The 104,148-nt window shown below is 59.7% G+C and carries 112 protein-coding genes (1 of these 112 only partly in view); 65 read left to right on the forward strand and 47 right to left on the reverse strand.

From position 1 onward, the window contains the following. The 4 genes from ACXAH8_RS16935 to smpB all read left to right on the forward strand — a co-directional run. A protein-coding gene (locus ACXAH8_RS16935) for a P1 family peptidase (protein ID WP_475219948.1) crosses the window boundary here: on the forward strand, positions 1-975 show its 3' portion. It extends 39 nt beyond the left edge of the window; the window shows 975 of its 1,014 coding nt (coding positions 40-1,014); the start codon falls outside the window, past its left edge; its stop codon occupies positions 973-975. 109 nt (positions 976-1,084) lie between these two features. Beyond that, a complete protein-coding gene (locus ACXAH8_RS16940) occupies positions 1,085-1,498 on the forward strand; it encodes a cytochrome c family protein (protein ID WP_170379484.1) in 414 nt (137 codons plus the stop codon). 204 nt (positions 1,499-1,702) lie between these two features. Then, positions 1,703-2,245 (forward strand): isopentenyl-diphosphate Delta-isomerase, encoded by a 543-nt coding sequence (gene idi / locus ACXAH8_RS16945; protein WP_170459547.1) that lies wholly within the window; start codon positions 1,703-1,705, stop codon positions 2,243-2,245. A 47-nt stretch (positions 2,246-2,292) separates the two neighbouring features. Continuing rightward, positions 2,293-2,769 (forward strand): SsrA-binding protein SmpB, encoded by a 477-nt coding sequence (gene smpB, locus ACXAH8_RS16950; RefSeq protein WP_170379480.1) that lies wholly within the window; start codon positions 2,293-2,295, stop codon positions 2,767-2,769. A 67-nt stretch (positions 2,770-2,836) separates the two neighbouring features. Here the strand turns inward: smpB and glpK are convergent, their stop codons facing one another. From glpK to panB, 3 genes are all read right to left on the reverse strand, one after another. Then, positions 2,837-4,315 carry a glycerol kinase GlpK gene (gene glpK / locus ACXAH8_RS16955; RefSeq protein WP_475219949.1) on the reverse strand — a complete coding sequence of 493 codons (1,479 nt, stop codon included), beginning with the start codon at positions 4,313-4,315 and terminating at the stop codon, positions 2,837-2,839. 72 nt (positions 4,316-4,387) lie between these two features. Further along, on the reverse strand, positions 4,388-5,239 hold the full coding sequence (panC, locus tag ACXAH8_RS16960) for a pantoate--beta-alanine ligase (RefSeq protein ID WP_475219950.1): 852 nt from the start codon (positions 5,237-5,239) through the stop codon (positions 4,388-4,390). After that, complete coding sequence (panB, locus tag ACXAH8_RS16965; protein WP_475219951.1) at positions 5,236-6,072, reverse strand: 3-methyl-2-oxobutanoate hydroxymethyltransferase; 837 nt, start codon at positions 6,070-6,072, stop codon at positions 5,236-5,238. The genes panC and panB overlap by 4 nt, the downstream gene beginning before the upstream one ends. 171 nt (positions 6,073-6,243) lie before the next feature. On the opposite strand from panB, the gene ACXAH8_RS16970 reads away from it, so the two are divergent. From ACXAH8_RS16970 to ACXAH8_RS16995, 6 genes are all read left to right on the forward strand, one after another. Then, entirely contained in the window at positions 6,244-7,731 is a 1,488-nt protein-coding gene (locus tag ACXAH8_RS16970; protein WP_475219952.1) for an ABC transporter substrate-binding protein, read from the forward strand. A gap of 67 nt (positions 7,732-7,798) precedes the next feature. Continuing rightward, positions 7,799-8,863: a ligand-gated ion channel gene (locus ACXAH8_RS16975; protein WP_475219953.1), complete on the forward strand. Its 1,065-nt coding sequence runs from the start codon at positions 7,799-7,801 to the stop codon at positions 8,861-8,863. A gap of 40 nt (positions 8,864-8,903) precedes the next feature. Further along, on the forward strand, positions 8,904-9,851 hold the full coding sequence (locus ACXAH8_RS16980; RefSeq protein ID WP_475219954.1) for an ABC transporter permease: 948 nt from the start codon (positions 8,904-8,906) through the stop codon (positions 9,849-9,851). Beyond that, complete coding sequence (locus ACXAH8_RS16985; protein WP_475219955.1) at positions 9,848-10,663, forward strand: ABC transporter permease; 816 nt, start codon at positions 9,848-9,850, stop codon at positions 10,661-10,663. The genes ACXAH8_RS16980 and ACXAH8_RS16985 overlap by 4 nt, the downstream gene beginning before the upstream one ends. Continuing rightward, a complete protein-coding gene (locus tag ACXAH8_RS16990; protein WP_475219956.1) occupies positions 10,660-12,258 on the forward strand; it encodes an ABC transporter ATP-binding protein in 1,599 nt (532 codons plus the stop codon). The genes ACXAH8_RS16985 and ACXAH8_RS16990 overlap by 4 nt, the downstream gene beginning before the upstream one ends. A 37-nt stretch (positions 12,259-12,295) precedes the next feature. Then, complete coding sequence (locus tag ACXAH8_RS16995) at positions 12,296-13,747, forward strand: aldehyde dehydrogenase family protein (RefSeq protein WP_475219957.1); 1,452 nt, start codon at positions 12,296-12,298, stop codon at positions 13,745-13,747. Here the strand turns inward: ACXAH8_RS16995 and pncB are convergent. Then, complete coding sequence (gene pncB, locus ACXAH8_RS17000; protein WP_475219958.1) at positions 13,744-15,036, reverse strand: nicotinate phosphoribosyltransferase; 1,293 nt, start codon at positions 15,034-15,036, stop codon at positions 13,744-13,746. The genes ACXAH8_RS16995 and pncB overlap by 4 nt on opposite strands. Positions 15,037-15,330: 294 nt before the next feature. On the opposite strand from pncB, the gene ACXAH8_RS17005 reads away from it, so the two are divergent. Continuing rightward, positions 15,331-15,699: a hypothetical protein gene (locus ACXAH8_RS17005; protein ID WP_475219959.1), complete on the forward strand. Its 369-nt coding sequence runs from the start codon at positions 15,331-15,333 to the stop codon at positions 15,697-15,699. Here the strand turns inward: ACXAH8_RS17005 and pncA are convergent. Then, entirely contained in the window at positions 15,696-16,292 is a 597-nt protein-coding gene (gene pncA, locus ACXAH8_RS17010; RefSeq protein ID WP_475219960.1) for a bifunctional nicotinamidase/pyrazinamidase, read from the reverse strand. The genes ACXAH8_RS17005 and pncA overlap by 4 nt on opposite strands. A 94-nt stretch (positions 16,293-16,386) precedes the next feature. On the opposite strand from pncA, the gene trhO reads away from it, so the two are divergent. Together trhO and ACXAH8_RS17020 are read left to right on the forward strand one after the other, a co-directional pair. Then, the gene (trhO, locus tag ACXAH8_RS17015) at positions 16,387-17,292 is read left to right on the forward strand and encodes an oxygen-dependent tRNA uridine(34) hydroxylase TrhO (protein WP_475219961.1); all 906 of its coding nucleotides are present in this window, start codon (positions 16,387-16,389) and stop codon (positions 17,290-17,292) included. A gap of 64 nt (positions 17,293-17,356) precedes the next feature. Beyond that, positions 17,357-17,857 carry an ion channel gene (locus ACXAH8_RS17020; protein WP_475219962.1) on the forward strand — a complete coding sequence of 167 codons (501 nt, stop codon included), beginning with the start codon at positions 17,357-17,359 and terminating at the stop codon, positions 17,855-17,857. Positions 17,858-17,960: 103 nt separating this feature from the next. Here the strand turns inward: ACXAH8_RS17020 and ACXAH8_RS17025 are convergent, their stop codons facing one another. Beyond that, positions 17,961-18,290: a hypothetical protein gene (locus tag ACXAH8_RS17025; protein WP_170555375.1), complete on the reverse strand. Its 330-nt coding sequence runs from the start codon at positions 18,288-18,290 to the stop codon at positions 17,961-17,963. Between the two features lie 164 nt (positions 18,291-18,454). On the opposite strand from ACXAH8_RS17025, the gene betB reads away from it, so the two are divergent. Beyond that, the gene (gene betB / locus ACXAH8_RS17030) at positions 18,455-19,909 is read left to right on the forward strand and encodes a betaine-aldehyde dehydrogenase (RefSeq protein WP_475219963.1); all 1,455 of its coding nucleotides are present in this window, start codon (positions 18,455-18,457) and stop codon (positions 19,907-19,909) included. Positions 19,910-20,105: 196 nt separating this feature from the next. Here the strand turns inward: betB and ACXAH8_RS17035 are convergent, their stop codons facing one another. Genes ACXAH8_RS17035 through ACXAH8_RS17055 form a run of 5 tightly spaced genes read right to left on the reverse strand, consistent with a single transcriptional unit; the run spans position 20,106 to position 24,759 of the window. Continuing rightward, complete coding sequence (locus ACXAH8_RS17035) at positions 20,106-22,256, reverse strand: hypothetical protein (RefSeq protein ID WP_475219964.1); 2,151 nt, start codon at positions 22,254-22,256, stop codon at positions 20,106-20,108. After that, positions 22,253-23,122: a flagellar motor stator protein MotA gene (gene motA, locus ACXAH8_RS17040; RefSeq protein WP_475219965.1), complete on the reverse strand. Its 870-nt coding sequence runs from the start codon at positions 23,120-23,122 to the stop codon at positions 22,253-22,255. The genes ACXAH8_RS17035 and motA overlap by 4 nt, the downstream gene beginning before the upstream one ends. A 45-nt stretch (positions 23,123-23,167) precedes the next feature. Continuing rightward, positions 23,168-23,752: a MotE family protein gene (locus ACXAH8_RS17045; protein WP_475219966.1), complete on the reverse strand. Its 585-nt coding sequence runs from the start codon at positions 23,750-23,752 to the stop codon at positions 23,168-23,170. Next, entirely contained in the window at positions 23,749-24,252 is a 504-nt protein-coding gene (locus ACXAH8_RS17050; RefSeq protein ID WP_170640534.1) for a DUF6468 domain-containing protein, read from the reverse strand. Before ACXAH8_RS17050 ends, ACXAH8_RS17045 begins: the two co-directional genes overlap by 4 nt. Positions 24,253-24,261: 9 nt before the next feature. Continuing rightward, the gene (locus tag ACXAH8_RS17055) at positions 24,262-24,759 is read right to left on the reverse strand and encodes a flagellar basal body-associated FliL family protein (protein ID WP_170473252.1); all 498 of its coding nucleotides are present in this window, start codon (positions 24,757-24,759) and stop codon (positions 24,262-24,264) included. Positions 24,760-24,878: 119 nt separating this feature from the next. Here ACXAH8_RS17055 and fliF point away from each other — a divergent pair, with 119 nt between their 5' ends. The 4 genes from fliF to fliP are packed head-to-tail and all read left to right on the forward strand — an operon-like array spanning position 24,879 to position 28,069. Further along, a complete protein-coding gene (gene fliF / locus ACXAH8_RS17060) occupies positions 24,879-26,471 on the forward strand; it encodes a flagellar basal-body MS-ring/collar protein FliF (protein ID WP_475219967.1) in 1,593 nt (530 codons plus the stop codon). Further along, positions 26,471-27,067 (forward strand): ABC transporter ATP-binding protein, encoded by a 597-nt coding sequence (locus ACXAH8_RS17065; protein ID WP_475219968.1) that lies wholly within the window; start codon positions 26,471-26,473, stop codon positions 27,065-27,067. The genes fliF and ACXAH8_RS17065 overlap by 1 nt, the downstream gene beginning before the upstream one ends. Beyond that, entirely contained in the window at positions 27,060-27,338 is a 279-nt protein-coding gene (locus ACXAH8_RS17070) for a FliM/FliN family flagellar motor C-terminal domain-containing protein (RefSeq protein ID WP_170555390.1), read from the forward strand. The genes ACXAH8_RS17065 and ACXAH8_RS17070 overlap by 8 nt, the downstream gene beginning before the upstream one ends. Next, positions 27,338-28,069, forward strand: coding sequence for a flagellar type III secretion system pore protein FliP (gene fliP / locus ACXAH8_RS17075; protein ID WP_475219969.1), 732 nt, complete (start codon positions 27,338-27,340; stop codon positions 28,067-28,069). The genes ACXAH8_RS17070 and fliP overlap by 1 nt, the downstream gene beginning before the upstream one ends. A 181-nt stretch (positions 28,070-28,250) precedes the next feature. Here the strand turns inward: fliP and ACXAH8_RS17080 are convergent, their stop codons facing one another. Both ACXAH8_RS17080 and ACXAH8_RS17085 read right to left on the reverse strand, forming a co-directional pair. Continuing rightward, the gene (locus ACXAH8_RS17080) at positions 28,251-28,859 is read right to left on the reverse strand and encodes an ABC transporter substrate-binding protein (protein WP_170379430.1); all 609 of its coding nucleotides are present in this window, start codon (positions 28,857-28,859) and stop codon (positions 28,251-28,253) included. Further along, the gene (locus ACXAH8_RS17085; RefSeq protein WP_170473255.1) at positions 28,849-29,619 is read right to left on the reverse strand and encodes an MlaA family lipoprotein; all 771 of its coding nucleotides are present in this window, start codon (positions 29,617-29,619) and stop codon (positions 28,849-28,851) included. The genes ACXAH8_RS17080 and ACXAH8_RS17085 overlap by 11 nt, the downstream gene beginning before the upstream one ends. A gap of 333 nt (positions 29,620-29,952) precedes the next feature. Here ACXAH8_RS17085 and ACXAH8_RS17090 point away from each other — a divergent pair, with 333 nt between their 5' ends. From ACXAH8_RS17090 to ACXAH8_RS17105, 4 genes are read left to right on the forward strand one after another with little or no spacing between them, the layout of a single operon-like run. Then, on the forward strand, positions 29,953-30,408 hold the full coding sequence (locus ACXAH8_RS17090) for a RidA family protein (protein ID WP_170459597.1): 456 nt from the start codon (positions 29,953-29,955) through the stop codon (positions 30,406-30,408). Further along, complete coding sequence (locus tag ACXAH8_RS17095) at positions 30,405-31,172, forward strand: glycerophosphodiester phosphodiesterase family protein (RefSeq protein WP_475219970.1); 768 nt, start codon at positions 30,405-30,407, stop codon at positions 31,170-31,172. The genes ACXAH8_RS17090 and ACXAH8_RS17095 overlap by 4 nt, the downstream gene beginning before the upstream one ends. A 45-nt stretch (positions 31,173-31,217) precedes the next feature. Continuing rightward, positions 31,218-32,405, forward strand: coding sequence for a GNAT family N-acetyltransferase (locus ACXAH8_RS17100; RefSeq protein WP_475219971.1), 1,188 nt, complete (start codon positions 31,218-31,220; stop codon positions 32,403-32,405). Then, positions 32,402-32,695 carry a 4a-hydroxytetrahydrobiopterin dehydratase gene (locus ACXAH8_RS17105; RefSeq protein ID WP_170379422.1) on the forward strand — a complete coding sequence of 98 codons (294 nt, stop codon included), beginning with the start codon at positions 32,402-32,404 and terminating at the stop codon, positions 32,693-32,695. Before ACXAH8_RS17100 ends, ACXAH8_RS17105 begins: the two co-directional genes overlap by 4 nt. Here the strand turns inward: ACXAH8_RS17105 and ACXAH8_RS17110 are convergent. The 4 genes from ACXAH8_RS17110 to ACXAH8_RS17125 form a co-directional block, all read right to left on the reverse strand. Continuing rightward, positions 32,692-33,003, reverse strand: a complete 312-nt coding sequence (locus ACXAH8_RS17110) for a hypothetical protein (RefSeq protein ID WP_475219972.1) — start codon at positions 33,001-33,003, stop codon at positions 32,692-32,694. The genes ACXAH8_RS17105 and ACXAH8_RS17110 overlap by 4 nt on opposite strands. Positions 33,004-33,017: 14 nt before the next feature. After that, on the reverse strand, positions 33,018-33,362 hold the full coding sequence (locus ACXAH8_RS17115) for an EF-hand domain-containing protein (RefSeq protein WP_475219973.1): 345 nt from the start codon (positions 33,360-33,362) through the stop codon (positions 33,018-33,020). An 11-nt stretch (positions 33,363-33,373) separates the two neighbouring features. Next, positions 33,374-33,619 carry a glycine zipper 2TM domain-containing protein gene (locus ACXAH8_RS17120; RefSeq protein ID WP_475219974.1) on the reverse strand — a complete coding sequence of 82 codons (246 nt, stop codon included), beginning with the start codon at positions 33,617-33,619 and terminating at the stop codon, positions 33,374-33,376. A gap of 102 nt (positions 33,620-33,721) precedes the next feature. Continuing rightward, positions 33,722-34,207, reverse strand: coding sequence for a peroxiredoxin (locus ACXAH8_RS17125; RefSeq protein ID WP_170379412.1), 486 nt, complete (start codon positions 34,205-34,207; stop codon positions 33,722-33,724). 99 nt (positions 34,208-34,306) lie between these two features. On the opposite strand from ACXAH8_RS17125, the gene ACXAH8_RS17130 reads away from it, so the two are divergent. From ACXAH8_RS17130 to ACXAH8_RS17145, 4 genes are all read left to right on the forward strand, one after another. Continuing rightward, positions 34,307-35,518 carry an NAD(P)/FAD-dependent oxidoreductase gene (locus ACXAH8_RS17130; RefSeq protein WP_475219975.1) on the forward strand — a complete coding sequence of 404 codons (1,212 nt, stop codon included), beginning with the start codon at positions 34,307-34,309 and terminating at the stop codon, positions 35,516-35,518. Continuing rightward, positions 35,515-36,081, forward strand: a complete 567-nt coding sequence (gene rsmD, locus ACXAH8_RS17135) for a 16S rRNA (guanine(966)-N(2))-methyltransferase RsmD (RefSeq protein ID WP_475219976.1) — start codon at positions 35,515-35,517, stop codon at positions 36,079-36,081. Before ACXAH8_RS17130 ends, rsmD begins: the two co-directional genes overlap by 4 nt. Before the next feature lie 130 nt (positions 36,082-36,211). Further along, the gene (locus tag ACXAH8_RS17140; RefSeq protein ID WP_170640511.1) at positions 36,212-36,559 is read left to right on the forward strand and encodes a hypothetical protein; all 348 of its coding nucleotides are present in this window, start codon (positions 36,212-36,214) and stop codon (positions 36,557-36,559) included. 42 nt (positions 36,560-36,601) lie between these two features. Continuing rightward, the gene (locus tag ACXAH8_RS17145; protein WP_170379405.1) at positions 36,602-36,781 is read left to right on the forward strand and encodes a hypothetical protein; all 180 of its coding nucleotides are present in this window, start codon (positions 36,602-36,604) and stop codon (positions 36,779-36,781) included. Here ACXAH8_RS17145 and map read toward each other — a convergent pair. After that, on the reverse strand, positions 36,769-37,581 hold the full coding sequence (gene map, locus ACXAH8_RS17150) for a type I methionyl aminopeptidase (RefSeq protein WP_475219977.1): 813 nt from the start codon (positions 37,579-37,581) through the stop codon (positions 36,769-36,771). The two genes, ACXAH8_RS17145 and map, sit on opposite strands and share 13 nt — an antisense overlap. A 190-nt stretch (positions 37,582-37,771) precedes the next feature. Here map and ACXAH8_RS17155 point away from each other — a divergent pair, with 190 nt between their 5' ends. Then, entirely contained in the window at positions 37,772-39,427 is a 1,656-nt protein-coding gene (locus tag ACXAH8_RS17155) for a tetratricopeptide repeat-containing sulfotransferase family protein (RefSeq protein ID WP_475219978.1), read from the forward strand. A gap of 99 nt (positions 39,428-39,526) precedes the next feature. After that, complete coding sequence (locus tag ACXAH8_RS17160) at positions 39,527-39,892, forward strand: hypothetical protein (protein WP_475219979.1); 366 nt, start codon at positions 39,527-39,529, stop codon at positions 39,890-39,892. Here ACXAH8_RS17160 and sfsA read toward each other — a convergent pair. Beyond that, complete coding sequence (gene sfsA / locus ACXAH8_RS17165) at positions 39,889-40,596, reverse strand: DNA/RNA nuclease SfsA (protein ID WP_475219980.1); 708 nt, start codon at positions 40,594-40,596, stop codon at positions 39,889-39,891. The genes ACXAH8_RS17160 and sfsA overlap by 4 nt on opposite strands. Positions 40,597-40,647: 51 nt before the next feature. Between sfsA and ACXAH8_RS17170 the strand changes: the two genes are divergently transcribed. The 4 genes from ACXAH8_RS17170 to ACXAH8_RS17185 are packed head-to-tail and all read left to right on the forward strand — an operon-like array spanning position 40,648 to position 43,565. After that, complete coding sequence (locus ACXAH8_RS17170) at positions 40,648-41,370, forward strand: competence/damage-inducible protein A (protein ID WP_475219981.1); 723 nt, start codon at positions 40,648-40,650, stop codon at positions 41,368-41,370. Then, entirely contained in the window at positions 41,367-42,077 is a 711-nt protein-coding gene (locus ACXAH8_RS17175; protein ID WP_475219982.1) for a GNAT family N-acetyltransferase, read from the forward strand. Before ACXAH8_RS17170 ends, ACXAH8_RS17175 begins: the two co-directional genes overlap by 4 nt. Before the next feature lie 55 nt (positions 42,078-42,132). Continuing rightward, positions 42,133-42,666, forward strand: a complete 534-nt coding sequence (locus ACXAH8_RS17180; protein WP_475220034.1) for a peroxidase-related enzyme — start codon at positions 42,133-42,135, stop codon at positions 42,664-42,666. Beyond that, positions 42,663-43,565: an OmpA family protein gene (locus ACXAH8_RS17185; RefSeq protein WP_475219983.1), complete on the forward strand. Its 903-nt coding sequence runs from the start codon at positions 42,663-42,665 to the stop codon at positions 43,563-43,565. The genes ACXAH8_RS17180 and ACXAH8_RS17185 overlap by 4 nt, the downstream gene beginning before the upstream one ends. Before the next feature lie 63 nt (positions 43,566-43,628). On the opposite strand, the gene ACXAH8_RS17190 is transcribed toward ACXAH8_RS17185, so the two are convergent. Continuing rightward, positions 43,629-44,534, reverse strand: coding sequence for a LysR family transcriptional regulator (locus ACXAH8_RS17190; protein WP_475219984.1), 906 nt, complete (start codon positions 44,532-44,534; stop codon positions 43,629-43,631). A gap of 227 nt (positions 44,535-44,761) precedes the next feature. Here ACXAH8_RS17190 and ACXAH8_RS17195 point away from each other — a divergent pair, with 227 nt between their 5' ends. Together ACXAH8_RS17195 and ACXAH8_RS17200 are read left to right on the forward strand one after the other, a co-directional pair. Continuing rightward, positions 44,762-45,202 carry a DUF4399 domain-containing protein gene (locus tag ACXAH8_RS17195; RefSeq protein ID WP_475219985.1) on the forward strand — a complete coding sequence of 147 codons (441 nt, stop codon included), beginning with the start codon at positions 44,762-44,764 and terminating at the stop codon, positions 45,200-45,202. A 115-nt stretch (positions 45,203-45,317) separates the two neighbouring features. Continuing rightward, a complete protein-coding gene (locus tag ACXAH8_RS17200; protein WP_475219986.1) occupies positions 45,318-46,250 on the forward strand; it encodes a glycosyltransferase family 8 protein in 933 nt (310 codons plus the stop codon). A gap of 12 nt (positions 46,251-46,262) precedes the next feature. Here ACXAH8_RS17200 and ACXAH8_RS17205 read toward each other — a convergent pair whose 3' ends face one another. Further along, on the reverse strand, positions 46,263-48,290 hold the full coding sequence (locus ACXAH8_RS17205) for a 2,4-dienoyl-CoA reductase FMN-binding domain-containing protein (protein WP_475219987.1): 2,028 nt from the start codon (positions 48,288-48,290) through the stop codon (positions 46,263-46,265). Positions 48,291-48,427: 137 nt separating this feature from the next. Here ACXAH8_RS17205 and ACXAH8_RS17210 point away from each other — a divergent pair, with 137 nt between their 5' ends. The 3 genes from ACXAH8_RS17210 (at position 48,428) to ACXAH8_RS17220 (ending at position 51,189) form a co-directional block, all read left to right on the forward strand. Next, a complete protein-coding gene (locus ACXAH8_RS17210) occupies positions 48,428-48,913 on the forward strand; it encodes an RNA pyrophosphohydrolase (protein ID WP_170661924.1) in 486 nt (161 codons plus the stop codon). 66 nt (positions 48,914-48,979) lie between these two features. Continuing rightward, positions 48,980-50,353 (forward strand): radical SAM protein, encoded by a 1,374-nt coding sequence (locus ACXAH8_RS17215; RefSeq protein ID WP_475219988.1) that lies wholly within the window; start codon positions 48,980-48,982, stop codon positions 50,351-50,353. Then, a complete protein-coding gene (locus ACXAH8_RS17220) occupies positions 50,350-51,189 on the forward strand; it encodes a DUF547 domain-containing protein (protein WP_475219989.1) in 840 nt (279 codons plus the stop codon). Before ACXAH8_RS17215 ends, ACXAH8_RS17220 begins: the two co-directional genes overlap by 4 nt. 174 nt (positions 51,190-51,363) lie before the next feature. Here ACXAH8_RS17220 and ACXAH8_RS17225 read toward each other — a convergent pair whose 3' ends face one another. After that, positions 51,364-52,353 (reverse strand): adenosine kinase, encoded by a 990-nt coding sequence (locus ACXAH8_RS17225; protein ID WP_170643666.1) that lies wholly within the window; start codon positions 52,351-52,353, stop codon positions 51,364-51,366. Then, a complete protein-coding gene (gene nth, locus ACXAH8_RS17230; RefSeq protein WP_475220035.1) occupies positions 52,350-52,994 on the reverse strand; it encodes an endonuclease III in 645 nt (214 codons plus the stop codon). The genes ACXAH8_RS17225 and nth overlap by 4 nt, the downstream gene beginning before the upstream one ends. Before the next feature lie 118 nt (positions 52,995-53,112). On the opposite strand from nth, the gene ACXAH8_RS17235 reads away from it, so the two are divergent. Next, entirely contained in the window at positions 53,113-53,955 is an 843-nt protein-coding gene (locus tag ACXAH8_RS17235; RefSeq protein WP_475219990.1) for a methylated-DNA--[protein]-cysteine S-methyltransferase, read from the forward strand. Between the two features lie 177 nt (positions 53,956-54,132). After that, the gene (locus tag ACXAH8_RS17240) at positions 54,133-54,567 is read left to right on the forward strand and encodes a glyoxalase superfamily protein (protein ID WP_475219991.1); all 435 of its coding nucleotides are present in this window, start codon (positions 54,133-54,135) and stop codon (positions 54,565-54,567) included. 55 nt (positions 54,568-54,622) lie between these two features. Here ACXAH8_RS17240 and ACXAH8_RS17245 read toward each other — a convergent pair whose 3' ends face one another. Beyond that, positions 54,623-56,062, reverse strand: a complete 1,440-nt coding sequence (locus ACXAH8_RS17245) for an aldehyde dehydrogenase family protein (protein ID WP_475219992.1) — start codon at positions 56,060-56,062, stop codon at positions 54,623-54,625. Positions 56,063-56,266: 204 nt separating this feature from the next. Here ACXAH8_RS17245 and ACXAH8_RS17250 point away from each other — a divergent pair, with 204 nt between their 5' ends. After that, positions 56,267-56,917, forward strand: coding sequence for a peroxiredoxin (locus ACXAH8_RS17250; protein ID WP_170459651.1), 651 nt, complete (start codon positions 56,267-56,269; stop codon positions 56,915-56,917). A 69-nt stretch (positions 56,918-56,986) separates the two neighbouring features. On the opposite strand, the gene ACXAH8_RS17255 is transcribed toward ACXAH8_RS17250, so the two are convergent. Continuing rightward, on the reverse strand, positions 56,987-57,781 hold the full coding sequence (locus ACXAH8_RS17255; RefSeq protein ID WP_475219993.1) for a glycosyltransferase family 25 protein: 795 nt from the start codon (positions 57,779-57,781) through the stop codon (positions 56,987-56,989). Between the two features lie 137 nt (positions 57,782-57,918). Between ACXAH8_RS17255 and ACXAH8_RS17260 the strand changes: the two genes are divergently transcribed. Continuing rightward, positions 57,919-58,554, forward strand: a complete 636-nt coding sequence (locus tag ACXAH8_RS17260; RefSeq protein ID WP_475219994.1) for a DUF1326 domain-containing protein — start codon at positions 57,919-57,921, stop codon at positions 58,552-58,554. Between the two features lie 3 nt (positions 58,555-58,557). Here the strand turns inward: ACXAH8_RS17260 and ACXAH8_RS17265 are convergent, their stop codons facing one another. Continuing rightward, complete coding sequence (locus ACXAH8_RS17265; RefSeq protein WP_475219995.1) at positions 58,558-58,947, reverse strand: nuclear transport factor 2 family protein; 390 nt, start codon at positions 58,945-58,947, stop codon at positions 58,558-58,560. 87 nt (positions 58,948-59,034) lie between these two features. Beyond that, positions 59,035-61,182: a polyribonucleotide nucleotidyltransferase gene (gene pnp, locus ACXAH8_RS17270; protein ID WP_475219996.1), complete on the reverse strand. Its 2,148-nt coding sequence runs from the start codon at positions 61,180-61,182 to the stop codon at positions 59,035-59,037. A 426-nt stretch (positions 61,183-61,608) separates the two neighbouring features. On the opposite strand from pnp, the gene ACXAH8_RS17275 reads away from it, so the two are divergent. Continuing rightward, positions 61,609-63,210, forward strand: coding sequence for a BCCT family transporter (locus tag ACXAH8_RS17275; protein ID WP_170555456.1), 1,602 nt, complete (start codon positions 61,609-61,611; stop codon positions 63,208-63,210). A gap of 107 nt (positions 63,211-63,317) precedes the next feature. On the opposite strand, the gene rpsO is transcribed toward ACXAH8_RS17275, so the two are convergent. From rpsO to rbfA, 6 genes are all read right to left on the reverse strand, one after another. Continuing rightward, positions 63,318-63,587 carry a 30S ribosomal protein S15 gene (gene rpsO / locus ACXAH8_RS17280; protein ID WP_170379357.1) on the reverse strand — a complete coding sequence of 90 codons (270 nt, stop codon included), beginning with the start codon at positions 63,585-63,587 and terminating at the stop codon, positions 63,318-63,320. 143 nt (positions 63,588-63,730) lie between these two features. Continuing rightward, positions 63,731-64,723, reverse strand: a complete 993-nt coding sequence (locus ACXAH8_RS17285; RefSeq protein WP_475219997.1) for a calcium-binding protein — start codon at positions 64,721-64,723, stop codon at positions 63,731-63,733. A 97-nt stretch (positions 64,724-64,820) separates the two neighbouring features. Then, positions 64,821-65,324: a DUF1643 domain-containing protein gene (locus ACXAH8_RS17290; protein ID WP_475219998.1), complete on the reverse strand. Its 504-nt coding sequence runs from the start codon at positions 65,322-65,324 to the stop codon at positions 64,821-64,823. Between the two features lie 21 nt (positions 65,325-65,345). Then, the gene (truB, locus tag ACXAH8_RS17295; protein WP_475219999.1) at positions 65,346-66,251 is read right to left on the reverse strand and encodes a tRNA pseudouridine(55) synthase TruB; all 906 of its coding nucleotides are present in this window, start codon (positions 66,249-66,251) and stop codon (positions 65,346-65,348) included. A 60-nt stretch (positions 66,252-66,311) separates the two neighbouring features. Further along, a complete protein-coding gene (locus ACXAH8_RS17300) occupies positions 66,312-67,046 on the reverse strand; it encodes a phosphodiester glycosidase family protein (RefSeq protein ID WP_475220000.1) in 735 nt (244 codons plus the stop codon). Then, positions 67,043-67,438, reverse strand: coding sequence for a 30S ribosome-binding factor RbfA (gene rbfA, locus ACXAH8_RS17305; RefSeq protein WP_170643656.1), 396 nt, complete (start codon positions 67,436-67,438; stop codon positions 67,043-67,045). Before rbfA ends, ACXAH8_RS17300 begins: the two co-directional genes overlap by 4 nt. 91 nt (positions 67,439-67,529) lie before the next feature. Between rbfA and dapB the strand changes: the two genes are divergently transcribed. Both dapB and ACXAH8_RS17315 read left to right on the forward strand, forming a co-directional pair. Continuing rightward, positions 67,530-68,339, forward strand: coding sequence for a 4-hydroxy-tetrahydrodipicolinate reductase (dapB, locus tag ACXAH8_RS17310; protein WP_475220001.1), 810 nt, complete (start codon positions 67,530-67,532; stop codon positions 68,337-68,339). Positions 68,340-68,433: 94 nt separating this feature from the next. After that, the gene (locus ACXAH8_RS17315) at positions 68,434-69,543 is read left to right on the forward strand and encodes an NADase-type glycan-binding domain-containing protein (RefSeq protein ID WP_475220002.1); all 1,110 of its coding nucleotides are present in this window, start codon (positions 68,434-68,436) and stop codon (positions 69,541-69,543) included. A 3-nt stretch (positions 69,544-69,546) separates the two neighbouring features. On the opposite strand, the gene ACXAH8_RS17320 is transcribed toward ACXAH8_RS17315, so the two are convergent. From ACXAH8_RS17320 to tmpA, 3 genes are read right to left on the reverse strand one after another with little or no spacing between them, the layout of a single operon-like run. Then, positions 69,547-70,215: an ureidoglycolate lyase gene (locus ACXAH8_RS17320; protein ID WP_475220003.1), complete on the reverse strand. Its 669-nt coding sequence runs from the start codon at positions 70,213-70,215 to the stop codon at positions 69,547-69,549. Continuing rightward, positions 70,212-70,802, reverse strand: coding sequence for a (R)-1-hydroxy-2-trimethylaminoethylphosphonate oxygenase (gene tmpB / locus ACXAH8_RS17325; protein ID WP_475220004.1), 591 nt, complete (start codon positions 70,800-70,802; stop codon positions 70,212-70,214). The genes ACXAH8_RS17320 and tmpB overlap by 4 nt, the downstream gene beginning before the upstream one ends. Further along, entirely contained in the window at positions 70,799-71,935 is a 1,137-nt protein-coding gene (tmpA, locus tag ACXAH8_RS17330) for a 2-trimethylaminoethylphosphonate dioxygenase (protein ID WP_475220005.1), read from the reverse strand. The genes tmpB and tmpA overlap by 4 nt, the downstream gene beginning before the upstream one ends. A 100-nt stretch (positions 71,936-72,035) precedes the next feature. On the opposite strand from tmpA, the gene ACXAH8_RS17335 reads away from it, so the two are divergent. Beyond that, positions 72,036-72,890 (forward strand): LysR family transcriptional regulator, encoded by an 855-nt coding sequence (locus ACXAH8_RS17335; RefSeq protein WP_475220006.1) that lies wholly within the window; start codon positions 72,036-72,038, stop codon positions 72,888-72,890. 4 nt (positions 72,891-72,894) lie between these two features. Here the strand turns inward: ACXAH8_RS17335 and ACXAH8_RS17340 are convergent, their stop codons facing one another. Next, on the reverse strand, positions 72,895-73,077 hold the full coding sequence (locus tag ACXAH8_RS17340; RefSeq protein WP_170459685.1) for a DUF1674 domain-containing protein: 183 nt from the start codon (positions 73,075-73,077) through the stop codon (positions 72,895-72,897). Between the two features lie 90 nt (positions 73,078-73,167). Here ACXAH8_RS17340 and ACXAH8_RS17345 point away from each other — a divergent pair, with 90 nt between their 5' ends. The 8 genes from ACXAH8_RS17345 (at position 73,168) to ACXAH8_RS17380 (ending at position 82,000) form a co-directional block, all read left to right on the forward strand. Beyond that, entirely contained in the window at positions 73,168-74,424 is a 1,257-nt protein-coding gene (locus tag ACXAH8_RS17345) for an RsmB/NOP family class I SAM-dependent RNA methyltransferase (protein ID WP_475220007.1), read from the forward strand. 90 nt (positions 74,425-74,514) lie between these two features. Next, positions 74,515-76,254, forward strand: coding sequence for a heparinase II/III family protein (locus ACXAH8_RS17350; RefSeq protein ID WP_475220008.1), 1,740 nt, complete (start codon positions 74,515-74,517; stop codon positions 76,252-76,254). 22 nt (positions 76,255-76,276) lie between these two features. Then, the gene (purH, locus tag ACXAH8_RS17355; protein WP_475220009.1) at positions 76,277-77,866 is read left to right on the forward strand and encodes a bifunctional phosphoribosylaminoimidazolecarboxamide formyltransferase/IMP cyclohydrolase; all 1,590 of its coding nucleotides are present in this window, start codon (positions 76,277-76,279) and stop codon (positions 77,864-77,866) included. Further along, entirely contained in the window at positions 77,866-78,336 is a 471-nt protein-coding gene (gene lspA / locus ACXAH8_RS17360) for a signal peptidase II (protein WP_475220010.1), read from the forward strand. The genes purH and lspA overlap by 1 nt, the downstream gene beginning before the upstream one ends. A gap of 50 nt (positions 78,337-78,386) precedes the next feature. Next, entirely contained in the window at positions 78,387-78,902 is a 516-nt protein-coding gene (locus tag ACXAH8_RS17365) for a DUF3035 domain-containing protein (protein WP_475220011.1), read from the forward strand. 82 nt (positions 78,903-78,984) lie between these two features. Next, the gene (locus ACXAH8_RS17370; RefSeq protein WP_475220012.1) at positions 78,985-80,325 is read left to right on the forward strand and encodes a M16 family metallopeptidase; all 1,341 of its coding nucleotides are present in this window, start codon (positions 78,985-78,987) and stop codon (positions 80,323-80,325) included. After that, positions 80,322-81,626 (forward strand): M16 family metallopeptidase, encoded by a 1,305-nt coding sequence (locus tag ACXAH8_RS17375; RefSeq protein ID WP_475220013.1) that lies wholly within the window; start codon positions 80,322-80,324, stop codon positions 81,624-81,626. The genes ACXAH8_RS17370 and ACXAH8_RS17375 overlap by 4 nt, the downstream gene beginning before the upstream one ends. 209 nt (positions 81,627-81,835) lie before the next feature. Continuing rightward, complete coding sequence (locus ACXAH8_RS17380) at positions 81,836-82,000, forward strand: hypothetical protein (protein ID WP_475220014.1); 165 nt, start codon at positions 81,836-81,838, stop codon at positions 81,998-82,000. 52 nt (positions 82,001-82,052) lie between these two features. Here ACXAH8_RS17380 and ACXAH8_RS17385 read toward each other — a convergent pair whose 3' ends face one another. From ACXAH8_RS17385 to deoC, 3 genes are read right to left on the reverse strand one after another with little or no spacing between them, the layout of a single operon-like run. Continuing rightward, positions 82,053-82,862 (reverse strand): SDR family oxidoreductase, encoded by an 810-nt coding sequence (locus tag ACXAH8_RS17385; protein WP_170692073.1) that lies wholly within the window; start codon positions 82,860-82,862, stop codon positions 82,053-82,055. 25 nt (positions 82,863-82,887) lie between these two features. Next, positions 82,888-85,221, reverse strand: a complete 2,334-nt coding sequence (locus tag ACXAH8_RS17390; RefSeq protein ID WP_475220015.1) for an aldehyde dehydrogenase family protein — start codon at positions 85,219-85,221, stop codon at positions 82,888-82,890. A gap of 11 nt (positions 85,222-85,232) precedes the next feature. Beyond that, positions 85,233-86,231: a deoxyribose-phosphate aldolase gene (gene deoC, locus ACXAH8_RS17395; protein WP_475220016.1), complete on the reverse strand. Its 999-nt coding sequence runs from the start codon at positions 86,229-86,231 to the stop codon at positions 85,233-85,235. A 202-nt stretch (positions 86,232-86,433) separates the two neighbouring features. Between deoC and ACXAH8_RS17400 the strand changes: the two genes are divergently transcribed. The 7 genes from ACXAH8_RS17400 (at position 86,434) to ACXAH8_RS17430 (ending at position 95,100) form a co-directional block, all read left to right on the forward strand. After that, positions 86,434-87,387 (forward strand): metal ABC transporter solute-binding protein, Zn/Mn family, encoded by a 954-nt coding sequence (locus ACXAH8_RS17400; protein ID WP_475220017.1) that lies wholly within the window; start codon positions 86,434-86,436, stop codon positions 87,385-87,387. Between the two features lie 3 nt (positions 87,388-87,390). Further along, positions 87,391-88,194 (forward strand): metal ABC transporter ATP-binding protein, encoded by an 804-nt coding sequence (locus tag ACXAH8_RS17405; protein WP_475220018.1) that lies wholly within the window; start codon positions 87,391-87,393, stop codon positions 88,192-88,194. Positions 88,195-88,197: 3 nt separating this feature from the next. After that, positions 88,198-89,403 (forward strand): metal ABC transporter permease, encoded by a 1,206-nt coding sequence (locus ACXAH8_RS17410; protein ID WP_475220019.1) that lies wholly within the window; start codon positions 88,198-88,200, stop codon positions 89,401-89,403. After that, positions 89,400-90,329, forward strand: coding sequence for a metal ABC transporter permease (locus ACXAH8_RS17415; protein WP_475220020.1), 930 nt, complete (start codon positions 89,400-89,402; stop codon positions 90,327-90,329). Before ACXAH8_RS17410 ends, ACXAH8_RS17415 begins: the two co-directional genes overlap by 4 nt. Positions 90,330-90,617: 288 nt before the next feature. Further along, the gene (gene mutL / locus ACXAH8_RS17420) at positions 90,618-92,468 is read left to right on the forward strand and encodes a DNA mismatch repair endonuclease MutL (protein WP_475220021.1); all 1,851 of its coding nucleotides are present in this window, start codon (positions 90,618-90,620) and stop codon (positions 92,466-92,468) included. 57 nt (positions 92,469-92,525) lie between these two features. Further along, positions 92,526-93,755 (forward strand): DNA recombination protein RmuC, encoded by a 1,230-nt coding sequence (locus ACXAH8_RS17425; RefSeq protein WP_475220022.1) that lies wholly within the window; start codon positions 92,526-92,528, stop codon positions 93,753-93,755. A gap of 28 nt (positions 93,756-93,783) precedes the next feature. Further along, positions 93,784-95,100: an adenylate/guanylate cyclase domain-containing protein gene (locus ACXAH8_RS17430; protein ID WP_475220023.1), complete on the forward strand. Its 1,317-nt coding sequence runs from the start codon at positions 93,784-93,786 to the stop codon at positions 95,098-95,100. A gap of 13 nt (positions 95,101-95,113) precedes the next feature. Here ACXAH8_RS17430 and ACXAH8_RS17435 read toward each other — a convergent pair whose 3' ends face one another. The 3 genes from ACXAH8_RS17435 to ACXAH8_RS17445 are packed head-to-tail and all read right to left on the reverse strand — an operon-like array spanning position 95,114 to position 96,740. After that, entirely contained in the window at positions 95,114-95,518 is a 405-nt protein-coding gene (locus ACXAH8_RS17435; protein WP_475220024.1) for a hypothetical protein, read from the reverse strand. A 45-nt stretch (positions 95,519-95,563) separates the two neighbouring features. Next, positions 95,564-96,214 (reverse strand): ChrR family anti-sigma-E factor, encoded by a 651-nt coding sequence (locus ACXAH8_RS17440; RefSeq protein ID WP_475220025.1) that lies wholly within the window; start codon positions 96,212-96,214, stop codon positions 95,564-95,566. Positions 96,215-96,224: 10 nt separating this feature from the next. Beyond that, a complete protein-coding gene (locus tag ACXAH8_RS17445) occupies positions 96,225-96,740 on the reverse strand; it encodes a sigma-70 family RNA polymerase sigma factor (protein WP_475220036.1) in 516 nt (171 codons plus the stop codon). A 291-nt stretch (positions 96,741-97,031) separates the two neighbouring features. On the opposite strand from ACXAH8_RS17445, the gene ACXAH8_RS17450 reads away from it, so the two are divergent. The 4 genes from ACXAH8_RS17450 (at position 97,032) to ACXAH8_RS17465 (ending at position 98,834) form a co-directional block, all read left to right on the forward strand. Then, entirely contained in the window at positions 97,032-97,802 is a 771-nt protein-coding gene (locus ACXAH8_RS17450) for a DUF1365 domain-containing protein (RefSeq protein ID WP_475220026.1), read from the forward strand. 87 nt (positions 97,803-97,889) lie between these two features. Next, a complete protein-coding gene (locus tag ACXAH8_RS17455) occupies positions 97,890-98,207 on the forward strand; it encodes a DUF3775 domain-containing protein (protein ID WP_170661996.1) in 318 nt (105 codons plus the stop codon). A gap of 139 nt (positions 98,208-98,346) precedes the next feature. Beyond that, complete coding sequence (locus ACXAH8_RS17460; protein ID WP_170473216.1) at positions 98,347-98,574, forward strand: DUF1127 domain-containing protein; 228 nt, start codon at positions 98,347-98,349, stop codon at positions 98,572-98,574. Between the two features lie 38 nt (positions 98,575-98,612). Then, the gene (locus tag ACXAH8_RS17465) at positions 98,613-98,834 is read left to right on the forward strand and encodes a DUF1127 domain-containing protein (protein WP_475220027.1); all 222 of its coding nucleotides are present in this window, start codon (positions 98,613-98,615) and stop codon (positions 98,832-98,834) included. A gap of 102 nt (positions 98,835-98,936) precedes the next feature. Here the strand turns inward: ACXAH8_RS17465 and ACXAH8_RS17470 are convergent, their stop codons facing one another. From ACXAH8_RS17470 to ACXAH8_RS17485, 4 genes are read right to left on the reverse strand one after another with little or no spacing between them, the layout of a single operon-like run. Continuing rightward, entirely contained in the window at positions 98,937-100,079 is a 1,143-nt protein-coding gene (locus ACXAH8_RS17470; RefSeq protein WP_475220028.1) for a saccharopine dehydrogenase family protein, read from the reverse strand. Between the two features lie 3 nt (positions 100,080-100,082). Then, on the reverse strand, positions 100,083-101,138 hold the full coding sequence (locus ACXAH8_RS17475) for a saccharopine dehydrogenase (RefSeq protein ID WP_475220029.1): 1,056 nt from the start codon (positions 101,136-101,138) through the stop codon (positions 100,083-100,085). Between the two features lie 14 nt (positions 101,139-101,152). Then, positions 101,153-101,767, reverse strand: coding sequence for a glutathione S-transferase family protein (locus tag ACXAH8_RS17480; RefSeq protein WP_475220030.1), 615 nt, complete (start codon positions 101,765-101,767; stop codon positions 101,153-101,155). 10 nt (positions 101,768-101,777) lie between these two features. Continuing rightward, on the reverse strand, positions 101,778-102,428 hold the full coding sequence (locus ACXAH8_RS17485; protein WP_170482228.1) for a histidine phosphatase family protein: 651 nt from the start codon (positions 102,426-102,428) through the stop codon (positions 101,778-101,780). Between the two features lie 135 nt (positions 102,429-102,563). On the opposite strand from ACXAH8_RS17485, the gene ACXAH8_RS17490 reads away from it, so the two are divergent. Continuing rightward, entirely contained in the window at positions 102,564-103,757 is a 1,194-nt protein-coding gene (locus tag ACXAH8_RS17490; protein ID WP_475220031.1) for a Zn-dependent hydrolase, read from the forward strand. The last annotated feature ends 391 nt before the right edge of the window (positions 103,758-104,148 follow it).

Here is a 104,148-nt window from a genome sequence, read left to right on the forward strand (position 1 = left end):
GGCCTTAAGGTCGGCAATGCGCAGGAGACAGCGCTGAAGTCCGGCACAACGGTTCTGACAGCCGACGCGCCGTTCACTGCCTCGGTCCACGTGATGGGCGGGGCTCCCGGCACGCGCGAAACCGACCTGCTGGCCCCCGACAAATCCGTCACCCATGTCGACGCCATCACTTTGTCCGGTGGATCGGCCTTTGGTCTGGATGCCTGCTCGGGCGTCTCGGACGCGCTACGGGCACAAGACCGGGGATTTCCTGTCGGCGATATCAAGGTCCCAATCGTTCCCGGCGCAATCCTGTTCGACCTGTTGAACGGTGGTGACAAGGCATGGGACGAGAACCCTTACCACGCTTTGGGACGCAAGGCATTTGAGACCGCCAGCAAGGATTTCACCCTGGGCACAACTGGGGCAGGGACCGGAGCCTTGGCGGCGATGCACAAAGGCGGGCTGGGTTCGGCCTCATTCGTTTTGGACAGCGGAGTGACCGTTGGCGCTTTGGTGGCAGCGAACCCGCTGGGTAGTGTGACAACGCGGGGTGATCGCCACTTCTGGGCCGCCCCGTTCGAGATTGGCGATGAATTCGGCGGTTTAGGGCCTGATCCCAGCGCCGGACTGGGCCAATCGCAAATCAGCCGTAAGTCGCAGGCCATGCGTGCCGACCCGCAGAAGGCCAACACGACGATAGCAATCGTTGCCACCGACGCGGCCCTCTCCAAACCTCAATGTCAGAGACTTGCGGTCGCCGCCCATGATGGGATCGCGCGCGCAATCGTTCCCGCGCATACGCCGGGCGATGGCGATCTGGTGTTTGGTGTCAGCACCGGGGCAAAACCTATGACCTCCGAGGCCGAGCTTGGGCAGATCGGTCACGCGGCCTCTCTCTGCCTGGCGCGGGCGATCGCACGGGCGGTTTATCTTGCGAAACCCGTCTACGACGATTTGCTACCTTGCTGGTCGACGCTGAACGCAACAGATTAGAAACGCCCACACAGGCGCATAAAGGCGCGTATGCGCGGCAATCTGCCCGTTGACTCTGGGCCGCTCAAAAGCACCATCTGCGCAAGCCACCAAGTATCGGAGCCAAAATATGAATCGCATCCTAGCTACAGCAATCATCGGCCTGCTGGCCCTGCCAGCCTATGCGGAAGGCGACGCCGAAGCAGGCAAGAAAGCCTTTAACAAGTGCAAATCCTGCCACATGATCGCGGACCCCGAGGGCGAAGTGATCGTCAAGGGCGGCAAGACCGGGCCGAACCTCTATGGCATCGCAGGTCGGACTGCGGGCACCTATGAGGGGTTCAAATACGGCGACAGCATCGTTGCTGCCGGTGAAAACGGGCTGGTCTGGGACGAAGAGACCTTCGTCGCCTATTCGCAGGACCCCAAAGCGTTCTTGAAGGATTACTTGGGCGAGACCGCGGCCAAATCCAAGATGTCTTTCCGTCTGAAAAACGGCGGCGAGGATGTCTATGCCTACATCGTGAGCGTCTCTGGCGAATAAATTCGGACGAAAATCCTGTTGGACATGACGAAAGGCCGCACACCTGCGGCCTTTCGTGCGATTGATAACCTGACCAATCATTGCCACCTTCGTTCCATGCGGTGCCCGTGCTCAGCCCTATGACACCGACCCGCCACGCCGATCTGGCCATTGCATAACCCCAAATTCCCGCCGTTCCGGCGGATCGGCATCAGGAGATGACAGATGGGATTGATGATTCCGGCCTGGGTTGATGGCCAATTGACCCCCGTCGACAAGCTGGAGGCGCATGAAAAGGGCCTCAAGCACAAGGCCGTGTCTGTCTTTGTCGTGCGGGGCACCGAAATTCTGCTGCAGCGTCGCGCCATGGGCAAATATCATACGCCGGGTCTTTGGGCGAATACCTGCTGCACGCATCCCGACTGGAACGAAAGCGCCTCGGCCTGTGCTGTGCGCCGCCTGCGAGAGGAATTGGGGATCACCGGCCTCTATCCGGAATACCGCCATCGGCTGGAATATCACGCTGATGTCGGCAACAGCATGGTGGAACATGAGGTCGTTGATGTCTTCCTCGCCCATGTCCGCGGACCTTTGAAAATCGAGCCTAACCCGGACGAAGTGATGGATATCCGTTGGATCGACTATCACGATCTGCTGGCTGAAGTACGCCGCCATCCCACCCGTTTCACGCCGTGGCTCAAGATCTACCTCGCCAACCATGCCGACACGATTTTTGGCCCAGATCTGATCATCTCGGCCAAGAGGTAGTCCCTGCGCCTTGCAAGGACCGCCCAAGCCGCCTACATCATCGCGTCATGGCCAAGCAGAAGACAGACCCGAATTACAAAGTCATCGCCGAGAATCGGCGCGCCCGCTTCGATTACGCAATCGAAGAGGATATCGAGTGCGGCATCATGCTGGAGGGCTCTGAGGTCAAATCCCTACGGGCGGGTGGGTCGAACATCGCCGAAAGCTATGCCTCAGTCGATGACGGAGAGCTATGGCTGATCAACAGCTACATTGCCCCCTATGAGCAAGCCAAGGTTTTCAAGCATGAAGAACGCCGCCGCCGCAAGCTGTTGGTGTCGCGCAAAGAACTGTCGAACCTTTGGAATGCAACCCAGCGCAAGGGCATGACGCTCGTGCCGCTGGTGCTGTATTTCAACCACAAGGGCCGGGCGAAGCTGAAGATCGGGATCGCCAAGGGTAAAAAGCTGCATGATAAGCGCGAAACCCAGGCCAAGAGGGATTGGTCGCGGCAGAAGCAGCGGTTGATGAAAGATCACAGCTAACTCGAACCGCAATTGAGGGCTGCGCCGAGCTGAAGCCCGGCTTACCCGGCGACTGCAGATCGCGTGATCAGAATGCCATGGCTGCCTGAACGGCGCGTTGCCAACGGGCATAGGCGGCGTCGCGGTCCTCTTGCGGCATGTCAGGCTCGAATCGCTGGTCCAACTGCCATGTCTCGGCGAAACCGTCCTGATCGGGATAGATTCCGGCCTTCATGCCCGCCAGCCATGCCGCCCCCAAGGCGGTTGTTTCCTGCATCACGGGCCGATCCACTGGCGCGCCCAGAATGTTCGAGAGGCCCTGCATGGCCCAGTCAGAAGCGCTCATCCCGCCATCGACGCGCAGGATCACCTCTGCCTCGGCCCCCCAGTCACCCTGCATGGCGTGCCACAGGTCTCGGGTCTGGAACGCGATGCTTTCCAGTGTGGCACGGGTGATTTCGGCCCGGCCCGAGTTGCGGGTCAGTCCGAACATCGCGCCACGGCAATCCGGTTTCCAATAGGGCGCGCCCAGACCGGTGAAGGCGGGCACCAGCACCACATGCTGGTTCGGATCGGCCTGCTTGGCCAGATCGCCGCTCTGCGGGGCCGAGTCGATGATTTGCAGCGCGTCGCGCAGCCACTGAACGGCGGCCCCGGCGATAAAGATCGAGCCTTCCAACGCATAAGTCCGCTGCCCATCCAGCTGATACCCGACCGTGGTGAGCAGACGATTCTTCGAGGCAACCGGCTGCGTGCCGGTGTTCAACAGAGCGAAACAGCCAGTGCCATAGGTCGATTTCATCATGCCGGGCTGGAAACAAGCCTGTCCGATAGTGGCGGCCTGCTGGTCCCCGGCCACGCCCAGAATAGGGATATTGCCGCCAAGCAGCGTTGTCGCACCGAAATCAGCAGCGCAATCCAGCACCTCTGGCAGCATCGCCATCGGGACGTCCAGCAGATCGCAGATCTCAGCGCTCCATGCGCCTTTGTGGATGTCGAACAACAGGGTCCGGGCGGCGTTGGTGGCATCGGTGACGTGGTTGCGCCCTTCGGTCAACCGCCAGATCAGGAAACTGTCGATGGTGCCGAATAGCAGCTCTCCGGCTTCGGCCTTTTCGCGGGCGCCCGGAACGGTATCCAACAGCCATTTGACCTTGGTGCCCGAGAAATAAGGGTCTAACAGCAGCCCGGTTTGCAGAGTCACATCATCCTCGCACCCGGCCTGTTTGTAGCGGGCGCAGATATCGGCGGTGCGGCGGTCCTGCCAGACAATGGCATTGTGGATCGCCTTGCCGGTGGTCTTGTCCCAGACCACGGTGGTTTCACGCTGGTTGGTGATGCCGATCCCGGCGATTTGCGCAGGCGTTGTGCCCGTGGCCTCCATCACCTCCTGACAAACGCTCAGAACGCTGTTCCAGATATCCTCGACATCATGTTCAACCCAGCCTTCCTGCGGGAAATGCTGGGGAAATTCCTGCTGGGCCGTGCCCACGCGCTGCATCTGAGCGTCAAACAAAATTGCGCGCGATGATGTCGTGCCCTGATCAATAGCCAGAATATATGTCATGCCCGCGTTCCTCCCCCGGTGGTGTTTTGCGGGACTTTAGCGCAAACACTCGCGCAGGGGCCAGAGCAGAAATCAGGCCGCAGCAACCGGTATATTGTCGATCAGCCGCACGCCATCCGCCCAGGCGGTGACGAACAGGCGGGCCGGGCGGTCGGCGCGGGGAAGGGCCTGCAGCGTCTCAGAGCAGCGTAGGTCGATATATTCGACCTCGGTGAAGCCAGCCTCAATCAGAGAATCCCGTGCAGCTTGCGCAAGCGGCGCGAAATCCGCGCCCTTTGACAGCGCCTTTGCCATTTCGCGCATGATCTGGTTCTTCTGGGCCGCGATCTGCAGCCCTTCGGCTGAGAGGCGCAGATTGCGCGAGGACATCGCCAAGCCTGATGGTTCACGCACGGTGGGGCAGCCGGCGACCTCGATCGGGATATCCAAATCGCGGGCCATGCTCCGCACGACCAACAGCTGTTGATAGTCTTTTTCGCCGAAATAGGCTCGATCCGCCTGCGTTTGCAGGAACAGTTTGGCGACGACAGTGGCGACGCCTTCGAAGTGACCGGGGCGGAAGGGCCCCTCCATCACATCGGTCAGGCCCGCGACCGTTACAGTTGTCGAGAACCCCTCGGGATAGATCTGATCCGGGTCCGGCACATAGATCGCGTCAACACCATAGGGGGAGAGCTTTTCGGCATCCTCATGCTCGGTGCGCGGGTAGTTGGCCAGATCCTCGGGGTTGTTGAACTGTTTGGGATTCACAAAGATCGTGACAATCACGCGGTCGCATCCGGCCTTGGCCGCCTCGACCAGTGACAAATGCCCCTGATGCAGCGCGCCCATTGTGGGGACGACGCCGATTATCTCTCCGTCACGGTGCCATTGCGTGGTCAAAGCCCGCAGGTCCGCCAATCGGCGTAGAATTGGCGCGGTCATGTGCTGGCGCCTTTGGGGGCCTGATCCGCAAACACATGCTCATCCGCCGGGAAGGTGCGGGCGCGTACTTCGGCGGCGTATTCGGCAATGGCGGCTTCGGCCAAGGGGCCAAGCTCGGCATAGCGTTTGACGAATTTCGGTTTGAACGCAGTGAAAAAGCCAACCATGTCGTCGACCACAAGAATCTGTCCATCACAGCCGGCCGAGGCCCCGATGCCGATGGTCGGAATTGCCACCTCAGCCGTGATCCGGTCGGCCAGACCTTGCGGAACCTTCTCTAACACGACCGAAAACGCACCTGCCTGTGCCACGGCGGCGGCATCAGCCAGCACCGCGTCGGCCTGTTCGTCGCGGCCTTGCACCTTATAGCCGCCCAGCGTGTTGATGGATTGCGGCGTCAGGCCGATATGGGCCATCACCGGGATGCCGCGCTTGACCATAAAGCGGATGGTTTCGGCCATCTCGACCCCGCCTTCCAGTTTCACCGCACCCGCCCCGGTTTCCGCCATCAGGCGAGCGGCATTGCGGAAAGCCTGCGCGGGGCTTTCCTCGTAGCTGCCAAACGGCATGTCGATCACCATCATCGCGCCTTCCAGCCCACGCGCGACGGCCTGACCGTGCAGGATCATCATCTCCATCGTCACGCCAAGGGTCGATTCCAACCCGTGCAGCACCATTCCGACGCTGTCGCCAACAAGGACAAAGTCGCAATGCGCGTCCATCAGTCGGGCCATCGGTGTGGTATAGGCCGTCAGACTGACCAAAGGATCGCCGCCTTTACGCGCGCGGATATCCTCGGCGTTCGGGGCTTTTTTGCGGGCTGTGGCGCTCATGCTCGGCTCCGGCACGGTTCATGTTGCAGCGCGGCATAACAGATCGGACCGGGCCCGCGAAACCCCGGTTGCGCGAACATTTCCTTGAATGACCCTAGGTTTAAGGGAACACTGGCCTCCGAAAGGCCCGAAAACACGCGGCTACGTTGACATCAACGGGGAGAGATTTTCATGACAAAGCAGATGTTTCGAACCTTCGGATCGGTCTTGGCGCTAAGCGCCAGTGTGCTGGCGACGCAGGCATTGGCGAAATCCGACATCACCATCGCCATGCAACTGGAGCCACCGCATCTGGACCCGACCAGTGCCGCCGCGCAGGCCATTGATTCGGTTGTTTACACCAATATTTTCGAAGGTCTGACCCGTTTCATGGGGGATGGCTCGGTCGTGCCGGGGCTGGCTGAAAGCTGGGAAATCTCAGACGACGGCACTGTCTACACCTTCAAGCTGCGTGATAGCGTGACCTTCCATGATGGCACCAAGATGGATGCCGATGACGTCAAGTTCAGCCTGGATCGAGCTATGGTCGAGGACAGTGCGAATGCGCAAAAGGCGCTGTTCGCCGGCATCGAAAGCGTCGAAGCAGTGGACCCGACGACCGTCAAGGTGACCCTGTCCGAGCCAAACGGGAACTTCCTGTTCAACTTGGCCTGGGGCGACGCCGTGATCGTGGCCTCAGACAGCATCGACGACATCAAGACCAACCCGGTCGGAACCGGGGCTTTCACATTTGGCGAATGGGTGCAGGGCGACAGCATTACGCTGAACCGCAATCCCGATTATTGGGGCGATCAGCCTGCGTTAGAGACGGCTACGTTCAAGTTCATCTCGGATCCGACGGCCGCTTTTGCCGCCATGATGGCCGAGGATGTGGATGTGTTCGACAATTTCCCCGCGCCCGAGAACCTGCCTCAGTTCGAGGCCGATCCACGCTTTCAGGTGCTTGTCGGCTCCACCGAGGGGGAGACGATCCTGTCCACGAACAACAAGCAGGCGCCCTTTGACGATATCCTCGTTCGGCAGGCGCTGGCCCACGCGATCGACCGTCAGGCCATCATTGACGGAGCCATGTTCGGCTATGGCACCCCTATCGGCACCCATTTCGCACCGCATCACCCGGCCTATGTCGATCTGACCGGGAAATCCGCCTATGATCCGGAAAAAGCCAAATCCCTGCTGGCCGAGGCCGGTCTGGCAGACGGGTTCGAAACCACCCTGCATCTGCCGCCCCCGTCCTATGCGCGCCGAGGTGGAGAGATCATCGCGGCTCAATTGGCCGAGGTCGGGATCACGGCCGAGATCATCAATGTCGAATGGGCGCAGTGGTTGGAATCGGTCTTCAAAGGCAAGGATTTCGGTCTGACTATCGTCAGCCATACCGAGCCGATGGATATCGGCATCTACGCCCGGCCCGATTACTATTTCCAGTATGAAAGCTCGGATTTTCAGGCGCTGATGGATTTGCTGAACACCACAACCGACCCGGATGAGCGCACCCGCCTGATGGGTGAGGCACAGCGGCTGATCTCCAGCGACTACGTCAACGGCTACCTGTTCCAATTGGCCAAGCTCGGTGTGGCGAAAGGAGGCGTTCAGGGGCTTTGGCAGAATGCGCCAACAGCCGCCATTGATCTGACCGCGATAAGCTGGGCCGAGTGAATTAAACCCGGGGCCAGTTTCTGCGGCCCCGGAATATTGCCGTTTCCGAGTAGACGCCGTGATGACAATGTTCCGTATCGTTTGCCTTTTTGCATTAACTGTTTTTCTAACCACCGCTCCGGTTGAAAACGCTGGGGCTCAGAATGCATTGGGGGGTCGACTTGACGCCCTGGCCGGAACACCTGAGAACCCTCTGGAGGTCGGGGTCGGCATCAAGATCGACCAGATCACAAGTGTCGACCAAAAGGCTGAAAACTACGGCGCAGTTGTGGTTCTGCGGGTTGAGTGGATCGATCCCGCGCTGGCCTTCGACCGTGACGTTGCGAGACGTGACATTCGGGTGTTCAATCCATCGGCGCTGGCTGATCATGCCGCGCAGATCGGTGCAGTTCTACCAGCCTTTGTCATACACAACCAACAATCCAACAAATGGATCCACGAATCTGCGGCCTCTTTGCGCTATGATGGGCGGGTTGTCTATGTCGAGAAGTCTTCGCTGACCCTCCAGGCACCGCATTTCAACTTCCGAAAATACCCGTTCGACACGCAGGAGTTCCATTTCGACGTCGTCTCGATTTTTCCGTCCGAATACGTGTCCTATTATCCGCTGGATGAGTTCTCGGGCCTCGGCAATCTGCTTGGTGAGGAGGAGTGGATTTTGGACAATGACCGGCTTGAGGTTTCGCGAGTCATCGGATTGTCAGGCCGAGAAAGCGATCAGGTGGCGCTGATTTTCGAAGGCAAGCGGCACCTGACTTACTACGTTATCCGGGTGTTCCTGCCGATGCTGGTGCTGGTCACGGTCGGCTGGGCGTTGTTTTTCCTCGACGAGTATCGCAGGCGGATCGAGATCGCAGGCGGGAACCTGTTGGTTTTTGTGGCCTTCAACTGGGCGATTTCGGCGGATTTGCCGAAACTCGGCTATCTGACTTTTCTGGATTTTGTGCTTCAATGCATGTTCCTGATGACCGGCGCGCTGATCGTATTCAACGTCGCCTTGCGCAAGCTGAAGGTCGCAGGGCGGGAGTCGGCGGCCAGAAAGCTGGACAACTACGCGATCAAGTGGATCTACCCGCTGGGCTATGCGGCAATTGTCGGCTACGCGGTATTTGCCTACCTGCTTGTGCCTTAGGTGCTGGACCCGTCCCGATTGTGACCCTAACGTGGCGCTGATGCTTCGCTATGCCCTCAAACGTATGATTTCGCTGGTGATCAGCCTGGCGGTTGCCTCGGTGGTGATCTTCGCTGTGATCGAGATCGCGCCAGGCGATCCGGCCTCATTCATGCTGGGCGTCAATGCGCAGCCCGATACGCTGGCCGCGCTGCGGGCCGAGTTGGGGTTGGATATGTCCAAACTCGATCGGTACTTTAACTGGGTCGGAGGGATGCTGACCGGCGATTTTGGCACTTCTTACACCTATCGCACGCCGGTCTTGCAGATGATCGCGGATCGGCTATGGGTATCCTTGCCGCTGGCGCTTTGTGCGCTGACCCTGTCTACCCTGATTGCCTTTCCAACGGGCATCTACGCTGCCGCCCGTCGTGGCAAGCCGGGGGATTTGACAGTCATGGGGGCCACGCAATTGGGTATTGCCGTGCCGAACTTCTGGTTCGCGATGATGCTGGTCCTGATCTTCGCCATCAACCTGCGCTGGTTCAACGCCGGAGGGTTCGCCGGTTGGGACAAAGGGTTCTGGACCGGGCTGCATTCCCTGACCCTCCCCGCCATCGCCTTGGCGCTGCCGCAAGCGGCCATTCTGGCGCGTGTGATGCGGTCGTCGCTGCTCGACATACTTGGTGAGGATTTCATGCGCACAGCCCGTGCCAAGGGGCTTTCCCGCCGTCAGGCACTGTGGAGACACGGAGTGCGCAATGCACTGATCCCGGTGCTAACGATCATCGGGCTGCAATTTTCCTTCCTGCTGGCCGGGTCGATCATCATCGAACAGGTTTTCTACCTGCCCGGCCTCGGGCGGTTGGTGTTTCAGGCGATCTCGGCCCGTGATCTGATCGTGGTGGAATCCGTGGTGATGCTTCTGGTCTTCGCCGTCATCACCGTGAACTTTCTGGTCGATCTGGCTTATGCCGCCGTGGACCCACGGCTGAGGAGCCGGACATGAGCCGCAACCTGATCCTTGGGGCGTCGCTGTCGTCATTGGTTCTGCTGGCAGCATTGGTGTCTTTTGTCTGGACGCCCTATGACCACGCTGCTCTGGACATTCCCGCGAAACTGCAACCGCCCAACGCGCAGCATTGGTTCGGCACCGATCACTTCGGGCGCGACATGTTCTCGATGATCATGGTCGGCGCGCGCACGTCCATCGCCGTTGCGTTGGTGGCGGTGGGGATCGGTGTGGCGTTGGGCGTGCCCCTGGGCCTGACGGCGGCTGCGCGCAAGGGGTCTTGGCTGGATGAAGTAATCATGCGCGGCAACGATCTGGTATTCGCCTTCCCCTCTCTGGTCATCGCCATCCTAATCACCGCCGTTTTTGGAGCCGGAGCGATCAACGCGATCATCGCTATTGGCATCTTCAACATCCCCGTCTTTGCGCGCATCACGCGAGGGGCCGCGTTGTCGCTTTGGGAACGGGAGTTCATCTTAGCTGCCCGCGTTTCCGGTAAAGGCGCGGCTCGGATTTCTGCAGAACATATCCTGCCCAATGTCGCCAACCTGCTGATCGTGCAGGGAACCATCCAGTTTTCGCTGGGAATTCTAGCCGAGGCGGGGCTGAGTTACGTCGGTCTCGGCGCGCAACCACCCACGCCAAGCTGGGGTCGGATGCTGGCCGATGCGCAGACAATGGTCAGTATTGCCCCGCATTTGGCTCTAATTCCGGGTCTGGCAATCATTGTGACGGTGCTGGGTCTGAACTTGCTGGGTGACGGTCTGCGCGACTGGCTGGACCCTCGCATTCGGGTGGCGCGGGCATGAACCTGTTGCGGATCGAAAACCTGTCTCTGGCCATTCATGAAGCTGAGATTCTGAAGCAAGTCAGTCTGTCAATTGCGCCCGGTCAGATCGTGGCGGTCACGGGAGAGAGCGGCTCGGGCAAGTCCATGACTGCGCTGGCCATCATGCAACTGATGCCAGACGGCGCGAGCACCGACGGGTCGATACATCTGGACGGGCAAGAGATTCTAAACCTGCCTGAGACTGAAATGTGCGCCCTTCGCGGCGCGTCGATCGGAATGGTGTTTCAGGAACCGATGGCCGCTCTGAACCCGGTCAAAACCATCGGTGATCAGGTGATGGAGACCATCCTGATCCACAAAGCGATGCCCCGCGCGCAAGCTGAGGCCCGCGCGCAAGAGGTTCTCAGCCGTGTTGGCCTGCCTCCTAACCGTTTCCCTCTGTCCCGCTACCCGCATGAGCTCTCGGGTGGCCAGCGTCAGCGTGTGGTCATCGCGATGGCGATTGCACTCAGGCCCAGGTTGCTGATCGCGGATGAGCCCACGACAGCCCTGGACGTAACCACTCAGGCCCAAATACTGGACCTACTGAAGGGGCTTGTACGCGAATATGACATGGGGCTTCTGATGATCACTCATGATCTGGCCGTGGTGGCCGATATGGCGGATCAGATCGTGGTCATGCGCCGGGGCGAAGTTGTCGAAAGCGGCGCAACCGACCATCTGCTTCAAAACATGCAGCACCCCTATACGCGGATGCTCTTTGACGCCTCAAACCATCAAGTTGCTCTGCCCGAAACTCAGGAGCAAAAGCCCTTGCTTGAGGTCACCAACGTGGTCCGTGACTATCGCCTGCCGCGCACGGGACTATTCACAAAGCCCGCCCATATGCGGGCGGTGGACACAGTCAGCTTTACCCTCAACCGCGGGGAGCGTCTGGGTTTGGTCGGAGAGTCAGGTTGTGGAAAATCGACCCTAACACGGGCTATTTTGGGGCTGGAGGAGGTCCAATCGGGCGATATCCGGCTGGACGGCGCGCCCGTTTTCTCGGGCCACAAGTCAAATCTCGACGTGCGCCGCAAGATGCAGGTCGTGTTTCAGGACCCTTATGGCAGCTTCAACCCGCGCCACCGCGTCGCGCGGTTGATCACAGAGCCGTTTCACCTGCTGGAAGCCCCTCCGACTGGGTCCGAGCGTCAGGACAGGATCGCCGAAATGCTGCGCGCTGTCGGCCTCAGCCCGGATGATGCCGAGAAATACATCCACGAATTCTCGGGTGGGCAGCGGCAGCGTATCGCCATTGCCCGCGCGTTGATCATCCGCCCAGAACTGATCCTGTTTGACGAGGCAGTCTCGGCCCTCGATGTGTCGGTCAGGGCGCAGATCCTCGATCTTCTGGCGGAACTGTGCGCGGCCTATGATCTGACCTACCTGTTCATCAGCCACGATCTGAGCGTCGTGCGCACGGTAACGGATCGGGTGATGGTGATGCAGGCCGGGAAAATCGTTGAACAGGGCGAGACCGAGGATGTCTTTGCCAATCCCCGCCATCCCTATACCCGCAAGCTGATCTCTGCCGCGCCGCAGCTGCCTGAAATTGGGCGCAAAATAGCATGATTTTCGCTTTTTTAGAGCCTAAATACAGGAGTTCCCAATGACCAACCCTATTTGGTTCGACCCCAGCCAATGCCTGATCGGCGGGGAATGGAAAACGACGGCTGCGGGGGAATACTTGCCGCTTGTGAACCCTTCGGACGGGTCGGAACTCTGCCAGATTGCACGTGGTCAACAGGCCGATATCGACGCGGGCGTTGCTGCCGCGCGATCTGCGTTGAACGGGGACTGGGGCGGGATCCCCGCGTTCGAAAGGGGGCGCATCCTGAGCAGACTGGGGCAATTGGTTCTGGACCGGGTCGACGACCTCGCCCGGCTTGAGGCCATGGATGTCGGCAAACCGCTGACCCAGGCCCGCGCCGATGCCATCGCTTTGGCGCGGTATTGCGAATTCTATGGAGGTGCAGCGGATAAGGTGATGGGTGAAACCATTCCCTATCTCGACGGATACACCGTCTACACCCTGCGCGAGCCGCATGGCGTCACGGGGCATATCGTGCCGTGGAATTACCCGATGCAGATCATTGGACGCTCGGTCGGGGCGGCGCTGGCCATGGGCAATGCATGCGTTTTGAAACCCGCCGAAGAGGCCTGCTTGACCGCCCTCGCCTTCGCCCATCTGGCGGTTGAGGCCGGTTTGCCCGCCGGAGCGCTGAATGTCGTTCCCGGTCTGGGGGCTGAGGCTGGCGCGGCGCTGTCCGGGCACGCGGGCGTTGACCATATCTCGTTCACCGGGTCGGTCGCGACGGGGGCCTTGGTGCAGCAGGCGGCCGGGAAAAATGTGGTTCCAGTGACGCTGGAGCTGGGCGGGAAGTCTCCGCAACTGGTTTTCGATGACGCCGATTTAGAAGCTGCCCTACCGTTTCTGGTCAATGCGGGCATTCAGAACGCGGGACAAACCTGCTCGGCCTCGTCGCGCATTCTGGTGCAGCGCGGTTTGTATGAACAGGTCAAGGAGCGGATGGCCGAGGCCTACGCGCAACTGACCGTTGGGCCCGCGTTGGATGATCTGCGCGTAGGGCCGCTGATATCGGATCGGCAGAAGGCAATTGTTTCAGGGTTCTTGTCCAAAGGCGCAGATTTGGCGATTGCCGGGCAGGGGCAGATCGTTCCTGAGGCACCAGAAGCGGGGGCCTATGTACGCCCTACGCTGTTTGCCGACGTTCCCGCCGATCACGCTCTGGCCCGGGAGGAGATCTTTGGCCCAGTGCAGGTCTTGATCCCGTTTGAGACCGAAGAACAGGCTCTAACCATAGCTAACAGCACAGACTACGGTTTGGTCGCCAGCATCTGGACACGCGACGGGGCGCGGCAGATGCGATTGGCCAAGCGCCTGCGTTCGGGGCAGGTGTTCATCAACAATTACGGCGCAGGCGGAGGCGTAGAGCTACCGTTCGGAGGGGTCGGGAAATCCGGCCACGGTCGCGAAAAAGGGTTCGAGGCGCTCTATGGTTTTTCGCAACTCAAGACGGTGGCCGCCTTGCACGGCTAGACGATCACCTCGATAGGTTTCTGCGCACCAACGCCGAACACGCGCTTGTAGCGCTCGATTTCGTCAGCAGGTCCCATGGCCTTTTCCGGGTTGTCCGACAGTTTGACCGTCGGGCGCCCATTGGCAGACACCGCCTTGCACACCAGCGAGAACGGCGCCAGCGCGTCATCTGGAACAAGGCCGCGGAAGTCGTTGGTCAGCAGGGTGCCCCAGCCAAAGGAGATATTGCTGCGCCCTGCGAACTGACTGTGCAGCTCTTTGATCTTGTCGACGTCCAAACCGTCCGAGAATATGATCCGTTTCTGCTTTGGGTCCTCGCCACGTGACGTCCACCAGTCGATCGCAACCTCGGCACCAGCTGCGGGATCGCCGCTGTCGATGCGGATGCCCGTCCACCCAGCCAGCCAGTCGGGGGCGTGATCGAGAAACCCTTTGGTGCCATAGGTGTCGGGCAGGATGATGCGCAGATTGCCCTCATGTTCGTCATGCCAGTCGCTGAGAACGTCGTAAGGGGCTTGCGCCAGCGCCTCATCCGTATCTGCGAGGGCAGAATAGACCATGGGCAGCTCATGCGCGTTGGTGCCGATAGCTTCAACCTCACGCCGCATGGCGATCATGCAGTTTGAGGTACCGGTGAACGACTCGCCCAGCCCCTCGATCATGGCCTGAACGCACCAATCTTGCCACAGGAAGGAATGCCGCCGCCGCGTGCCGAAATCCGCGATCCCAAGCCCGTCGATAGAACCCAGCTGTTCGATCTTTTCCCACACACGCGTCATCGCACGGGCATAGAGCACCTGAAGCTCGAACCGGCGCATGTGGTTCAGAACGGCGCGGGATCGCAGTTCCATCAGCACGGCCAAAGCAGGGATTTCCCACAGCATGACCTCATGCCATTTGCCCTCGAAGGTCAGTTCGTATTGGTCGCCTTTACGCTCCAGATGGTAGGGCGGCAGGCGCATATTCTCGAACCATTCCATGAAATCCGAGCGGAACATTTGCCGTTTGCCGTAGAACATATTGCCCCGCAGCCACGTGCTTTCGCCGCGGCTGAGGCTGAGCGAACGGATATGATCCAGCTGTTCCCGCAGCTCACCTTCGTCAATCAAACGGGCCAGCGGCACGTGATTCGAGCGGTTGATCAGGGAAAACGCGACATCTGTTTGGGGCTTGTTGCGAAACACTGACTGGCACATCAGCAGTTTGTAGAAATCCGTGTCGATCAAAGACCGCACAATCGGGTCGATCTTCCATTTGTGATTGTAGACACGGGTCGCGATGTCGACCATGGGGAACTCCTGCAATTTCCGTTGTTAGATCAATCAGCACGGCGAATGGCAAGAGTCGCTGATTCGGTGACAATGCCCGTTTGACGTCACAATGCGGGCTTATTGTCCGGTGTTTTCGCCGATTAGTGATGGGGTGGGATGGAAAGACAAAACTGATGGTTGTTAATGAGTATGTTGTACGATTTTGATTTGGTTGAAAGACCGGCCGAGGGGGATGTTCCGGCTCAGGTCTGTGCGCGGTTCAGAGATGTGAAGACCTCCGACGCGTTGCGAGGGGCTTCCCCGGGAATCCGCATGATGTTCCTAGACGCGGGGTTTGATCTCGACTCCCATGTCAGTGGCATCGTACCGGACAAGTTTCCAACCGAAGACCTGCCCGACCGAACCCGGATATTGCGCACTCTGTTCGACAACATCAAAACTCGCGGATTGCGGGGGGAATACTGCGGTGAGTTCGATTTGCGGCAATTCCTCGGCCACATTCGCCGCGCCGAGGCAGTTGATGGGCTTGTCCGGGTTATACCCATTCAGCGCCCTCCGGCACCGCAGCCTGACATGCCCAAACGCAGGACGGCAAAGGGGCGGATTGGTATTGGTCTTGGAGTTGCGGTGATTCTGTTCGCGGTGTTTAAGTATCTCGCAGAAACGGGTGCAGCGCCTTAGTCGGCCAGAGTAACCCCAGCGGCCTGCATGGCTTGTTGCGCCGCAGCCCACGAGCCATTCATGTCAATCGCACGGCAGGCGCTTTGCACAACGGTGACGTCGAAGCCCAGCTTCGCGGCATCAACGGCTGAATAGTGCACACAGAAATCGGTCGCGAGCCCCACGAGGGTCAATTGCGAAATGCCGCGTGTGTCCAGGTACCCTTTCAACCCCGTCGGCGTCGCCTGATCATTCTCGAAAAACGCCGAATAGCTGTCTATGGCGCTGCGGAACCCTTTGCGGATGATCAGGTCTCCATCCGTGCGCAAATCCGGGTGAAAACCCGCGCCATCAGTGCCCTGCACGCAATGGTCGGGCCACAGAACCTGCGGGCCATAGGGCATCTCAGTCATTTCAAAGGGGGCCCTGCCCGGATGCGAACTGGCGAATGAAGAATGCCCCGCCGGGTGCCAGTCCTGCGTCAGGATGACGGCGTCGAACCTGTCCATCATGGCGTTGATCGGGGCAACGATCTCGTCCCCTCCGGCCACGGCCAGCGCGCCGCCGGGGCAGAAATCGTTCTGGACGTCGATGACAAGCAGGGCATGAGTCATGGCAATCTCTCCTTTGGTCTATCGGTACGGCGCAGTGCAGGACGCGTCAATCCGATCCCTTGCGACTCTGCGCTGTCAGGTTTAGACCGCGCGCATGTACACGATCGCTGCCCTCTACCACTTCACCCGTTTCGCTGATCACGCCGCCCTGCGCGCGCCGCTCCTGGACCTGTGCCGCGCGCATTCGGTCAAAGGCACCCTGTTGCTGGCGCAAGAGGGGATCAACGGTACGATTGCTGGCCCGCGTTCCGGGATCGACGCCGTTCTGACGCATATAAAGGCCCTACCGGGCTGTTCCGATCTGGAGTGGAAAGAGGCCACTGCCGACCATCCGCCTTTTGGCAAGATGAAGGTGCGTCTGAAGAAAGAGATCGTGACCATGGGCCAGCCGGATGTCGATCCGCGTGCCCGCGTTGGCAATTATGTTGAACCCGAGGAATGGAACGATCTGATCCGCTCGGACGATGTGGTCGTGATCGACACGCGCAACGACTATGAGGTGGCGATTGGCACGTTTGAGGGCGCAATAGACCCTGAAACTGCCAGCTTCCGCGAATTTCCCGACTGGTGGGAGCAGAACAAGGACCGATTCCACAATAAGCGTGTCGCGATGTTCTGCACTGGTGGTATCCGCTGCGAGAAATCCACCAATTTTCTGCTGGGGCAGGGGGTCGAGGATGTCTATCACCTTAAAGGTGGCATCCTACGCTATCTCGAAGAAATGCCCGCTGGGGACAGCACCTGGCAGGGCGAGTGTTTCGTCTTCGACAATCGTGTGTCGGTTGGCCACGGTCTGGTCGAGGGGCCGCATAACTTGTGCCACGGTTGCCGCCGCCCGATCCTGCCCGAAGATGTGAAGCGCCCGGAATATGAACATGGCGTGTCTTGCCATCTTTGCGTGGATGAGACGTCGGAGGCCGACAAGATGCGGTTCCGCGAGCGGCAGAAACAGATCCTCCTGGCCCGCGCGCGTGGCGATGAACATCTGGGCAGCGTCTGAATTCCGCTTGCAGGTCGGCGGGGAATCCCGATGATTGTTGCCGGATTGCTGTGATGGAGTTTCAATGACCCGCAAACCGACAACTCTGGCGGAATGGAAATCGACCTTTCTAGCCGCTGCTGGGTTGGTGCTGGCCAGTTTCCTGGCATGGTTCGGCCTGTCGCAGTTGAGTGAGACCACCGCTGGGGACACGATCGGCACCATTGCCTCGGTCGCGTTGCTGATCTGGTTGGTGTCGCAGTCGTGGTACTACATGACCCAGGTGAAATCGCCGCGCAGGTTGTTGTTCCTGATGGGTGTTTCTTTCATTCAGGTCGTGCCGTTCCTGTTTGCTGCCGTCTATGGGGCCTTTGGCTACAACGACAATTGCGTTCTCGGGGCGGAAGGCCCTGCCGATATCCTGTATTTCTCATATGTCACCTTCACGACGGTTGGGTATGGCGACATGAGCCCCACAGGCCTTTGCCGCGGCTTGGCCGTGTCCGAGGCCGTAACAGGCTATATTCTCTTGGGCATGTTCGTTGCGGCAGCCGTGTCGCTCTATTCGCGAAACCACGCGCATTAAATCGTTTTGCGTTTTACCTAAGGCATAGCCATCGAAATGCGCATTCGACCGCCGGGAGAGGCAGCGCATTGCGATTCAAATCAACCGCAAAACGATCTTGGCTCTATTTATTCTGGTCGATCCAACGCGACATCAACTGCTTGTCGCGAAAGCACTCGGACGGGATCGGGCGACGTTTGCTGCGCGATATCCGTTCAGCAAAGGCGACCTGTTTGCCGGTCGGGTAGTTGGCAAAGGGCGATGGATCCTCGGGCTTGTGGGCTGATATCCAAGCCGACATGGACTTGCGGTCCCGCTGCGCCTCAACCGGGATTTCCAGTGCGGTCTGCTCGGCGATGGCGCGGGCATAGCGCATCTGCCGGTCAGTCACGGGCAGCAGGTGGTAGTCGTTCGAAGGGCCGTTCAGGGCCTGATTTCGGGCGTGATAAGACATCGGAATGTTCCTCTGACTATGTGGAACATAAATAGAACATTAACTGTTTTTTTCAAGGGCACGGCGATTCACATCAGCGGGAGTTTGCCGTGATTCAGTTTCATTGACTGACCAATCAACAAAAGATACACGCTTGGGAAATTGCTTCGGAAAAGGAACCCGGCATGAAATTTCAGCCCAAGGCGAGCCATTTCATCAATGGCGCATATGTCGAAGACACCAACGGCGCGCCGATTGATGTGATCTACCCCGCAACGGGTGAGGTCATTGCCCGGCTGTATTCAGCCACGCCCGAGATCGTTGATCAGGCTCTGAACAGTGCAAAGGCGGCGCAAGCGGAATGGGCGGCCATGTCGGGCACCGAAAGAGGCCGCGTTCTGCGCCGCGCCGCAGACATCATGCGCGACCGCAATCACGACCTCTCGGTTCTGGAAACACATGACACCGGCAAACCCCTGCAAGAGACGCTGGTGGCCGACGCGACCTCGGGCGCGGATGCGCTGGAGTATTTCGGAGGGCTGGCCGCATCCCTGACCGGTGAACACATCCCTCTAGGCGGTGGCGATTTCGTCTACACCATCCGCGAGGCGCTGGGCGTTTGCGTCGGGATCGGCGCGTGGAACTACCCCACCCAGATCGCCTGCTGGAAGGGCGCGCCGGCGTTGGCCTGCGGCAATACGATGGTGTTCAAACCGTCCGAGACGACCCCGCTCTCCGCGTTGAAAGTCGCTGAGATCCTGATCGAAGCAGGAGCACCCAAGGGCATCTACAACGTGATTCAGGGCTATGGCGATGTAGGCGCATCGCTGGTGACCGATGCGCGCGTTGCCAAAGTGTCGTTGACCGGCTCGGTGCCGACGGGCCGCAAGGTCTATGCCGCGGCCGCCGATGGCATGAAGCACGTGACAATGGAGCTGGGCGGCAAATCCCCCATGATCGTGTTTGATGACGCCGATATCGAGAACGCGGTCTCGGGCGCGATTCTGGGCAATTTCTATTCCTCGGGTCAGGTTTGTTCCAACGGCACCCGCGTATTCGTCCAGAAAGGGATCAAAGAGGCGTTTCTGACCCGCTTGGCCGAACGTCTGGCAACCGCCAAGATTGGCGATCCGCTGGATGAAGAGGTCAACTTTGGCCCCATGGTCAGCGAAAATCAGATGAACATCGCGCTGGGCTATGTGGAAAAAGGCAAGGCCGAAGGCGCGCGTCTGGTTTATGGAGGAGAACGGATCGAGGGCGAGGGGTTCTACATGCAACCCACTGTGTTCGCCGATGTCACCGACGAAATGACCATCGCCCGCGAAGAGATCTTTGGCCCGGTCATGTCCGTTCTGGATTTCGACACCGAAGAAGACGTCTTGGCCCGCGCCAATGACACTGAATTCGGTCTCGCGGCTGGGGTGTTCACCAACGACCTGACCCGCGCCCATCGCATCGTCGCCGGGTTCGAGGCCGGGACATGCTATATCAACACCTACAACCTCGCCCCGGTTGAGGCGCCGTTCGGCGGCTCCAAGATGTCGGGTGTCGGGCGCGAGAACTCGAAGCTCGCCATCAACCACTTCAGCGAGATGAAAACCGTCTACGTCTCGATGAATGACGTCGAGGCGCCGTACTAATCAACCGTCTTGTTGGCGCTCTGTCCTTCGCACTACTTGAGGGGCAGAGCGCTTTTCTTTTGTGACCGTTACACGATCATAAGAGCATACGAAGCCCCGTCAGAGTGTTGAGCGTGGTATTTGTTCAGTACAGCGCGAAGGTAGACCACGCTAGTAGAACGGGTAGCGGTTTGGATCAGGCCCTAAACGGCTGGTATCATTGGTTGGGATCTGCTTCTTCATCGAAAGCGATTTCTGGATCGGGGAGAAGAGCGAACAGGTCGGCAATACGCGCTCGGGTCTCCTCGCTATCGGTCAGAAGGCTATTGGCATCGGCTAATGGCGCCTCAAGAAGGCGACGAGGCGGTAAGGCAAGCTTGTCCGAAATCTCGGCCAGGTCCGCGAACCGCCCTTTAGGTTCAATGTTTTCGGACAATCCAGCCAACCAGAAATACCGGTTCGCAACCTCGGTTTCGCCGAGGTTTCGGTACAGGTCCGCCGTTGCTACCAGATCGCCGGTTGCCGCCAGTGCCTGCGCGCGCAGGGTATCGGCAGCCTTTGATGCATCTTCGGACAGTTCGAGCATCGCTTTGTGCGGTTTTTCGTCCAACAGTGCCGCGCGCGCGCGCAAACGGGCGCGCTGGGATCGGTCCGTCGTGTCATGCGTCCGATTTGCAAAGGCAGAGCTTTGAGCCGCAAATCCCAAAGCGCCCAAACGGTCTGACACTGCAATAGCGGCTTGCGTGGTCAAAGCCGTCGAGTCGCTCTCGGACATGGACAGCACCTGTTTCAGAAAGGTTACATCGTTTGATCGTTCTTCCAGCAGATGTATGTGGCGGTTTAGGACATCCGCCCGATCAACACCCTCGGGCAGGCCTTGGATCAGATCGTAGGCTGCATCGAATTCAGTGTTCAAACTCAACGCGACAATATGTGCGTGCTGCATCATTGATCCGGTTTCAGATCCACGGAACTCCAACGCGTAAGCTGCGGCAAGGGTAACGTCCCGCGGGGATACGGCCCCTCGCTCTGCCCAACGTTTTTCGACCAATCGCGCCAAGGCCAGAGGGGCGTCAGTTGCGGTTTCTGGCGCAGAAATGACCTCTTCCAAGATGGCGTCGGCCATCTCAGCGTCACCCTCGGCCTGAGCGATCTGAGCTTTGGCAACGCTGGGCTGTTCCTCCGTTTCAACGCGATCAACGGAACGCATCACCCGCCGCGCCGCCTCCAACTTATCGGCTTCGACCAGAATCGATGACAGTCTTGGGCCCAAACTGCGGCGCAAATGTCTGGGAAGGCTGGAGAAAGACTGCTCTATCGCGTCCAGATCGGCATCTGGACTCAAAGTCTGCTCGCTGAGCAGTGACCAGAAAGCTGCATCACTACTGCAACGCTGAAGACCCCGAAAAGGGTTTTCTTCTGAAGACTCACGGTGATCCACAAACCCGGCTATGGCTTGAACCCAGCTTTTCTCTTCGGAGTGGTCTTTAACCAGAGCAAGCGTGGAGACAGCTTCTGCCCCGAACCCGAAAAAAGTGTAGAGTTTCGCCAGCTTGAAGGCCTGGTCGGTGTCCACGCGATCGAATTCCTGAAACAGGCCAGAACGCAGGTCAGCGATCTGTTCGTCAAATGGGCGAGCGTCGGTCCATGTGTCGAACCCTAACCGAGCGCTGCTGATACAGGCAGGACGTTTTTCTATTTGGGGGATATCGGGGCCAAGAAGACCTTCCAACTCGTCCACAATCGTTGAGACGTTCATGTTCGCTGCAAAATTCGGCAGCATGTCCGTGTCGTTCGGAGGTGTGGACGTGCGAGGTCCAATAGCAGCTAGGTCCAAGTCGAGAACCTCTCGGTCCGCACCTTGCAGTAGCCTGGCTGAGAGTTGATCTTTGAATCCCTGTTGGTTCAGCGTCAAAAGCGGCAAAGCCAAGGGTTCAGGCGGGTCTTCTACTTCCAACGGCGGCAGGGACGGTGGCAGAGGGATATTGGCCGTCAAAGGCGGAGGCAAAGTACCCTGCGAAATGTCCACAACGATCATTGACTGTTGAAACAGAAAGGCCGTAGCCACGCAGTCGCAGCCAAATTCCAAATCAAGTGCGGCACCTGGTTCCGATTGTGATAGGGCTGACAAGCGATTTGATGTCAGTCGCCCGAACACGCCTTCTGTTTGAAACAGGACGTCGTCGATTAAAACGGTCAGCCGCGCCCCGTTTTTTCGGCGCGCAAGAACCCATCCGGTGCCCAGCGGAACCTTTATGACGAGGCGGGTATGGCTGTCATGTTCTCCTGACCGGACAACCAGCGTTTCAGCAGTGGCCGATGTTGCCACTGCGATCAGGATCGACGTGAAGAGAGCTAGGCCTTTCATGCCGCCGCCTGTTTGAGTTCCTTGAGAGCATCCTCAAGTTCCGAGAAACCGGGCCGGTTGTGGGTTGGTGTGTTCTGGCGGCCGACTTCGATGCACATGGCGGCATTGTGGTTGTGCAGGTTGGCGACCAAAACCTCTTTGATCAACTGGTAGAAGTGATTGTCTTCTTCCACGACGGTTTTCAGTTTGCCTGCAAAGGGACCCACTAGGCCATAAGCCAGAAATACCCCCAGGAATGTCCCGACCAGAGCTCCCCCGATCAGCTTGCCCAGAACCTCAGGCGGCTGGTCGATTGACCCCATCGTTTTGATCACGCCCAGAACGGCGGCGACAATCCCGAGGGCGGGCAAGCCGTCGGCGACGGTTTGCAGCGCATGGCTGGAATGCATAGCGTGATGAAAATTGGCCTCCATCCGCTTATCCAGAACTTCTTCGACCTGATGGGGGTCATCATAGTTCAGCGCAGCCGAGCGCATCGTGTCGCAGATCAGGTCCACGGCTTCCTTGTCGGACTGGATTTTCGGGTAGACGGAAAACAGACTCGAGTTCACGGGGTCTTCAATGTGCTGTTCAACCTCGACCGGGTTTGCGCGTGCGATGCGGATCAAAGAGAATAGAAGGCACAGAAGGTCACGGTAGTCTTCGGGTTTCCATTTTGCCCCCTTGAAGACCTTGCCCATGTCTTTGATCGTATGTTTGATCCCGCCCATATCGTTGCTGATCAAAAAGGCACCAACAGCGGCGCCGCCGATCATCATCATCTCAAACGGCAGGGATTTCATGATAATCGTCATCTTGCCGCCCGCAGCCAGATAGCCGCCGAACACCATCACAAAGATGACAACAATTCCAACAATTCCAATCATTTGCGATCTCCGACAAGTATCCAAATAGCCTTGATAAGCATGCGATTACTCCTGTGGCGCATTGGCATTTCGACCTGCCATGACGACACTGATCGTATAGGCGGCTTCAGGGCTTAGACCGGCCAGCACGCCCGCTGCGGCATCGGCGGGCATGCGGGATAGGAAACCGGCCGCAAAGCTGGGATCCATCGTCTCGAACAAGGCGGCGGCATCTTTGGCTTTCATGTTTTGGTAGACGTCCGTCAGCCGGGTCAGATCCGTTTCAGCGGCCTTGTTCGCCAGTGCCAGTGTTTCCCGCAGGTCTTCCTCAGCCTGTTGTAGTGTGGCCAAGCGCGTTTCGATGGCCTCGTGGGCGATTTCAAGCGCCTTTTCCTTTTCTTCCAAGGCGTCTTCCCGCTGTTTCAGACGTTTTTCGCGGCGCAGAAGTTCGGTCAATAGAACCTGCAGATCCGGCGAGGGTTTTGACATCGGCGGCTCTTCGGCCTTTGTCGGCTCGACGGTTTTGGCCAATGCGGGCCCGGCTTCCAGCCCAAGGCGAATCGCGGCGGAACCGATCATCAGCAGAGCAATCACCGCCAACACGCCGCCACGGGGTCGCGCCCTGCCTTTTCGCGTGCCAGAGCGTTTCATTCCGCAGCCTCCGCAATCTGCTGTTTGTGCCGGAAGAACATCAAACCTTCCGGTGCTTTGGCTGGTTGCTCGGACCCATTCTCCTCGGAGGACGTGTCGTCTGCATCCGAATCCTGAGTGTCAGATGCCTCCTCTGGCTCGGCTGCACCCTCAGCCTCTTCATCCGGCTCTGATGATACTTCCGGCGCGGGCGGTTCAGGCGCGGCCTTTTCTTCGGGGATGACGTCATGCATTGAGGCCATCATCAGTTCGAGTCGCTGCGCAACCGATTGCGCGCGTTCCGTCAGCTCTTTCAGCTCATTCCCGGACTGGTCCGAGGCAGCCCGCGCGCTGTCCAGCGACTTTTTCAACTCTTCCGCCTGGGTGGACAGCACCGCGACGGCCCCGCCCACACCTTGCTCCAGATCCGTAAACCGTTTCAGGCGGCGTGACAGAACAAAGCAATACAGACCGGCGCCCAGCGCGCCCGCGACCAGCAAAATATCTGCAATAAGCTCCAATTTCGCCTCCTAATTCAGAACAAATTCCATCACCAGAACGTCGCGCACACGACCTTCTCCGACGACGATTTCAATGCGCCGCAGCAGATGCCCCCGGATACGTACCAGCGCTAATGAGTCCTCGAGATCCGAAACCTCCAGCGCGCGAAGATATCCGTTCAGCACATCCATGATTCGCGGTTGCATTTTTTCCACATCACTGATGTAGGCCGAGTTAACTTCGAGCTGCGCGTGGAATTTCAGATGCCGTGACTCACCCGCGTTCACCGACAGAATCACGGGCGGGAGATCGACGAATCCCACATCCGGCAGGGCCTTGGCCGGTTTGTCTTTTTCAGCATCCATCGATTCCGCCTTTTCGGGTTTTGCCCCAAAGGGCAACAGCCCGGACGTGGTCGCATAGTAGCCGCCGCCCGCCCCGACGAGCGCCAGAATCACCCCGACGATCAGACCCATTTTCCCTGATTTCTTAGGGGCTTCTGCCTCTTCTGCTGTAGCGTCAGTCATGACGTCCTCATTCATTCGGTCTGAAGCTGTCATAACCCGGCAGGGACTAACCGATTGTTAAGGGCGATCGTTCAAACAAGGGATGCGCCGGGCAGAATGTCGGCGAGTCGGAGGTGAGCGTGCAGCAGATCGGAACTGTCTGGGCAAGTTTGGACAGGCGAAAGCAAATCATAGTCGTCGGCGCGGTTGCGTTGGTGTTTCTGGGGGTTCTCGGGATGTCCCGTCTTGTGACGGCACCCTCTATGACCCTTCTTTATGCAGGGCTGGAAAGCGGGGCCGCAGGCGATATCGTGCGTGCGCTCGATCAGCGCGGCGTCACGTATGAGATCAGGGGCGGCTCGATTTACGTGCCCGGCTCGCAGCGGGATGAGCTGCGCATGACCCTGGCCAGCGAAGGCCTGCCTGCCAATGGCAATCGCGGATATGAGCTGCTCGATTCGCTGAGCGGGTTTGGCACCACATCGCAGATGTTCGATGCCGCCTATTGGCGCGCAAAAGAAGGTGAACTGGCGCGCACCATCGTCGGCGGCCCACATGTCAGTCAGGCGCGGGTGCATATCGCGAATGGCTCGGCCAACCCGTTTCAGCGTAGCGTTGCGCCCACGGCTTCGGTTTATCTGGTTCCATCGGGCGCGCAGATAACTGGCGATCAGGCCAAGGCGATTCGCTTTCTGGTCGCCTCGGCGGTCAGCGGGCTTGCGCCGGAAAACGTGACGGTAGTGGATTCAAGCGGCGCCGTGATTGGCGGTCAGGACACGGCAGTTGCGGCTGACACGGCAGATGACAAATCCCGTCAGCTGCGCGAACGCGTGCTGCGCCTTGTCGAGGCGCGTGTGGGTACTGGTAACGCAGTGGTTGAGGTCAGCGTCGACACGGTAACCAAGACCGAATCCATCCGTGAACGCCGATTTGATCCCAAAGGCCGTGTCGCGATCAGCACGGATGTCGAGGAACGCTCGGACAGTGCGCGCAATCAGTCCGGCGATGTGACGGTTGCCTCCAACCTGCCGGATGGTGACGGCGCGGGCGGGGACGAATCGAACTCAAACGCGACGCAAACCCGCGAGCGCGTGAACTATGAGGTCTCGGAAACGGAGCTTGAGGTTCACAACATACCCGGAGCCATCAAGCGCCTGACAGTCGCAGTGTTGGTCAATGGCCTCCGGTCGGTAGATGAAAACGGGGCGGAAAGCTTTGAGCCCCTGCCTCAGACCGAGCTTGACGCGCTTGAGGAGCTGGTGGCTTCAGCCGTTGGCTTCGATGCAGCTCGGGGCGATGTGATCACGTTGAAATCGCTTGATCTGCCGGTGGTAGAGCCGCAGGGAACGCTTGTTTCGTCCTCCCTGTGGCAGAATATTCATCTGGACGCGATGTCTTTGATCCAGATGGCTGTGCTTGCGGCGGTTTCGCTGGTTCTGGCCTTGTTCGTCATTCGCCCGGTCCTGATGAAACCGGCGGCAGCCCCAGCTTTGTTGCCTGCAGGTGGTGGTGAAACTCAAGATACCCAGGTTTTGGTCGGTGAGATCGCGCCAGATGAGTCGGCCGAGTTCACGGCTCTGCCAGGGCAGGCGCAGTCGGCTGGCGTGCCCGCGCTTGGGTCGGACAGCAACGCAGATCCTGTGGATCGGTTGCGGGCGATGATCGGTGGCAAACAGGAAGAAACGGTCGAAATCCTGCGCAGTTGGCTTGAAGAAGGTGAGGAGCGGGTCTGATGTCGATTGCTCACCTTCTTGAGGATTTCACCGCGCAGGTCGAAGGCGGCAAGCTGCACCTTCTGGATGAAGACGCGCTGGAGGAACAGCGCCTGGCCGCCTTCGAAAAAGGCTACGGGGCCGGATGGGAAGACGCTGTTCAAGCGCAGGAGCAGAACCGGGGCCGGGTCTCGGCAGAACTGGCCAAGGCGTTGGAAGACATGTCCTTTACCTATCACGAAGCGCTGACACGTATGACCCTGTCGCTGGAGCCGATGTTCCAAAGCCTGGTGAACTTGGTGCTGCCGGATTGTATCGACCGCAGCTTTGCTCACCGCCTGTCGGAACAGCTGCAAGACATGGCACGAACCCAGATCGACCAACCCATCCAGATACTTGTGCCAGGAGGGCGCGCAGCCGAGGTCGAAGATTTGCTGTCATCGGATATGCCACAGCCCCCGCGCGTGATTGAGGATTCCTCGCTGCAACCCGGACAAGCGCGGCTGCAGGTCGGTATCTCGCGACGCGAGGTGGATTGCGTGGATCTGCTGTCCTCGGTTCAGCAGGCATTTGACTCCTACATGTTTGAGGCGAAAGAGGCTTTGACCCATGACTGATACCCAATCCCAGAAAACCAATCCCTTTGATGCTGTCCCGATCGAAGTCACCGTTTCCGTCGGCCGCGCCCGCCCGTTGATCCGGGACTTGCTGAATATGGGCGAAAACGCGGTGCTGACACTGGACAAACGGATCGAAGACCCCGTGGATCTATATGTCGGCGACCAACTGGTTGCCCGTGGCATTCTGGAAGAGGTGGAGGGCGATCAGGCCGGTCAACTGGCCGTACGTCTGACCGAAATCGCGGATTTGCAGAACGGGATCGGCTGATGCGCCTGTGGCTTTGGCTGATTGTGGCGGTGGTGGCAATGCTGCCCTCGCTGGCTGCGGCGCAAGACGTGACCCTGTCGCTTGGGGAGGGCGGGTCCATCTCGGCCCGGACGATCCAGTTGATCTTGCTGATCACCGTTCTCAGCCTTGCGCCCGGGTTGGCGATCATGATCACCTGTTTTCCGTTTCTGATCACGGTTCTCGCGATCCTGCGACAGGGCATCGGGTTGCAGCAATCTCCGCCAAACATGCTGATCGTCAGCCTTGCGTTGTTCCTGACCTATTTCATCATGGAGCCGGTTTTCACCGAAGCCTGGACTATTGGTATTGAGCCTTTGATCCATGAAACGCTTGAGGTTGAAACGGCTCTGGAACGCGCCCTGAACCCGTTCCGAGAGTTCATGGCCGCGCGACTGGATGTTGAGACGTTTCAATCCATGGCCGCTCTGCGCCCCGGAGGCGAGGGGACGGTCCTGTCCCCGGATGCTCCGCTTTCGGTTCTGATGCCGTCTTTCATGCTGTCCGAAATCGCGCGTGCGTTTCAGATCGGGTTCCTGATTTTCCTGCCTTTTCTGATCATTGACCTGGTTGTGGCCGCCGTTTTGATGTCGATGGGCATGATGATGGTACCGCCTGCAATCGTCTCGCTGCCGTTCAAGCTGGCGTTTTTCGTGATCGCGGATGGATGGGCTTTGATCGCCAGCGCGTTGGTCCGAAGTTATATGCCTTAGAGGATCAAGGCTGGGCGTAGAGCGGGGTGCAAGCTTAGTTTTAGTGAGAGCTTTGGAAAGCGGCGCATCAACTTCGGCGCGTGTTAGGTCACAAGGTAAAATGACTTTCTTGTGGATATAGAAACGAAGACGCCTCCGACGTACAGAGCGCGGAGGCGTTTAAGCACACAAAAAGGCGGTGCTACCCGGTTCTGTTGAGGTCTTTGATCAGTTGGTTCAAGTTGCCTTTACGCGCATCCAGCATCGCCCCGATTTCGGTTCGCTCGGTCAGCAGCAAATTCACACCCTCAATGAACATGTTGTAGAACTTGTCGCGACCGGATTTGTCAGAAACCAGGAAGGTTACGTCAAAGGGCGACGATCCCCGCAGCTTGACCGAGGTGCGCACTTCATAACCGGCTTTGATTCTACGCGCATTTCGCACATCCACCTGGCCGCCAATGAATTCGCGGAACCGGCGTCCGTATTTGCGCGAGATATAGCCTTGGAACGCCTTGGTGAATTGTCTCAACTGCGCCGGAGAGGCAGAACGGGCGTCCGCCCCAAGCGCATACCGAGCCATAATCGGAACGTCAGCGTATTGCACGAAAATCTTTTCGAAATCGCGCAGCATGGCTTTTTCCGACTTGCCCGAGGCGATCACGCGGTTGATATCCGCGACAACACTGTTGACCAGCTGTTTGGCGCCCGCCTCGGTCAGGGCCAGAGCGGGCAAGGGCAGGGCAACAATAGCTGCTCCGGCCACAGAGGTTTTCAGGAAATGTCTTCGGTTTAAAGCGTTACTCAGCATAAGGGTCCTCGTAGGGGTCGAGAAGGGGATCACTAACAGGGTCGGTTCCGGCGTCGGCATATGGATCGTTGTAGAGATCCAAGAAGGCGTCCTCGTCGTCGCGTGCCAATTCGAAGCGGCGGTTTTGCAGGTAGATCAGTCGGGCCTGCGCATAGCTGTCGGCACTTTCGTAGAGAATCGAGTCCACTGTATCAGAAAAACGACCCCGATCCCCCATCCGACGTACGACCTCGGCATAAACCCCCAGATTGTCTGCAGGGCGTACCGGAGTGAAGTTGATCGGGTTCGAGAACAGGTTGATAACGACACCTACAGCGTCACGAGTGGTCGATGGGCCATAGAACGGCAGTTCAACATAGGCGCCTTCACCAACACCCCAGACGTGCAAGGTTTCGCCGAAATCCGTATCGACGGGCGGCAGGTTCAACTCATCCGCCGGGGCCGACAGGCCAAAGCCACCGACGGTCATGTTGATCACGAACCGCAGCAACGCGTTGCCCATCTGTTTGGGGTTACCTTGCAGTAGGTAGTCCACCGCCTGACCGGGCAGAGAGATGTTTTCCGCAAAGGTACTGAAGCTGGTCACCATCGGGTCGGGGACGATCTTCACATAGCCTTTCGAGGCCGGGCGAAACAGAAACCGGTCGACGCCAAGGTTGAACTTGTGAATGCCCCTGTTGGCGTTCTCATAGGGGTCGAATATCTCACCCCGGGCAGCCTGTTCCGGGGGTTGCGTCGCACAGGCCGACAACACAGCCATAAGTGACAGAACAACAAGATGTTTGAAGCCAAATTTGCTCAACACGGTCTTAGCTACTCCAATACGGCCCGGCACGACGCTTGGGCGATCAATCAATACCTGCGTGTCCAACCGACACAAGTTGTTGTCACATAGAGGTTTCAGAGCTTGAATGAAACACATAGCGTTAAACCCGGTAAATCAACGAAGGTAAAGTGACACGACTTCAACAGTTCGAAATAGGACAGGATATGCCCACTGAGCGGGACGGCCAGAAAAATCGGATTCCGGCTTTCCCAGCCGCATCATCCCGGTTAGCGTCCGCCCGAGTCGATTTTGGGTGAGGACAATCACATGAGCATCTCGGAAAAACTGCAAAGCCTGGGCGTATCGCTGCCAGACGCACCGGCCCCGGCCGCAAACTATGTGCCTTTCGTGCGCGTGGGCAATATCGTCTATGTCTCGGGTCAGATTTCCAAAGCGGACGACCTGATCACCGGTAAACTGGGCGATGACATGGATGTCGACGCTGGTGCAGCGGCGGCAAAGGTCTGTGCGATCAACTTGCTGGCTCAGGTCAAAGCGGCCTGTGACGGGGATATCGAGAAACTGGTGCGGGTGATCAAGCTGACCGGTTTTGTGAACTCGACTGCTGATTTCACCGCGCAGCCGCAGGTGATCAACGGTGCTTCTGATTTCCTGGTTGAGGCGCTGGGCGAGGCGGGTCGTCATTCCCGATCGGCGGTTAGCGCTGCATCACTGCCGCTGGGTGTTGCTGTCGAAATCGAAGGTATTTTCGAAGTCCAATGACACCTGCTCTGCCGCCCGTGTTCCTTGAGGCCCCGATCTCGCACCGGGCGCTGCATGACAAAACAAATAACCGCCCGGAAAACAGCCGGGCGGCCATTCGTGCCGCGATCGATGCCGGTTACGGGATCGAGATTGACCTGCAGCGGACCTCGGACAACCGTGCGATGGTGTTTCATGACTACGACATGGCGCGTCTGACCGGGCAGTCTGGACCGATCCAGCAGGTCTCGGCCGCGCGGGCGCAGGCCACGCAGCTGCTGCATGCCGAGGATGGCATTCCCACCCTCGACGCTGTGCTTGAGATGGTCGCGGGCAAAGTCCCGCTGCTGATTGAGCTCAAGGATCAGGACGGAGCCATGGGCACCAATGTCGGCCCGCTTGAGGCGGACGCTGTGCGGGCGCTAGAAGGCTACGACGGTCCAGTGGCGTTGATGTCATTCAACCCCAACAGCGTGGCCGAGCTGGGCCGGTTGGCCCCGCATCTGCCTCGTGGGATCGTGACTTGTTCCTACAAGCCCAAGGTCGAACTGTTGCCGCAATCGGTGTGCGATCACCTGCGCAATATTCCCGATTTCGACCGGGTTGGGGCCAGTTTCATCAGTCATGAGGTTCATGATCTGGACCGTCCGCGCGTGGCCGAGTTGAAAGCGCGCGGTGTGCCGATCCTGTGCTGGACGGTAAAGTCGCCTGAACAAGAGGCAGAGGCCCGCGCCGTTGCCGACAATGTGACCTTTGAGGGGTATCTGGCCAAGCATCCGGGTTGAACCTGCCGCACCTCGTCACAGATAAAGACCAGACGCGGAGGGCACATGGATCAGGCGCAGATCGAAATTCAGGTACTTGGATCACTCTCGCAAATCTCTGCGACCGAGTGGGATGCCTGCGCCTGCCCTGAGGCGGCGGATGGCGGGCGTCCGCTGGATCCCTTTACCACGCACCGGTTTTTGCTGGCCCTGGAAAATAGCGGATCGGTTGGGCGGGGCACCGGGTGGCAGCCTCAATACCTGACGGCCTATCTGGATGGGATGCTGATCGCGGCGGCCCCGATGTATGCTAAGTCGCACAGTCAGGGTGAGTATATCTTCGACCACAGCTGGGCCCATGCGTACGAAAACGCGGGCGGGCGGTACTATCCCAAACTACAGATCGCGGCCCCTTTTACGCCCGCCACCGGGCGGCGTTTTCTGGTGCGTCCGGGATATGAAGGGATTGGGATGTCCGCGTTAGTACAGGGCGCTGTGCAACTGGCGGCAGACAATCAGGTCTCGTCGCTTCACGCGACCTTCTGCACCGAAGACGAGGCGCTGGCGGGTGAGCAGATGGGCCTGATGCTGCGCAGCTCGCAGCAGTTCCATTGGCTGAATGACGATTACGCTGATTTCGACGGCTTTCTGGCTGCGCTGTCCTCGCGCAAGCGCAAGAATATTCGCAAGGAGCGTGCTCAGGCCAACGCATTCGGTGGTGAGATCCGCACCCTGACCGGCGACGACCTGCGGCCCGAGCATTGGGATGCCTTCTGGCGGTTCTATCAGGACACCGGCGCACGCAAGTGGGGCTCACCTTACCTGACGCGCCAGTTCTTCGATATCGCGCAGGAGACGATGGCCGGTGATATGGCTTTGGTGCTGGCAGAACGCGATGGGTATCCCATTGCGGGGGCACTGAATTTCATCGGGCGCGAGACGCTCTATGGTCGCTACTGGGGCTGCGTGGAACATCATGCCTGCCTGCATTTCGAGCTATGCTATTATAGGGCCATCGACTTTGCCATCGCGCATGGCATGCAAAGGGTCGAAGCCGGAGCGCAAGGCGAACACAAGCTTGCACGTGGCTACCTGCCAACACGCACGCACAGCCTTCATTGGATTGCCGATCCGGGATTCGCCGATGCCGTCAAAAAATATCTGGACGCTGAAGGCCGCGCGGTGGGAGAAGAGATTGAGATTCTGACGGATTACGGTCCGTTCAGAAAATCGAACCCGGAGGAACAGCAATGACCGAGCTTTTGTCGACCGAGACCCGTGGCCCCCTTCTTGATCCGCTGTTCAACAATGGCTGGACGATGGTTGAGGGCCGGGACGCGATCACCAAGACTTTCATCTTTGACAATTTCGTCGCGGCTTTTGGATGGATGACCCAAGTGGCGATCTGGGCCGAGAAGTGGAACCACCACCCCGAATGGTCCAACGTCTACCGCACGGTTGAGGTTGTGCTGTCCACCCATGACGTCGGCGGGTTGTCTTCGCTGGATGCGAAACTGGCGCGCAAGATGGACGGACTGGTCTAGTCGCGATCCTGTCCGGACCCGATGCCGCCAGCCAAGGATGCCGTGATCGCCATCTGGCGGAACTCATCCGGCGTGACCGTGCCACTACTGACGTCGATATTGCCGGGAATGCGGGTCGTTTTGTTGCCGATAGACCGGACACTGCGCGCCGTTGGGTTGATGTCCAGACACCGCCTCTCATAGCAGGTCAGCCCGCTTGTGTTGATCCGAATGCGGGCCTGCCCGTCGGGACCGGTCACAACCGGGGCCTGCGGTACGTCACAAGCCGCCAATGCGGCCAGCGCGCCGATCCAGATCCATCTGTTCATCTCACCCTCCGGGGTCAGTCCAACCGGCCGTTTCCATCCTTGTCCGCAGAGTCGAAATCGTTGCTCATCTGCGCATCGTATTCCGCCCGTGAGATAAGGCTGTCGCCGTTCCGGTCAACGTCCTGAAATTGCTTTATGTCGAGGAACGGTTTGGCCTCGGACGGGCCGAGCGTGCCGTTCTTGTCTTCGTCCATCGCCTGAAAGGCGTAGTCCGAAAAGGCATTGAACTCATCCTTGGACAGGAAGCCATCATTGTTCGAGTCGATGGCTGTCAGCTCTTTTTCATTCAAGTCTGCCACGTCGTCCGCAGCTGCGGCACTGGCCGTCACAAGCGCGGCGATACAGATTACTCGTTTCATAGCTGTCCCCCTCAACATGCGAATCTTGCGCCACTGATACTTCCGGTAGCCGCACCTGCACCCGTCAGAATGGACTTGCCTGAACCGCCTCCGAACTGATTGCCGATTGCGCCTCCGATCAGCGCGCCACCCAAGGTGCCGCTCAGGCAGGCGATTTCATGTTGCCGTGCCGCTTGTTGTTGTGGTGTCGGGGCCGGGCCGCAAGCTGCAAGAAGACCTGCGCCGCCCAGAATGAGTGAAAAGGCTTTGAGATACATAAACATACTCCCCAGCTATGTGCATTTGATAATCGCACACTGGGGAGTTGTATCAAGTCAAATTGGGTTCGGACGGCCCGGTTTGGCCGGGGCCGAACAGCGTCAGATTACTTCGAGCAAGCCTTCACCGGCCGAAATCTCGCAAGCACCGGGGCTTTCTTCCAGGTTCAGCGCAGTGACCTTGCCGTCTTCGACCAGCATCGCATAGCGCTGGGAACGCGCCAGCAGCCCGGCTGGTGGGGCGTCGAAATCCATGCCGATGGCCTTTGTGAACTCGGACGCGGCGTCGCCCAGCAGGGTCAGGCCGGCCTCGGTTGCGCCGGTCGCTTCGCCCCAGGCTTTCATCACGAAGGGGTCGTTGACGGAAATGCAGATGATCTCATCCACGCCCTTGGCTTCGAACTGATCTTTGGTGCGCATAAAGCTGGGCACATGGGCTGAGTGACAGGTTGGCGTAAACGCGCCGGGAACAGCAAAGATCACCACTTTGCGGCCCGCGGTTTTGTCTGAAATCCGAACCTCTTCGGGGCCTTCCGCACCCATTTGGGTCAGCGTGGCGTCGGGCAGCATCTCACCTGTTGTAATCATTTATCAGCTCCTGTCGTTTGGATTTGCAGAGTCGGGCTATGCCGCAATATAGGTGGTCGGACAGAAGTAACCATTAGAATTCGACAGGGTGTGATGAACATGAGCCATATTGTCGTGATCGGCGCCGGGCAGGCCGGATCGTCGCTTGTTGCGAAACTGCGCAAGGATGGGTTTGAAGGGGATATCACCCTGATCGGGGCTGAGCCTCATCTGCCCTATCAGCGCCCGCCCTTGTCCAAGGCCTATCTGTTGGGCGAGATGGAGCTGGAGCGCCTGTTCTTACGCCCCGAAAGCTTCTATGCCGACAACAACATCACCCTGCGTTTGGGGCAGCGTGTCACTGCCATTGACCCCAAGGCCAAGACCGTGACCCTGGGGGATGAAGTCATCTCATACGATGAATTGGCGCTGACCACCGGGTCGGATCCGCGTTCCCTGCCTGCCTCTATCGGCGGAGATCTTCAGGGCGTTCATGTGGTGCGCGATCTGGCTCATATCGACGAGATGGAGCCTCGGGTCACCGAAGGCGCGCGCGCACTGATCGTCGGTGGCGGCTATATCGGGCTTGAGGCCGCAGCCGTATGCGCCAAGCGCGGGGTTAAGGTCACGCTGGTGGAAATGGCCGAGCGTATCCTGCAGCGTGTAGCGGCCAAGGAAACCAGCGATTATTTCCGCGCGCTGCATTCGGGTCATGGCGCGGACATCCGCGAGGGCGTGGGCCTTGATCGTCTGATCGGCGAAAACGGCAAGGTCGTCGGTGCAGTTCTGACGGATGGAACCGAAATCGAGGTTGATTTTGTGGTTGTCGGCGTTGGCATCGCGCCGTCCAGCCAACTGGCCGAGATGGCTGGGCTTGAACTGGACAACGGCATCAAAACCGACGCGCATGGCCGCACATCTGATCCGTCGATTTGGGCGGCAGGGGATTGCGCCTCCTTCCCGCATGGCGCGGGGCGTATTCGTTTGGAAAGCGTGCCTAATGCAATCGATCAGGCTGAGATCGTGGCTCAGAACATGCTGGGGGCTGCCAAGGACTATACAGCAACGCCGTGGTTCTGGTCGGATCAGTATGACGTGAAACTGCAGATCGCAGGTCTGAATACGGGTTATGATCGGGTTGTCACCCGTCAGGGCGAAGGTCAGACCGTGTCGTTCTGGTACTACAAGGGTGACCAGCTGATTGCAGTCGACGCGATGAACGACCCGCGCGCCTATATGGTTGGCAAGCGCCTGATCGACGCGGGCAAAACCGCTGATCCTGCCGTGGTGGCCGATCCGGCTGCGGATCTGAAACCGCTGCTCAAAGCGTGAGGATCATCGCCGGAGAGTTCCGGGGTCGTGCCTTGGCCTCGGTCGGCAAAGGGGATGCGGGTGCCCATTTGCGTCCCACCACCGACCGAGTGCGTGAAAGCCTGTTCAACGTCCTGAGCCATCAGATCGATTTTGACGGTCTGCGTGTATTGGACCTGTTCGCAGGCACTGGCGCGCTGGGGCTTGAGGCGCTGTCGCGCGGGGCTGACTACGTCACCTTTGTGGATGACGGGCGTGTCGCGCAGGGCCTGATCCGCAAGAATATCGACCTGACCCGCAGCGCTGACCGGACCGATCTGATCCGTCGGGATGCGACGCGTTTGGGTGAAAACCCCAATGCGCCCTACAACCTGATCTTTCTGGACCCGCCTTACGGCAAGTCTCTGGGCCAAAAAGCGCTGGCCAAGGCGTCCGAGGCAGGATGGATCGCTGAGGGGGCGTTTATCGTGTGGGAAGAAAACGCCCCGATGCAGGCACCGGATGGATTCCAGTTGTTGGACAGTCGAAAATACGGCGACACGCATATCTCACTGATGCTTCAATCACTTGATCATGTGGGTTGATCCTGACCGTCCTAATTCGTTTTAAAATTGAATGCGTGCGGCCAGCAATTTGACGCATCTCCGCCAAAATTGCGGCCAATTTCGCCTCTACGCGCCGTGGAAACGCGGAACAACCCTTAAAGGACTCTCTATGCTTTTCAGAGCTGCCCTGACCTCGGCCATCGTGCTGGGCTCCTCCCCTGTTGTTGCAGGGCAAACAAAACTAGATGCGAATGAATTTACGGCCAATTGCACCTCGTCTGTGGATCAATCCAACGTGACGTTGGCCCGTTCGGGCGGGTCCAACAAAGGGCACATCACTGTCGGAGATCTGCAGGGCGAGGCGGACATCCTGCCGGGTTTGGACAACCTGACGTTTTTGCTGATTCAGGATGGTCAGGTCGTCAACTTTGCCGTTGATCTTGTAAGTCTCGAATATGACATGATGATCAAAGGCACTTCGCAGCGTTTTGACAGAGGCAGCTGTACGCCATCGTGATCCGGTTTTGAGGCGCGGGCCGGTTTGTGCTAGGCTTCTGGCATGGACCGCGCCCTACCGCCCTTGTTCTGGGGTTTGGCTCAGGACACTGACACAGAAACCGGCCCGCCGCGCAAACCTGCACGCGCGCCGGTGTTCATCCACGACGCGATCACGCCGTGGGGGGCTGAGACGATGCTGCTGAAAGTGCTACGGGATCAGGCTGCCGATCACGAAGAATAGGTCGGATGGAACTTGCTGCCGGGTGACAGGGTAAAGATCTCGACCCCATTTGCGGTTACACCGACCGAATGTTCGAACTGTGCCGAGAGCGACTTGTCGCGGGTCACAGCCGTCCAGTCATCGGCCAGCGTTTTGGTCTCAGGGCGGCCCAGGTTGACCATCGGTTCGATGGTAAAGAACATCCCTTCTTCCAGAACGGAGCCGGTTCCGGGGCGGCCATAGTGCAGCACGTTTGGCGGCGCGTGAAACACCCGACCAAGCCCGTGGCCACAGAAATCGCGCACAACGCTCATGCGGTGCGCTTCGACATAAGATTGGATCGCGTGGCCGATATCGCCGAACGTGTTGCCCGGCTTGACCATCTCGATGCCCTTGAAAAGCGCGTCATGGGTGACCTGAATCAGACGCTCCGCCTTACGCGGCAGTTTGCCTGCGACATACATTCGCGAGGTGTCGCCGAACCAGCCGTCCACGATGACGGTGACGTCGATGTTCAGGATATCCCCGTCCTTTAGCTTTTTCTCACCGGGAATGCCGTGGCAAACCACGTGGTTCACGCTGATACAGCTGGCGTGCTGGTAGCCTTTGTAGCCAATCGTGGCTGAGGTCGCGCTCGCGTCCTCGACCATCTGGGTGATGATCCCGTCGATCGCACCGGTGGTTTGGCCGGGGAAGACATGTTGCGCGATGTCATCCAGTATCCGCGCGGCCAAAGCCCCTGCCGCATGCATGCCGGCAAAGTCACCTTGTTCGTAAATGCGGATACCGTCCTTGGTCAGGCGGCCACGATGATCTTTCATGGATGCGAGGCTCCAATTGTTTCGCGCAGTGCTCTATTTACGCTGCTTGTGCAGAAAGTTCCAGAGGGTGCAGCGTCGCAGGCTGTATCTAGGATGGTTGACGATCCGATCACAGGTGGACGCGTACAGTGATATAAACTAGCACGGTTAAGATAGTTCTCGGGCGTTAAAATAGAAGAAGGGCAGTCAGATGCAGAAAGCCGACCAGCTGAGGGCCGAGATTGCCACCATTGGTGAAATGCTCAAGACCGGGCGCGCGGACCGGGCGCTGAAGCGTGCGGTCAAGGCCGGGAAGAAATGGCCCAAAATGCCCGCGTTTCCGCAGATGGCAGGTCTTGCATGCATTCACCAGGGAGATTTCAAACAGGCACAGACCCATCTGGAGCGCGCCTGGAAGATGGAGCCGGAGAACCCCGACCTGATCCAGAATTTCGGGCTGAGCCTTGTTCAGGGCGGCGATGCTGGCAAGGCTCTGACCCTGATGAATAAAGTCGCTGCCAAAGCCCCTCTGACCCTACCGCAACGCTATGTGCGCGCCATGGCGCTGTTGCAGGAGCGTCAGCTGAGCGAGGCGTTAGAGGACGTTGATGAGGTACTGCGTCACCAAAACGGCAATCTGCAGGCTCATTGCCTTAAAGCCGATATTCTGGATGAGATGCATCAGTGGAATCAGGCCATCGACGTCCTATTGGCCGTGACCGAGAAGCACCCGAAATTCCACTACGGTCAGCTGCGACTGGCCAAGGGCCTGGTCGGTTTGGGGCGTATGTCTGAGGCGCTGACACATGGCCGCGCCGCCTTTGCGCTGGCGCCCGAGGATCCCGAAACGCTGGAATTCGTTACAACTCTGCCGAACTTGTCGGCTGAGGATCGGGCGGAATTGCAGGCTCAAACTTGTAAACTGCTTGAGGCGGGCAATGCCAACCTCGAGGCCGCAGCCACGGTGCATTTTGCCGCCGCTAGCCTTGCGAAAAAGGAGGGCGATACCGCGACCGAGATGCTTCAGTTGCGCAAGGCGCATGATCAGTTAAAGCATGGGTTTAAAAGCTGGGAAACCCGGGCCGAGAAAGCCTGCCGCCAGCGGCTGAGCGCGCCTCTGCCCGCCCCCGCCTCAGCGCCGCGCACCGATATACCGCTCCCGGTGTTTGTGGTCGGATTGCCACGCTCCGGCACCACTCTGATCGAGCGGATTCTGGCCTCACACTCCACCGTTCAGGGGTTGGGAGAGTTGGCGGGCGTGCACCACTGGGCCCGCAAGACAGAAAGCCAACCGGGTGCTGGAAGTGACGCACAGGAGCTGGCCGATTACTACGCGGGTAATTTGCCCCAGACGGCGGAAGGAACACGCGCCTTTATCGATAAGGCTCCGGGGAATTATGCGTTTCTGGGGCCGATTGCGCAGGCCTTCCCGAACGCGGTAATTCTGAACGTCATGCGCGATCCGCGCGATGTGGCGCTGTCGATGTGGCGGACGCATTTCGGAGCGGGTGGCCTGTATTACACGCATGATCTGAGCTGGATGGCAGCCGAAGCCAACCGCTATCGCCGCTATATTCAGCACTGGCATGCCGTGCTTCCGGGGCGGGTCCATGACATAAGCTACGAGCATCTGGTGAATAATCTGGAGGACGGTGCCAAGGAGCTGGCCCGGCTCTGCGACTTGCCTTTTGAACAGGCGATGCTGTCGCCCGACAAATCCTCGGATGCGATCAGAACGGCCAGCAACCTTCAGGCCCGCAAACCCGTCAACACGGCTTCGGTCGGGGGGTGGCAGGTTGTGGCCGATCACTTGGCACCGTTTGTGAAGGGGTTGGACGCCGATCTTTGGCCTGAAATTCACAAGTAGAAGTTCAAATCTCGTTGATCATCCCGCCCGCGCGTGGCCATCCGCGCCGCTTTGCGGCACGGTGCAAAGTAGAATACGTCAGCGGGATCAGGGGCTGAGATGGTCAGAGCGATTACTGCTCTTCTGGTCGTTCTGACCTGCGGTTGCCGCGAAGAGGTGACGATGCTGACGCAGGATCAGCTTACGGCGCTTTTGGTACAGGATCGCAAGATTGCCCTGAACCGCGCGGGCGTCACTGGCACCGCAAGCGTGAACGCCGACCAAAGCTTTGTCGCTGAGATTCCTCGCCTGGGCCGGGACACCGGTGTTTGGTGGTTGGAGGGCGACAGGATCTGCAGTCACTGGAAGACGTTCCGCAAAGATCAAGACCTCTGCGCTGTGGTGGGGCAGGTTGAGGATGGTACCTACCGCGGTTACACACCGGGGCGAGGCTCTTATCTAGGAAAGTTTACGATCCTGCCTTAACCGATAGACCACACCTTTGTCGCATCGACATCGATCCCCTGTGGCGAGATGGCGGTGCCGACCACCAACCGCTCAACCCCCTGCGCTTGCGCTGCCTCAAAGGCCACCGAATAGGCCGGGTCGATATCGGCGGCCAGCGCGAAGCGGTCGCAATCGGTGCGTTGCACCAGATACAGCATGATCGCGCGGTGGCCCTGTTTGGCCATGGACGCCAGCTCATGCAGATGTTTGGCGCCGCGAGCGGTGACGCTGTCGGGGAATTCGGCCAGACCAGGCTGGCGGGAGAGCGTGACGCTTTTGACCTCGACATAGGCGTCGGGTAGGTCGGGCTGGGTCAGCAGGAAATCGATGCGGCTGTTCTGCCCGTATTTCACCTCGGCCCGGAGGGTTTCATAGGCGGCCAGTTCGGGGATCTCGCCACGCTCCAATGCCGCGCGCAGTGCCCGGTTCGGCACCGAAGTATCAACACCGGTGAAATGGCCATTCTCATGATCGACCAGCCGCCACCCATACTTTAGCTTTTTCTTCGGATCGTCATTGGGTTCCAGCCAGATTTTCTCGCCCGGTTCAGCCAGCCCCATCATCGAGCCCGGGTTGGCGCAATGGGCTGTCACCTCGCGCCCATCCTCTAGCGTGCAATCGGCCAGAAAGCGTTTATAGCGGCGGATCAGGCGGGCGGGGACAAGGGGGGTTTCAAATCTCATGCCCCACGGCCTATACCTGCCCCAACAGCCGATCAAGAGGGGGCGCGCGCCATGGCCAATCCAACCGCTGCAATGCTTGTCATCGGGGATGAAATCCTCTCGGGCCGGACGCGCGATGCGAATATGCATTACCTTGCGGGTGAACTGACCAAGCATGGCATCGACCTGAAAGAAGTGCGTATTGTCAGCGATGACGCCCCGGCGATCGAGGCGGCGGTCAAGGCGCTGTCGGGGTCCTACGACAATGTCTTCACCAGCGGGGGCATCGGGCCTACGCATGACGATATCACCGCCGATTGCATCGCCCGCGCTTTTGACACCCCAATTGACGTGCGCGACGATGCGCGCGCGCTGTTGCAGGCGCATTACGACAAGTCAGGGCTGGAGTTGAATGAGGCCCGCCTGCGTATGGCCCGCATTCCTGATGGGGCCGCGCTGATCGACAATCCGGTCTCAACAGCGCCTGGATTCACCATCGAAAGCGTGCACGTGATGGCCGGGGTGCCGTCGGTCTTCCAAGCCATGGTTGCCAGTGTTTTGCCGGGCCTGACGGGCGGTAGCCCGCTGTTGTCGCAGACCTTGCGGGTGGATCGGGGCGAAGGCGACATTGCTGCCACGCTGTCTGCACTGGCCGAGGCGTACTCGGACCTGTCCATCGGTTGCTATCCGTTTCAAATCAACGGAGTCTTCGGAGCCAACGTGGTGGTCCGAGGGACAGAGGGAGCGCGCATCGACGCGGCCATGACCCAATTGGCAAAAGAGCTCGAGTTGTGAGCATCAACTGGCCCGACATCGTTGACGGAACATGGCCCGCTGCGCGCTATGACGTCCTTGGCTCCTTCCGCCTGCGAGAAGGGCAGGGGGGTGGATCGCGCGTGTCTGCCGCCAATGCGCTGGGTGACGCAACCGAGGCCGATATCGTCACGGCCGAGGGTGCCATGCAGGCCATGGGCCAGAAACGCATCTTTTGTCTGTGGCCCGATGACCGCAAGCTCGACGCCCAACTGGAAGCGCGCGGCTATGAGGTTCTGGACCCGGTCAACATCTACGCCTGCCCGCCAGAGCAGCTGACCGATCGGCCTCTGCCCCGCGTGACCGCGTTTGGCATCTGGCCACCGCTTGCCGTCATGGAGGAGATCTGGGCCAAAGGTGGTATCGGCCCAGAACGTCTGGCCGTGATGACGCGTGCTGCGGGCCCCAAGACCGCGTTCCTGTTGCGGCATTCCGATCGCCCGGCGGGAACTGTGTTCTTAGCCATGCAAGGTGATGTGGCCATGGTACATGCGCTTGAGATCCTGCCAGATCACCGCCGTCAGGGCTTGGGCCAATGGGCCATGCGGGCAGCAGCCTTTTGGGCGCGGGACAATGGGGCGAAAACGCTCAGCGTGATCTGTACAAAGACCAACGACGGGGCGAATGGCCTATACCGTGCGCTTGGGATGGAGATTGTCGGGGAATACCATTATCGTCAACGTGTCTAAGGAGTTAAGAAAGCCCGTGACCCAGACTGATCTACCCATCGCGCTGAACCTGCCCATGGCTGACCCTTTGCCGCCCGAGACGCAGAAATACTTTGATGTCTGCCTCGAAAAGCTGGGCATGGTGCCGAATGTGCTGAAAGCCTACGCGTTCGATATCGACAAGCTGAACGCCTTCACGGCTATGTATAACGACCTAATGCTGGCAGATAGCGGGCTGTCCAAGCTCGAACGTGAGATGATCGCGGTGGTCGTTTCTTCGATCAACAAGTGTTTCTATTGTCTGGTCGCCCATGGTGCAGCCGTGCGGCAGATGTCCGGTGATCCGCAATTGGGCGAGATGCTGGTGATGAACTACCGCACCGCCCCTCTGGATACGCGCCAGCGTGCGATGTTGGATTTTGCGGCCAAGATGACCACCGCAAGCGCCGAGATTGAAGAGGTTGATCGCCAGCACTTGCGCGATCAGGGCTTCAGTGACCGGGATATCTGGGACATCGCCAACGTTACCGGGTTCTTCAACATGTCCAATCGGGTGGCCAGTGCCACCGCCATGGCGCCCAACCCCGAATATCACGCGCAAGCCCGATGATCCGACGCCTCGCCCTTGCCTTTTGTCTGATGGCCGGGCCGGTTCTGGCGCAAGATCTGACCCTGCCTGCCAGCGCCCGTCAGATCAGCGAGAGGACCTCGCCGCTGGACAGCTATGAGCTGCCCACAGGGCCCGTTGCAGATGGCATAGTCCCGTCTCGCACCGTCGAGGGTCGGGTCGAGCGGCTGACATGGCGCTTGCAGGCGGGCTCTAGCACGACGCTGCAATTGCTGGCTCCGCTACGGGATCAGCTCGTGGCGCAAGGCTTTGATATTCTGTTTGAATGTGAGGCTCGGACCTGCGGCGGGTTCGATTTCCGCTTCGGAACCGAAGTGGTTCCAACACCGGATATGTATGTCGCCATTCGCGACTATCGTTTTCTATCCGCCACCAAAGGTGATGAGGCGCTCAGCCTGCTGGTCAGCCGTAACCCGCCGGATGGCTATGTGCAACTGATCCGCGTTGCACCTGTTGATGCTCCGGCTCCAACCCCGGTGGTCGTTGAGCAATCCGCCAGTGGAACCGAGGGTCTGTTGGACGCGTTGCAGCAGTCGGGCCATGTGATTCTGGACGATTTGCATTTCCGCACCGGCGAGGTGGCGTTGGGCGACGGCCCGTTCGCCTCCTTGTCGTTGTTGGCGCAGTTCCTGGCCGACAATCCGTCAACCCGGCTTGCGTTGGTCGGGCATACTGATGATACCGGCGCGCTGCAGGCCAATATCAAGGTCAGCACCGAACGGGCGCAGGCCGTACGCGCCCGCCTGATCGACGCGCATGGCGTTGCGGCGGATCGGATCGAGGCACAGGGCGCGGGATATCTTGCGCCGCTGACCTCGAACGCGACACCGGAAGGACGCGATCTGAACCGTAGGGTCGAGGCGGTATTGCTGGTCAACTGACGCGTCTTCACAAAAAAAGACCCGCACGCAGAACGCACGGGCCGATCCAGTTCACCGGGAGAATTACCAGTCCATCGCGCCTTTTTCGGAATAAGCGTCAACAAGGAAGTCTATGAAGGCCCGTACTTTGGGCTGAGTGAAGCGACCTGGAGGATAGACCGCGTAGATGCCGTGCACCTCATCCGGCAGGGATGGCATGGCATCCACAACCTCACCGGTTTTCAACGCATCGGCGTAAAGATAGCTGGGCAGATAGGCGATCCCGAGGCCCGAGACTGCCGCATTTAACAGCGATTGCCCGTCGTTCACGCTGAGCCAACCAGCCGTGCGCACCTGACGTTTCTCGCCCGACGGGGCAGTCAAGCGCCAGACATTACCCGAGGATTGGCTGGAGTAGTGCAGCAGCTTGTGTTCGTTCAGATCGTCGATCTTCTGCGGCCGTCCGTATTTCTCGATATAACTGGGGGCCGCGACCATGCGTTTGACGGTTTCCGTCAGCTTACGGGCGCGCAAAGTGCTGTCTTCCAGCTCTCCGATGCGAACGGCGACGTCAAAGCCCTCGGAAATCAGTTCCACGTAGCGGTTGTTTAGCACCATGTTCACGGTGATGTCGGGATAGGTGGCCAGAAAATCCGACAGGACAGGAGACAGATGATTGACCCCGAAATCCGTCGCCACGCTGATTCGCAGCAGGCCAGAAGGGGCCGATTGCATCGCGGTGACCAGGGAATCCGCCTCACCTGCGTCGTTCAGCACCCGGCGGGCGCGGTCATAGTAGGCCAACCCAATCTCGGTCGGAGAAACGCGGCGTGTGGTCCGGTTGAGCAGTCGTGCCCCCAGCCGCGACTCGAGGCTGGACACGTGCTTGGAAACGGCTGATTTAGAGATACCCATTTTCTTAGCGGCATCGGTGAAGCCACCTTGGTCCACCACGTTGGCAAAGGCTTCCATTTCCGTCAGTCGATCCATTCTCGTTCCCCAGGTCTTGCTACTTGTAACGACTTTGCCCCTCAATCTGGGCGGAATCGGGGCGGACATGGGATAATATCAGGGTTTTGAATCGGATCGTTTGCGTATCAGAAACGCGGAAACAGTTGTTTCCCGCGATGGTGATCGCCCTGCAAACGGGCGTTTTCTGGAAAATATTCAAGATGTGCTAGGTTTAGAATGGCATTTTTGTGACGAGGGAGGAGATCATGAAAGCCTTTTTTACAGCCATTTCAGTTGCTCTGTTTGCCACAGCCGCCGGAGCGCAGGACCAAACGCCATCCGCGCCGGGTGCGCAGGTCTATTTCGCGAACCTTGCGGATGGTGACACAGTGCAATCACCGGTCACGGTGGTCTTTGGCCTCAGTGGCATGGGCGTTGCGCCTGCAGGGACCGAGGCCGACAATACCGGCCACCACCACCTGCTGATCAACCGCCCGCCACTGGGTCAGGGCGAAGACGGCGCGGATGAGCTGCTGTATGGGCTGCCATCAGACGACAACCACATGCATTTCGGCGGTGGCCAGACCGAGGTCAGTCTGGATCTGCCCGCAGGTCAGCATACGCTGCAACTGGTTTTGGGCGATGCTGGGCACGTGCCGCACAACCCGCCCATTGTATCTGAAGTGATTACGATTTCGGTCGAATAAGGGAGCGCCGGGTAACGCCACACACCAAGAGTTTTGAGGGCCGCTAAGGGTTTGAAGTGCCTGCTCTTCGCTGCTATTCCTTCTCATCACATTGACGTGATCGAGGGGGAGCGCGATGCAGGTGGTCTATGGCGTGAACAGGTCTTTTCTGTTCCCGGCTTTGCTTTCCGCATATTCCGCTGTCAAAAACGCCAGCAAGCCTTTGGATGTGACAATCTTCGGGCAGGATTTCACAGACGAAGACATTGCGATTGTTGAGCAGGTCAATCAATCCCTCACGGGAGGGACGATTTCTTACCGGAAATTCGATCTGGAAAATCTGCCAGGTTTTTCCGAGTATAAATCGAAGTTCCCTGCGATCACGATGCTGCCTTTGTTTCTACCCCAGCTTTGCGAAAAGCGCTGCATTTTTGTGGATGCGGACACTTTGGTTGTTTCCGATGTCTGGGAATTGCTGGAGATGGACCTTGAAGGGCAGCCCTTTGCCGCTTGTGTGGATATGGGGTTGGTGACGCTTGGCGGAGGGGATTTTCTGCGCCCTTCCCTGCAGCAGATTTTCAGACCGGGGCGCGAGCATAAAAAGTCACTCAGCCGTGTGAGCAAGAGCATTAGGTTGGGGTTCATACCCGGCGAAGGGTATTTCAATGCCGGCATCATGGTGATGGACTGTTCGGCCATTCATGGCGATCGTGAATTACGCGAAATTAGCGATTTCGAGAAGCTGGTTCCGCACATTCCCTACCTGCCCGAACAGGACAGAATGAACCAATTGTTTCACGGTCGCTGGTTTCGCTTGCCTATTCAGTGGAACACGCGGCCTCAGATCTGGTTTGACGCGCACAGTCCGAAATACCGGAAAATGTCCAAGACGTTCCGCCAGCATCTGAGTGATGCAAACAGAACTCCGAAAATCTGGCACTATGTCGGTGGCAAAAAGCCATGGCGGGCGACGCGAATGGCGCGCCTGCTGTTCCATCGCGCCTACCGCGACTACGAAACCTACATGGCCCGATTCGAGAAAGAGACAGGCCTGACCTATACCATGTAGACCTCAGAGCCCCTACATTGCGGCGGCCAGACGGGTGCCCTGATTGATCGCCCGTTTCGCATCCAATTCCGCCGCAACATCTGCGCCACCAATCACATGCGGCGTGATCCCGCGTTCGATCAGGGCGTCTGCAAGGCTGCGCTCGGACAGTTGACCGGAGCATAGGACAATGGTGTCCGCAGCAATCACCGTCGGATCGGCGCGCTCTTCACCAAAGCTGATATGCAGGCCGTCATCGTCGATATGCTCGTAATTCACGCCGCCGACAAAGTTGACGTTTTTCATCTTGAGCGTCGCGCGGTGAATCCAGCCGGTGGTCTTGCCCAAGCCTTTGCCATGCGCCTGTTTCTTGCGCTGCAGCAGAGTCACCTGACGCGCCGGGGCTGCAGGCTGAGGGCCTTCCGGTGCCAGACCCGAGCGGTGCTGTTCCGGGTCGGATACACCCCATTCCTTCATCCAGGCAGGCAGGTCGGTGGTGATGCTGTGGCCGTCCTCCAGCAGGAACTCGGACACGTCAAAGCCGATACCGCCCGCGCCGACCACGGCGACAGATTTGCCGACCTCTGCTTTCTCGCGCAGCACGTCGATATAGCTGATGACGTTGTCGCGGTCCTGACCTGGGATTTCCGGATCACGCGGGATAACGCCGGTGGCAATGACGACTTCGTCAAAGCCGGTCAGGTCGTCGGCGCTGACCTCGCGGTTCAGTTCCACCTTCACGCCCAGATCATCCATCATGGTGCGGTACCAGTCGACCAGCCCCCAGAATTCCTCTTTCCCCGGCACCTGTTTCGCCATGTTCAACTGTCCACCGATCTCCGACGCGCGATCGAACAGCGTGACGTCATGGCCGCGCTGGGCGGCGGTCATGGCGGTAGACAGGCCGGCCGGCCCAGCGCCCACAATGGCAACGGTCTTGCGCGTCTCGGCCTTGCCAATGACCAGTTCGGTTTCATGGCAGGCACGCGGGTTGACCAGACAGGAGGTCAGCTTTCCGCCGAACGTGTGGTCCAGGCAGGCCTGGTTGCAGGCGATACACGGCGCGATCTGCGCGGACTGACCGGCAATCGCCTTGTTGACAAAATCCGCATCCGCCAGCATCGGACGCGCCAGCGAAACCATGTCGGCGCAGCCGGTCGACAGAACCTCTTCTGCGACCTCGGGCGTATTGATCCGGTTCGAGGTGATCACCGGGATGCCAACCTTACCCATCAGCTTTTTGGTCACCCAGGCAAAGGCGGCACGCGGAACGCTGGTTGCGATGGTGGGAATCCGTGCCTCGTGCCAGCCGATGCCGGTGTTGATGATCGTCGCTCCTGCTTGCTCGATCCGCTGAGCAAGCTCGACTACCTCTTCATGGGTCGAGCCATTTGGGATCAGATCGATCATCGACAAGCGGTAGATGATGATGAAATCAGTACCCACAGCCTCACGCGTGCGCCGCACAACCTCGATCGGTAGGCGCATCCGGTTTTCATAGGAGCCGCCCCAGCGATCCTCACGTTTGTTGGTGTGGGTCACGAGGAACTGGTTCAGGAAATACCCCTCGGAACCCATGATCTCGACCCCGTCATATCCCGCCTTCTGGGCGAGGACCGCCGCATTCACGATGTCGCTGATCTGCTTCTCGATTCCGTCTTCGTCCAGCTCACTGGGCGGGAACGGAGAAATCGGAGATTTCACCGGGCTGGGCGCCACGCATTTGGGGCCATAGGCATAGCGTCCTGCGTGCAGAATTTGCATCGCGATCTTGCCGCCCGCCTCATGCACGCGGTCGGTCACGACCGAGTGGTTCGCCACGTCCTTTTCGGTGGTCATCATCGCAGCGCCCGGCAGGACCGAGCCTTCGAGGTTCGGGCCAATCCCACCCGTCACCATCAGCGCCACGCCCCCGCGTGCGCGATCCGCATAGAACTCGGCCACGCGATTCCAGTCGCCGGTCTCTTCCAACCCGGTATGCATCGAGCCCATCAGCACGCGGTTCTTCAACGTGGTAAAGCCCAGGTCCAGCGGGGCCAGCATGTTTCGGTACGCGGTCATGGCGAACTCTCCTTTCCGAAGTTGAAGAATAGATTGACGTTCGCGTAAACATTGTCACGCGAAACCTAACGTCATCCCCTTTGCGCCTGTCGCGCGGCTTGATAGAGAGGTCGCGAACCATGTCCATGAGGCCTCGCATGACCCCGGAAGAGATCGCCAAACTGCCCTATCGCCCCTGTGTCGGGCTGATGCTGATGAATGCCGAGGGTAAGATCTTTGTCGGCCAGCGCAATGACCGCCACAAGGACGCTTGGCAGATGCCTCAGGGCGGGGTGGACAAGGGCGAAGACCCCCGCGACGCAGCGCTGCGCGAGCTGTGGGAAGAAACTGGCGTGACTGCTGATCTGGTCGAGGTCGTGGCCGAGACTGACGGCTGGTTGCCCTATGATCTGCCCCACGACATCGTCCCAAAAATCTGGAAAGGCCGTTATCGCGGGCAAGAGCAGAAATGGTTTCTGCTGCGCTTCAACGGCCATGACGACCAGATCAATATTGCAACGGATCATCCCGAATTCACCAGCTGGAAATGGCAGGCCCCGGATCAACTGGTCGAAGAAATCGTGCCGTTTAAGCGCGCGGTCTACGAGCAGGTGATTGCGGGTTTTGCGGATCATCTGAGCTGATCACCAGCCTGCACGTTGCCGTGAGGGGGCGTGGTTCGGGTCAAGGCGTGCCTCTAGCTTGGAGGCATGAGTTACACCCTGCCAGACCCCATCACAATCAAACCCGCCGGACGGCGATTTCAGGGCTTGGACCGGCGTGCGCCTCTGCGTGAGGGATTGCGCGGGTGCGGAGAGTTCGGCCCCTCTCAGACGGCAGGACGGTTCTACCCGATGGCCTGTGTCGCGCTTGAGGTGACGCAGCGCTGCAATCTGGACTGCACGCTCTGCTACCTCTCGGACCGGGCCGAGATGACCTATGATCCTCCACTTTCGGTCCTGTTTGCGCGGATTGCCACGATCCGCAGCCACTATGGCCGGGGTATTTCCGTTCAATTGACCGGCGGCGACCCGACCCTGCGTAAGGTTGACGATCTTGAGGCGCTCTGCCGCGAGATCAGGCGGCTGGGCATGCGCTCCTGCCTGATGACCAACGGTATCCGCGCCAGCCGGGCGATGCTGACACGGTTGGCCGCGGCGGGGCTGGATGACGTGGCCTTTCACGTGGACATGACGCAAGAGCGCAACGGGTTCGCCTCCGAAATGGAGCTTAACCGCGTGCGCAAAACCTATATCGACCGGGCGCGCGGTTTGGGGCTGCGTATTCTCTTCAACACAACCGTTTTTGGCGGCAACTTTGCTGAAATCCCTGCTTTGGCTCGGTTCTTGCGGGGCCAGCCCGAGGTCGGTTTTGTGTCGTTCCAGATGCAGGCGGATACCGGGCGCGGTGTGTTGCGGGCGCGACCCGATGCAATCACACAAAACAGCGTCATCCGCGCGGTCGAGCAGGGTTATGGCACGTCTTTGCATTTCGACTCGGCGGCCGTCGGGCATTCCAGTTGCAACCGGTATGGCAGCGTTGTTTCTGCGGGGGGCAAGGCCGTGTCGTTGCTGTCGAACCAGCGCTTGGTTCAGCGGGTGATAGCGGCGCTGGAAAATGTGGATACCGGACAGGACGCTCATATCCGCATCCGCCCCAGCGTGGGACGCCTGATCCGCCGCCATCCACTGCTAGCCCTTTGGGCGCTTGGCCATCTGGTGGGCTGCCTTCTGCGGCTGGGGTCGGGGGTGCTACGCGGCCCGGTACGGCGGCAGGCTGTATTCATCCACAATTTCATGGCTGCGGATGCGTTAGAGGAAGACCGCTGCGCCTCTTGCGTGTTCATGGTTGCGACGGCCAACGGGCCGCTCTCCATGTGTGTCCACAACGCACAGCGCGATCAGCATCTGGCCGCGCCGGATCGAGTAGACAGCCCGATGGGCACCTATTGGTGGAACGCGGCGACGCGCGGCCTGTCTACGCGCCCGGACTTGCCCGCTCTGAAAGACCCCGAGGTGGCTCCGCTGAAACGCCTCAAAGGGCAGTTGCGCGCTGCCCGTCAAAGCCGAAAGGACGCTTCATGAGACAGGTTCTGATCCTAATGCTGCTGCCGCTTCTGGCGGCCTGCGCCAGTGTTGAGCGGCTTGCCTTGCCTGCTGCGACGCCCTTGCCCGACACGGCCCTGACCCGCGCCGCACCCCCTCCGGGTGAGAGGGTGGATCATGGCGATTGGACCCGCTTTCTGACCCGCTACGTGGCCCCCGATGCGCGCGGTGTGAACCGGGTGGCCTATGGACAGGTGAGCGCGGCCGACAGCGCGCTGCTGGATGCTTATCTGACCGAGCTGCAGGCCGTTGACCCGGCCAGTCTGACCCGCGATCAGCAACTGGCCTATTGGATCAACCTCTACAACGCGCTGACGGTGGATGTGGTGCTTGAGGCGTACCCGGTCGCGTCGATCCGCGACATCAAGGATGGGCCGTTGTCGATCGGCCCTTGGGGTCGCCCGTTGACTGTGGTGTCGGGTCAGAGTCTGACCCTCAACGACATTGAACACCGCATCATCCGACCAACTTTCAATGAGCCGCGCATTCACTACGCGCTGAATTGTGCAGCGGTCGGGTGCCCGAACCTGATGGCCCGCGCGTGGGAGGCCAAGACGCTGGAGCGCGACCTCGCCGCAGCCGAGCGCGCCTATGTCAACGACCCGCGCGGGGTGCGGTTTGACGATCAAGGGCGGCTGATCCTGTCAAAAATCTACATCTGGTTCCGCGAGGATTTCGGACCGAATGAAGAGGCCGTAATCGCCTATCTCGAAACAGCAGCCGACCCGGAGTTGCAACAGCGCCTTAAACAAGTCCGACGTGTGGATGCCTATGAGTATGATTGGGCGTTGAACGATGCAGGGGCTGGCGCCTAACGGCGCGGAGCAAAGGCCGTAGGCCGCCGCGCCAGCGCCAACCCGCGCCCTCGGGACGGCGCTCTTGTAGCGTTAGGCGCTGCTTGAGCCTATCAGTATCTGGCTGCCGTAAAGCTCTTAAATCCGAGGCCGGATGCGCCACCCCGCGGGTCGGCGCTGTCCCGGCTCAGCGCTTTACAGTAATCCTTCTTCCCGCAGCAATTCTTGCAAGTTTGCCTCGGGGCGCGGGCCGATGTGGCTGATCACTTCCCGCGCGCACACATTGCCGATCTTGGCGCAGGTCTCATAGTCGCGGCCGGTGGCCATGCCGTACAGGAAACCGGCAGCGAACTGATCGCCTGCGCCGGTCGCATCTACGGGCACTACCTTTTCGACCGCAACATCGTGACGGGTATCGCCGTTCAGAACCGTCACGCCGTCGCCCGAACGGGTGCAGACGACCAGAGGGCAGATTGCGGCGGTTTTGGCCAATGCGTCCTCAAGATCATCGGTTTCGAACAGCGATTTGATCTCGGCCTCGTTGCCGATCACGAAGTCCAGTTCGTTCTCGATCAGCAGCAGGAAATCGACCCGGTGACGCTCGACGCAGAAAGGATCGGAAATGGCGATACCGGCCTTGCCGCCGCCTCTGTGACAGGCGCGCGCTGCCTCAAGAAACGCAGCTTTGCCCTTTTCCTTGTCGAACAAATACCCCTCGAGGAACATGATCTGGCTGTTTCCGGCAACCTCGTCCGAGACGTCCTGAGAGGACAGTTCCGAAGAAATCCCCAGATAGGTGTTCATCGACCGCTCACCATCGGGCGAGACGAAGATCATCGAGCGTGAGGTCGGCAACTCGCCGCCCGGCACAGGCGGATTGACGAAATCCACGCCGTCTTCATTCATCGCATCGGCGTAGAAGCGACCCAGCGCGTCATCATGCACACGGCCAATAAAGGCAGCATCCAGACCCAGCGCACCTGCGCCCGCAATGGTGTTCGCGACCGAGCCGCCCGGTGTCTGCACCCGACCCTCCATCGAGGCATAGAGCACTTCGCCGCGCTCCTGCTCGATCAGTTGCATGATGCCTTTTTCAATGCCCATCAGTTCCAAGAAACTGTCATCGGCCTGGGAAATGACATCCACAACGGCATTTCCGATGCCGGTCAGTTGGTAGGTTTTCATAGGGTCTTGTCCTCGAATTGACAGAGATCACGGATGATGCAGGTCGAGCATTGCGGCTTGCGCGCCTTGCAGTGATAGCGCCCGTGCAGGATCAGCCAGTGATGTGCATGGAGTTGAAAGTCGGCTGGAATATTGTCCTCAATGGCGCGCTCGACGGCGTCTACGTCCTTGCCGGGACAGATACCGGTGCGATTGCCGACGCGGAAGATATGCGTATCCACCGCTTGCGCCGGTTGCCGCCACCACATGTTCAGAACCACATTGGCCGTCTTGCGCCCGACACCGGGCAGGGATTGCAGCGCGGCGCGGGAATTGGGAACCTCGCCGCCATAGTCCTCGACCAGTATACGGCTAAGCTTGATGACGTTCTTGGCCTTCTGACGGAACAGTCCGATGGTTTTGATGTGCTCGATCAGGCCCTCTTCGCCCAGATCCAGCATCTTTTGCGGAGTGTCTGCGATCTTGAACAGCTCACGCGTGGCTTTGTTGACGCCCGCATCGGTCGCCTGCGCCGAAAGCGCCACTGCCACGACCAGAGTGTAGACGTTCACATGCTCCAGCTCGCCCTTGGGTTCCGGGTCGGCCTCTTGAAAGCGCGTAAAGATCTCGCGGATCGTATGATAATCGAGTTGCTTTGCCATCCGAGCCTTAATGCCGCCCAAGGGCCAATGACACAAGCCCAAAGCCAATGCGCAAGTTCCGGGTCGCGGCAGCGTGACCTGCGCGTTATGGTTCGGTTCAACAGATGAGGTGAAAGCCATGAACGTCCAGACGCCCGAAAGCGGATACCACTACAACGTCATGCGCCGCGCGATCGAGTTGATTGATCAGGGTGGCGAAACCCTCAGCCTTGAAGAGCTGGCCGGTCAGATGGGCATGAGTCCCGCCCATTTCCAGCGCCTGTTCTCGCGCTGGACCGGGGTGTCGCCAAAACGGTACCAGCAATATCTGACGCTGGGCCATGCCAAAGCCCTGCTGCGCGAACGGTTCACCACGTTGGAGACCGCCCACAACGTCGGCCTGTCCGGCAGCGGCCGCCTGCATGATCTATTCCTGAAATGGGAATCCATGAGCCCCGGTGAGTACGCCCGCAAAGGCGCGGGGCTGACGGTCTACTGGGGGTGGTTCGATTGTCCCTTCGGGCCAGCACTGGTCATGGGGACCGACAAGGGCATTTGCGGAATTGCCTTCAGTGCCGAAACCGGCGAGGTCGCCGCGATGGACGATATGACTTCGCGCTGGCCCAAGGCCGATTTCGTCGAGGATACCGAAAAGCTGCGTCCTTGGGTCGAGGCCTCCTTTGGCGCGGACCGGTCCGAGACGCCACTGCATCTGATCGGCTCGCCCCTACAAATCAAGGTTTGGGAGGCGCTGATGCACATCCCCTCGGGTCAGGTCACAACCTATTCAGAGATCGCGCAGCGGGTGGGGTCGCCCCAGGCGGTGCGCGCGGTGGGGACAGCGGTTGGGCGCAATCCGGTCAGCTGGCTAATCCCCTGCCACCGGGCATTGCGCAAGTCGGGAGGCCTGGGCGGATACCACTGGGGTCTGCCTGTGAAGCGCGCGATGCTGGCTTACGAGGCCGCGCAAGCGGATGCTTGATTGACTCTGGATCATTCCAATGCCAAAGAACGCGCAAGGTTTGGGTCCCCTGCCGTTCGCGGCCTTTGGCTTTGGTGAAACCCTAAATTTGAACATTTGTTGCCACTTTCTCGGCGCGCGGATGGCAATGCGAACCCCGTCCTGATTTCGCGCCCGTTCAAGGAAACGAGGCACAAGATGACGACACAAAAAACGATCCCTCCAGTGGACGAGTTGAAAGCGCAAGCCAAACGCTTGCGTGAAGACCTGCGCGCCAAAGATGTGACCCTTTCACATAGCGAGGCTTTGGAGATGCTCGCCCATCAATATGGCGTTCGGGATTGGAATACACTGCACGCCAAAGCTGGAAACCGCATGCACTTGCGTGTCGGAGATCGGGTCGAAGGGCGATATCTGGGGCAGCCGTTCTCAGCCGAAATACGCGGCATGACCCTGTTGGGTGATGGATCTAACCGCAGGGTTACGCTGCATTTTGAAACGCCCGTCGATGTGGTGCAGTTCGAGAGCTTTTCCGCGTACCGCCAACGTGTAACCGGGGTGATCGGTTGGGATGGACGCTCAGCACAAAGGACGTCTGACGGGCAACCCCAGCTGGTTGTGCGTCCAGCCTAGAAAAGGGTGAGGCTCTGCCCGAGCCTCACCAATCGTCCTAGATCAGGCCACATGCCTATTCTGCTGCCCAACCGCCGACGGCTTTGATCTCGAGGAAGTCTTCCAGACCGAATACTCCGCCTTCGCGGCCGTTGCCGGATTGCTTCATGCCTCCGAACGGAGATCCCGCGCTGCGCGACTGACCGTTCATCTCAACCATCCCGGACCGCAATACCCGCGCCATGCGATTGGCGCGCGCGCCGTCCTGTGTCTGGACATAGTTGGTCAGGCCATAGGGCGTGTCATTGGCGATCTCGACGGCTTCTTCCTCGGTGTCGAAGGGGATCATGGTCAGAACTGGGCCGAATATCTCCTGCTGCGCAATGGTCATCTGATTGTTGGCATCTGCAAACACCGTCGGGCGCACATAGTAGCCCTTGTTCAGCCCCTCGGGCCGCCCTGTGCCGCCTGCGACCAGCCGCGCGCCTTCATCGATACCGGCTTGGATCAGGTCCTGAATCTTGGTCCACTGAAGCTCATTCACAACGGGGCCGATATGGCGGCCTTCCTCTGTGGCCGGGCCGACCGTGACAGAGTTGGCCACTTCGGCTGCTGTCTCCACGGCCTTGTCATAAATCGGGCGCTGCACCAGCATCCGGCTGGGGGCGTTACAGCTTTGGCCGGTGTTGTTCATCATGTGCAGCACACCGCGTTTCACGGCCTTCTCATCCGCATCCTCAAAGATCACGTTGGCGCCTTTGCCGCCCAGTTCCAGATGCACCTTCTTCAGGGTATCGGCAGCGCTTTTCGAGATCGCAGTGCCCGCGCGGGTCGAGCCGGTGAAGCTGATCATGTCCACATCCGGATGCGCAGAGAGTTGCGAACCGACACCCGCGCCATCGCCGTTCACCAGGTTGAACACTCCGGGTGGGAAACCGGCCTCGTCCATCAGCTCGGCAAAGATCATTGCGTTCAGGGGGCTCTGCTCGGACGGTTTCAGAACCATCGTACAGCCCGCAATCGCCGCCGCGCCGACCTTGAGGGTGATCTGGTTCATCGGCCAGTTCCACGGGGTGATCAGACCGGCGACGCCGACGGCTTCATAGATAATGCGATCATTGGGCGCGTGATCGCCCAGAGGGCGCTCGAATTCAAACGCCTTGGCGGCGCGGATGAAGTTCTTCAGGTGATAGATCCCTGCACCGGATTGGGCAGTGCGCGACATGTCGATCGGCGCGCCCATCTCAAGCGACATGGCCTGCGCCAGGTCCTCGGACCGGGTCATGTAGAGGTCGGCCAGCTTTTCAACCAGGGCGATACGCTCTTGGACCGGCGTTGCCATCCAGCCGGGCAAGGCTGCCTTGGCCGCGGCAACGGCGGCGTCAGTGTCGGCCTGAGAGCCGAGGGAGATCACCGCGCAGGGTTCCTCAGTCGAGGGGTTGATTACCTCGAAATCATTCGCCTCAGATGGAGCAACCCATTGACCGTTAATGTAGAAATCGCGTTTTTCGATCATGGCGTATCCTCCGGGCCGTGATGTCGAAGACTGGTTTTGTCGCGTAGTCTGTCATTCGCTCTGAGGCGCGGCAAGGGGGTAATTTGATCAAATTTGCTTTGCGAAGCCTTGGAAAAAAGACTTTTGCGGAAGGTTTAACTCTGGCGCAAAGTGGTTAGGTTCACAGCATTCGACTCGGTCAGTAACCAAAGAAGGAGTTGCACCATGGGTTTGCGTATCAACGACACGGTCCCGAATTTCACCGCAGAAACGGATCAGGGCACCATTCAGTTTCACGATTGGATTGGTGACAGCTGGGCGATCCTGTTCTCGCATCCCAAGGACTTCACCCCGGTCTGCACCACCGAGTTTTCGGCAGTTGCCCAGCTGAACGACGAATGGGCGGCGCGCAATACCAAGGTGATCGGTGTTTCGGTCGACGGGGTCGAGGACCACAAGAAGTGGAAGAAAGACATCGAAGCCTATGGCAAGGCCAACCCCGGTTTTCCGATTATTGCTGATGACGGGCTGGCGGTGTCCAAGGCCTTTGACATGCTGCCCGCCGAGGCCTACCTGCCCGATGGCCGCACCCCTGCGGATAGCGCCACCGTGCGTTCGGTGTTCATTATCGGACCCGACAAGCAGTTGAAACTGTCGATGACCTATCCGATGACCGTGGGTCGGAACTTTGCCGAGATCCTGCGGGCGCTGGACGGATTGCAGATGTCGTCCAAGGGTGTTGCGACACCTGCGAACTGGGTGCCGGGTGAGGATGTGATCATCCCGCCGACCGTTTCGAATGAAGACGCCAAAGCGAAGTTTGGTGAGTTCGAGACGATCTTCCCCTATCTTCGCAAGACCAAGGCTCCGTCCTGATTTAGGTCGGGTCAGGGGGGCTGTCTGCCCCCCATCGCGCCTGAGGCGCAATTCCCCCCGAGGATATTTTCAGCCAGATGAAGCAGGCGGGCGCTGCGGGTGCAGGTGGAGCTGTGCTCGGTAAGCGGCGCGTTTGACTTCGCGGGTCAGTTTGTCTGAGAAGGCTGGTTTCGTCTGGATGGTTGAGCCGCCGATATCGCCGGCCACTTCGCGGTTGCCGCTGCCCAGAAGGGCATGGATGGGCTGACCGGTGATCCAGTGCATTTGCAGGAAGGTATCCACGGGGCGGTCGATTTGATCCGTCGCCTTCAGGAGCCGTTTGGCGGCGTTGCGGCCGACCATCTGGCAGACGCATTGCAGGCCGATCACTTTGGGTAGGATCAGGCTCAGGCCGTTCTCTTTTGCCAATGTTTGGGCCGCGACTTCGCGTTGTTTGACGGGGATGCGGATATAGTGATCCGGGGTGGCGATGGCGTGCAGCATTTCGGTGGCTTCGGCCATTTTGTCAGGATCGACGCGCAGGTCATCCTCGGTGATGATGGCCAGATCGATCTCTTCATCCACCAGTTTCTGCCAGAGACGCCGGTGGCTTTGGAACACGCCGATTTCCGCGGGGCGCAGGTCGAACGGGTAGTGCGGCTTGTGCAGGGTGCCGGGATGCAGGCGGACATCTGCGATCTGGTCTGGCTCGCGCCCATTGGTCGCCTCGAACAGTTCGGCATTCGGCAGGTCGTTGCACAGCTGGTCTGCATTGGCGCGGCGGGCCGTGCTGGAAGACATATGGATGACAAAGGATCGCATGATGCGTGCATAGAACACGGGCGCGCGTGGGGAAAGAGCAACGCGAGAGAAATGGGCCTTCATTTTCTGCAAGCCGAACCAGTGCGAGCGGTGTCGGCGACCGGTTCTTGAAAGGGCAGAAATATGCTAGGGTGCGATAGGCAGACGAACCAGGCATCCGCACCATCGGGCGATCACACTGTGAAATACAGGAGAAGACGATGGCTTTTACAGATTGGTATGTTGAAGGTGATGCTTTTGGGAACTGTAATTGCGGTTACGCGTGCCCTTGCCAGTTCGAGGAAGTTCCAACACAGGGCAATTGCCGTGGGTTCGAAGTGCTTGAAGTCTCGAAAGGCCATTTTGGAGATACCGACTTAGCGGGTGCCAAGGCTGCATTGATCTATGCCTGGCCGGGTCCGATCTTCGAGGGTGGAGGCGAAATGCAGGTGATCATCGATCCAAGCGCCTCAGATGCTCAGAGGGCCGCACTAGAAAAGGTCTTTCACGGGGAAGAGACCGAAGAGATGGCGACCCATTGGTTCGTCTTCCGTGCGATGTGCAAAACCGTGCATGAGACTCTGTTTCTGCCGATAGATTTCGAGATGGATATGGAGGAGCGTACGGCCAAGGTGTCCATCGGCGACGTGCTGAACTCGACCGGCCGCCCTATAGAAGCACCGCATGGTGGTGGCCCACATCGCGTGCGGATCGACATTCCCGGCGGGATTGAATTTACCTTAGCCGAGATCGGCAGTGCCTCGACCAAGGCCGACGCGGCGATCAAGCTGGACCTGAACGACAGTTACGGGCAGTGGCATCTTATGAAGCACGGGCCGTCGGGGGTGGCGCACTAAGGATCAGGCTTCTCCAAAATCCACAAGAACCGGTGCGGTGTCGTAGATGATCCGCACCGATTGGAACCGGGTTTGATCCTCGGTCAGTTCAAACAGGTCTACGCATTCAATCGTTTCAGGGTGCCCGTTTCGGATGGTGCGGGTGTAGTTGAAATGAACCGCCATCTGCGGTGCGCCGGATGTGTCGGCAAAGGTGTTCTTGTGATGGGTGGACCGATCACTCGTGATGTTCATCACGTTGGTATAGAAGTCCCGCGCCGGTTGCTTGCCCGATATCGGAGAGGTTGCTGTTGCGTCCTCGGCAAACAGGTTCAGCATCGCGGGCAGGTCGCCGCTTTCGATGGCTTGTAGGTAAAGCCGCGCCATTTCATCCATCTGGTCCTTGTTAGACATCGCCAACCCTCCTGCTGGGCGGCACTGTAGCACAAAAAAGGCCCCGGTGGTTTCACCGGGGCCCTAATCATTTGAAAGAGGAACAGATTACTCTGCGTCTTCTTTCTTTTCTTTCTTCTCGGGAACGATCTCTTCGCCGGTTTCCTGATCGACCACTTTCATCGACAGGCGGACCTTGCCGCGATCGTCAAAGCCCAGCAGTTTGACCTTTACTTCCTGACCTTCCTTCAGAACGTCCGACGGATGGTTCAGGCGGCGGTTTTCAATCTGGGACACGTGGACCAGGCCGTCGCGCTTGCCAAAGAAGTTCACGAAGGCACCGAAGTCGACGATCTTGACCACTTTACCGGTGTAGATCTGACCTTCTTCCGGCTCGGCCACGATCGAATAGATCATGTCATAGGCCTTCTGGATCGATTCACCATCAGGCGAGGCGATCTTGATGACGCCGTCGTCGTTGATATCGACCTTGGCACCCGAAACCTCAACGATTTCGCGGATGACCTTACCGCCCGAGCCGATCACTTCGCGGATCTTGTCGGTTGGGATGTTCATGGTCTCGATGCGCGGAGCGTGGACCGAGAATTCGTTGGTCTCGGAGAGGGCTTTGCCCATCTCGCTCAGGATGTGCATACGGCCGTCTTTGGCCTGTGCCAGAGCGGTTTCCATGATCTGCGGCGTGATGCCTGCGACCTTGATGTCCATCTGCAGCGAGGTGATGCCGTTTTCGGTCCCTGCCACTTTGAAGTCCATGTCGCCCAGGTGGTCTTCGTCACCCAGGATGTCGGTCAGAACAGCGTATTCACCGTCGTCTTCCAGGATCAGACCCATGGCCACACCGGCAACCGGTGCTTTCAGCGGAACACCTGCATCCATCATCGACAGCGAACCGCCGCAGACCGAGGCCATTGACGAGGATCCGTTTGATTCAGTGATCTCCGACACCACACGAACGGTATAGGGGAAGTCGGTCGGCGCAGGCAGAACCGCTTGCAGCGCGCGCCATGCCAGCTTGCCGTGACCGATCTCACGACGGCCGGGCGAACCCACGCGGCCCACTTCACCAACCGAATACGGAGGGAAGTTGTAGTGCAGCAGGAAGTTCGATTTGAAGTTGCCATGCAGCGCGTCGATGAACTGCTCATCGTCACCGGTGCCCAGCGTGGTCACGGCCAGCGCCTGAGTTTCACCACGGGTGAACAGCGCGGAACCGTGCGTACGCGGCAACAGCGAGGTTTCGGCTTCAATGGCACGCACGTCGGTGGTCGAACGACCGTCGATGCGCTTGCCGCCTTTGACGACGTCACCGCGCAGGATGCCGGCTTCAAGCTTTTTCATTGCCGAGCCCAGGTTCGCGTCTTCCAGCTGTTCCTCGGTCAGTGCTTCTTTGATCGCTTCACGGGCCGCGGCAACAGCGGCGGTGCGCTCTTGCTTGTCGGTGATCGCGAAAGCGGCGCGCATCTGCTCTTCACCGGCTGCGGAAACAGCGGCGTAGAGGTCCGAATAGTCGGGGGCGACGAACTCAAACGGCTCTTTTGCGGTTTCTTCGGCCAGATCGATGATCAGGTCCAGAACCGGCTGGATTTGCTCGTGCGCGAAGTTCACGGCGCCCAGCATTTCAGCTTCGGACAATTCGTAAGCTTCGGACTCCACCATCATCACGGCGTTCTTGGTACCGGCAACAACCAGGTCCAGACGCTGTTCGGGGTTCAGGCGCAGGTCCTGCATGTCGTCCACGGTCGGGTTCAGGACGTATTCGCCATCCACGAAACCAACACGGGCACCGGCGATCGGGCCCATGAAAGGCGCGCCGGAAATGGTCAGGGCAGCCGAGGCCGCGATCATCGCAACGATGTCGGGGTCGTTGACCAGATCGTGGCTCAGCACGGTGCACATCACCAGAACTTCGTTTTTGAAGCCGTCAACGAACAGCGGGCGGATCGGACGGTCGATCAGACGCGCGGTCAGCGTCTCTTTCTCGGTCGGGCGCGCCTCGCGCTTGAAGAAGCCACCCGGAACTTTACCGGCGGCATAGTATTTCTCTTGGTAGTGGACGGTCAGCGGGAAAAAATCCTGACCGGGCTTTTGTTGCTTGGCAAAGGTCACGTTGGCCATGACGCTGGTTTCGCCCAGCGTGGCAATCACGGTGCCGTCCGCCTGGCGAGCAACCTTGCCGGTTTCCAGTGTGAGCGTCTCTTCGCCCCACTGCATAGATTTCTTAGTTACATCAAACATATGCGTATCCTAGAACGGAGCACTCCCGCCCCTGCGGGTCTCCGGTTTGCATGGCGGCCCCATTGCCGCCGACCCCACTTTATCTTCCATTCGAGTGCCGGGGTCAGGGCACAACGTCTCAGATACCCGCGCGCATACATGAGAATGCGTTGAAAGGAAAGGGGAACCGCTGCGATTGGCAGAAACGTGCAGACTGGTATTTGAGGACTCTGCGCAGCGCCATTTGCGAGGCTGTGAAACGTCAGTTCCCAAGGGGCGTAAGATTCAAAAAAATGAATGAGTTTTGAAAAAACTGTATGCAGTGTAGACTGTTAACACTGAACCCACGGTCGAAGAGACGGGAATACGCCAAGGGGGTAACATACTCATAACCGTCAGCCGGCCGACTACCTTGGCGTTTGCAGCTTGCGAGCAAAGGGGCAAAGTATGGCTCAAACCAAGAAAATGCTGGATCCGGATCCGCGGATCTACGATTTCGAAACCGAGTATGAATTGGGTCAGGACAATGTCCGGCCATTCGGTTTGGATATCCACAACCCGGTCTTCCTGATCTCGAGTATTTTGATCTTTGCGTTCGTTTTGATCGCATTGGCCAATCAAGAGGCCGCGGCCGCCTTTTTTGGCTGGCTCAGACCATGGCTCACCAGCACGTTTGACTGGTTCCTCGTCCTGTCAGTGAACGCCATCACCCTGTTCTGTCTGGTTCTGATCGTTCTGCCTGTTGGCAAAGTCAGGATCGGCGGCAAGGACGCCAAGCCTGACTATTCCTATGCCGGATGGATCGCGATGATGTTCGCCGCCGGTATTGGTATCGGTCTGCTGTTTTTCGGCGTGATGGAGCCGGTTTACTACAACTTTGCCGAAGGTGGGAACGCCCGGCCCCTGGGTATCGACATCGCAGTGCCCGGCAATGAGTATATTGGTATTGTCGGCACGATCCACCATTGGGGCCTTGAAGGCTGGGCGGTATATGCCGCCGTTGGTCTAAGTCTTGCGATCTTTGCCTATAACCTTGACCTACCTCTGACTTTGCGCTCGGCTTTCTATCCGCTTCTGGGTGAACGTGTTTGGGGCTGGTGGGGTCACCTGATCGACACGCTGGCGGTGTTTGCAACGCTGTTCGGTCTGACTACCTCGCTGGGTCTTGGGGCGCAGCAAGTTGCTGCTGGGTTGTACGAGGTCTTTGGTATCGAGCCTAGCCCAACCGTGACCGTCCTGCTGATCATCGGTATCACGCTGATCGCGCTGGGCTCAGTCCTACTGGGTATGGATGCGGGCGTGAAACGGCTGAGTGAGATCAACATGATTATGGCCGTTGGTCTGTTCCTTTTCGTCATCATTGTCACCGGTGTGGGTACAGCCATTTCGCGGTATTTCAACGTGATGGTGGATTACGTGACCCATCTGCCGGCACTTTCAAATCCGTTTGGGCGAGAAGACACCAGCTATTTCCATGGTTGGACGACCTTCTACTGGGCCTGGTGGATCGCGTGGTCGCCCTTTGTGGGCATGTTCATCGCCCGCATTTCCAAGGGCCGCACGGTGCGTGAGTTCATCCTCTGCGCGCTACTGGCCCCCACGGCAGTCTGCGCCCTGTGGATGTCGACCTTCGGCGGCGCCGCTATCGACATGCTGAACGCAGGCGGAGCCGAAGGCGTGCGCGCCACTGTGATCGACAGCTATGCGCCGGAGGGCGCCCTGTTCGGCTTCCTTAAGGAGCTGCCGCTCTATGGCATAATCGCGCCGATCGCCCTGATATTGATCGTCGTGTTCTTTGTGACCTCGTCGGATTCAGGCTCGTTGGTGATTGATACCATTACCGCCGGAGGCAAGATGGATGCACCTGTGATCCAACGGGTGTTCTGGTGCACGCTTGAGGGTCTGGTGGCAATCGCCTTGCTCTTGGGCGGCGGTCTTGCGGCTCTGCAAGGCGCAGCGGTGTCAACGGGCATCCCGTTCACACTGGTGGTTCTGATGATGTGCTACTGCCTATGGCTGGCGCTTAAATCGGAAAAAGCTAAGATGTAGCAGCGCAAGTTGCACGCAGGGCCTTCTAGTCCTTGCTAATTGGCAACACCAAAAAAACGCCCGCTGTTTCGGCGGGCGTTTTGATATCAGCTTGATCAGCTCTGATCTTAGCGGCGGATGCCCAGCTTTTTGATCAGGTCCTGATAGCGTGCTTCTTCCTTACCCTTCAGGTAGTCCAGCAGCTTACGGCGCTGGGCGACCATTTTCAGCAGACCGCGACGACCGTGGTTGTCTTTCTTGTGGGTCTTGAAGTGCTCGGTCAGGGTGGTGATGCGCGAGGTCAGGATGGCAACCTGGACTTCAGGCGAACCGGTGTCGCCCTCTTTGGTGCCGAATTCTTTCATGACGCGTGCTTTTTCAGCGGCAGTAATCGACATCGGGGTCTCCTTTAAAGGTTAGAGTTAATGGCGCAGGCCGGGATGTCGTCCAGCACAGGCCCATGGAGAAAACCGCACCGATTCCGATGCGGATGGGCGCGTATAGGCGCTTTTGACGTGAATGGCAAAGGGATTCTGACGGCTCAGTCAGCAGGCAGGTATTCCGCCAACTCAGCTTCGGTCAGGAGATGGATATCGTCCACCGTCAACCCGTCGGCCCCGAACAGATGCGCGACCTCTTGGCCGTTAAGGCTGACGCGGGTCAGGTTCTCATTCTCGGGGTCCTGTTCGATTTCGATCTCGGGTGGGTCCTGATCTTCCCAGGTGATCAGCAGGCGGTCCTCACCGGGTTGAAAGCCCATCACGGTGACTTCGGAATTCTCCGTGTCGGCGATGATGTCATCCGCGCCTGCGCCTCCGGTCGCGACGTCGCCGTCTTTGGCCAGAATCGTGTCCTCTCCGGCGCCGCCGTTCAGATAGTCCGTCTCGCCGTTGTCCTCATCGCCCAGCAACAGGTCGTCGCCCTCGCCGCCGAACAACACATCCTCGCCCGCGCCGCCGGTTAGAGTGTCATCGCCATAGCCGCCATGCAGGGCGTCATCGCCTTCTCCGCCGTTCAGATCATCGTCGCCCTGACCGCCATACAGCGCGTCACTGCCTTCGTCGCCCTGCAAATGGTCGTCGCCGAAATGACCGTAGAGCCTGTCATCGCCCTCATCCCCGAGCAGGGTGTCATCATCGGCCTCGCCATGCAGCAGGTCATCGCCCTGGCCGCCTGACAGGGTGTCCTGACCTTCGGCTCCGTGCATCACATCGTTGCCATCGCCGCCCATGATGTGGTCATCACCGCCATAGCCGTTGATCTGGTCCGTGCCGTCCTGCCCGGCAATGACATCGGCGTTTTCGCTGCCCGCGATCACCAGATCGCCGTCATGTTCCGAGATCACCTTACCGCCGGTGTCCTGCGCTGGCTCGACGCTCTCGCCCACATCAAGGAACTCACCTTCGCCGATCTCGGTCTGGTTTTCGTCCTCCGCGCCGTCGTCCTGCTCATCTTCTTCTTCGATGAACACATCGCCAATGGCGTATGCCGCGCCGCCGACGGCGGCCAATCCGATCAACCCGGCCAGAAACATATCGAACCCTCCGAAAGAAATGAGACGCCTTGACGGCACTGTCCCATCCGAACGGTTCATCGGTCAAAGCATAGCTGGCCGAGTGGTTAACCCTTTGTCACCAGGGTTCGGGTTGTTGGGTATAGGCGATGTAAAGCGGATGTTTCGGATGCCCGGCTTTGGAGAGGCCCAGATGAAACAGAGGCTGCCCGGTGCCGCGCAGCAGCACCTCCACCGCCGGGCCGCGGTCCAGATGTGCGCCGTGGGTGCCCCAGGCCGCAATGACCTGATCGGCCCATTGGGCGCCCTCCAGAATGGCCGCGTCGTTTGCCGGACCGACCGGATCAGCGGCGGCGCGCATTTTACGCGGATCGGTGTCGCGCCAGGCAAAGATGTTGGTGACCTGAAACGCCCCGAACCCCAGAGCCCGCGCGCGGCGTTCGCAGCGCTCGACGGTCGGGTCATTCTGCACCTCGGTCGCGGTTGACGGGTTCAGCATCACAAACAGCGCCTTGCGCCCCGCCGGATCCCAAACACGGGTCAGGCTATAGCGGTATTTCTCGCAATCCGAGTAGACGGCGGTCGAGGGCGCATCGCCCTTGGTATGCGTTCGGGTGATCATGCCCTTCGCCTAACACAGGGCTCAGGTGACGAACACCCGGCTTGGGTGCAGCTCGCCGGATTTGTAGATGCCCACCGCCACGGCCTTGCCGTCGAGCGAGGCCCAGGCCTCATCGCCGTATTCCACGTCCGAAGCCAGAACCATGCCCGGATTGCCGTTGCGCAGACGGGTGGCACCTTCGGGTGTGCATTTCAGCTCGGGCAGGTCGGAGAGGCCGATTTCCAGCGGATGCAGGTAGTCGTCTAGCGCCTCGGTCTTGGCCATCTCGTCGATCTGTTCGATGGACAACCCATCTTCGGCCTCAAAAGGGCCGGACCAGATGCGGCGGAGTTCCTTGACGTGGCCGTGGCATCTCAAAGCCTCACCCAGATCCCGCGCGATCGAGCGGACATATCCGCCTTTTCCGCAGGTCATCTCCAGCACCACGTGATCTTCGTCGGGACGGTCGACGAGGATCAGTTCCTCGACCCAGAGGGGGCGGGCGGACAGCTCTACATCTTCGCCATCACGCGCCAGCTTATAGGCGCGTTGCCCGTCGATCTTCACGGCCGAGAACTTGGGCGGCACCTGCATGATATCCCCCAGAAACGGGGCGAGTGCCTGTGTGATATCGTCATCCGAAGGGCGCGCATCGCTTTGCGCAATCACTTCGCCCTCGGCATCGTCCGTGTTGGTGGCTTGACCCAGACGCACAGTGAAAGTGTAGGCTTTCAGCGCATCGGTAATGTAGGGAACGGTTTTGGTCGCCTCACCCAAAGCTACGGCCAGAACGCCGGTCGCCTCAGGGTCCAGAGTACCCGCATGGCCCGCTTTCTTGGCATCCATCGCCCAACGCACCTTGTTGACCACCGCGGTCGAGGTCATGCCCGCAGGCTTGTCCACCACCAGCCAACCGGAAATGTCGCGGCCCTTGCGTTTGCGTCCCATCTTGCACCTTGCCTCTTGCTAAGGCGCGCGGGTTAGCGGATCGTTTTGCCGCTGTCAAACTCAGGGCGCGTCTTCGACGACGCCTACGATTGGCCCGAGCGAGAACCCGATATCCGACCGGTTGCTGGCGCGCTCATACATGCGCGAAATGTTTCCATCGAGGAAGAGTGCATTCGGCGTTTCCAGCACGTCGCGGAACAGCCTGCCGAACTCATGAAAGGTCACGTAATCCTCTGAGATCGCAAAGACCGTGCGGGTGCCATCTGCACTGGTGCCCACACCATTGCGAATGTAGCGCGAGGTCGAATCAGGCAGGAACCGGGGGTGCAGTTCGCCGTCGATCACCAGCATCGGGCCAGATTGGGTTGCAAATCGGCACTGTGGGGCCTGATCCACGAAAGTGAGCGTTTCGAAAACGTCAGCGCGGCCCTCACGGATGCAGAACACCCCGTTGGGCAACAATCCGAAATTGCCCGGCCCGGCATTCGGGATCACTCGCATCTTCTCTTGCCCGTTTTCGACATAGTGGCCGACGGGCGAGCGGTCGTCGTGATACATGCCCGCATTCATCGCAAAGGCCAGCCGTTTGCCTTCGGGCGCGAGCGTATCGTTCACCGATGAGAAATGCCCAAGCAAACCGCCTTCGTCATCGTTCAGAAACAGGCGTATGTCTTCCGAGGCATCGACCTCGCAGACCGTATACCGTCTGTCCTCATGGGTCAGCTTCTCACAGGTGACCGCATGGGCCTGTGCGGCCCAGAGAACCGCGCCAAGTGTTGCGAATGTCCGGATCACTCGTCCAGATCGCGGCGCACCGCGTCCTGTTCGAACATACGGCGGGTGTCTTCCAGACGGTCAAACGTGTCATCCAGACGGAACCGCAGATCGGGTGAGAATTTCAGGTTCAGCTTTTTGCCGATCATGCGCCGTAGTTCGCCTTTGTTGCGAGCGAGCAGGTCGATCACATCCTCTTGGCCTTTGCCGCCCAGCGGCAGCACATAGGCGGTGGCGATCTTGAGATCGGGCGAGGTGCGGACCTCACCCACGGTGATCGACATACGGTTTAGATCGGGGTCGTGGACATCTCCGCGCGCCAGAACTTCGGACAGGGTGCGGCGGATCAGTTCGCCGACACGCAGTTGTCGTTGGGACGGGCCGGGGCCATCGTGGAATTTGTTCTTTGCCATACCGACGATCTAAGCCCTAACCGAGCCTTTGCCAAGCGGGCGCGAACCGGGTAGGAGGCTTTGAGCCGACTTAGCGAAAAGGACCAGCGCAATGACCCATATTCCGGGGATCGTTATCACAGGGGCTTCGGGCCGTATGGGGCAGATGCTGATCAAGACCGTGACTGATAGCGATCAGGCCCGTCTTGTCGGAGTGGTCGAACGCGCGGGCCACGATTGGATCGGTCAGGACGTGGGTACCGCGATGGGCGGGCAGGCTCTGGGCGTGACTGTGACAGACGATCCGCTGGAAGCCTTCGCGCAGGCGCAGGCGGTGATCGACTTCACCGCGCCCGAAGCGACGTTGGAGTTTGCTGCTTTGGCTGCCCAGGCGCGGTGTGTGCATGTGATCGGCACCACCGGCATGACCGAAGAACAGATCGCTGCCCTCGAGCCTGCCTCGCGCCATGCGGTGATCGTGCGGGCGGGGAATATGAGCGTTGGTGTCAATCTGCTGGTGCAACTGACCAAAAAGGTTGCGGCGGCTTTGGATGAAGATTTCGATATCGAGGTGATCGAAGGCCATCACCACCACAAGGTCGATGCGCCCTCGGGCACAGCGCTGATGCTGGGTGAGGCTGCTGCTGAAGGGCGTGGTGTCAAGCTGCCGGATGTGGCCGACCGGGGCCGCGATGGCATCACCGGCGCCCGTAAACGCGGAGACATAGGCTTCCACGCCATTCGCGGTGGAGACATCGTGGGTGAACATGACGTCCTGTTCGCCGCGCCCGGCGAACGGATCGTTTTGCGCCATCTGGCAACTGATCGCGCCATCTTTGCCCGCGGCGCGCTGAAGGCGGCGCTGTGGGGGCAGGGCAAGGCACCGGGTCAGTATGACATGGTGGATGTTCTGGGGCTCTAAACCAACACAACCAATGAGATTTTTTGAACGTGGGCTTTACCTGACGCGGGGACTCGATCCATGCTTGCCTCGTAAGGCAAGGGGGAAGAGTGCTTTGGTCAAGTCCGTCGCAGGGGCGTTTCTGCTTTCGCTGGCCGCTGGTAGCGTTTTGGCCGAGGACCAGCAGGTGGTTTGCACGGTTGAGGGCTGTATGGAAGTCACGCTGCAAAAGCCCCGCTTCAGCGAGTCCAGCGCGTTTTCGGTGCAGCAGGTTTGGCGTGTGGTGGACAGTATCCTGGCCGTGTCTGGCCTGTTGCCGAATTTCGAGGTGCTGGAAACCACCGAGGTCGATAACGCAGCGGCTGTAATCTTCAAAGAACAACGGTACTTGGCATTCAACCCGGACTGGCTGTCGCAATACGAAGCGGACCCGAACGCCTATTGGCAGCTTTATGGTGTGATCGCCCATGAGGTCGGTCATCATCTTCAGGGACATACGATCATCGAAGGAGGGTCGCGCCCGCCCACCGAGTTGGAGGCGGATGAATACGCCGGATTCGTTCTTGCCGCACTTGGGGCCAACCTGACGCAGGCTCAGTCCCTGTGGGAGACCCTGCCCGCACAAGGGTCAGCGACCCATCCGCCCCGCCATCAGCGCCTTGCAGCGGTTGAGCGCGGATGGCTGCGACGCAATGGGCAGGCGCCATCCACTGCGACACCAACGGCTGAGCCGCCTGCACCCGAAGTGCCCCCGCCACCGGGTTGGCTTATGAACAGCTGCACCGGTGTTTCGGTTGCCGGGCAGTGGGCTGATTTGTGTTTCAGTTCAGTTTTGAAGGCGCAAGGCAGCAACAGCTATGGCCCTCGAAATGTGACGGACCAAGACCACCGCACCGCTTGGGTGGAAGGAGTGTCTGGCCATGGATACGGTGAAGCATTTGTTCTGGCTTTTGATTCACCCACGCGGATCAACCGCTGGGCAATTCGAAACGGCTATGCCAAATCGGAACGGACCTTCATCCGCAACAGTCGTGTGCGCGAGCTGAAGTTGAGCTTTTCGAATGGTTCCACGACATCTTTCACCATCGACGACACATCTGACTGGCAAGAGACCAGTGCTTTGGCCAATTATGGTGCCGTATCCTGGGTCGTGTTCGAGATCACCGATGTCTACCCCGGCACGCACTATCAGGACACGGCGATTACCGAGCTTGTCTTCGAGTGATCGTCAAAGATCCTTAACCTTGTCCGCGCGCAGCGGGCAGGCGAGATAGACGCCGAATTCTTTGCCGATATCCGCGCTGACGCGGGCGTGAACCGCGCCCTGACGGTCGAGAAAGCGCTGGTTGTCTTCGACCGGGAAAATCCCCTCATGCCAGATGCCGGGGTTGATATAGAGGCCGCGTGAGCCATCGCACCAAAAGGCCACCACCTTTTCCGGTGTCAGATTGTCGCCCGGTAGGGCGGCGGGCACGATGAAAGGCTTGTTGTCCAGCGGCCAGAACATCTGCCCGCCGTCTGGGTGATAGTTCATGTGCCACAAAAGGACTTGATCGCGCGGTGCGCTCTGCCGCTCGACCTGTGCCTGCTGAGGATCAGTTGACCAGCCCAGTACATAATGTCCCCCCACTGCTTCGTTTCGACCGTAGAGGACATCGCCTTTCCACTGCCCATGGAACGTGCCTTCGACCCAGCCGCCTTCATCGCCGGTGCCTTCGTCGATGGGCCGCCAGCCTTGCTGCGGCCAGCGGGTGATCTCGATCTCGAACCCTTCGGGGTCATCGACCAGACAGCCATAGCCTTTGACCGAAGCGTCCGTGGCACGGATCAGGGGAACCTCGTGCCACGGCAGCGAGGGTTTGGTGCTGGCTTCAAAAATATATTCCGGGGCGTTCATGGCGTACCCAAATGCTTGTCGACCATACGCTGCACCATCGGGGCGAAATGTGCAAAGTCAGGGGTTTCCATATACGCGCGCTTTCCGGCCTCATCGAGATATCGCACCTGAATGATCTCTTTAAGGTTCGGGTTGGCCTCGAACGCGGTCACTTCCTCGGCGCTCATCGGGCCGCCTTGCAGCTCCAGCGTGTGGACCGAGGCGGTGGACAGCCGGTTGAAATACTCGGGCTTTGTGGCGCAAAGATACCGTTTGGCCGCCACGTGGTAGCGGCAGCAATCGGTGATGACGGACGGGAAGAACTGCTCGAGCACTTCCGCACCTGCGTCTTCATGATGGCGGTCCTCGCTATCATCTGGGTGATATGTCCCGAATTCCGAGGTGAAGTGGCCGATGTCATGCAGCAGGGCACCAACGATGATCTCTTCGGGCATGCCGTTCTGTTCGGCGATGGTAGCCCCTTGCAGCATGTGTTCGGCCATGGTCACGGGCTCGCCCAGATATTCCTCGCCACCGCGGCGGTCGAAGATATCGCCGATGAAGGCCACGATATTGTTGCGGTTCAGGGTCGTGAAATCGGGTTTCATTCCGCCGCCTCCGGCTGCGCCATGTCCATAGCGGCCAGAGTGGACAGCAACCCGTCCTTGTCCGCGTAGCAGCCCTGCAGCCACCGCGACCCTGCGCCCGAGTAGCCAAGTCGCGCATGCAGCACGCGGGTGTTGTCGACGATGAAGCTCTCGCCCGGTTCCAGCTTGAACGACACGCCCATCGCAGGGTCGTCGATGATGTCCCCCAGCTGGCGGTAGGCGGCGTAATAGGCCTCCATCTTGTCGAAGGGCACATCCACAAACGGCGCGGAGGAGCGGTTGTTGAACCGGATGCCGATGATTTCGCCATCGGGTGACAGTTCTATCATCGGGCGGCGTGACCGCAGGCAAACCCCGTCCGAGCCTTTGTATTCGAACCGCGCCGGGTAGCCTGCCAGCAGTGCAAAGCCCTCGGGATTCTGGTCGCACAGCTTCTCGGCGGCGCGGAACCCGTCAACCACGATCGAGTCGCCGCCCTCGGCGCTGTTTTGAAGACAGTAGAGGATTTGTAGCGTCGGCACCGGATCGCGATAGGGATTGTCGGTGTGGGCCTGCAATCCCAGCCCGGTAAAGGCGAGGTTGGTTGGGTTCACCTCTGTCCGAACCTCGAAATAAGGGCCGTAGTTGGTCTCACGCACATAGCCGAAAAGGTCGGCCACCTTCAGCAGCGACTCGGGCTCGGTCGGGCCACTGGTCAGTTTGGCAAAACCGTATTCGGCCACAGCCGCCAGCCAATTGCGTTTGGCGCTCGGGTCGGCGTGAACCGCGTTCCAGTCGCCGCTGGGGGCTGCGATGCCGCTTTCCCATGTGGTGATACCGGGGGCGATGCGACCGAACGGGGCGCTTTGATCATGATCGTAGACGTGATCGGCCAGCCATGCGTCGGGGAAGGTGACGGTTTTACCTTCCGGCTGGAAGGTGACGCTCAGGTCACCGTCGATCACCTCGGCCGCGCTAACTGAGGTGTTTTCGGGAATGTCGCCAATGGTGATCAGACGCTGCCCGTTGCCCGGCGCGCGGGTGTCCGGGTCAAGCGCGTTGTCGCGCAACCAAATGGCATGAAATCGGGCTGAGGTTCCGTCGGTGAATTCAATAGTTACAACCGAAGGGTCATAGGTGGCGGTGCGCAGCATGAGGTCTCTCCTGTTCAGCGCGGATTTTACTTGAAGGGGATACGCCCCCCATGCCATTATCACAATTAATGCTTATTTCGTCTGAGGGTTGGTTTTTCTAATGGCTAAGGAAAAGATCGGTTTGCCGCCTCTTGACTGGCTGCGGGTGTTCGAGGCGGCTGGTCGACTGGGCGGTTTCTCGGCCGCTGCACGTGAGTTCGGTTTGACGCAGGCCGCGGTCAGCCAGAGGATTGGCAACCTTGAGGCCTGGCTCGGGCGTACGCTTTTTGTGCGCGAGGCGCGGGGCGTGTCGCTGACCATCGAAGGCGAAAGCTATCTGCCGCTGGTGCAAGACAGCCTGCAGGCGCTGGAGCGCAACACCGAAGACCTGTTCGGTAAATCCCCACGAGAGCTACGGGTCGCGGGGCTTTCCTCTCATATCCACGCACTGGTTCTGCCAGCCTTGCCTGCCTTTCTGACCATGCGGCCCAAGGTGCGGGTGATGGCAGATTCGGTGACACGCAGAACGTCGCTGGAGGAAGAGCGGACATGGCTGCAAATCCGCTACGGTCGCGGTGTCTGGCCGGGGCGCAAGGCCAAGCTGATCGCGCCCGAGGTGCTGGCCCCGATGGCTGCGCCAAATGTGTCATGGGGCGCGCCGGTGATTGATCTGCGGGGCGAGCGGCCCGGCTGGCAGGACTGGGCGCAGGGCGCGGGGATCAAGGACCTGCCGCAGGGCCGGATCAGCTTTGATTCCGTCGGGCACGCTATGAAGGCCGCGCGGCAGGGATTGGGGGTTGTTCTGGGATCAGTGCCCCTCGCTGCTGAAAGCCTGCAGAACGGGCGTTTGCGCAGGCTCGACCTGCCAGAGCTGAAGACCAAGGATGGCTATTGGCTGACATGGCCTGAGGAGCGGGCCAAATCGAAAAAGCAACGCGCGTTGTTGGATGATTTCCTGCAAGCGCTGCGCGGGTAAACGATCAGAAGTCGATGGCGATGCCCTTTTTCTCCCAATCGCCATAACGTGCCGGGTCTGGTCCATCACGCCCGCCCAGCTCTTTCGGCATGTCTTTTGCATCGGCTTCAGCCTTGCGGCGACGCTCGGCGGCCTCGGCCAGTGCGCGCTGGGCTGCGGGCGGTAGATCTTTGGTGTCGTCACTCATGACATCGGGTTCCTTTCCGGTCACGGTCTTGATATACGCCACCGTCCGCCAAAGGCAATGCGGACCACAAGCACATCAAAAGGCGGTTCCATGTCCGACAATGCAACGGCGGCGCGACGCAGCGCGATCTATCTGCTGGATCAGATTTTGGGCGAGGGGCGGCTTTTGTCCGAATGTCTGGCCGCAGGCGCGCTGGACCGGCTAGCCCCGGAAGACCGGGCGCGGGCGCAACGCCTGACGCTGGAAACCCTGCGCGGGCTCGAGCGTGCGGACCGGCTGCTCGACAATCACCTAAACCGCACCCCAGCGCTGACCGTCCACAATGCGTTACGTCTGGGCGCGGTCGAGCTGTGCCACGGCGAGGCCGCGCATGGTGTGGTGAATTCCATGGTCGAAATTGTTGGCCGCTCGCGCAAGCATGGGCGTCTCAAAGGATTGGTGAATGCGGTGCTGCGCAAGGTGGCCGCTGAAGGGCCAGACGCTTGGCCCAAGATGCGCGTGCCGCGTCTGCCGGACTGGCTGCGTGATCCGCTGGTCATGGCCTGGGGGGCAGAGGCCGTTGCTGGTATGGAGCAGGCGCATTTCGCAGCCGCCCCACTGGATCTGACGGCCAAACCGGGGGCGGATGCGCCGGGTCAGGCTCTGCCGACGGGGTCAATGCGGGTGCAGGATGCGGGGCAGGTTTCGGCCTTGCCGGGCTACAACGCGGGCGATTGGTGGGTGCAGGATGCGGCGGCGGCGATGCCTGTACGCGTGCTGGCCCCGCAGGCCGGTGAGAAAATTCTCGACCTCTGCGCCGCGCCGGGGGGCAAAACGCTGCAACTGGCCGCTGCTGGTGCCGAGGTGACGGCACTGGATGTCTCGGAGCAGCGGTTAGAGCGGGTGCGCGAAAACCTATTGCGCACCGGGTTGGAGGCAACTGTTATTGCGGGCGACGCGCTGGAACATCAGGGTCAATATGATGCGATCCTGCTGGACGCGCCCTGTTCTGCAACCGGTACGATCCGCCGCCACCCCGATCTGCCCTTTGCCAAGGATGGCTCGGAATTCGGCGGTTTGATCGAGTTGCAGACACAGATGCTGGCCCATGCCTGGAGCCTGCTCAAGCCAGGCGGGCGGTTGGTCTATTGCACCTGCTCTTTGCTGCCTGACGAGGGCGAGGTGCAGGTCGAAGAAGCTTTGGACATGTACACGGACATGGCGGTGGATCGCGACGCGTCGAAGCGCGACGGTGTCGAACAGGACTGGATCACCGAGGAAGGCGGCCTGCGCCTGCGGCCTGATTATTGGCCGGATCGTGGTGGGATGGATGGATTCTACATCGCCTGCCTGAACAAATCCGCCTGAGCGCATGCTTTTCGATGACTTGACGATCGGCGCGGTCTATCGTTGGGTCTCAAGCGCCAGCAGAGCGCAAGAGGCAGAGTAACGAGCGTCATGTCAGATACGGACACCATGACCAGCCGGTGGATGCGGTTCCAGAACCGTCTCTATGCGCGCCTGAGCCAGCGGCAAAAGGCGGTCACGGGGTTTGTCACGCAGCCTGAACCGCGCACTGTCGGGTCTTTTGCCCGTGGTCGTCAGCTGGTGGCGGGCAACCTGCTGTTCTCCGGATATCTCGTCGAGGCGCAGGATACTGGCCTGTGGGAGGTCACCGCCCCCAGTCTGGGCTTTGACGATGAAAGGCACGGCTTTGCCTGGCTGGATGATCTGGCGGCTGTCGGCGATATGCGGGCGCGAGACAAGGCGCAGCGCTGGGTCTGGGGCTGGATCGAGGCGCATGGGCGCGGACAGGGGCCGGGATGGGTTCCCGATCTGACCGGACGGCGCGTCATGCGTTGGATCAATCACGCGTCCTTCTTGCTGCGCGGCGCAGACGAGGCGCAGAGCAAACTGTTTTTCCGGTCTCTCGCGCAACAAACATGGTTTCTGTCGAAACGCGCCCATGCCGCAACGCCGGGATTGCCGAGATTTGAGGCACTGGCCGGTCTGGTTCAGGCCGGACTGGCCCTTCAAGGGTTGGAGGGGATGGCCGATCCCGCCCTGCGTGCGCTGGCGCGCGAATGCGAACGGCAGGTCGACAAACAGGGCGGCATCCCGACGCGCAACCCCGAAGAACTGCTTGAGGTGTTTACGCTACTCGGCTGGACCTCCGCCGCCCTCAGCGATCTTGGGCGCGGCACGCCGGTGGCGCAGGCCGCTGCGATCAAGCGGATCGCGCCTACCCTGCGCAGTTTGCGCCATGCGGATGGCGCTCTGGCCCGGTTCCATGGCGGCGGGCGCGGGGTTGAAGGCCGCTTGGAACAAGCGCTGGCCCAAAGCGGGGTCAAGCACAAGGCGGCGACGGAATTGCCCATGGGTTTTGCCCGGCTCTCGGCCGCCCGCACGACGGTGATTGTGGATGCCAGCCCTCCGCCCGCTGGCGCGGCCTCGCTGAACGCGCATGCCTCAACCACGGCGTTCGAGCTGACCTCGGGCCGTCGTCCGCTGATCGTCAATTGTGGCTCTGGGGCCAGTTTCGGTCTGGATTGGCGTCGGGCGGGACGGGCCACGCCGTCTCATTCCACGCTCTGTCTGGATGGATATTCCAGCGCGCGTCTCTCCAAACCTGTGACGGGTAGCGAGCGGCAGGCGCTGGTGGATGCGCCGCAAGACGTTCCCGTGGATTTCGAGGACGCGTTCGAGGGCATCCGCTTCATGGTTGGCAACGATGGCTATACCAAGGTTTTCGGCCTGACCCACGCGCGCACGTTCGAGCTGCGCTTTGACGGGCGTGAGCTGACCGGCGAGGACATCCTGCTGACCACAAGCGACAAATCCAAGCGGCAGTTTGACAAGGCGATGGATGCCTCGGGCCTTTCAGGTGTCGGGTTTGATATCCGGTTTCATCTGCACCCGGATGTGGATGCGGCCGTGGATTTGGGCGGCTCCGCAGTGTCGATGGCCCTCAAAAGTGGCGAGATCTGGGTTTTTCGCCATGATGGCGTGGGAAAATTGTCTGTCGAGCCAAGCGTTTACCTTGAAAAAGGGCGTTTAAAGCCGCGCGCGACAAAACAGATCGTTCTATCTGGCCGCGCAATGGAGTATGCGACGCGCATCCAGTGGACGTTGAGCAAGGCGCAGGATACAGCCTATGCCGTGCGCGACATGCACCGGGACGAACCCGAATTCGACTGACGCCAAAAGGACCTTTGGACCCATGACCGACCTTCACCCCGTGCGCCGCGCGTTGCTTTCCGTTTCCGACAAGACCGGGCTGATCGAGCTGGGAAAGGCGCTGGCCGAGCGTGGAATCGAGTTGCTGTCCACTGGTGGAACCGCCAAGGCACTGCGTGATGCGGGGCTTGAGGTTCGGGACGTCAGCGAGATCACCGGCTTCCCCGAGATGATGGATGGTCGGGTCAAAACGCTGCACCCGATGGTTCATGGTGGCCTTCTGGCGCTGCGCGACAATGACAGCCACGTGGCGGCCATGGAAGAACATGGCATTGGTGCGATCGACTTGCTGGTCGTGAACCTCTACCCGTTCGAGGCGACGGTGGCCAAAGGGGCAGACTATGACACCTGCATCGAGAATATTGATATCGGCGGCCCTGCGATGATCCGCGCGGCGTCCAAGAACCACTCTTTCGTGAACGTGGTTGTGGATGTCGAAGACTATTCATCGCTGTTGGACCAGTTGGAAGAGAACTATGGCAAGACGTCCTATGGCTTCCGCCAATGGCTGGCGCAAAAGGCTTATGCCCGCACAGCGGCCTATGACACAGCTGTTTCGAACTGGATGGCTGATGCCCTGCAGTTGGAGGCCCCCAAGCGCCTTGCCTTTGCCGGTGAGCTGAAACAGACCCTGCGCTATGGCGAGAACAGCCACCAGCAGGCGGCGTTTTATACCGATGGCACCAACCGCCCCGGCGTGGCGACCGCCCTGCAGCATCAGGGCAAGGAACTGAGCTACAACAACATCAACGACACTGACGCAGCGTTCGAGTTGGTTGCCGAGTTCAACCCGGCTGACACTGCCGCCTGCGCGATCATCAAACACGCCAACCCCTGCGGTGTCGCGACCGGAGCGACCTTGCTGGACGCGTATAAATCTGCGTTCGATTGCGACCGGACCTCGGCCTTTGGTGGCATTGTTGCGTTGAACCAACCTCTGGACGCGGAGACAGCGCAGGAGATCACCGGTATCTTCACCGAGGTCGTCATCGCCCCCGGTGCCTCGGATGAGGCCAAGGAGATCTTTGCCGCCAAGAAGAACCTGCGCCTGTTGACGACCGAGGCTCTGCCGGACGTGACCGCCGGTGGGAAAACCGTGCGTCAGGTGGCCGGTGGCCTTCTGGTCCAAGACAAGGACAACGGCTTGGTCGGCATGGATGACCTGAGAGTGGTCACCAAGAAGGCGCCGACCGACGAACAGATGCGAGACCTACTGTTTGCTTGGAAAGTCGCCAAACACGTCAAATCCAACGCTATCGTCTACGTCAAGGACGGGGCGACCGTCGGGGTTGGCGCAGGCCAGATGAGCCGCGTCGACTCGGCGCTGATTGCGGCAAAGAAAGCCGAGCGTATGGCCGATGTGCTGGGATTGCCGCAGCCGCTGACCATCGGCTCAGCCGTGGCCTCGGATGCGTTCTTCCCCTTCCCAGACGGTCTGATGGAAGCGGCTGAGGCAGGTGCGACCTGCGTGATCCAGCCTGGCGGTTCAATGCGCGACGACGAAGTGATCGCTGCGGCAGACGAGGCCGGTCTGGCCATGGTCTTCACCGGCATGCGCCACTTCCGCCACTGATGCGCAGTCGTCTTCTGCTCTGGGCCGCAATCATGGCATTTCTGATCGACCAGATCAGCAAATATCTGGTCGTTCACGTGATGCGCGTGGCTGAGGGCAATATCGACGTTCTGCCGCCGCTGCTTGTTTTCAAATACGGCGAGAATCGCGGGATCAATTTTGGCCTTTTCCAAGGCAACTCAGATGCAGCGCGGTGGGTTCTGATTGGCATTTCCTTGGCCGTCTGCATCGCGGTTGCGATCTGGCTGTGGCGGTCGGCCCCGACCAAGGTGATGCTGCTGAGTGGCGGGCTGCTGGTCGGCGGGGCGCTGGGCAATGTGGTTGATCGGGTGCTGTATGGCTATGTTCTGGATTTCCTGAACATGTCCTGTTGTGGCATCAACAACCCCTTCGTGTTCAATCTGGCCGATGTGTTCATCTTTGCCGGTGCCATCGGACTTGTGTTGTTCGACAGAAAAAAGGCCTCGTGACGCGCCCGAAGAGATGCGTTAAAAGCACCTGAAACAGGTTGGAGACTCTGATGCGGTTTTCGCGCGCCCTACTTGCCATGATCCTTGTTGCAGCCGTTGCAGGTTGCAACAACCCCGGCCTGCGCGATCTTGACCCTCCGGGGGAAGGGCCGGATGAGTTCTCCGTGCTGCCGGTAAAACCCCTGACCCAGCCGAAAGACTATGCGTTTCTGCCGGCCCCCACACCGGGCGGTGGCAACCTGACGGATCCGAATCCGAATGCAGATGCCGTGGTGGCCCTTGGGGGCAACGCGTCGGCGCTCAACCCGAATGCGGCGATCCCTTCGTCGGATGCCGCGCTCGTGACTGCCTCAAGCCGTTATGGCGTGCCGGCAAACGCGCGCGCCGTGGTCGAAGCTGACGATGAAGCCTTCCGCAAGCGCCGTGGCCGTTGGACCGGTCTGCGGCTGTTCCCGGTCGATCGCTACCAGCAGGTTTACGAACGTCAGTCGATTGATCCCTTTGTCGAGACCGATGCGGCCCGTCGCATTGGGGTAGAGACTCCATCTTCACCTCCGAATGAATAATTCTTTAACTTTCTGTCATCTCCCTTGATCCCGCCGGGCTCCACCGTAGTTTGAGTTCTAGAAACGAAACGGAGGATGCCCCATGGTTCGGGCTTTGGCACTATCTGCCGCCCTGATTGCAGCCACCCCGGTCCTGGCCGAGGACGGGAAAGAGGCGGTCACAACCTTCACTTTGGACAACGGCATGGATGTCGTCGTGGTCGAGGATCACCGCGCGCCGGTCGTGCAGCACATGGTCTGGTATCGCGCGGGATCGGCCGATGAGCCTATCGGGTCGTCCGGCGTGGCGCATTTCCTCGAACATCTGCTGTTCAAGGGCACCGATACTCTGGCACCAGGCGAGTTCTCGGCCACGGTTGCGGCCAATGGGGGCAATGACAACGCCTTTACGTCCTATGACTACACGGCCTATTTCCAGCGCGTCGCGGCCGACCGGCTGGAGCTGATGATGCAGATGGAGTCGGACCGGATGCGGAATATTCGCCTGTCCGAAGACGATATTGCCACCGAACGCGACGTGATTCTGGAAGAGCGGAACCAGCGCACTGACAACAACCCGCGCGCGCTGTTTGGCGAGCAGATGAACGCGGCGCAATACCTCAACCACCGCTATGGCGTCCCGATCATCGGCTGGCGGCATGAGATGGAGACGCTGGACATGGAGGACGCGCTGTCCTTCTACCAGACGCACTACGCCCCCAATAACGCCATCCTTGTCGTGACCGGAGATGTCGACCCGGACGAGGTGCGCAGCCTTGCGGATCAGTATTACGGTGTGATCCCGGCCAATCTGGACCTGCCGGAACGCATCCGCTCGCAGGAGCCACCGCAAACCGCGGAACGTCGCCTGACCTACAAAGACCCACGCGTGTCGCAGCCCTATGTGCAGCGCAGCTACCTGGCCCCGGAACGCGATCCGGGCGCGCAGGAGAAAGCGGCAGCCCTGTTTCTTTTGGCCGAACTGCTTGGGGGCGGCACGACCTCATATCTGAACGAGAAACTGCAATTCGAAGATCAGGTCGTGACCTATGCAGGCGCGTTCTACCGGGGGGTCTCGCTGGATGACACCACCTTTGACCTGTTGGTGGTTCCGGCCGAAGGCGTCTCGCTGCAAGAGGCCGAGGATGCCATGGATCGGGTCGTGGCGGAGTTCATCGCCGAGGGCGTGAACGAAGAAGATCTTGATCGGATCAAGATGCAGCTGCGCGCCTCGCAGACTTATGCCCGTGATAATGTGGACGGCATCGGCAACCGCTATGGTCGCGCTCTGACCAGCGGATTGACGGTTGAGGATGTGCAGGCCTGGCCCGACGTCCTGCAGGCCGTGACCGGGGATGAAATCATCGCCGCCGCCCGTGAGGTTCTGCAACTGGAAAGCTCGGTCACCGGCTGGCTGATGAAGGATGATGAGGTGACCCAATGAAACGCATATTTGCAACCCTGATCGCCTTTGTCATTGCGCTGCCCGCATGGGCCGAGATTGAAATCCAAGAGGTCACCTCGCCCGGTGGCATCACAGCATGGCTGGTTGAGGATCACTCGATCCCCTTCGCGGCTTTGGAGTTGCGCTTTCGCGGCGGCACCTCGCTGGATGACCTGGACAAGCGCGGCTCGGTTTACCTGATGAGCGGCCTGATCGAAGAGGGCGCGGGTGATATGGATGCACGCACTTATGCGCGCGAGCTGGAGTCGCTGGCGGCTTCATTCACCTACAATGCTGGGGACGACTCGGTTTCGATCTCGGCACGTTTCCTGACCGAAAACCGGGACGAGGTGATTGATCTGCTGCGCACGACCCTGCTTGAGCCGCGCTTTGACGAAGACGCTGTGGAACGTGTCAAGGCGCAGATCCTGTCCGGCCTGCGCTCGGACCTGACCGATCCGAACGATATAGCGGGTCGCAGCTTTGCCGCTATGGCTTACGGTGATCATCCCTACGGGTCCGAGGGCAAAGGCACACTTGAAACCGTGGCAGCCTTGACGCGCGACGATGTAGTCACCGCTTATGAGAGCGTATTTGCTAAGGATCGCCTCTACGTTGGCGCTGTCGGCGACATTACCGCAGAAGAGCTGGGCGTACTTCTGGATACCTTGCTGCTGGACCTGCCCGACACTGGCAAACCGATCCCGGAAAAAGCCGAGGTTCAGATCGAGGGTGGCGTAAGCGTGGTCGAATTCGACACGCCGCAATCCGTGGCGCTGTTCTCGCAGAAAGGGATCGACCGGGATGATCCCGATTTCTTCGCGGCCTTTGTTCTGAATCATATCCTTGGAGGCGGCGGTTTCGAAAGCCGCCTGATGCAAGAGGTGCGCGAAAAGCGCGGCCTGACCTACGGCGTCTATTCTTATCTGGCGCCCAAGGATCTGGCCTCGGTCTATTTGGGTTCAGTTTCTTCCTCCAACGATCGCATCGCCGAAGCCGTCGAGGTGATCCGCGACGAATGGGCCCGAGCGGCGTCCGAGGGTGTAACCCAGAAGGAGCTGGACGACGCCAAGACCTATCTGACCGGCGCCTATCCGCTTCGGTTTGATGGCAACGGCCGTATTGCCGGGATCATGGTCGGGATGCAGATGCAAGGTCTGCCGATCGACTATATCGCGACTCGCAACGACAAGGTGAATGCGGTGACGCTGGATGAGATAAACCGCGTGGCGTCCGAACTACTGGACCCGGAGGGCCTGCACTTCACCATCGTCGGAAAACCCGAAGGGGTGGACGGCTGACGCCCTCTCCCCACGCTGAGGGCAGGATACCTATTGATAACGAGCGATGCGCCGCTTACCGGATCGGCAACTCTTCGCCTTAACTTACCGTTAACGCGTCTTGGCCATACTTTAGCCAGAAATGTCGAGAATTCTGTGATAATCGGAATATGAGATGAGATTCCCTTCGTCCTCATCTCTTGTCACAGCTTGGGATGGATAGTGACGCTATGGTAGTTGCGATAATGGGATTGGGCACAGTTGCGGGGTTGCTGACCTTTGCTGCCGCTCTGATTCTCGGCCATTCCCTGCTCAGCGCCTTTGCACTTTACGTGGTGGCCGGCGTCCTGACCTCGCTGCTGGTCGCCGCAGGGATCTATTTCAGAAGCTCTTGAGGTAGCTGTAGCCGAAACAAAGCCCTACGGCTGAACATTCAGCCTTCAAGCTTTAGCCCTTTTTCGCCGCACGCAGCATCTGACCCATCATCTGCCCAAACTTGCCCGAGCCGCGCTGATACAAGGCTCCATCAACCGCCATTACCGTGCCGCTAATATAGCTGGCCATGTCAGAGCTGAGGAAGAGGCAAGCATTGGCCACGTCCTGCGGTTGGCCCCAACGGCCCAATGGAACGTCCTTGCGCAGCGCTTCGCCCGCATCGGGTGTTGGCGCAAGGCGTTTGGCCCCTTCGGTGCCCTCGATGAAACCAGGCACGACCGAGTTCACACGGATGCCTTCGACGCCCCATTCCATGGACAGGGTTCGGGTGATCTGATCAACGCCCGCCTTTGCCGCGCAGACATGAGCCTGCCCTTCGTACGGCAGATAGGATTGCGGGGCCGAGATGTTGATGATGCTGCCACCGGGCCGTTTGAGGTAAGGGTAGGCCCCTTTCAAAACATGAACGGTGCCCATCAGATCAATGTCGACAACGGTTTTGAACGCATTGACCGACATCTCGGACATCAGCGCCGGGAAATTCCCCGCCGCACCTGACACCAACACGTCGAAATCGCCAAACGCATCATGGAACTGTTTCAACCCCGCCGCCACGGCGTCCGGATCGCGCACGTCAAACGCCGCACCGATGGCCTCTGCCGCGCCTGCAGCTTTCAGCGCAGCGACGGTGTCATCTACTTTCTCTTGCGAGCGGCTGGCAACGGCAAGTTTGGCGCCCGATGCCGCAAAAGCCTCGGCAATGCCCCGGTTGATTCCGCTGGTGCCGCCAATGACGATGACGGTTTTGTTTGCAAAGTCCATGTGGGCCTCCCGTGATGCGGGGGCCCTACTCGCCGTAGGGCACCCAGATGTTTTTCACTTCGGTCGCAGCCTGAAGGAAGCGGCGGGAATGGTCCATGCTCCAATCAAATGCCGTCGCGTTATTGACCCAGGTCCGTTTCAAGTTCCCGGCTGAGACGACCTCGATCTCTTTCGACAGATCCGTCGAAGAGAATGACCAGACCGCATCCACGTTTAGATGCGAGGCCAGCGGCTTCGCCAATTCCGCATGGCTGCCGGTCAGGATATTGACCACACCTGCGGGCACGTCCGAGGTTTCGAGGATCTGATAGAAATCCGTTGCCGCCAGCGGATACGGCTCCGATGCCGCCAATACCACTCGGTTCCCCATCGCAATCGCAGGCGCCATGGCCGAGACCAGACCCAGCAGTGGGGCCTCATCCGCGCAGAGTGCGCCGACAACTCCGGCGGGTTCTTTCATCGCGATTGCCACGCCCCGGATTGGAACGCCATGCACTTGACCGTCGTATTTGTCGGCCCAGGCGGCTGCGGTGAACAGGCGCTGGATCGAGGCTTCAACCTCTTTCGCGCCGTCTTTTTTGCCGGTCATGGCGTCGATGCGCGCAGCGAACTCACCCGCGCGGGCCGAGAGGTTTTCGCCGATATAGTACAGAATTTGTGCCCGCAGATGACCGGTGGTCTTGGACCAGCTTTTCGCGCCTGCCGCGGCTTCTACCGCGTTGCGGACGTCCTTGCGGTTGGCCAAACCCACATGGCCCAGCAGGCCGGATTTGCCCCAGACGGGTTTCGAGTAGCCTCCGTCGGGCCGCGCCTGCTTGCCACCCACATACATCTTGGCGGTGCGGTCGATGGGGTCGACCGAGGCACCTTCGCCCGTCGCCGCCTCGACCTTGGACAGCGGCTTGGCCTTGACCTTGGGCTTGGTGTAGGCCGTCAGCCCCTCCCAACCGCCTTCACGGCCAAAGCCGCTTTCGCGCACTCCGCCGAACCCGGCGGCGGCGTCGAACAGGTTGGTCGCGTTGACCCAGACCACACCAGCAACCAGCTTGGGCGCGATATCCAGCGCGAGGTTCACGTTCTCGGTCCAGACCGTCGCCGCCAGCCCATAGCGGGTGTTGTTGGCCAACTCGACCGCCTCTTCCGGTGTGCGGAAGGTCGAGGAGACCAGCACCGGGCCAAAGATTTCCTCCTGCATCAGCGGGTCAGATGTTTCGAGCCCCGAGATCAGCGTTGGCGGGTAATAACAGCCGTTTTCGGGTAGTTCACAGGCGGCCTGATGCACGTGACCGACGGTGTTGCTTTCGACCATCCCTTTGATGGTTTGCAACTGGACCGGGTCCACAACCGCGCCGACGTCGATGCATTTGTCCAGCGGATCACCGATGCGCAAGCCGTCCATCCGGGCGCGCAGCTTGTCGTGAAAGCGGTCGGCAATGCCCTCTTGCACCAGCAGGCGAGATCCTGCACAGCAGACCTGCCCCTGGTTGAACCAGATCGCATCGACCAGACCTTCGATGGCTGAATCGATATCGGCGTCGTCGAACACGATATAGGCGGACTTGCCGCCCAGTTCCAAGGTCAGTTCCTTACCCGAACCTGCGGTCGCCTCGCGAATACGCCGCCCCACAACGGTCGAGCCGGTGAACGCGATCTTGTCCACGTCCGCGTTTACGATCATCTCGCCCACCGCGCCGTCTCCGGTCACGATATTGACGACGCCTTTGGGCAGCCCGGCCTGCGAGCAGATGTCAGCGAACAGCAGCGCGGTCAGCGAGGTGTACTCAGCCGGTTTCAGAACCACCGTATTCCCCATCGCCAGCGCGGGCGCGATCTTCCAGGCCAGCATCAGCAATGGGAAGTTCCACGGGATAATCTGCCCGCACACACCCAAGGCCGCAGCATCGGGCAGCTCGCTCTCCATCAATTGCGCCATACCAGCGTGATAGTAGAAGTGCCGCTGCGCCAGAGGGATGTCGATGTCACGTGATTCACGGATCGGCTTGCCGTTGTCCATGCTCTCAAGCACGGCGAACAGGCGCGAATGTTTCTGCAACAGCCGCGCAATGGCATAGAGATACCGCGCCCGGCCTGCGCCGCCCAGTTTCTCCCACTTGGGTTGCGCCTTGCGGGCAGCTACGACTGCCGCGTCCACATCCGCCTGCTTGGCCTGGGTCAGCTTGGCCAGAACCTCTCCGGTCGCGGGATTGCTGCTTTCGAACCCTTTGCCCGGTTTGGTGAAACTCCCGTCGATATAGTGACCGAACGCATCGCCCTGATCGACCAGCCAGGCCAACGCCTCAGCTGCGCTTTCGGGGGCAGGGCCATAGTCCATGGTCTCGAAGATTTCTTTGACTGTCATTGTTCTTTTCCTCAGCCCATGGAGTGACGATAACCGGCGGAATACGCGCCCGTCACATAATGTTCCAACTGCCGTTCGATATCGCCCAGAAGTGACGAGGCGCCAAAGCGGAACAGGTCCGGCTCCAGCCAGCGGTCGCCCAGTTCATCCTTGATCAGCGACAAATAAACCAAGGCATCCTTGGCCTTCGAGATACCACCCGCAGGCTTGTACCCCACACGATACCCGGTGCGGTCATAGTAGTCGCGAATCGCGCGGATCATCACCAGCGATACGGGCAGAGTAGCGTTGACGCTTTCCTTCCCGGTCGAGGTTTTGATGAAATCCGCCCCCGCCATCATGCAGACCAACGAGGCGCGGGCGACGTTGCGCAGGCTGCCCAGCTCTCCGGTCGCCAGAATGGCTTTGACATGGGCATCGCCGCAGGCAGCGCGGAAGGCCTTCATCTCATCATACAAAGCCTGCCAATCGCCCGACAGCACGTGACGGCGTGAGATCACGATGTCGATTTCTTCGGCGCCTGCTTTGACGCTTTCCTCAATCTCGGCCACGCGCAGGTGGAAGGGCGACAGGCCCGCCGGGAACCCGGTCGACACCGCCGCCACCGGAATGCCGGTGCCGTTCAACGCGTCCACGGCGGTCTCGATCATGTCATGATAGACGCAAACCGCCCCGGTTGTGACAGGCGGCATGTCCAGCGCCTGCAACAATGCGGAGGAAACCGGCTGGCGCGCTTTGGAGCACAGGCGGCGCACGCGGCCTACCGTGTCATCCCCCGACAAGGTGGTCAGGTCGATCATGGTGACTGCTTTCAGCAACCACGCGGCCTGATAGTCTTTCTTGACGGACCGCCGACCGGGCAGGGTCGCGGCGCGGCGCTCAATCGCTGAGGTGTTGGCCTGCACGGCGCGGACCCAATCCAGATCCAATTCCATGCCGGGGTTTCTGGGTTCGGTCACTTGCGGCAGATGCGCGGTGCGCACGGGGCTGTCTGAGCTCTGCGTTTCCATACTCACATCCTTTGGGAGGTTTGCGCCAAAATCGCACGGCTTGGCAGTAAATGGAAGGCAGCAGAGCGGCCTTGCGGTATTTTTTTGACCATTTGGACAAATAAGCTGGGATTTTGTTGCGACTAATTCGCAATAGCATTGACTTAGTTGCGAGTCGTTCTCATATTTAATCGCAACAGGGTCCGAATTCCGGAGATCAACCATGATTCGTCGCAGTTTCCTTGCTGCTCTCGCTATCACCGCTGCCATGCCGCTTGCTGCATGGGCGCAGGCTCCGCTGAAGGTCGTGGCTACGACCGGCATGATTGCCGACGCCGCGCGACAGGTCGGCGGCGATCAGGTTGAGGTAAAGGGCCTCATGGGTCCCGGCGTTGATCCGCATGCCTACCGTCAGACCCGCAGCGATATCGTCGCCATGACCCGCGCAGATCTGGTGCTGTGGCACGGTCTCTACCTTGAAGCGCAGATGGAGGATTTCTTTGAAGACCTCAGTCGCAAGCAAACCGTGGTTGCCGTGGCCGAAAGCCTCGATAAATCGAAGCTGCGCGCGCATGATGACTATGCCGACAAATATGATCCGCATATCTGGATGAGTCCAACCCTGTGGGCAGATGTGGTCACCAATGTCCAAGAGACGCTAACCGAGGCCCGCCCCGAAGCTGCCGAGATTTTTGCCTCAAACGCACAGGTGCATCTGGCCGAGCTGGACGCCCTGACAGCCTATGCAGAACAGGCCCTGACAGCAGTGCCTGAGGACAGCCGCGTGCTACTGACCGCCCATGACGCCTTCGGCTATTTTGGTGCGGCCTATGGCTATGAGGTAATGGGTGTGCAGGGCATCTCGACCCAGTCAGAGGCCGGTCTGAATCGGATCGGAGAGCTGGTCGACACTCTGGTCGACCGCCAGTTGACCGCCGTGTTCGTAGAAAGCTCGGTCTCGGATCGCTCGATGCGCGCGCTGATCGAAGGGGCGGCGGCCGAGGGGCACAAGGTCTCGGTCGGGGGTGAGCTGTATTCCGATGCCATGGGCGAGCCGGGCACATATGAGGGCACCTATGTCGGCATGCTGGATCACAATATCACCGTGATCGCAGGGGCCTTGGGGGCGGATGTTCCCGATCAGGGTCTGAACGGCAAACTGTCTGCGGGGTTTTGAGTGATGCTAGAGCTTGCAGCGGTTCAGGGTGTTTCCGTCGAAGACCAAGGGATTGAGGCCAGCCCGCTGGCGGTGCGTGGTCTGACAGTCTCATACGGTCAGAAGCCTGCTGTATTCTCTGTGGATATGACGGTTCAGCCGGGAGCGATGACCGCGATTATCGGCCCGAACGGGGCAGGGAAATCGACACTCCTGAAAGCGGCGCTTGGTATCGTGACGCCCTTGTCAGGGCAGGTGACTGTATTTGGTCAACCGCTCGAGGAACAACGTGCCCGGATTGCCTATGTCCCGCAGCGCGCCAGTGTTGACTGGGATTTCCCGACCCGCGTAATTGATGTGGTTCTCATGGGCCTGTCGCGACAGCTGGGCTTACTGGGCCGCATCCGCGCGCGGCACAAGGCGGCGGCGATGGATTGCCTGAACCGCGTTGGCATGCGCGACTTTGCGGATCGTCAGATCGGCCAGCTTTCAGGTGGCCAGCAACAGCGCGTGTTTCTGGCACGTGCCTTGGCGCAAGATGCCGATCTTTACCTGTTGGATGAGCCGTTCGCCGGTGTCGATGCGGCCACCGAAAAAGCCATCATCGCGGTGCTGAAATCGCTGAAAGAGGCGGGCAAGACTGTTGTGGTCGTCCATCACGATCTGGCTACGGTCTCGGACTACTTTGATCATGTCTTCCTGATCAACACGCGCAAGATCGCCGAAGGACCAGTGGAGCAGGCCTTTACCGCCGAAACCCTTCAGTCGGCATACGGAGGCCGCTTGGCCACCGCGCAAATCGACCAGATTTCGCGCGCGCTGGGGTAGGGAATGCTCTGGGATGCGCTCAGCCTGCAGCTTGGCTATAACGCCACGCTGGTCGCTATTGGTGCGAGTTTGTTGGGAGTCTCGGCCGGCGTGACTGGTACCTTTCTATTTTTGCGCAAACGCGCGTTGGTAAGTGACGCGATCAGTCATGCGACCCTGCCGGGGGTTTGTCTGGCCTTCATGCTGCTTGTGGCTTTGGGTGGGGACGGGCGCAACCTTCTGGGGTTGCTGGCCGGGTCGGCGGTATCGGCTTGGGTTGGTCTGCTCTGCCTGAACTGGCTAACCCGCAACACGCGACTGGCCGAGGATGCCGCCATCGGCGCGGTTCTGTCTGTGTTCTTCGGCTTTGGCATCGTTCTGCTGACCGTCATTCAGACCATGGGCGTTGGTCGACAAGCGGGGTTGGAGGGGTTCCTTCTGGGCTCAACCGCTGGGATGCTCTGGGCGGATGCCTTGATCATCGCAATCGGAGGCGCGGCGACCCTGGTGCTGGTGATGATCCTGCGTCGCCCTATGACTTTGGTGGCGTTTGACCCCGAATATGCCGCGGCCCGGGGCTTGCCCGTGCATCGCATTGACCTCGCGATGATGGGGTTGGTGATGGCGGTCACTGTGGTCGGCCTGAAAATCGTCGGCCTGATCCTGATCGTGGCTTTGCTGATCATCCCCCCGGTCACCGCGCGGTTCTGGTCCGAGCGGTCGGATCGCGTTGTCTTGCTGGCCGGTCTCGCGGGCGGTTTGGCGGGCTATATCGGCGCCGCCCTGTCGGCGACTGCGCCGAATCTGCCGACTGGGCCAATCATCGTCCTGGTCAGCTTCGCCTTCTTTGTCCTGTCCCTGTTCCTCGCCCCGGTCCGAGGCGTTCTGGCCGCCGTTCTGCGCCATCTGAGGTTCCAACGTCGGGTGCATATCCGACAAGGGCTGTTGGCTTTGGCGCAAGGCCAGAAAATCTACGAACCTTTAACCCTGCGCCTGTTGCGACGCGCTGATCTTGTTCGTGCTGATGGCGTGGCGACCGAGGCTGGCAAAGCTCGCGCTGCCAAAGCGTTGCGCGATGAAAAGCGGTGGGAGGTCGTTCGCGCAGATCAGGCGCACGAAGCGACTGCCGCGCTATACGATGGCCTGCGTGACATCGAAACCGTACTGACCAAGGATCAGATCGCGGAAATAGACAATCGCATCGGCGGACCACAGGGGGTTCCGGCATGAGCGGTGAGGAATTCGTACCACTGTCGCTGACGCCACTGCTGATTGGCACCTTTGCAGCGATTGCCTGCGCCTTGCCCGGCAACTTCCTCGTGCTGCGCAAACAGGCGCTGATCGGGGATGCGATCAGCCATGTGGTTCTACCCGGCATCGTTGTAGCCTTTCTGCTGACCGGAGCGATCTCAACCTGGCCCATGATGCTGGGCGCGGCGGGAGCGGCGATCGTGGCCGTTGTTCTGATCGAGGCGATCAGGAGGCTGGGCCAGATCGAACCGGGTGCGGCTATGGGCGTGGTCTTTACCACCATGTTCGCGGGAGGCGTGCTGCTGTTGGAGCAGACGGATACTTCAACCGTACACTTGGACGTGGAACATGCGCTGTATGGCAATTTAGAAAGCCTGATCTGGCTGGATGCGACGGGCTGGTCCTCGCTTTGGGACCTGCAGGCCTTGGCCGGGCTGCCGCCGGAACTGCCTCGGATTGCAGTGACGATGCTGGGTGTTTTGCTGTTTACATGGCTCTTCTGGCGGCCGCTGAAAATCTCGACCTTCGATGAGGGGTTCGCGCGTACCATAGGCATCCGCACCGGCGCGCTAGGGTTGGCGTTGGTCATCGTCGCCGCGATCGCTGCTGTTGCCGCCTTTGATGCCGTCGGCTCGATCATCGTGATCGCCATGTTCATCTGCCCCCCTGCTGCGGCGCGCATGATGACCAACCGGCTGGAGACGCAAATCGCCTGGAGCGTGGGTTTCGCCATCCTCTCAGCTGTTTCGGGATATGTGCTGGCCGGGTATGGCCCGCTTTGGCTGGGCGCGGCGGACGCCGTAAGCGCGGCAGGGATGATCGCCACCATGTCCGGCGTGATCCTGGCCCTGACCGCCATTTTCGGCCCGTGCCGCACCCGAGTGGGTGCGCACACACCTGCGTGAAGCGGCACTTTCCTGCCACTGGTTCCCGCAGGTCATCGGCTGAACTTTGCCCAGAGTAAATAAAGATGACTCTTAATAAGCAATTTAACTAATTGCATGTTAGGTCAATTACACTACCGGCTAACAACTACCACTCACTTCGGTAAGTCCGGGCAGGGTTCGGTGAGGGCGGCACAGCCAGCCCCCGAACACTGTCCGGCCCCCCTCCCTTCTTGATCTGAAAGATCGGCCGATATTACGGTTCAATCCGGTGGCAGAATCGGGCCGTGATGTGCTAGGTCTGGTGGTATGGCGCAGACGACCCCCAATATCAGCGAAACACGACCCGTTATCCGGCAGCTAGACGATGCTGCGATCAACCGCATCGCCGCTGGTGAAGTGGTCGAACGTCCGGCCTCGGCCGTCAAGGAACTGGTCGAGAATGCCATCGACGCCGGAGCCACCCGTATTGCCATAGATATCGCGGACGGGGGCAAGACCTTGATTCGTGTCACCGATGATGGCTGTGGTATCGCGCCCGAGGATCTGCCGCTGGCCTTGTCGCGCCATGCGACCTCGAAAATCGACGGGTCGGACCTTTTGAACATTCACACCTTCGGCTTTCGGGGTGAAGCTTTGCCCTCGCTCGGCGCGGTAGGTCGTTTGTCGATTACCAGCCGCGTTCCGGGGGCGGATGCTGCGTCAATTGCGGTGTCGGGCGGCAAAATGGAGACGGTGAAGCCCGCCGCCCTTCGTGCAGGAACAGTGGTCGAACTGCGCGATTTGTTCTTCGCCACGCCGGCGCGGCTCAAGTTCATGCGCACCGATCGGGCCGAGGCTCAGGCCATTGGCGATACGGTCAAACGCCTCGCCATGGCTGAGCCTTCCGTTACGTTCACCTTGCGCGATGTTTCGGGTGGAGGTGAGGGTCGCGTGACCTTCCGCGCCGACCGCGAGAACGGCGATCTTTTCGATGCCCTCCACGCCCGTCTGGCCCGCGTGATCGGTCGCGAGTTCGCCGAAAACGCCCTGCAGATTGACGCGACCCGCGAAGGTATTCGGTTGTACGGCTATGCTGCCCTTCCGACCTATTCGCGCGGGGCTGCTGTCGCGCAATACCTGTTCGTCAATGGCCGTCCGGTCCGTGACAAGATGCTGACCGGCGCACTTCGGGCGGCGTATTTCGACTTCCTCAGCCGTGACCGCCACCCGGCTGCGGCGCTGTTCATCGACTGCGATCCGACGCTGGTGGACGTGAACGTGCACCCCGCCAAATCCGAGGTCCGGTTCCGCGATCCCGGCGTTGCGCGCGGTTTGATCGTTTCCGCCCTGCGCCATGCGCTGGCCGAAGCCGGGCATCGGGCGTCCTCAACTGTTGCCAACGCGACATTGGGCGCGATGCGGCCCGAGGCGCCTCAGCCTACCCCTGCGCGGGTCTACCAGATGGATCGCCCGTCCCAGGCGGCTCGGCAAGCAGCGTATCGGGCGCAATCCCCCGGCTTTGCCGAACTGGCGAGGGACTATAGCGGCAGCATTGTCGAGCCGACCCCGGTGACCGCTGAAGAACCTACGCCTCAGGACCTGCCATTGGGGGCCGCTCGTGGGCAGGTGCATGAGAATTACATCATCGCGCAAACCGCCGACGGAATGGTCATCGTCGACCAGCATGCCGCGCATGAACGGTTGGTTTATGAAAAACTCAAAACGCAGATGGCCGAAAAAGGCGTCGCCGCGCAGGCTTTGCTGATCCCCGAGATCGTCGAACTGTCCGAAGGCGATTGCGCGCGGCTGATGGCAGTGGCCGATGACCTCGCGCGCCTTGGCCTGACGCTCGAGCCTTTTGGCGGCGGCGCCATCGCCGTGCGCGAAACCCCCGCCATTCTGGGCGAGGTCGATGCCCGGGCGATGATTCTGGATATCCTCGATGAGCTGGCCGATCAGGGCGACAGCCAAATGGTGCAGGCGCGGATTGAGGCGATCCTCAGTCGCGTTGCCTGCCATGGCTCGATCCGCTCTGGCCGCCGGATGCGGGCCGAGGAAATGAACGCCCTGCTTCGCGAGATGGAGGCGACGCCGCATTCCGGTCAATGCAACCACGGGCGACCCACTTATGTTGAACTGAAACTCAGCGATATCGAGCGTCTGTTCGGGCGCAGTTGATCCGGTCTCGCGAAGCGTTTAAGAAGATAGAAACAAAACGAGAACACACAGGTTTATATGATCGAGATTGCAGGCACCCAATATGCACTGAATGACCCCGTAATCCTCGTTGCGGGTGGCGTTCTGGCGCTGATCCTTTTGTTGCTGTTCCTGTCGCTGCGGGCGTCGCAGCGTTCCGCGCGGATGGCAGAACCTCTGGCGCGTCAGATGGCGCATCTGGGGCAACATGTGCAGGCATTGGGGCAGGGGCAGGAGCAATTGCGCGGCGGGTTGCAGCATGTCTCAGACACGCAGGCCAATGCGCAGGTGCAGGTGATTCAGACGGTCGAATCCCGCCTGTCCTCGGTGCAGCAGCAGATGAATGACCGGCTGGCCGACAATGCCATGAAGTCGGCCCGCGCGCTGGCTGAAATGCAGGAGAGGATGAAGGAGTCGCTGCATGGGTCCTCCAAGCAGACCGCAACCTCGCTGACCCAGCTGCAGGAGCGGTTGGCCGCCATCGACAAGGCGCAGGACAACATCACCAAGCTGTCCGGCGATGTGTTGTCGTTGCAGGATATCCTGTCCAACAAGCAGACCAGGGGCGCGTTTGGTGAGATTCAGCTGAACGACATCGTCTCCAAGGCGCTGCCGCATAACAGTTTCCAATTGCAGGCGACCCTGTCGAACGGACGCAGGGCGGATTGTCTGATCCATCTGCCGAACCCTCCGGGGCCGATTGTCATCGACAGCAAATTCCCGTTGGAGGCCTATGAGGCTCTGATTGGATCGACCAATGACGCCGAGCTAAAGGCGGCGGTTCAGATGTTCCGCAGCACGGTGCGCAAACACATCAACGATATCGCCGAGAAGTACATTCTGGATGGCGAAACAGCCGATGGCGCGCTGATGTTTTTGCCGTCCGAGGCGGTCTATGCCGAGTTGCACGCCAAGTTCCCCGAATTGGTTCAGGAGAGTTTTACCAAACGCGTCTGGATCGTGTCGCCGACCACCTGCATGGCGACGCTGAACACGATGCGCGCGATTCTCAAGGACGCGCGGATGCGGGAACAGGCGGGTGCTATCCGCAAAGAGCTGGGGATGCTGCACAAGGATGTCGAGCGTTTGGGTGATCGCGTTGCCAATTTGGATCGTCATTTCGGGCAGGCGGCCAAGGACATTTCGGACATCAAGATCAGCGCGGAAAAAGCTGGCCGCAGGGCGCAACGGCTTGATAACTTTGATTTTGAGGAACTTGCGCCAGAGGCCCCCTCGGACGTCGTCCCTTTAACGCGGCACGAGGGCTGAGTGCGCATCCTGACAGACAGGTTGCTGAATGAAAAATGCGGCGCACCCGCCAGAAATTGACCAACTGCTGAGAACGGCCGAGCAGGACGCGGAACAGATCGTTGGCCTGTTGCGGATGGGTGTTGCAGCGGGCCTGGGCGTATTTTTCCTTGTCACGATCCAACCGGTTTCGAACAGCGGACACGCGGTTCTGGAGCGCCAATGGGCGTTCGCGTTCGGAACCCTTTTTGCCTATTTCCTGCTTGGCTTCGTGACATGGACAGCGGCCCGCAGGGGGCGCTTTTCGGGTTGGATGGCCTGGCCTGTGTCTGGCGCAGATTCCGTGTTCCTGATTGTCTCGGTCTGGTTGGGCTTGCTCAATACCGGCCTTATCGGGGACGAGGTCTTCGTTTTGCCCGCCGTCTGGCTGGTCCCTGTAGTCCTGGCTTTTGGAGTATTGCGCGGCAACCCCAAGGTCATGTTGATGCAGGTTGTCTTGCTGTCGCTTGGATTTCTGTTCCTGATCGGGATAAATGCAGGATCCGCGCGGGGCCATACAGATAGTCCTATTTGGCTATTTCTGGCACCGCCACCCAACCTGATCCGCGTCTTCATGATCGCCTTGGCCGGTGTGGTTCTGATCGTCGCCGCAAGGCGGGTTCACAAGTTGCTGTTCCAATCCATAACTGAGGCGCAGCGTCGCGCGAACCTGACGCGCTACCTGCCCTCGCAGGTCGTTCAAGACCTCGGCGACAGCGGATTGGCGGCTGTGAAAAACGGACGCCGCCAGAAGGCCGGTTTGATTTTCATCGATCTTCGCGGATTCACGACACTGTCGCAACAGCTGGAACCGGATGAGGTCTCTGAGCTGGTGTCGGATTACAGGCGTCGGGTCTCAGCCGTCGTGCGTCGGGAAAACGGGATCATCGACAAGTTCATTGGAGACGCCGTCATGATCGTGTTTGACGGAGAGCAGGCCGCAAAACGCTGCCTGAACTGCGGCGAAGGACTGTTGGACGAAATGGCCCGCTGGACCGCCGAGCGCAAATCGGCGGGCCTCCCATCACTTGGCACCGGAATCGGCTTGCACTGGGGTGAGGTGTTTCTCGGCGTGATAGGCGATCAGGACAGGCTGGAGTTTTCGGTGTTCGGAGACGCGGTGAACATAGCCGCACGACTTGAAAGCCTGACCCGCGATCTGGAAATGGACCTGATCGTCTCGAACGACCTTGTGACAGCGGCCGGAGGGCCGGGCCTCTTGGACGGGCTGGTCAGCATCCCCCCGATCGAGGTCAAGGGCCGCAGCGGCGCGTTAGAGCTGTTGGGGGTTCCTATCCGGTCTGAAAACGCCGAAGTCGACAGCTAGCCCAAGTAGCAACTTACTGGATCGACAGGTCCAGATTGTAGCCCACGGTTTTGCCCGTATCCCGGTCATTTCCCATCAGATAGACACGGATCGTATAGTCTCCGTCTTCGGGCAGATCGATCCGGGCGGTGTTGCCGTCGATCGAACCGTTATAGATCGCGACGCCACCGCTGCCGGGGGGCAGGATGTTGAAATAAATCACACCAATGCCGTTGGTGTCGCTGACCTTGAGATCGGCAAACATCTCTTGCCCGGCTTTTGCGCCGAGCGAGTAGTCAAAATACTCATCTCCGGTCACGGTACCGTTGACCATTGTGCCAAAGTTGCCTGGCTCGAACTTTACGTCGGCTTTCATCTGGGCGGACGCAATCGTGGCAAAGCACGCAAAGCCAAGCGCGATCAAGCTTGTTCGGTTCATGAAATATCTCCTGTCAGAGGCAGTTCTGATCCGAACTATGCACGATCAGATCCGCAGGAAGGGCTGGAAAAGGCGCGGCATCAGTTTGCTAAACTTCAGCGGTGCGTCCGTGACAGCCAAGCAGATGCAATCCTCAGTGATGTCTGCCGTCGGCGTGTGATGCAGGTCTTCATCTGCAATCTCGACATCGCCGCGGGCAAAGCGGTCAACCTCATCCGAGAAGGCGCCCTGAAGAACCATCGTCAGTTCAGTGCCGTTGTGGCTGTGATCCGGGACGGCGACACCTGCGGGAATGAACAGCAAGCGGGCGGTGGCCTCTTTGCTTGTTGGCAGGATCGCCTGTTTCACACCCATGCCAATCGGTTTCCACTGGATGTCATCAACTGTCCCACCGACGTAGTCTTGCAGGGGGGTCGGCAGGATGGCGCAGCCCGAACGAGCGGGCTTGGGGGTCGGTGCGCCTTGAGAGATCAGGGCCATCGTCGCGGCAAGGGATGCGTCACTCATGCTAACTGCATCAGGTTGTTCATCCAGAACATGTCCGCCCACGACCTCATAGCTTTCGGCGCGCGCACGGCAGTGGTCGCACAGCGACAGATGGGTTGCGACCATCAGGTCGAATGCCTCGGGCAGCGAGCCGGCGGCATAGGCCATCAGCAGCTCATCTGTCAGGTGATGTTTAATCGACTGGCTCATCTTGCTCATCTCAGTTCATCGCGTGGCGCAAGCGGTCCAGCGCCAACCTAATACGTGATTTGATCGTTCCCAGGGGCAACCCAGTCTGAGACGCAATCTCTCGGTGACTCAAATCACCGAAATACGCCTTCTCGATCAGTTCTCTCTGCGCTTCGGGCAACGCCAGCATGGCGGTGCGCAGCTGCGCGGTTTCCTGTTGCAGCGCAAGGACATCGTCCTGATCCGGCTCAGCCTCGGGGCCCCATCCCAGTTCCTCGGGTTCAGGGCGACGTTGCTTGCGCAGGACGTCAATGCGCTTGTTCCGAGCGATGGTGAACACCCAAGTGGCCACCGTGGCCCGCGACGGATCGAACAGATGGGCCTTGTGCCACAAGGTCGCCATCACCTCTTGCGCGCACTCTTCGGCCAGCGCAGCGTCTGATCCTGACTTCATCAGGAACGCCTTGATACGCGGCGCGAAATGCTGGAACAGCTCGGCAAAAGCCGCCTGGTCCTGCGCGTCTCGGATGCGCCTGACATGGTCCACCCACTCGGTCCTGGTGTCGCAACTGCCGTTCGTTCCGTTCACCTGTCTACCCTTGATGCGTTTCTTTGCGCGCCAAGGCTGAGGGGCGGCCTGTTCAGCCGCAGGTTCGTCCAAGGTCACGGTATTGATCTCGGTAAACATAACCGGATTACGCGGGGGGCACCAAGGCGGATCACTTTCATGCGACAAAAAAAGTCCAAACCGGGGTGGATTCCGTATTACAAATGACATCTCTTTTCTGAAAAGGGCGCAAGTCGAACAATTTACGGGCAAAGCAGGACGCGCGGCGGAATGAAAAATATCGACCAAATAGCAGGTTACACCTATCACGGTCGAAAAGGGGCGATTGAAAACGCCTTTCGCTATTCGGTCGATTACATCGTGCTGGACCCCGAGGCCGATCTGTCCACGCCGCTGCTTTTTTCGGTCGACCGCGTGAACATCACCAATTGGCGCAGCTCAGATCACGGTGGTGAACCTGGGCAGGGGATCGGTGCACCATGGCTGCGTGCCCGATTTGAGGAACTGGAGGTGCCCCAACCCACGCAGATCATGTTGCTGACGCAGCCGAGGGTTCTGGGTCATGTTTTCAACCCGGTCAGTTTCTGGTTCTGTTTCGATCAGGAAGGGCAGCTTTACGCCGTGGTCGCAGAGGTCACGAACACTTACGGGACGCGCCACAGCTATGTCTGCCACAAGCCGGGTTTTGCGGTCATCGACCCCTCGGACCGGGTGGTGGCGGACAAGCTGATGCATGTGTCGCCCTTCCAGAAGATTGAGGGGAATTACACGTTCCGCTTCGACTATCGCCCCGACCGTGTTGGGGTGTGGATCGACTATGGGCGTGAAGGAGGCGGGCTGATCGCCACGCTGACGGGTCCGCGCCAGCCGCTAACCAACCGGTCTATTCTGTGGTCTTTGCTGCGGCGTCCGTTTGGCGCGCGGCGCACCTTCGCGCTGATCGTGTGGCAGGCAATCAAGCTGTGGATCAAAAAAGCCCGCTTTCGTCCGTTCCGCACCGCTCCTGTTCCGGATCAGCCTGTGTCGCGGGTTCGGCGATAGTTGCCCCTCTGTTTGCGTAAGATCAAAGACTCAGCGCGCGTGTCGGGGTCTGATGTGTCGAAACCGCGAACAAAAGGAGCTGAAGGTATGTTGGAAATTTCGGCAAGGAAAGTGGCTCAGGTTGCCATGATGGGGCGTGAGCTGGGACGGGCCGAAGGTGAGTTACGCGCCTTTGTCGACCGGATGAGCGAGGATGAGCAGGCCGAGCTGGTCGCCATCATGTGGGTCGGGCGCGAAAGCTTCTTTGCCGAGGATCTGGCCGAGGCCATTGCCACCGCCAAGTCTGAGGCTTCGACCCCATGTGCAGACTATCTGATCGGCACACCGCATCTGTCGGACCATCTCGAGAACGGGTTGGATGCCTTGGGCATATCAGCTGAGGATATCGAGAACGATCTGATGTAGCCAAAGGCTCCGGATAGCGCGCGCCATCGCGCTCCATCTTCCTAAAGAAACTTTAATGGAACGCTGCTTTTTGGTTAACGCAGCGTCCCTTTATTGGATGTCAGTACTGCACTGAAAATCAAATTTAGGAGGAAAAGAAATGGCACATACACATACTGCAGAAGCCCGGACTGGCCTCTTTGGCGGTTTGTTCTCGAACTACGCGGACGCAAAGGTCGAGTTTTTTCGGAGACGCATTTTCTCGAACACTGTGCGCAATCTGGAAAGACTTTCGGATCACCAACTCGCGGATATCGGGATTGATCGGAGCGAGATCAAACAGCGCGCCTATGAGAGCGTTTTCAACGGCGCCCCGCTTCGACATTGAAACAGGGCCCACGACCGTTCGCAAACGCCGTTTTTTTAATGAGTGAGGTAACGAACATGTTTGATGTCATCCCGCCCGCAAATCAGCCAACGCCGTCCGCTACGGCACTACTACTGTTTGATCGCGCCATGCGCATTAGGGCCATAAGTCCGGAAATTGTGCGTGCCGCGCAGTATCTGGATGGCCTGAGCGACAATCAGTTGGCCGAGTTGGGCATAAACCGCAGCGATATCGAGGACACGATCAATCGATACATCTGACGCTCGGGCGTCGTAAGGAAAGCCAGACTAAGAGATGGAAAAAATACGAGATTGAAGGCCATTCCAGACATGCTGGGATGGCCTTTTTCTTTTGCCGGCTGGTTAACCCAGGTGATCCACGATTTGCAGATGCTGCGCGAGCGTGTCGATTTCACCCATCCAGCCTTGCACCAGTTTCGGATCGCTGGGCGCTGCGTGAACACCAGCAGGGATGCCGCGGTTCAGGACGGCCTCAACCGCCAGTGAGACCGGGATCGACACCAGACGTGCCATCGCGGTGCCGCGTTCATCGCCCCAGGCATCCATGACGTAGGTTTTGTTCCACACCTCAACGCCATCTTTCTCGGCTTTCAGGCCAACGCACAGAACCACGCGGTCGGGCTCGCCTTCGTCATAGGCGTTTTCGGCCCAGAACTGATCCGACATCTCTTTCAGACGCGCGTCGCCTTCGGGGCCTGAAAGGGTTTCGATTTCGGTGAACACGCCGGCCCAGGCACTGGTCCAGCCGTTCAGGCGCAGGGTGCCGCGGACGAATTCTTTGACCGGCCAGTGGTCCTCGAATTGATATTCGGCCATGAAGGGCAGCGAGTCGCGGTTGGGGTAGACCTCGAAGCTTTCGGGGGTTGGAAGCGGCGCGATGTAGCTGCTGATCGCGTCCCAGGGGCGGGCAACGTCCAGTGGCGCGTAGTCGCGGATGGATTTCGACGGTGACCGCAGCGCTTTCAGTACGCCTAAAGGCGACCAGCTGAACTTGTAGCGGAACGGATTCGGGTTCTTGGGGATGCCACCGCAATACGAGATGAAGCTCAGGTGGTTCTGCGCGTCAAAAGCATCCGAGGCGCGGTAGTCGGCCACCAAAGCATGCGCCATCAGATGGTCGATGCCCGGGTCCAGCCCGACCTCATTGACCAAAGCCACACCAGCCTCGCGTGCCTTGTCGTCCAATGCGCGCATCTCGGGCGCGATATAGGAGGATGAGACGAAGTTCGCTTCCTTGGAGATCGCCAGTTCCGCCAGCGGCACGTGCCAGTCGCCCGGCAGCATCGAGACGATCACATCACCTTTCTCCAGCACCGCGCCCAGAGCGTCGATGTCGAAGGCGCGGATGTCGTCGGTCAGGTCACCGACCTCGGCCTTGGCCTTTTCGATGGTTCGGTTCCAGACGGTAACCTTGTGCCCGCCTTCGATCAGGCGGCGCAGGCCGGGGATGGCCGACAGGCCGGTGCCACACCAGTGAATCGTCATCGCTCAGAGTCCTTCGATATGAGTTTTGTAGGTTGCTTCTGCCCGACCCCAGACGCCGCTGTCCAGATCGGTGAGCGTCAGCAGAGACGGCAGCAGTTGCACCGCGTAGTCTTGCGAGCTTTCGACCGGCAGCATTGAGGGCAGGTTGTCGATGGCCATCACGTCCATCACCGGGTCGGTCGCAACGCGCAGGGAGGGGGCCTCCCACGTGGTGGCGCGGTCATAGACCGGGACCGGGTTATAGTCGCTGTCCGGGTCACAGGCCACGTCGCCGATGGCGGTCAGCTTGCGCGGTGCGGTCAGAGCGTCACGCGGGACAAAGACCGGCGTGCCGGGGCGCGCGAAGATGCAGTTCAGGAACAGGTCATGATCCAGGATGTCCGGGAAGGGCCCTCCGCTTGCGGTTTCCGCCATGTCCCATTTGGTGACGGGGACACCCATCGCCTCGCACATATCTGCGGCACCCGTACCCACTCGGCCTAACGCGCCGATAACGATGGCACGGGGGCGGTCGGCACCGGTGGCGTCCAACTCGGCCAGCAATTCGGCGTTCAGGGCGTCTTTGTTGGCATAGACGCCGACGGGCGGGCATTCCTGTCCGCGTTGCTGTGCGGCCCATGTTTTCAGAGTGACCGCTGCCCCGGCATATCCGGCCCAATAGCCAAAGGCGGCGACACGGCGGCCGTCTTCGTCAACCAGATATTCCAGATCATAAAGCGTGCCGCCGCCAGCCTTGAACCGCTCTAGCAGTGCCCGACCGGAATGCTGGCCCTTGTAGGCATGGCCGAACATGATGTGGCGATGCGGCAGGGGGGTGCCGTCCTCGGGTAGTTCTTTCAGGCCGAAAATGATTGCGTCCTGCGGGGCCTCGGGCCAGCTGTTTTCAGCTGCGATCTCGCAGCCCGCGTCTTTGTAGCCGCCCAGCGGGATAGCGCGGACAGAGCTTTCCTCGACCGTCACACGGATGCCTGCCGCGATCAGTGCGGCGGCGCCTTCGGGGGTCAGCCCGACCCGATCCTCGTTCGGGCGCTGTTCTGCCCGGACCCAGAGATGTGTCATTGTCATTCCTTTTGTCAGAGCATTCCGGCGGCATGTGCCGCCTGAACGGAAGGGCGTGCCTCCATCGCCTCGCGGAAGGCGAGGATTTTGGGGAAGGCCGAGACATCTACGCCGTCGCCCTCCAGCCAACTGCACACCACATAGAGGTAGGCATCGGCAAGCGAGAAGGTCTCACCCAGAACGAACGGCCCGCGCAGCCCGTTCGACGAGATGTATTTGCAGGACGCGGTCATGGTCTGCGCGACCTTATCCTTCATGTCTTTCCAGCTGGATTTCTTGTCGGCCCAGCGGTGCCCGCGCATCTTGTGGGCATGGTTCACATGCATGGTCGAGGCGAGGTAGTACATCACCTCGCGCATCCGCGCGGCCATGACCGGGTCTTCGGGGACCAGCCCGGCTTGCGGCGCGATGGTTGCGATATAGTCGAGCAACGCGCCGGTTTCGGTCAGGATACCGCCATCCACCGCCAGCGCCGGAACCCGGCCCTTGGGGTTGATCTGCTTGTAGGCGGGTCTGGTCTGTTCGCCATCGGCAAAGTCCAATCGGATCGCCTCATAGTCCAGACCGGCCTCCTCCAGCGCTATGGCGACAGCGACCGAGATGGTGCGGGGAGCATAATAGAGCTGCATCGGGACCTCCTTAGAGATGGGTCTGGGCGAATTGCCGGTCTGGCGCTTCCAGATGCGGGGTTGCGTTGAAAAGAACCGGGCTGAGCTGCGCTCCAATCGGGTGGAGGCGGTGCATCGAGGTGTTCATGATGGCAAGCGCCACCCGCGCCATCGACGGGATATCCAGACCCATAGCCTGCCGGACCACCATCGAGATCAGCCCACCCGAAGTTACGACAATGGCTGGCCCGCCCTCGGTTCCGATCTCATGCAGGGCGTCACTGACGCGGGTTTCAAACTGTTCGAAACTTTCGGGCGCATCCTGGATGTCGCCATCGGCCCACGCAGCGAAAGTGCGGGGCAGGTGATCAACAAACCCTTCGCGATCAGTCGGGATCGCCACGCCGTGCTGTTCGTGAAACAGCTGCGCCAGGGTGAAATACTCGATCTCGTTTAGGCGTGCGTCGCGAACCGGCTCAGGCAGCCCCATGCTCGAGGCGGTTTCGACATGCCGGGTCAGCGTGCCGCAATAGACGCGAGGATAATGCGCGCGCGTGTCGCGCAGATGCGCGCCCAGCCAGCGCGCTTGCTGGTGGCCCAGATCGCTGAGCTTGTCGTAGTTAACCTCGTCCCGCGCCGCCGTGTTGGCCTGACCGTGACGAACCAGTGTTATATGTGACATGGCGGTCCCTCTTGCTGGCAAGTCTTAGGGCAGGTTCCGGGCCGGGGCCAGAGGGGTTTGGCAAAAATCGAAGGGTGATTGCAGGTTGCCGCCCGGGCGCTATGGTTGGCCGCGCAAGACGTTTGGGGGGAGTTCATGGCAATCAACGAAAACCGCTTTTTGGCCGATTTGCACAAGCTGCGCGAATTCGGTGCCTCGGGCGTGGGCAAAGGTGTCATCCGCCCTGCCTATTCCGAGGCCGACATTGCCGCCCGGAAATGGCTGGCGAACCGGATGGCCGAAGCGGGCCTGACCCCGCAATTTGATCCGGTCGGGAACCTGTTTGGTTTGGCCAAAGGGCCGTCCCTGCTGATGGGGTCACATAGCGATAGTCAACCCGAGGGCGGTTGGCTCGACGGTGCTTTGGGCGTGATCGCCGCGCTTGAGATTGCGCGCAGTAGCGATCAGCCAGTCTCGGTCGTCAGCTTTCAGGATGAAGAGGGACGGTTTGGCGTCACCACAGGTTCGGCCATCTGGTCGGGCGGGCTGCCTTTGGATCAGGCGGACAAACTGACCGACCATGCAGGCGTGCCGTTTGCTGCGGCTCGGGGCGCGATGGGCGATCTGGCGGAGGGCTTTGTCGATCCTACCCGTTTCACAGGCTTCATCGAGATGCATATCGAGCAAGGCCCGACGCTTGATACCCAGAAAGAGCAAATCGGCGTTGTCACCGACATCGTCGGCATACGCGATATGGTGGTTCAGTTCGACGGTCAGCAGAACCACGCCGGAACCACGCCGATGCATCTGCGACGCGACGCTTTTCAGGCTCTGTCTGCGTTCAACACCCGTCTGAATGACCGGTTCCAAAACGTGGTTACGCCGCAAACCGTCTGGACCATTGGGCATGTAGATCTGCACCCCAACGCCTCGTCCATTGTGCCTGGGCGGGTGCGGTTTTCGATGCAATGGCGTGACGGAGATGCCGGCCGCCTGGCAAGGATGGAGGAGATCATTCGCGCCACAGCCGCCGAGATCGCCGCAGAGATGAGCATGGACCTCAGCTACGGCCCGATGCTGGGACTGGAGCCGGTGCCCATGGATCCCTCGCTACGCGCCGCGTTGGAGCATGGGGCAGAACAGGTCGCGCCCGGCAAGTGGCGCAGGATGCCCTCGGGGGCGCTTCATGACGCCACCAACGTCTCGCGGCTGATGCCGGTTGCCATGCTGTTTGTGCCGTCTATCAACGGAATCAGTCACGATTTTGCCGAGGATACCGCCGAAAGTGACCTGATCGCCGGGCTTTATGTGCTGGATCACGCTGTTCAAAGGCTGCAGCCAAAACCGTAGTGAACTTTAGCGAATATGCAAATTCTCAATTGTCTGCATGACCATAGCCAAACTCCGAGTTGAAAGTGCGGCTTCGCAAACGTGCCAGTCACCAGCGCAGAGAATATCGTCTGTTGCCTAACGGAAAAAAGTTTCCTATAGGAACATTACCGATGCATGCGCTCGTATACATGCCCGCTCTGGCTGCGGTTCTGGGCCGAAACACCAAGGCTGAATCGTTGCATTAGATCCAGCTTGGGGCAAACTTACGGGTATGCGTTCCGACCACTCGATACGAAAAGGTATCTGCCATGACCGACGCACCGAAGCGCACTCCACTTTACTCTCTTCATGTTGAGTTGGGTGGGAAGATGGTTGATTTTGCGGGCTGGGAGATGCCTGTTCAGTATCC

The sequence above is a fragment of the Ruegeria sp. ABV3_008 genome (genome assembly GCF_056161185.1).

Bases quoted from the DNA above. Each gene is read 5' to 3' on its own strand.
- ACXAH8_RS16940 (WP_170379484.1), top strand. From the start codon at position 1,085: ATGAATCGCATCCTAGCTACAGCAATCATCGGCCTGCTGGCCCTGCCA.
- idi (WP_170459547.1), top strand. From the start codon at position 1,703: ATGGGATTGATGATTCCGGCCTGGGTTGATGGCCAATTGACCCCCGTC.
- smpB (WP_170379480.1), top strand. From the start codon at position 2,293: ATGGCCAAGCAGAAGACAGACCCGAATTACAAAGTCATCGCCGAGAAT.
- glpK (WP_475219949.1), bottom strand. From the start codon at position 4,315: ATGACATATATTCTGGCTATTGATCAGGGCACGACATCATCGCGCGCA.
- panC (WP_475219950.1), bottom strand. From the start codon at position 5,239: ATGACCGCGCCAATTCTACGCCGATTGGCGGACCTGCGGGCTTTGACC.
- panB (WP_475219951.1), bottom strand. From the start codon at position 6,072: ATGAGCGCCACAGCCCGCAAAAAAGCCCCGAACGCCGAGGATATCCGC.
- ACXAH8_RS16970 (WP_475219952.1), top strand. From the start codon at position 6,244: ATGACAAAGCAGATGTTTCGAACCTTCGGATCGGTCTTGGCGCTAAGC.
- ACXAH8_RS16975 (WP_475219953.1), top strand. From the start codon at position 7,799: ATGTTCCGTATCGTTTGCCTTTTTGCATTAACTGTTTTTCTAACCACC.
- ACXAH8_RS16980 (WP_475219954.1), top strand. From the start codon at position 8,904: ATGCTTCGCTATGCCCTCAAACGTATGATTTCGCTGGTGATCAGCCTG.
- ACXAH8_RS16985 (WP_475219955.1), top strand. From the start codon at position 9,848: ATGAGCCGCAACCTGATCCTTGGGGCGTCGCTGTCGTCATTGGTTCTG.
- ACXAH8_RS16990 (WP_475219956.1), top strand. From the start codon at position 10,660: ATGAACCTGTTGCGGATCGAAAACCTGTCTCTGGCCATTCATGAAGCT.
- ACXAH8_RS16995 (WP_475219957.1), top strand. From the start codon at position 12,296: ATGACCAACCCTATTTGGTTCGACCCCAGCCAATGCCTGATCGGCGGG.
- pncB (WP_475219958.1), bottom strand. From the start codon at position 15,036: ATGGTCGACATCGCGACCCGTGTCTACAATCACAAATGGAAGATCGAC.
- ACXAH8_RS17005 (WP_475219959.1), top strand. From the start codon at position 15,331: ATGATGTTCCTAGACGCGGGGTTTGATCTCGACTCCCATGTCAGTGGC.
- pncA (WP_475219960.1), bottom strand. From the start codon at position 16,292: ATGACTCATGCCCTGCTTGTCATCGACGTCCAGAACGATTTCTGCCCC.
- trhO (WP_475219961.1), top strand. From the start codon at position 16,387: ATGTACACGATCGCTGCCCTCTACCACTTCACCCGTTTCGCTGATCAC.
- ACXAH8_RS17020 (WP_475219962.1), top strand. From the start codon at position 17,357: ATGACCCGCAAACCGACAACTCTGGCGGAATGGAAATCGACCTTTCTA.
- ACXAH8_RS17025 (WP_170555375.1), bottom strand. From the start codon at position 18,290: ATGTCTTATCACGCCCGAAATCAGGCCCTGAACGGCCCTTCGAACGAC.
- betB (WP_475219963.1), top strand. From the start codon at position 18,455: ATGAAATTTCAGCCCAAGGCGAGCCATTTCATCAATGGCGCATATGTC.
- ACXAH8_RS17035 (WP_475219964.1), bottom strand. From the start codon at position 22,256: ATGAAAGGCCTAGCTCTCTTCACGTCGATCCTGATCGCAGTGGCAACA.
- motA (WP_475219965.1), bottom strand. From the start codon at position 23,122: ATGATTGGAATTGTTGGAATTGTTGTCATCTTTGTGATGGTGTTCGGC.
- ACXAH8_RS17045 (WP_475219966.1), bottom strand. From the start codon at position 23,752: ATGAAACGCTCTGGCACGCGAAAAGGCAGGGCGCGACCCCGTGGCGGC.
- ACXAH8_RS17055 (WP_170473252.1), bottom strand. From the start codon at position 24,759: ATGACTGACGCTACAGCAGAAGAGGCAGAAGCCCCTAAGAAATCAGGG.
- ACXAH8_RS17065 (WP_475219968.1), top strand. From the start codon at position 26,471: ATGTCGATTGCTCACCTTCTTGAGGATTTCACCGCGCAGGTCGAAGGC.
- ACXAH8_RS17070 (WP_170555390.1), top strand. From the start codon at position 27,060: ATGACTGATACCCAATCCCAGAAAACCAATCCCTTTGATGCTGTCCCG.
- fliP (WP_475219969.1), top strand. From the start codon at position 27,338: ATGCGCCTGTGGCTTTGGCTGATTGTGGCGGTGGTGGCAATGCTGCCC.
- ACXAH8_RS17080 (WP_170379430.1), bottom strand. From the start codon at position 28,859: ATGCTGAGTAACGCTTTAAACCGAAGACATTTCCTGAAAACCTCTGTG.
- ACXAH8_RS17085 (WP_170473255.1), bottom strand. From the start codon at position 29,619: ATGGCTGTGTTGTCGGCCTGTGCGACGCAACCCCCGGAACAGGCTGCC.
- ACXAH8_RS17090 (WP_170459597.1), top strand. From the start codon at position 29,953: ATGAGCATCTCGGAAAAACTGCAAAGCCTGGGCGTATCGCTGCCAGAC.
- ACXAH8_RS17095 (WP_475219970.1), top strand. From the start codon at position 30,405: ATGACACCTGCTCTGCCGCCCGTGTTCCTTGAGGCCCCGATCTCGCAC.
- ACXAH8_RS17100 (WP_475219971.1), top strand. From the start codon at position 31,218: ATGGATCAGGCGCAGATCGAAATTCAGGTACTTGGATCACTCTCGCAA.
- ACXAH8_RS17105 (WP_170379422.1), top strand. From the start codon at position 32,402: ATGACCGAGCTTTTGTCGACCGAGACCCGTGGCCCCCTTCTTGATCCG.
- ACXAH8_RS17110 (WP_475219972.1), bottom strand. From the start codon at position 33,003: ATGAACAGATGGATCTGGATCGGCGCGCTGGCCGCATTGGCGGCTTGT.
- ACXAH8_RS17115 (WP_475219973.1), bottom strand. From the start codon at position 33,362: ATGAAACGAGTAATCTGTATCGCCGCGCTTGTGACGGCCAGTGCCGCA.
- ACXAH8_RS17120 (WP_475219974.1), bottom strand. From the start codon at position 33,619: ATGTATCTCAAAGCCTTTTCACTCATTCTGGGCGGCGCAGGTCTTCTT.
- ACXAH8_RS17125 (WP_170379412.1), bottom strand. From the start codon at position 34,207: ATGATTACAACAGGTGAGATGCTGCCCGACGCCACGCTGACCCAAATG.
- ACXAH8_RS17130 (WP_475219975.1), top strand. From the start codon at position 34,307: ATGAGCCATATTGTCGTGATCGGCGCCGGGCAGGCCGGATCGTCGCTT.
- ACXAH8_RS17140 (WP_170640511.1), top strand. From the start codon at position 36,212: ATGCTTTTCAGAGCTGCCCTGACCTCGGCCATCGTGCTGGGCTCCTCC.
- ACXAH8_RS17145 (WP_170379405.1), top strand. From the start codon at position 36,602: ATGGACCGCGCCCTACCGCCCTTGTTCTGGGGTTTGGCTCAGGACACT.
- map (WP_475219977.1), bottom strand. From the start codon at position 37,581: ATGAAAGATCATCGTGGCCGCCTGACCAAGGACGGTATCCGCATTTAC.
- ACXAH8_RS17155 (WP_475219978.1), top strand. From the start codon at position 37,772: ATGCAGAAAGCCGACCAGCTGAGGGCCGAGATTGCCACCATTGGTGAA.
- ACXAH8_RS17160 (WP_475219979.1), top strand. From the start codon at position 39,527: ATGGTCAGAGCGATTACTGCTCTTCTGGTCGTTCTGACCTGCGGTTGC.
- sfsA (WP_475219980.1), bottom strand. From the start codon at position 40,596: ATGAGATTTGAAACCCCCCTTGTCCCCGCCCGCCTGATCCGCCGCTAT.
- ACXAH8_RS17170 (WP_475219981.1), top strand. From the start codon at position 40,648: ATGGCCAATCCAACCGCTGCAATGCTTGTCATCGGGGATGAAATCCTC.
- ACXAH8_RS17180 (WP_475220034.1), top strand. From the start codon at position 42,133: ATGGCTGACCCTTTGCCGCCCGAGACGCAGAAATACTTTGATGTCTGC.
- ACXAH8_RS17185 (WP_475219983.1), top strand. From the start codon at position 42,663: ATGATCCGACGCCTCGCCCTTGCCTTTTGTCTGATGGCCGGGCCGGTT.
- ACXAH8_RS17190 (WP_475219984.1), bottom strand. From the start codon at position 44,534: ATGGATCGACTGACGGAAATGGAAGCCTTTGCCAACGTGGTGGACCAA.
- ACXAH8_RS17195 (WP_475219985.1), top strand. From the start codon at position 44,762: ATGAAAGCCTTTTTTACAGCCATTTCAGTTGCTCTGTTTGCCACAGCC.
- ACXAH8_RS17200 (WP_475219986.1), top strand. From the start codon at position 45,318: ATGCAGGTGGTCTATGGCGTGAACAGGTCTTTTCTGTTCCCGGCTTTG.
- ACXAH8_RS17205 (WP_475219987.1), bottom strand. From the start codon at position 48,290: ATGACCGCGTACCGAAACATGCTGGCCCCGCTGGACCTGGGCTTTACC.
- ACXAH8_RS17210 (WP_170661924.1), top strand. From the start codon at position 48,428: ATGACCCCGGAAGAGATCGCCAAACTGCCCTATCGCCCCTGTGTCGGG.
- ACXAH8_RS17215 (WP_475219988.1), top strand. From the start codon at position 48,980: ATGAGTTACACCCTGCCAGACCCCATCACAATCAAACCCGCCGGACGG.
- ACXAH8_RS17220 (WP_475219989.1), top strand. From the start codon at position 50,350: ATGAGACAGGTTCTGATCCTAATGCTGCTGCCGCTTCTGGCGGCCTGC.
- ACXAH8_RS17225 (WP_170643666.1), bottom strand. From the start codon at position 52,353: ATGAAAACCTACCAACTGACCGGCATCGGAAATGCCGTTGTGGATGTC.
- nth (WP_475220035.1), bottom strand. From the start codon at position 52,994: ATGGCAAAGCAACTCGATTATCATACGATCCGCGAGATCTTTACGCGC.
- ACXAH8_RS17235 (WP_475219990.1), top strand. From the start codon at position 53,113: ATGAACGTCCAGACGCCCGAAAGCGGATACCACTACAACGTCATGCGC.
- ACXAH8_RS17240 (WP_475219991.1), top strand. From the start codon at position 54,133: ATGACGACACAAAAAACGATCCCTCCAGTGGACGAGTTGAAAGCGCAA.
- ACXAH8_RS17245 (WP_475219992.1), bottom strand. From the start codon at position 56,062: ATGATCGAAAAACGCGATTTCTACATTAACGGTCAATGGGTTGCTCCA.
- ACXAH8_RS17250 (WP_170459651.1), top strand. From the start codon at position 56,267: ATGGGTTTGCGTATCAACGACACGGTCCCGAATTTCACCGCAGAAACG.
- ACXAH8_RS17255 (WP_475219993.1), bottom strand. From the start codon at position 57,781: ATGAAGGCCCATTTCTCTCGCGTTGCTCTTTCCCCACGCGCGCCCGTG.
- ACXAH8_RS17260 (WP_475219994.1), top strand. From the start codon at position 57,919: ATGGCTTTTACAGATTGGTATGTTGAAGGTGATGCTTTTGGGAACTGT.
- ACXAH8_RS17265 (WP_475219995.1), bottom strand. From the start codon at position 58,947: ATGTCTAACAAGGACCAGATGGATGAAATGGCGCGGCTTTACCTACAA.
- pnp (WP_475219996.1), bottom strand. From the start codon at position 61,182: ATGTTTGATGTAACTAAGAAATCTATGCAGTGGGGCGAAGAGACGCTC.
- ACXAH8_RS17275 (WP_170555456.1), top strand. From the start codon at position 61,609: ATGGCTCAAACCAAGAAAATGCTGGATCCGGATCCGCGGATCTACGAT.
- rpsO (WP_170379357.1), bottom strand. From the start codon at position 63,587: ATGTCGATTACTGCCGCTGAAAAAGCACGCGTCATGAAAGAATTCGGC.
- ACXAH8_RS17285 (WP_475219997.1), bottom strand. From the start codon at position 64,723: ATGTTTCTGGCCGGGTTGATCGGATTGGCCGCCGTCGGCGGCGCGGCA.
- ACXAH8_RS17290 (WP_475219998.1), bottom strand. From the start codon at position 65,324: ATGATCACCCGAACGCATACCAAGGGCGATGCGCCCTCGACCGCCGTC.
- truB (WP_475219999.1), bottom strand. From the start codon at position 66,251: ATGGGACGCAAACGCAAGGGCCGCGACATTTCCGGTTGGCTGGTGGTG.
- rbfA (WP_170643656.1), bottom strand. From the start codon at position 67,438: ATGGCAAAGAACAAATTCCACGATGGCCCCGGCCCGTCCCAACGACAA.
- dapB (WP_475220001.1), top strand. From the start codon at position 67,530: ATGACCCATATTCCGGGGATCGTTATCACAGGGGCTTCGGGCCGTATG.
- ACXAH8_RS17320 (WP_475220003.1), bottom strand. From the start codon at position 70,215: ATGAACGCCCCGGAATATATTTTTGAAGCCAGCACCAAACCCTCGCTG.
- tmpB (WP_475220004.1), bottom strand. From the start codon at position 70,802: ATGAAACCCGATTTCACGACCCTGAACCGCAACAATATCGTGGCCTTC.
- tmpA (WP_475220005.1), bottom strand. From the start codon at position 71,935: ATGCTGCGCACCGCCACCTATGACCCTTCGGTTGTAACTATTGAATTC.
- ACXAH8_RS17335 (WP_475220006.1), top strand. From the start codon at position 72,036: ATGGCTAAGGAAAAGATCGGTTTGCCGCCTCTTGACTGGCTGCGGGTG.
- ACXAH8_RS17340 (WP_170459685.1), bottom strand. From the start codon at position 73,077: ATGAGTGACGACACCAAAGATCTACCGCCCGCAGCCCAGCGCGCACTG.
- ACXAH8_RS17345 (WP_475220007.1), top strand. From the start codon at position 73,168: ATGTCCGACAATGCAACGGCGGCGCGACGCAGCGCGATCTATCTGCTG.
- ACXAH8_RS17350 (WP_475220008.1), top strand. From the start codon at position 74,515: ATGTCAGATACGGACACCATGACCAGCCGGTGGATGCGGTTCCAGAAC.
- purH (WP_475220009.1), top strand. From the start codon at position 76,277: ATGACCGACCTTCACCCCGTGCGCCGCGCGTTGCTTTCCGTTTCCGAC.
- lspA (WP_475220010.1), top strand. From the start codon at position 77,866: ATGCGCAGTCGTCTTCTGCTCTGGGCCGCAATCATGGCATTTCTGATC.
- ACXAH8_RS17365 (WP_475220011.1), top strand. From the start codon at position 78,387: ATGCGGTTTTCGCGCGCCCTACTTGCCATGATCCTTGTTGCAGCCGTT.
- ACXAH8_RS17370 (WP_475220012.1), top strand. From the start codon at position 78,985: ATGGTTCGGGCTTTGGCACTATCTGCCGCCCTGATTGCAGCCACCCCG.
- ACXAH8_RS17375 (WP_475220013.1), top strand. From the start codon at position 80,322: ATGAAACGCATATTTGCAACCCTGATCGCCTTTGTCATTGCGCTGCCC.
- ACXAH8_RS17380 (WP_475220014.1), top strand. From the start codon at position 81,836: ATGGTAGTTGCGATAATGGGATTGGGCACAGTTGCGGGGTTGCTGACC.
- ACXAH8_RS17385 (WP_170692073.1), bottom strand. From the start codon at position 82,862: ATGGACTTTGCAAACAAAACCGTCATCGTCATTGGCGGCACCAGCGGA.
- ACXAH8_RS17390 (WP_475220015.1), bottom strand. From the start codon at position 85,221: ATGACAGTCAAAGAAATCTTCGAGACCATGGACTATGGCCCTGCCCCC.
- deoC (WP_475220016.1), bottom strand. From the start codon at position 86,231: ATGGAAACGCAGAGCTCAGACAGCCCCGTGCGCACCGCGCATCTGCCG.
- ACXAH8_RS17400 (WP_475220017.1), top strand. From the start codon at position 86,434: ATGATTCGTCGCAGTTTCCTTGCTGCTCTCGCTATCACCGCTGCCATG.
- ACXAH8_RS17405 (WP_475220018.1), top strand. From the start codon at position 87,391: ATGCTAGAGCTTGCAGCGGTTCAGGGTGTTTCCGTCGAAGACCAAGGG.
- ACXAH8_RS17410 (WP_475220019.1), top strand. From the start codon at position 88,198: ATGCTCTGGGATGCGCTCAGCCTGCAGCTTGGCTATAACGCCACGCTG.
- ACXAH8_RS17415 (WP_475220020.1), top strand. From the start codon at position 89,400: ATGAGCGGTGAGGAATTCGTACCACTGTCGCTGACGCCACTGCTGATT.
- mutL (WP_475220021.1), top strand. From the start codon at position 90,618: ATGGCGCAGACGACCCCCAATATCAGCGAAACACGACCCGTTATCCGG.
- ACXAH8_RS17425 (WP_475220022.1), top strand. From the start codon at position 92,526: ATGATCGAGATTGCAGGCACCCAATATGCACTGAATGACCCCGTAATC.
- ACXAH8_RS17430 (WP_475220023.1), top strand. From the start codon at position 93,784: ATGAAAAATGCGGCGCACCCGCCAGAAATTGACCAACTGCTGAGAACG.
- ACXAH8_RS17435 (WP_475220024.1), bottom strand. From the start codon at position 95,518: ATGAACCGAACAAGCTTGATCGCGCTTGGCTTTGCGTGCTTTGCCACG.
- ACXAH8_RS17440 (WP_475220025.1), bottom strand. From the start codon at position 96,214: ATGAGCCAGTCGATTAAACATCACCTGACAGATGAGCTGCTGATGGCC.
- ACXAH8_RS17450 (WP_475220026.1), top strand. From the start codon at position 97,032: ATGAAAAATATCGACCAAATAGCAGGTTACACCTATCACGGTCGAAAA.
- ACXAH8_RS17455 (WP_170661996.1), top strand. From the start codon at position 97,890: ATGTTGGAAATTTCGGCAAGGAAAGTGGCTCAGGTTGCCATGATGGGG.
- ACXAH8_RS17460 (WP_170473216.1), top strand. From the start codon at position 98,347: ATGGCACATACACATACTGCAGAAGCCCGGACTGGCCTCTTTGGCGGT.
- ACXAH8_RS17465 (WP_475220027.1), top strand. From the start codon at position 98,613: ATGAGTGAGGTAACGAACATGTTTGATGTCATCCCGCCCGCAAATCAG.
- ACXAH8_RS17470 (WP_475220028.1), bottom strand. From the start codon at position 100,079: ATGACGATTCACTGGTGTGGCACCGGCCTGTCGGCCATCCCCGGCCTG.
- ACXAH8_RS17475 (WP_475220029.1), bottom strand. From the start codon at position 101,138: ATGACACATCTCTGGGTCCGGGCAGAACAGCGCCCGAACGAGGATCGG.
- ACXAH8_RS17480 (WP_475220030.1), bottom strand. From the start codon at position 101,767: ATGCAGCTCTATTATGCTCCCCGCACCATCTCGGTCGCTGTCGCCATA.
- ACXAH8_RS17485 (WP_170482228.1), bottom strand. From the start codon at position 102,428: ATGTCACATATAACACTGGTTCGTCACGGTCAGGCCAACACGGCGGCG.
- ACXAH8_RS17490 (WP_475220031.1), top strand. From the start codon at position 102,564: ATGGCAATCAACGAAAACCGCTTTTTGGCCGATTTGCACAAGCTGCGC.